This is a genomic window from Myroides sp. 1354 (assembly GCF_030324495.1).
In the GTDB taxonomy this organism is placed as follows: domain Bacteria; phylum Bacteroidota; class Bacteroidia; order Flavobacteriales; family Flavobacteriaceae; genus Flavobacterium.
Window position 1 is genome coordinate 115,344 of sequence record NZ_JACAGN010000004.1, and the last position, 115,343, is coordinate 230,686.

106 protein-coding genes and 1 pseudogene (1 of these 107 only partly in view) are annotated in these 115,343 nt (G+C 36.6%); 71 read left to right on the plus strand and 36 right to left on the minus strand.

Annotated elements, in window-relative coordinates; translation table 11 throughout:
* Window positions 1-235: 235 nt before the first annotated feature.
* The 11 genes from HX004_RS06165 to HX004_RS06215 all read left to right on the plus strand — a co-directional run bounded on the left by HX004_RS06165 (window position 236) and on the right by HX004_RS06215 (window position 12,208).
* Entirely contained in the window at window positions 236-2,293 is a 2,058-nt protein-coding gene (locus HX004_RS06165) for a type VI secretion system Vgr family protein (protein WP_286441472.1), read from the plus strand.
* Between the two features lie 2 nt (window positions 2,294-2,295).
* Window positions 2,296-2,505: a hypothetical protein gene (locus HX004_RS06170; RefSeq protein WP_286441473.1), complete on the plus strand. Its 210-nt coding sequence runs from the start codon at window positions 2,296-2,298 to the stop codon at window positions 2,503-2,505.
* Window positions 2,502-3,284, plus strand: coding sequence for a hypothetical protein (locus HX004_RS06175; protein ID WP_286441474.1), 783 nt, complete (start codon window positions 2,502-2,504; stop codon window positions 3,282-3,284). Before HX004_RS06170 ends, HX004_RS06175 begins: the two co-directional genes overlap by 4 nt.
* Window positions 3,284-3,757: a DUF4280 domain-containing protein gene (locus HX004_RS06180; RefSeq protein WP_286441475.1), complete on the plus strand. Its 474-nt coding sequence runs from the start codon at window positions 3,284-3,286 to the stop codon at window positions 3,755-3,757. The genes HX004_RS06175 and HX004_RS06180 overlap by 1 nt, the downstream gene beginning before the upstream one ends.
* Window positions 3,744-6,593: a hypothetical protein gene (locus tag HX004_RS06185; RefSeq protein ID WP_286441476.1), complete on the plus strand. Its 2,850-nt coding sequence runs from the start codon at window positions 3,744-3,746 to the stop codon at window positions 6,591-6,593. Before HX004_RS06180 ends, HX004_RS06185 begins: the two co-directional genes overlap by 14 nt.
* Window positions 6,593-7,552 carry a hypothetical protein gene (locus tag HX004_RS06190; protein WP_286441477.1) on the plus strand — a complete coding sequence of 320 codons (960 nt, stop codon included), beginning with the start codon at window positions 6,593-6,595 and terminating at the stop codon, window positions 7,550-7,552. The genes HX004_RS06185 and HX004_RS06190 overlap by 1 nt, the downstream gene beginning before the upstream one ends.
* 162 nt (window positions 7,553-7,714) lie before the next feature.
* Complete coding sequence (locus HX004_RS06195) at window positions 7,715-8,674, plus strand: hypothetical protein (RefSeq protein WP_286441478.1); 960 nt, start codon at window positions 7,715-7,717, stop codon at window positions 8,672-8,674.
* Between the two features lie 169 nt (window positions 8,675-8,843).
* Window positions 8,844-9,704: an AraC family transcriptional regulator gene (locus HX004_RS06200; protein WP_286441479.1), complete on the plus strand. Its 861-nt coding sequence runs from the start codon at window positions 8,844-8,846 to the stop codon at window positions 9,702-9,704.
* An 84-nt stretch (window positions 9,705-9,788) separates the two neighbouring features.
* Window positions 9,789-10,439, plus strand: coding sequence for an NAD(P)-dependent oxidoreductase (locus HX004_RS06205; RefSeq protein ID WP_286441480.1), 651 nt, complete (start codon window positions 9,789-9,791; stop codon window positions 10,437-10,439).
* Between the two features lie 148 nt (window positions 10,440-10,587).
* Window positions 10,588-11,160 (plus strand): Crp/Fnr family transcriptional regulator, encoded by a 573-nt coding sequence (locus HX004_RS06210; RefSeq protein ID WP_286441482.1) that lies wholly within the window; start codon window positions 10,588-10,590, stop codon window positions 11,158-11,160.
* A gap of 70 nt (window positions 11,161-11,230) precedes the next feature.
* Window positions 11,231-12,208, plus strand: coding sequence for a quinone oxidoreductase family protein (locus HX004_RS06215; protein WP_286441483.1), 978 nt, complete (start codon window positions 11,231-11,233; stop codon window positions 12,206-12,208).
* Window positions 12,209-12,286: 78 nt separating this feature from the next.
* Here HX004_RS06215 and HX004_RS06220 read toward each other — a convergent pair whose 3' ends face one another.
* Both HX004_RS06220 and HX004_RS06225 read right to left on the minus strand, forming a co-directional pair.
* The gene (locus HX004_RS06220; RefSeq protein WP_286441484.1) at window positions 12,287-12,820 is read right to left on the minus strand and encodes a GNAT family N-acetyltransferase; all 534 of its coding nucleotides are present in this window, start codon (window positions 12,818-12,820) and stop codon (window positions 12,287-12,289) included.
* Between the two features lie 178 nt (window positions 12,821-12,998).
* Window positions 12,999-13,295, minus strand: coding sequence for a hypothetical protein (locus HX004_RS06225; protein ID WP_286441485.1), 297 nt, complete (start codon window positions 13,293-13,295; stop codon window positions 12,999-13,001).
* A 977-nt stretch (window positions 13,296-14,272) separates the two neighbouring features.
* Between HX004_RS06225 and HX004_RS06230 the strand changes: the two genes are divergently transcribed.
* From HX004_RS06230 to HX004_RS06320, 19 genes are all read left to right on the plus strand, one after another.
* Entirely contained in the window at window positions 14,273-14,617 is a 345-nt protein-coding gene (locus HX004_RS06230) for a hydrogenase maturation nickel metallochaperone HypA/HybF (RefSeq protein ID WP_286441486.1), read from the plus strand.
* A gap of 13 nt (window positions 14,618-14,630) precedes the next feature.
* Complete coding sequence (hypB, locus tag HX004_RS06235; protein WP_286441487.1) at window positions 14,631-15,338, plus strand: hydrogenase nickel incorporation protein HypB; 708 nt, start codon at window positions 14,631-14,633, stop codon at window positions 15,336-15,338.
* A gap of 7 nt (window positions 15,339-15,345) precedes the next feature.
* A complete protein-coding gene (locus HX004_RS06240) occupies window positions 15,346-15,804 on the plus strand; it encodes an urease accessory protein UreE (protein ID WP_286441488.1) in 459 nt (152 codons plus the stop codon).
* Window positions 15,805-15,808: 4 nt separating this feature from the next.
* Window positions 15,809-16,807 (plus strand): ABC transporter substrate-binding protein, encoded by a 999-nt coding sequence (locus HX004_RS06245; RefSeq protein WP_286441489.1) that lies wholly within the window; start codon window positions 15,809-15,811, stop codon window positions 16,805-16,807.
* 15 nt (window positions 16,808-16,822) lie between these two features.
* The gene (locus HX004_RS06250) at window positions 16,823-17,821 is read left to right on the plus strand and encodes a FecCD family ABC transporter permease (RefSeq protein WP_286441490.1); all 999 of its coding nucleotides are present in this window, start codon (window positions 16,823-16,825) and stop codon (window positions 17,819-17,821) included.
* Window positions 17,818-18,561 (plus strand): ABC transporter ATP-binding protein, encoded by a 744-nt coding sequence (locus HX004_RS06255; RefSeq protein ID WP_286441491.1) that lies wholly within the window; start codon window positions 17,818-17,820, stop codon window positions 18,559-18,561. The genes HX004_RS06250 and HX004_RS06255 overlap by 4 nt, the downstream gene beginning before the upstream one ends.
* A gap of 7 nt (window positions 18,562-18,568) precedes the next feature.
* A complete protein-coding gene (locus tag HX004_RS06260) occupies window positions 18,569-19,075 on the plus strand; it encodes a GNAT family N-acetyltransferase (protein ID WP_286441492.1) in 507 nt (168 codons plus the stop codon).
* 25 nt (window positions 19,076-19,100) lie between these two features.
* A complete protein-coding gene (locus HX004_RS06265; protein ID WP_286441493.1) occupies window positions 19,101-21,299 on the plus strand; it encodes a TonB-dependent siderophore receptor in 2,199 nt (732 codons plus the stop codon).
* 126 nt (window positions 21,300-21,425) lie between these two features.
* Window positions 21,426-22,007, plus strand: a complete 582-nt coding sequence (locus HX004_RS06270) for a hypothetical protein (protein WP_286441494.1) — start codon at window positions 21,426-21,428, stop codon at window positions 22,005-22,007.
* A 402-nt stretch (window positions 22,008-22,409) separates the two neighbouring features.
* Window positions 22,410-22,712 carry an urease subunit gamma gene (ureA, locus tag HX004_RS06275; RefSeq protein ID WP_286441495.1) on the plus strand — a complete coding sequence of 101 codons (303 nt, stop codon included), beginning with the start codon at window positions 22,410-22,412 and terminating at the stop codon, window positions 22,710-22,712.
* Window positions 22,713-22,729: 17 nt separating this feature from the next.
* The gene (locus HX004_RS06280) at window positions 22,730-23,104 is read left to right on the plus strand and encodes an urease subunit beta (protein WP_286441497.1); all 375 of its coding nucleotides are present in this window, start codon (window positions 22,730-22,732) and stop codon (window positions 23,102-23,104) included.
* Window positions 23,101-24,822, plus strand: a complete 1,722-nt coding sequence (gene ureC, locus HX004_RS06285) for an urease subunit alpha (RefSeq protein ID WP_286441498.1) — start codon at window positions 23,101-23,103, stop codon at window positions 24,820-24,822. Before HX004_RS06280 ends, ureC begins: the two co-directional genes overlap by 4 nt.
* A gap of 90 nt (window positions 24,823-24,912) precedes the next feature.
* Window positions 24,913-25,410 (plus strand): urease accessory protein UreE, encoded by a 498-nt coding sequence (locus HX004_RS06290; RefSeq protein WP_286441499.1) that lies wholly within the window; start codon window positions 24,913-24,915, stop codon window positions 25,408-25,410.
* Window positions 25,411-25,412: 2 nt separating this feature from the next.
* Complete coding sequence (locus HX004_RS06295; protein WP_286441500.1) at window positions 25,413-26,105, plus strand: urease accessory protein UreF; 693 nt, start codon at window positions 25,413-25,415, stop codon at window positions 26,103-26,105.
* An 18-nt stretch (window positions 26,106-26,123) separates the two neighbouring features.
* On the plus strand, window positions 26,124-26,762 hold the full coding sequence (gene ureG, locus HX004_RS06300) for an urease accessory protein UreG (protein ID WP_286441501.1): 639 nt from the start codon (window positions 26,124-26,126) through the stop codon (window positions 26,760-26,762).
* A 1-nt stretch (window position 26,763) separates the two neighbouring features.
* A complete protein-coding gene (locus HX004_RS06305; protein ID WP_286441502.1) occupies window positions 26,764-27,555 on the plus strand; it encodes an urease accessory protein UreD in 792 nt (263 codons plus the stop codon).
* Window positions 27,556-27,575: 20 nt separating this feature from the next.
* Window positions 27,576-28,496 (plus strand): urea transporter, encoded by a 921-nt coding sequence (locus HX004_RS06310; protein ID WP_286441503.1) that lies wholly within the window; start codon window positions 27,576-27,578, stop codon window positions 28,494-28,496.
* A gap of 72 nt (window positions 28,497-28,568) precedes the next feature.
* Entirely contained in the window at window positions 28,569-29,456 is an 888-nt protein-coding gene (locus HX004_RS06315) for a helix-turn-helix domain-containing protein (protein WP_286441504.1), read from the plus strand.
* Window positions 29,457-29,751: 295 nt separating this feature from the next.
* The gene (locus tag HX004_RS06320) at window positions 29,752-30,207 is read left to right on the plus strand and encodes a DUF1801 domain-containing protein (protein ID WP_286441505.1); all 456 of its coding nucleotides are present in this window, start codon (window positions 29,752-29,754) and stop codon (window positions 30,205-30,207) included.
* A gap of 46 nt (window positions 30,208-30,253) precedes the next feature.
* Here the strand turns inward: HX004_RS06320 and HX004_RS06325 are convergent, their stop codons facing one another.
* The 10 genes from HX004_RS06325 to HX004_RS06370 form a co-directional block, all read right to left on the minus strand.
* Window positions 30,254-31,828, minus strand: coding sequence for a DHA2 family efflux MFS transporter permease subunit (locus HX004_RS06325; RefSeq protein WP_286441506.1), 1,575 nt, complete (start codon window positions 31,826-31,828; stop codon window positions 30,254-30,256).
* 11 nt (window positions 31,829-31,839) lie between these two features.
* Window positions 31,840-32,985, minus strand: a complete 1,146-nt coding sequence (locus HX004_RS06330; protein WP_286441507.1) for an HlyD family secretion protein — start codon at window positions 32,983-32,985, stop codon at window positions 31,840-31,842.
* Window positions 32,986-34,302: a TolC family protein gene (locus HX004_RS06335; RefSeq protein WP_286441508.1), complete on the minus strand. Its 1,317-nt coding sequence runs from the start codon at window positions 34,300-34,302 to the stop codon at window positions 32,986-32,988.
* Window positions 34,289-34,921 (minus strand): TetR/AcrR family transcriptional regulator, encoded by a 633-nt coding sequence (locus HX004_RS06340; RefSeq protein WP_286441509.1) that lies wholly within the window; start codon window positions 34,919-34,921, stop codon window positions 34,289-34,291. Before HX004_RS06340 ends, HX004_RS06335 begins: the two co-directional genes overlap by 14 nt.
* Window positions 34,922-35,414: 493 nt before the next feature.
* Window positions 35,415-36,239: a hypothetical protein gene (locus HX004_RS06345; protein ID WP_286441510.1), complete on the minus strand. Its 825-nt coding sequence runs from the start codon at window positions 36,237-36,239 to the stop codon at window positions 35,415-35,417.
* A 70-nt stretch (window positions 36,240-36,309) separates the two neighbouring features.
* On the minus strand, window positions 36,310-37,113 hold the full coding sequence (locus HX004_RS06350) for a helix-turn-helix domain-containing protein (protein ID WP_286441511.1): 804 nt from the start codon (window positions 37,111-37,113) through the stop codon (window positions 36,310-36,312).
* Window positions 37,114-37,299: 186 nt separating this feature from the next.
* A complete protein-coding gene (locus HX004_RS06355; protein ID WP_286441512.1) occupies window positions 37,300-39,240 on the minus strand; it encodes an oleate hydratase in 1,941 nt (646 codons plus the stop codon).
* A 194-nt stretch (window positions 39,241-39,434) separates the two neighbouring features.
* On the minus strand, window positions 39,435-39,716 hold the full coding sequence (locus tag HX004_RS06360) for a hypothetical protein (RefSeq protein ID WP_286441513.1): 282 nt from the start codon (window positions 39,714-39,716) through the stop codon (window positions 39,435-39,437).
* A 161-nt stretch (window positions 39,717-39,877) separates the two neighbouring features.
* Window positions 39,878-40,105 (minus strand): helix-turn-helix transcriptional regulator, encoded by a 228-nt coding sequence (locus HX004_RS06365; protein WP_286441514.1) that lies wholly within the window; start codon window positions 40,103-40,105, stop codon window positions 39,878-39,880.
* 15 nt (window positions 40,106-40,120) lie between these two features.
* Window positions 40,121-41,719, minus strand: a complete 1,599-nt coding sequence (locus HX004_RS06370) for a tetratricopeptide repeat protein (RefSeq protein WP_286441515.1) — start codon at window positions 41,717-41,719, stop codon at window positions 40,121-40,123.
* Between the two features lie 223 nt (window positions 41,720-41,942).
* Here HX004_RS06370 and HX004_RS06375 point away from each other — a divergent pair, with 223 nt between their 5' ends.
* The 4 genes from HX004_RS06375 (at window position 41,943) to HX004_RS06390 (ending at window position 43,792) form a co-directional block, all read left to right on the plus strand.
* A complete protein-coding gene (locus HX004_RS06375) occupies window positions 41,943-42,272 on the plus strand; it encodes a magnetosome magnetite crystal formation protein family (RefSeq protein WP_286441516.1) in 330 nt (109 codons plus the stop codon).
* Between the two features lie 21 nt (window positions 42,273-42,293).
* Window positions 42,294-42,761, plus strand: a complete 468-nt coding sequence (locus HX004_RS06380; protein WP_286441517.1) for a hypothetical protein — start codon at window positions 42,294-42,296, stop codon at window positions 42,759-42,761.
* A gap of 4 nt (window positions 42,762-42,765) precedes the next feature.
* Window positions 42,766-43,341 (plus strand): hypothetical protein, encoded by a 576-nt coding sequence (locus tag HX004_RS06385; protein WP_286441518.1) that lies wholly within the window; start codon window positions 42,766-42,768, stop codon window positions 43,339-43,341.
* A 97-nt stretch (window positions 43,342-43,438) separates the two neighbouring features.
* On the plus strand, window positions 43,439-43,792 hold the full coding sequence (locus tag HX004_RS06390) for a hypothetical protein (protein ID WP_286441519.1): 354 nt from the start codon (window positions 43,439-43,441) through the stop codon (window positions 43,790-43,792).
* A gap of 66 nt (window positions 43,793-43,858) precedes the next feature.
* Here the strand turns inward: HX004_RS06390 and HX004_RS06395 are convergent, their stop codons facing one another.
* Window positions 43,859-44,224, minus strand: a complete 366-nt coding sequence (locus HX004_RS06395; RefSeq protein WP_286441520.1) for a DUF6713 family protein — start codon at window positions 44,222-44,224, stop codon at window positions 43,859-43,861.
* A 183-nt stretch (window positions 44,225-44,407) separates the two neighbouring features.
* Entirely contained in the window at window positions 44,408-44,692 is a 285-nt protein-coding gene (locus HX004_RS06400) for a hypothetical protein (RefSeq protein ID WP_286441521.1), read from the minus strand.
* A 216-nt stretch (window positions 44,693-44,908) separates the two neighbouring features.
* Between HX004_RS06400 and HX004_RS06405 the strand changes: the two genes are divergently transcribed.
* Window positions 44,909-45,496 carry an HPP family protein gene (locus HX004_RS06405; RefSeq protein ID WP_286441522.1) on the plus strand — a complete coding sequence of 196 codons (588 nt, stop codon included), beginning with the start codon at window positions 44,909-44,911 and terminating at the stop codon, window positions 45,494-45,496.
* Window positions 45,497-45,680: 184 nt separating this feature from the next.
* On the opposite strand, the gene HX004_RS06410 is transcribed toward HX004_RS06405, so the two are convergent.
* Window positions 45,681-46,010 carry a hypothetical protein gene (locus HX004_RS06410; RefSeq protein ID WP_286441523.1) on the minus strand — a complete coding sequence of 110 codons (330 nt, stop codon included), beginning with the start codon at window positions 46,008-46,010 and terminating at the stop codon, window positions 45,681-45,683.
* A gap of 664 nt (window positions 46,011-46,674) precedes the next feature.
* Between HX004_RS06410 and HX004_RS06415 the strand changes: the two genes are divergently transcribed.
* The 4 genes from HX004_RS06415 to HX004_RS06430 all read left to right on the plus strand — a co-directional run bounded on the left by HX004_RS06415 (window position 46,675) and on the right by HX004_RS06430 (window position 52,418).
* Complete coding sequence (locus tag HX004_RS06415; RefSeq protein ID WP_286441524.1) at window positions 46,675-47,907, plus strand: phage tail-like protein; 1,233 nt, start codon at window positions 46,675-46,677, stop codon at window positions 47,905-47,907.
* A 281-nt stretch (window positions 47,908-48,188) separates the two neighbouring features.
* Complete coding sequence (locus HX004_RS06420; RefSeq protein WP_286441525.1) at window positions 48,189-49,502, plus strand: T9SS type B sorting domain-containing protein; 1,314 nt, start codon at window positions 48,189-48,191, stop codon at window positions 49,500-49,502.
* A gap of 11 nt (window positions 49,503-49,513) precedes the next feature.
* The gene (locus tag HX004_RS06425; RefSeq protein WP_286441526.1) at window positions 49,514-50,446 is read left to right on the plus strand and encodes a PorP/SprF family type IX secretion system membrane protein; all 933 of its coding nucleotides are present in this window, start codon (window positions 49,514-49,516) and stop codon (window positions 50,444-50,446) included.
* A 10-nt stretch (window positions 50,447-50,456) separates the two neighbouring features.
* Window positions 50,457-52,418, plus strand: a complete 1,962-nt coding sequence (locus tag HX004_RS06430) for an OmpA family protein (protein WP_286441527.1) — start codon at window positions 50,457-50,459, stop codon at window positions 52,416-52,418.
* Window positions 52,419-52,522: 104 nt separating this feature from the next.
* Here HX004_RS06430 and HX004_RS06435 read toward each other — a convergent pair whose 3' ends face one another.
* The 3 genes from HX004_RS06435 to HX004_RS06445 all read right to left on the minus strand — a co-directional run bounded on the left by HX004_RS06435 (window position 52,523) and on the right by HX004_RS06445 (window position 55,701).
* Entirely contained in the window at window positions 52,523-53,653 is a 1,131-nt protein-coding gene (locus HX004_RS06435) for a hypothetical protein (protein WP_286441528.1), read from the minus strand.
* Between the two features lie 12 nt (window positions 53,654-53,665).
* Window positions 53,666-54,814: a helix-turn-helix transcriptional regulator gene (locus HX004_RS06440; RefSeq protein ID WP_286441529.1), complete on the minus strand. Its 1,149-nt coding sequence runs from the start codon at window positions 54,812-54,814 to the stop codon at window positions 53,666-53,668.
* A 254-nt stretch (window positions 54,815-55,068) separates the two neighbouring features.
* Window positions 55,069-55,701: a helix-turn-helix domain-containing protein gene (locus HX004_RS06445; protein ID WP_286441530.1), complete on the minus strand. Its 633-nt coding sequence runs from the start codon at window positions 55,699-55,701 to the stop codon at window positions 55,069-55,071.
* A gap of 631 nt (window positions 55,702-56,332) precedes the next feature.
* On the opposite strand from HX004_RS06445, the gene HX004_RS06450 reads away from it, so the two are divergent.
* Window positions 56,333-58,465, plus strand: a complete 2,133-nt coding sequence (locus tag HX004_RS06450; RefSeq protein WP_286441531.1) for a phage tail-like protein — start codon at window positions 56,333-56,335, stop codon at window positions 58,463-58,465.
* A 103-nt stretch (window positions 58,466-58,568) separates the two neighbouring features.
* On the opposite strand, the gene HX004_RS06455 is transcribed toward HX004_RS06450, so the two are convergent.
* On the minus strand, window positions 58,569-59,474 hold the full coding sequence (locus tag HX004_RS06455) for a hypothetical protein (RefSeq protein ID WP_286441533.1): 906 nt from the start codon (window positions 59,472-59,474) through the stop codon (window positions 58,569-58,571).
* 325 nt (window positions 59,475-59,799) lie between these two features.
* Window positions 59,800-60,666: a hypothetical protein gene (locus HX004_RS06460; protein WP_286441534.1), complete on the minus strand. Its 867-nt coding sequence runs from the start codon at window positions 60,664-60,666 to the stop codon at window positions 59,800-59,802.
* Between the two features lie 569 nt (window positions 60,667-61,235).
* Here HX004_RS06460 and HX004_RS06465 point away from each other — a divergent pair.
* The 3 genes from HX004_RS06465 (at window position 61,236) to HX004_RS06475 (ending at window position 63,393) form a co-directional block, all read left to right on the plus strand.
* Window positions 61,236-61,691, plus strand: a complete 456-nt coding sequence (locus tag HX004_RS06465; protein ID WP_286441535.1) for a hypothetical protein — start codon at window positions 61,236-61,238, stop codon at window positions 61,689-61,691.
* A gap of 120 nt (window positions 61,692-61,811) precedes the next feature.
* Window positions 61,812-62,318, plus strand: a complete 507-nt coding sequence (locus HX004_RS06470) for a Crp/Fnr family transcriptional regulator (protein ID WP_286441536.1) — start codon at window positions 61,812-61,814, stop codon at window positions 62,316-62,318.
* A 64-nt stretch (window positions 62,319-62,382) separates the two neighbouring features.
* A complete protein-coding gene (locus HX004_RS06475; RefSeq protein WP_286441537.1) occupies window positions 62,383-63,393 on the plus strand; it encodes an NAD-dependent epimerase/dehydratase family protein in 1,011 nt (336 codons plus the stop codon).
* A gap of 57 nt (window positions 63,394-63,450) precedes the next feature.
* Here the strand turns inward: HX004_RS06475 and HX004_RS06480 are convergent, their stop codons facing one another.
* Together HX004_RS06480 and HX004_RS06485 are read right to left on the minus strand one after the other, a co-directional pair.
* Window positions 63,451-63,708, minus strand: a complete 258-nt coding sequence (locus HX004_RS06480; protein WP_286441538.1) for a hypothetical protein — start codon at window positions 63,706-63,708, stop codon at window positions 63,451-63,453.
* A gap of 272 nt (window positions 63,709-63,980) precedes the next feature.
* Complete coding sequence (locus HX004_RS06485) at window positions 63,981-65,474, minus strand: FAD-dependent oxidoreductase (protein WP_286441539.1); 1,494 nt, start codon at window positions 65,472-65,474, stop codon at window positions 63,981-63,983.
* Between the two features lie 546 nt (window positions 65,475-66,020).
* Between HX004_RS06485 and HX004_RS06490 the strand changes: the two genes are divergently transcribed.
* From HX004_RS06490 to HX004_RS06510, 5 genes are read left to right on the plus strand one after another with little or no spacing between them, the layout of a single operon-like run.
* Window positions 66,021-66,518, plus strand: coding sequence for a hypothetical protein (locus HX004_RS06490; RefSeq protein ID WP_286441540.1), 498 nt, complete (start codon window positions 66,021-66,023; stop codon window positions 66,516-66,518).
* A 14-nt stretch (window positions 66,519-66,532) separates the two neighbouring features.
* The gene (locus HX004_RS06495; RefSeq protein WP_286441541.1) at window positions 66,533-67,009 is read left to right on the plus strand and encodes a hypothetical protein; all 477 of its coding nucleotides are present in this window, start codon (window positions 66,533-66,535) and stop codon (window positions 67,007-67,009) included.
* Between the two features lies 1 nt (window position 67,010).
* Window positions 67,011-67,955, plus strand: coding sequence for a DUF6175 family protein (locus HX004_RS06500; RefSeq protein ID WP_286441542.1), 945 nt, complete (start codon window positions 67,011-67,013; stop codon window positions 67,953-67,955).
* A 7-nt stretch (window positions 67,956-67,962) separates the two neighbouring features.
* Window positions 67,963-68,904 carry a hypothetical protein gene (locus tag HX004_RS06505; RefSeq protein WP_286441543.1) on the plus strand — a complete coding sequence of 314 codons (942 nt, stop codon included), beginning with the start codon at window positions 67,963-67,965 and terminating at the stop codon, window positions 68,902-68,904.
* A gap of 25 nt (window positions 68,905-68,929) precedes the next feature.
* Window positions 68,930-70,282: a hypothetical protein gene (locus HX004_RS06510; protein WP_286441544.1), complete on the plus strand. Its 1,353-nt coding sequence runs from the start codon at window positions 68,930-68,932 to the stop codon at window positions 70,280-70,282.
* Window positions 70,283-70,598: 316 nt separating this feature from the next.
* On the opposite strand, the gene HX004_RS06515 is transcribed toward HX004_RS06510, so the two are convergent.
* The 7 genes from HX004_RS06515 to HX004_RS06545 all read right to left on the minus strand — a co-directional run bounded on the left by HX004_RS06515 (window position 70,599) and on the right by HX004_RS06545 (window position 81,538).
* On the minus strand, window positions 70,599-71,051 hold the full coding sequence (locus tag HX004_RS06515) for a hypothetical protein (RefSeq protein ID WP_286441545.1): 453 nt from the start codon (window positions 71,049-71,051) through the stop codon (window positions 70,599-70,601).
* A 397-nt stretch (window positions 71,052-71,448) separates the two neighbouring features.
* A complete protein-coding gene (locus tag HX004_RS06520) occupies window positions 71,449-73,704 on the minus strand; it encodes a hypothetical protein (protein ID WP_286441546.1) in 2,256 nt (751 codons plus the stop codon).
* Complete coding sequence (locus tag HX004_RS06525; protein ID WP_286441547.1) at window positions 73,704-74,885, minus strand: hypothetical protein; 1,182 nt, start codon at window positions 74,883-74,885, stop codon at window positions 73,704-73,706. The genes HX004_RS06520 and HX004_RS06525 overlap by 1 nt, the downstream gene beginning before the upstream one ends.
* Window positions 74,886-74,919: 34 nt before the next feature.
* Window positions 74,920-77,919, minus strand: a complete 3,000-nt coding sequence (locus HX004_RS06530; RefSeq protein ID WP_286441548.1) for a type I restriction endonuclease subunit R — start codon at window positions 77,917-77,919, stop codon at window positions 74,920-74,922.
* Window positions 77,920-78,273, minus strand: coding sequence for a hypothetical protein (locus HX004_RS06535; protein WP_286441549.1), 354 nt, complete (start codon window positions 78,271-78,273; stop codon window positions 77,920-77,922).
* On the minus strand, window positions 78,270-79,730 hold the full coding sequence (locus HX004_RS06540) for a restriction endonuclease subunit S (RefSeq protein ID WP_286441550.1): 1,461 nt from the start codon (window positions 79,728-79,730) through the stop codon (window positions 78,270-78,272). Before HX004_RS06540 ends, HX004_RS06535 begins: the two co-directional genes overlap by 4 nt.
* On the minus strand, window positions 79,730-81,538 hold the full coding sequence (locus HX004_RS06545) for a type I restriction-modification system subunit M (RefSeq protein WP_286441551.1): 1,809 nt from the start codon (window positions 81,536-81,538) through the stop codon (window positions 79,730-79,732). Before HX004_RS06545 ends, HX004_RS06540 begins: the two co-directional genes overlap by 1 nt.
* A 417-nt stretch (window positions 81,539-81,955) precedes the next feature.
* Here HX004_RS06545 and HX004_RS06550 point away from each other — a divergent pair, with 417 nt between their 5' ends.
* From HX004_RS06550 to HX004_RS06565, 4 genes are all read left to right on the plus strand, one after another.
* Window positions 81,956-82,804, plus strand: coding sequence for an RteC domain-containing protein (locus HX004_RS06550; protein WP_286441552.1), 849 nt, complete (start codon window positions 81,956-81,958; stop codon window positions 82,802-82,804).
* Window positions 82,805-83,067: 263 nt separating this feature from the next.
* Complete coding sequence (locus HX004_RS06555) at window positions 83,068-83,403, plus strand: helix-turn-helix domain-containing protein (RefSeq protein ID WP_149347399.1); 336 nt, start codon at window positions 83,068-83,070, stop codon at window positions 83,401-83,403.
* Between the two features lie 60 nt (window positions 83,404-83,463).
* Window positions 83,464-84,906, plus strand: a complete 1,443-nt coding sequence (locus tag HX004_RS06560; RefSeq protein ID WP_286441553.1) for a DUF3945 domain-containing protein — start codon at window positions 83,464-83,466, stop codon at window positions 84,904-84,906.
* 94 nt (window positions 84,907-85,000) lie between these two features.
* Window positions 85,001-87,085 carry a type IA DNA topoisomerase gene (locus HX004_RS06565; protein WP_286441554.1) on the plus strand — a complete coding sequence of 695 codons (2,085 nt, stop codon included), beginning with the start codon at window positions 85,001-85,003 and terminating at the stop codon, window positions 87,083-87,085.
* A gap of 162 nt (window positions 87,086-87,247) precedes the next feature.
* Here the strand turns inward: HX004_RS06565 and HX004_RS06570 are convergent, their stop codons facing one another.
* The 4 genes from HX004_RS06570 to mobC form a co-directional block, all read right to left on the minus strand.
* Window positions 87,248-88,075, minus strand: a complete 828-nt coding sequence (locus HX004_RS06570) for an RteC domain-containing protein (protein WP_286441555.1) — start codon at window positions 88,073-88,075, stop codon at window positions 87,248-87,250.
* A 111-nt stretch (window positions 88,076-88,186) separates the two neighbouring features.
* Window positions 88,187-89,071 (minus strand): Mph(E)/Mph(G) family macrolide 2'-phosphotransferase, encoded by an 885-nt coding sequence (gene mph, locus HX004_RS06575; protein WP_286441556.1) that lies wholly within the window; start codon window positions 89,069-89,071, stop codon window positions 88,187-88,189.
* 116 nt (window positions 89,072-89,187) lie between these two features.
* Window positions 89,188-90,405 carry an MFS transporter gene (locus HX004_RS06580; protein WP_286441557.1) on the minus strand — a complete coding sequence of 406 codons (1,218 nt, stop codon included), beginning with the start codon at window positions 90,403-90,405 and terminating at the stop codon, window positions 89,188-89,190.
* Between the two features lie 214 nt (window positions 90,406-90,619).
* On the minus strand, window positions 90,620-92,620 hold the full coding sequence (mobC, locus tag HX004_RS06585; RefSeq protein WP_286441558.1) for a conjugal transfer protein MobC: 2,001 nt from the start codon (window positions 92,618-92,620) through the stop codon (window positions 90,620-90,622).
* A gap of 300 nt (window positions 92,621-92,920) precedes the next feature.
* Between mobC and HX004_RS06590 the strand changes: the two genes are divergently transcribed.
* Window positions 92,921-93,676: an aminoglycoside 6-adenylyltransferase gene (locus tag HX004_RS06590; protein ID WP_434086997.1), complete on the plus strand. Its 756-nt coding sequence runs from the start codon at window positions 92,921-92,923 to the stop codon at window positions 93,674-93,676.
* Between the two features lie 161 nt (window positions 93,677-93,837).
* Here the strand turns inward: HX004_RS06590 and HX004_RS06595 are convergent, their stop codons facing one another.
* The 3 genes from HX004_RS06595 to mobA are packed head-to-tail and all read right to left on the minus strand — an operon-like array spanning window position 93,838 to window position 96,483.
* On the minus strand, window positions 93,838-94,713 hold the full coding sequence (locus HX004_RS06595; RefSeq protein ID WP_058699041.1) for an AadS family aminoglycoside 6-adenylyltransferase: 876 nt from the start codon (window positions 94,711-94,713) through the stop codon (window positions 93,838-93,840).
* Window positions 94,714-94,753: 40 nt separating this feature from the next.
* Window positions 94,754-96,043 (minus strand): conjugal transfer protein MobB, encoded by a 1,290-nt coding sequence (mobB, locus tag HX004_RS06600; RefSeq protein ID WP_058699042.1) that lies wholly within the window; start codon window positions 96,041-96,043, stop codon window positions 94,754-94,756.
* 2 nt (window positions 96,044-96,045) lie between these two features.
* Window positions 96,046-96,483: a conjugal transfer protein MobA gene (gene mobA, locus HX004_RS06605; protein WP_058699043.1), complete on the minus strand. Its 438-nt coding sequence runs from the start codon at window positions 96,481-96,483 to the stop codon at window positions 96,046-96,048.
* A gap of 717 nt (window positions 96,484-97,200) precedes the next feature.
* Here mobA and HX004_RS06610 point away from each other — a divergent pair.
* The 18 genes and pseudogenes from HX004_RS06610 to traN form a co-directional block, all read left to right on the plus strand.
* Window positions 97,201-97,968, plus strand: coding sequence for a ParA family protein (locus HX004_RS06610; protein ID WP_286441559.1), 768 nt, complete (start codon window positions 97,201-97,203; stop codon window positions 97,966-97,968).
* A 5-nt stretch (window positions 97,969-97,973) separates the two neighbouring features.
* Window positions 97,974-98,396 carry a DUF3408 domain-containing protein gene (locus HX004_RS06615; RefSeq protein ID WP_286441560.1) on the plus strand — a complete coding sequence of 141 codons (423 nt, stop codon included), beginning with the start codon at window positions 97,974-97,976 and terminating at the stop codon, window positions 98,394-98,396.
* Between the two features lie 11 nt (window positions 98,397-98,407).
* A complete protein-coding gene (locus tag HX004_RS06620; RefSeq protein WP_286441561.1) occupies window positions 98,408-98,692 on the plus strand; it encodes a DUF3408 domain-containing protein in 285 nt (94 codons plus the stop codon).
* Between the two features lie 2 nt (window positions 98,693-98,694).
* Entirely contained in the window at window positions 98,695-99,333 is a 639-nt protein-coding gene (locus tag HX004_RS06625) for a conjugal transfer protein TraD (protein WP_286441562.1), read from the plus strand.
* Window positions 99,334-99,515: 182 nt separating this feature from the next.
* Window positions 99,516-102,248 carry a tetratricopeptide repeat protein gene (locus HX004_RS06630; protein WP_286441563.1) on the plus strand — a complete coding sequence of 911 codons (2,733 nt, stop codon included), beginning with the start codon at window positions 99,516-99,518 and terminating at the stop codon, window positions 102,246-102,248.
* A 297-nt stretch (window positions 102,249-102,545) separates the two neighbouring features.
* Window positions 102,546-103,709: an anti-phage 6A-MBL system MBL-fold protein gene (mblB, locus tag HX004_RS06635; RefSeq protein ID WP_286441564.1), complete on the plus strand. Its 1,164-nt coding sequence runs from the start codon at window positions 102,546-102,548 to the stop codon at window positions 103,707-103,709.
* Complete coding sequence (cap2-3, locus tag HX004_RS06640; protein WP_286441565.1) at window positions 103,696-105,978, plus strand: anti-phage 6A-MBL system cap2_3 protein; 2,283 nt, start codon at window positions 103,696-103,698, stop codon at window positions 105,976-105,978. Before mblB ends, cap2-3 begins: the two co-directional genes overlap by 14 nt.
* A gap of 53 nt (window positions 105,979-106,031) precedes the next feature.
* A complete protein-coding gene (locus tag HX004_RS06645) occupies window positions 106,032-106,616 on the plus strand; it encodes a hypothetical protein (protein WP_286441566.1) in 585 nt (194 codons plus the stop codon).
* Between the two features lie 202 nt (window positions 106,617-106,818).
* On the plus strand, window positions 106,819-107,124 hold the full coding sequence (locus HX004_RS06650; protein WP_286441567.1) for a DUF4134 domain-containing protein: 306 nt from the start codon (window positions 106,819-106,821) through the stop codon (window positions 107,122-107,124).
* Between the two features lie 11 nt (window positions 107,125-107,135).
* Window positions 107,136-107,468: a DUF4133 domain-containing protein gene (locus HX004_RS06655; protein ID WP_286441568.1), complete on the plus strand. Its 333-nt coding sequence runs from the start codon at window positions 107,136-107,138 to the stop codon at window positions 107,466-107,468.
* Window positions 107,465-110,022, plus strand: a pseudogene (locus HX004_RS06660) (TraG family conjugative transposon ATPase). Before HX004_RS06655 ends, HX004_RS06660 begins: the two are co-directional and overlap by 4 nt.
* A gap of 21 nt (window positions 110,023-110,043) precedes the next feature.
* Complete coding sequence (locus tag HX004_RS06665; protein ID WP_286441569.1) at window positions 110,044-110,676, plus strand: DUF4141 domain-containing protein; 633 nt, start codon at window positions 110,044-110,046, stop codon at window positions 110,674-110,676.
* A 3-nt stretch (window positions 110,677-110,679) separates the two neighbouring features.
* Window positions 110,680-111,675 (plus strand): conjugative transposon protein TraJ, encoded by a 996-nt coding sequence (gene traJ, locus HX004_RS06670; RefSeq protein ID WP_286441570.1) that lies wholly within the window; start codon window positions 110,680-110,682, stop codon window positions 111,673-111,675.
* Between the two features lie 13 nt (window positions 111,676-111,688).
* On the plus strand, window positions 111,689-112,312 hold the full coding sequence (gene traK / locus HX004_RS06675) for a conjugative transposon protein TraK (protein WP_286441571.1): 624 nt from the start codon (window positions 111,689-111,691) through the stop codon (window positions 112,310-112,312).
* A 10-nt stretch (window positions 112,313-112,322) separates the two neighbouring features.
* Window positions 112,323-112,742, plus strand: a complete 420-nt coding sequence (locus HX004_RS06680; protein WP_286441572.1) for a hypothetical protein — start codon at window positions 112,323-112,325, stop codon at window positions 112,740-112,742.
* A 13-nt stretch (window positions 112,743-112,755) separates the two neighbouring features.
* Complete coding sequence (locus HX004_RS06685; protein WP_260040305.1) at window positions 112,756-113,040, plus strand: nitrogen regulatory IIA protein; 285 nt, start codon at window positions 112,756-112,758, stop codon at window positions 113,038-113,040.
* Window positions 113,027-114,352, plus strand: a complete 1,326-nt coding sequence (traM, locus tag HX004_RS06690; protein WP_286441573.1) for a conjugative transposon protein TraM — start codon at window positions 113,027-113,029, stop codon at window positions 114,350-114,352. Before HX004_RS06685 ends, traM begins: the two co-directional genes overlap by 14 nt.
* Before the next feature lie 101 nt (window positions 114,353-114,453).
* Window positions 114,454-115,343, plus strand: the 5' portion of a protein-coding gene (gene traN, locus HX004_RS06695) for a conjugative transposon protein TraN (RefSeq protein ID WP_286441574.1). It continues 13 nt past the right edge of the window; only the first 890 of its 903 coding nucleotides appear in the window; it begins with the start codon at window positions 114,454-114,456; its stop codon lies beyond the right edge, outside the window.

Consider the following 115,343-nt stretch of genomic DNA (forward strand, 5'->3'; position numbering starts at 1 on the left):
TTTTGTTTTTTATTTAAATCAATAAAATGGCATTGTTTTTAATTATAATTAGTCTATTAATTGATTTTATTGACTAATATGTATTAAAAATAGGATAATATTAAATAAAACAAACATCTATTAAGAAGTAAATATACTTTTCAAAGACATTATTGATAGTATAGCAAAGATGTTTGACCAATATTACATAATCTAAAAACTTAACTTTTAAGGGACTAACTCCAACTACTACGATATGCAAGAGCATTTTAAATCAAGAAGAAATACAGCCTCAACAACAAGGAGAGACCACATACTATCCTGTGAAAATACCTTAGAAACAAATCACCGCGATTTGCCTATTGATTCTTATACTATAAGCGCAACAAATCAAAATTATCCCCCTACAAATCCCCTTCAGAATGCAAATGCCATCGCAAGTCACTTTATTCCTGGAGTAAATCATTTAGTAGATGTGTCTCTAATTTGCGAAGGGATTAAACTACGCCATTATAAAGATTTGACTTTAGATCAAACGATGAATGGGCATCATACTTTTACTTTGGTTTTGAATCATGATGCCTTAGCAATCGAACAAGATTATCATCTAGAAGAAGCTCAAGATTTATTAGGTAAACGCTTATTGATTCGCATGAATTTTAAAAATATAGCGGATAAACCCGAAAGAGACTTTACAGGAGTAATTACCTCTGTTCATTTTGAACAATCCCATGGAAGCAAAGGGAATCTTGTTTTAAAAGGCTATAGTCCTACAATTTTATTAGATGGAGCACCACATATCCAAAGTTTTGGAGGAGACTATCCAATCACCCTCAATGCTATTGTACATCAAATATTTGAGGAGGGGTATGCACAAAAAGGAAAGTATCGCTATAAAATTGAATCGGTCAAAAATTTTAATCTATCCTACATTTGTCAGTACAATGAAACACAGTATAACTTTCTTGCACGTTTGGCTGAAGCGTACGACAAACAATTCTATTACGATGGTGATGTATTGCATTTTGGGGACCTATCTATAGGTGAGAAACCTATCCATTTGGTTTATGGACGAGATGTTGAAAATATACAAATACAGATGAATATCCGCCATGTCAATCGTCAATTTTATGGATACAACAGTTTGAACAATGAGTATCTCAGTGCGGGGGGGAATGTTGATTTAAAAAGTAAAGGAACACTAGCAAAAGTTGCTTATCATAAATCAAAAAAGACATATACAAGCCCTTCTCTACAGCTTGCTCCCAAAAAAGCATCAACGCATCAAGATATAACAGATATAGAACGCAGTATTATTGGAAGTAATGGAATGCAAGTATTTGTAACCACAGGCACAACGACCCTTCCGTTCTTATATCCTGGATGCATTGTTCAATTAGCTATGCTAGAAGCTAATACGAAAAACAGTAGTCATTTTACCACTTTAATGATTACATCAATCAAGCATGAAGTAGACACTTTAGGAAAGTACAAAGGCTATTTTGAAGCTGTAGATGCAGAAACACGATGTATTCCAAGTGTCGATTTTCAAGTTCCCCTTGTCGAACAGCAAATCGCAACAGTCAAAAATAATGCAGACCCCTTGAACAAAGGGCGTGTACAAGTTCAATTTCCCTGGCAAAATACAGACGAACAAACGGAATTCATTCGCATTATGACTCCCGATGCGGGTAGTAGTGATCAAGTAAATGTAAACCGAGGATTTGTTTCTATTCCTGAGATTGGCGATCAAGTAGTTGTTGGCTTTATAGGCAATCATCCAGACCGTCCCTATGTTATGGGGAGTTTATTTCACGGGGAAAACGGCAGAGGTGGAGAAACAAATAATCGAATCAAAACTTGGACAACTCGTAGTGGGTGCACTATTCGCGTTGATGATGAGGACCACAAGGGGAGTATAACCATTAAAGACGCTTCGGGCAGTACCTGGGTAATGGATGGAAATCAAAATATCACCGTTACTTCAGCAGGAACACTTGCATTAAATAGCAAAAACTTAACGATTCAAGTCGCAGATACGATGACAACTACAGTAGGAGGGAATAAACATGACACTATAGGCATGCACAGCACAGAGCAAGTAGGTTTGATGAAAAACGTACACGTTGGCGCCAATCTAGTTCTCCAAGTCGTGGGAAATTTAGTTGAATTTGTCAAAGGCAATAGAAAAACAAAGGCTAAAGAAGTTGTAGAAAGCGCTAAAATTAGGCAAATAATCGCTGAAGAAAACAATATTATTCATGCTAAAGGAACCTTTAAAAACAATAGTGGTGAAAAATCTAATTTATACTAAAAATGGCAATAATTCGAACAGTTAAAGGGGAGTATAATACAACAGTAGAGCAAAGTTGGACAGTGTATACACATGATTTTATTGCTCAAGCTGGACTTCATACTGATTTTACAGCAGATGAAGGTATTGTATTCGGTCAACCCGAAGAAGATACAGTTTTAGAAGAGATAGATTTGGTTTTTGTTCCAACTACAATTGCGATTGATAAATGAGGCAGGTATTTCCCAGTCAAACACTGCATCTTCCTCAACTAAATTCTTGTAAAAAATATGGCATCCAACAGCGCATGGATCCAAGTTCCCTCGATATGAAGTACATCATGCAGGTAAATCGAAATCAAGATAAAATAGAGTTAAGACAGGAACAAGTATTTGTCGGTAACAAAGAAATAAACCAACCTCTGGACGAACTAGTTCAGAAAGTTAATCGTGGATTATACCCCATAGTCGTGACGTATAAACCCCATGGAGGTTTAAATCAAATAGCCAATAGTGCTGAAATTAAACAACGATGGAGAAGGCTTATTTTTCCGATGCTAAAACAATATTATCAAGGAGCCACAAGTGATGCTGTTTTAGAACATATTAATGTTTCAGTTGAACAGTTGAATCTTAGGCAAGATGATTTTAAACGCAATCTATTTTATCGTTTCTTCTTTTTGCCTATTTATCAAACGTTTTCTAGTGAACAAGAAACAAAGTTTTTACTCTCTATTTATTTCTCCTCTATGAAGCGGTTTGTAACCTATCAAACCACATGTACAGTATCTTCTAACTATACGCTCGACCATAAAATTGAGCTGATTATTGAAGGAAAGGTAAGGGGGAAGCTAGGAGATGCGCTTCAACAAGAGGGAGAAATACGCATACAATATAAACTCCATCAGGATACGCACGAAATCTTCTCAATTATCGCTAAGATGACCTCTTTTGAACAAGAGATAGCATCTAAAATTGAATTTGAATTATTTGAACTAAAAGCACGCCAATAATGAGTAAACAACACTTCGTCTGTCAAGGCGCCATTTGCCAATGTAAGTTTGGAACTATACCGGACACTTTGCAAATTAAAACGCAGTCCAAACACTATATCAACGAAAAAGAAGAAAAAGAAAAACGGCTTGCAACGAACCAAGAAGTAGGAGCTGTATTTAGACACAATAGCTTTGGAAGTTGTGCCCAAATGAACAATAAACCTTGTCAAGTCATGGTTACGGATTGGAGTGGGATTTACGATAAAATAAAGGTTGAAGAAAACAAAGGTTATCCTTTATTGGAAAATAGCAAAGCAACATGTCTTATTGGAGGTCCTGATTGTATTGTTATAGACTTTCATGGGCAGACAGTTGAAATTACTGTACAAAATCAAGCCCAAAGCAATCAAGAAGTTTTGATGGAATTATCCCCATTTGTCGATTTAGATTTAGAGCATCAACCTAAAAAATTGTACAATGCATCTGAGTAATTCACTGAAAATAAAATTAAAGACGCAAGACGCTAATATAATTTCCTATGAAAATGGCTCCATAACCTTGGAAAAAGCAGGTGTGCTTGATGTTATTATTGAAGAATATGAACAGAGGAGTCAAGAAAATGGTATAGACAAGCAAGCTTTACTAGCGGAATACAAAGATGTCGTATGGCTTTTTTATACCGTAGAACAAGTGTTGCAATTTCAACCCTATGATTACGTCCAGTCCTTGGGTGAAGGTTTAGTCGAAAAAAGATTTAAGTTTCCTGCTTTTCTTGAAGGAGGAGGAGCTGTTTACATTGAGGCCTTTCGAAAAGGTCATAAACCCGCAAACTCTCCTGCTGTAGGTCTACTAGTACAAGCCCTAGGAATTCCTAAAATATTGGGGATTAAATGGGAGCAATACGAGGAAACTGGAAGTCTTGTTCCTATCACTCCAACAACTAAGGTCCCCTTTGGGTCCAAAGTATTTTTACATATTTATACCCAAGGGTTGTATAAACAAGAATTGACCATCAAATTAATGGATGACGATGGTCCTTTTCTAACGGATGATGAGTTGCCTCCCTTTGAACGTAAGCTTGATTCGGATTCCCTAGTCATTCCTCCCATGCCTTTGGATGAAGAACTCAAGGTATTTAAGCGTATCGTTAACACCTATGATGAAGAAGTTACCGCCATTCCTTCTTATGCTCAAACAGGAGAAATTCTCCTAACTAAAGTTGTTGTAAATCAAGGAGAACAGGAGATAATAGAAGAAAAAAAAGTCCAAGTACAAAAAGTGCGAATGGAGATTTTCATTGATCCCTTTTGGCGTGCACCACAATTTGCAGGAGAAGATGAAATAGAGATTTATGCTAAAATAAAACACAAAAAAGCATTGGATTATATCAGTTTTAAAGCGCATGGTTTTTTGACAGACATTTTTACGACTACATCAAACCTATTTTACACGGGAAATAAGGCTGTCCTCGTTGGAGAAGAGGAAGTCAATTTTCAACGTTTTAATCCGTGTCGATTTGATAAAATTACCAGTAGAAAAAAGGATCAGCAAAAGGGGATTACTATTTTCAACTCTATGGATTATACGACAATCGGACGCAATCCGATTCCCTTAGATATTATTACAGGAAAAAAGGAAACCTATGTAATTAGTTTGGAGGAATTTGATACTTTGTCTTGTGAGAATACAATACAAAAACATACACCGAAGAACAGAATAGAACTCCTCACACTTCCTCCGGCTTATTGTTATGACGTGAATGGAGGAGGGAGTTTAGCCCCTGCCAAAAAAGAAGCACCTATACGCTTTACAGGAACAAATAAAACAACCTTATTTTCTTATACGTGGAGTCCAACCTCTTTTATCACAAACGCCAGAAAAACAGAAGAGGGGAGAATTATTTTAGGGGAATCCACAGTTGAATTAGATGTCTTTTTTGGTTATGAAATACCCAACCTAGCAGAGCCTAGTTTCTCCGTTAGTAAGTTTGAACGTGCCATGCAGTATTTTTGGCTTCCCGATTTAAGTCATAAGTTACAAGAAATTCAGCTCAAAGTATCGAGTTGTGCCTTTGAACGCAACATTAAAATCACCCTATATCCCGACATCAAATGGACGTTAAAATTTGGTTTTAATGTTCAAAAAACAGATTTAGAAGCCTTAAACACTAGAGGGCTAAAAGCACCAGTACAAATTTTTGAATCCCTAGATAAAAGCACCCAAGAGTTAAAAGAAAAAGCCAATCAAAAAGAGGTTGATCATTTAAATAAAAACAATCAACTCAAGAAAATTAAAAATAAAACCTTAGATACAGCCAGAAGAAAATACAGCCTCAAGAAAAAAAACAAAAAAGTGGAGGATCTAACGGTTGTCGAAGAGGGAGAACTTGGAGGGCTATTGCAACTTTTTGATCAGTTTTCTTTGTCATTGGCTGAGGAGCACTATGGTGGAGAAGAAAAAAACGAATTTGGCACAGATTTTATCCATTCCTTGATCGAAAGATTGGATACGATGCTATTTGTGTTTGAAATACTATCAACCATTGAAGGAGAGCACGATGTCAAGCCCTTTGAAGGGAAAGATATTGTAAGTATTGAGCAATTGAGGCTAAAGCTGAATAGAAAACCGTTGACCTACAAGCTACTTTATCCGAAAATAGCCCTTGTTGCTTCTTGGTTTTATGAAGCCATAGACCCCATTATACACCCAGCTCTAGCAGGACAACAAGGCTTGGCAATTGATCTCAATCTACAAGCAAAACCCCTTGTTGGTATTGCCTTACAATGGGATTTGCTAGAATTGCTCTGTCGAAAACACCCTATTGCCTATGCTATTTTGAAATCTATTGATGCCTTGATGTCCATTTTATTGGACGATACGAGCGCTGTAGAATTAAACTTTACTGTTACAGGGCGCATTGAAACTGAAATTGATTGGCAACACAATATGCTCGCTGGTTTTAAAAACATCCAGGCAAAAGGCAAAACAGCATTAACCGTGGAATTACAACTTAAAATTCGAATCGCCAAAACCTTAAAAGTATTGCGCTTTGGCGTGCTACTCGATTTAAATATCATCGGAAGTGGGAAAATTGGCCTGGGCATGATTGATTCCTTTGGCTGTGATGCCTATGGAGTATACACCCAAAAAACCTTGGAATTTGAAGGGATCCATTTGGAGTTTTCTGCTACGTTGGAGGTTAAAGTAAAAAAAGATAAAATAACAAAGAAGCAAAAAAAGACCGTCCCCGAAATAGAATACAAAGTATCGATCCACTTTGGAGCCTATACCCATACGACCCCCAAACACTATTTAAATCTACTGTAATGAATAAAATAAGTATCCTATGTATGGCCTTGCTGAGTTTAACTAGCTGCGCCCAAAAAAAAGTAAACAAAGAAGATATTATAACCATGGAACACGTACAAAACTTAATTAATAGCCATAAACAATTAAAAACTTACGATTACAATCCGGAATATACCCTCCACATTGAAAAAGCCGCGAATTACACCTTTGAGCTCTTAGTCAATGATTTTCCCGTTTTTATTAATTATGACCCTGGAGCTCTTACGGGGTCTATTCCTATTAATGAAGCCATTTTACAAGCAGGCCAACAGACCATTACAGTACGCATGACTCCTCCAGTAAATGAGGAATTCAATATGGCTGCTTCCATTGACCTAGCTTTAGCCGAACTCAAATTAGCCGTAGAATACGGAGATTACGACAGAGAGAAAACGGCTGACTTCAAAGAAGTGTTTCGATATGAACTGCCTGCTTTAAAAGGAGAAGTTCCTACTTATGAGATTAAGCTCCACTTTGAAGCACCACTTGTTCCTTATGAGCATGATGTCACGGGATGGAAAGAGAGTGTAGACCTATCTCAAGAAGATCAAGCGGCTTTGTTTCAAGAGGTAGAAACTTTTTACAAAGAGATGATTGCCCTTTATGAAACAACAAGAGACGTCAATGGATTAGCAACTAAATATTATAGAAGAGCCGTGGAATTATCCCAATGTTATTATAGTATTAAAGAGTGGGAACTACAGCAGTTTATTGATGAATGGATCAAAGATGTCAATGACGAGCGTCCCTTTCTTTTTTCGGGCTATGTGATGAAGCTGTACGGCAATGGACGATTAGTCAAATTAGCGAAGATGGACGACAAATACTATTTTAATTTATCTGCTCTCTTAAGAGAAGGTAAAGATGGTGAAGCAGTGCAATACTATATGTTTCTTCACCGTCCTAAACCTGGGGCTCCTTTAGAAGTGATTCGCTAAAGGTGTGGTTGGTTAATAACTGATAGTTAGTGGTTTACGTTTGCGGTTTACCGCTTTTACCGCTTCAATCAAAAGGCAGAGGAGATTTATCGAATACAAAGTATCGATACACTTTGGAGCCTATACCCATACGACCCCCAAACACTATATAAATCTACTGTAATGAATAAAATAAGTATCCTATGTATGGCCTTGCTGAGTTTAACTAGCTGCGCCCAAAAAAAAGTAAACAAAGAAGATATTATGACGATGGAACACGTACAAAATGTATTAAACAGTTATAAGATTATAAAAACTTACGATTACAATCCTGATTATACCCTCCACATCGAAAAAGCTGCGAATTACACCTTTGAACTCTTAGTCAATGATTTTCCTGTTTTTATTAATTATGACCCAGGGGCTCTTACGGGGTCTATTCCTATTAATGAAGCCATTTTACAAGCAGGCCAACAGAGCATTACAGTACGCATGACTCCTCCAGTAAATGAGGAATTTAATATGTCTGCTTCCATTGACCTAGCTTTAGCCGAACTCAAATTAGCCGTAGAATACGGAGATTATGGTAGAGAGAAAACAGCCGATTTCAAAGAAGTGTTCCGATATGAACTGCCTGCTTTAAAAGGAGAAGTTCCCACTTATGAGATTAAGCTCCACTTTGAAGCACCACTTGTTCCTTATGAAAATGATATCATCGGATGGCAGCAGAGTGTAGACCTATCTCAAGAAGATGAAGGGGCTTTGTTTCAAGAGGTAGAAGCTTTTTACAAAGAGATGATTGCCCTTTACGAAACAACAAGAGACGTCAATGGATTAGCAGCTAAATATTATAAGCGAAGAAAAGATATCGCTCAATGTTATTATAGCAATAAAGCATGGAAAGCTCAAAAAATTATTGATGAATGGATCAAAGACGTCAATGACGAGCGTCCCTTTCTTTTTTCGGGCTATGTGATGAAGTTGTACGGCAATGGACGTTTGGTCAAATTAGCGAAGATAGACGATAAATATTACCTAAATTATTCAGCTTTAATACGAGAGGATGAAGATGGAAATGCGGTTCAATACTATATGTTTCTTCACCGTCCTAAACCTGGGGCTCCTTTAGAAGTGATTCGCTAAAGATGTGGTTGGTTAATGGTTGATCGGTTTTTTAATAAAATTCCAAGAGAAATTGTGTATTGAGGTACAGATTCAACAGGTGTGAAAACAAATAGAGTTGAGATCTTTTGTGTATCCTTTTTATTAAATAATTTATGGTTATTTGTTATACAAATTGTAATTTGTACGAATGAATACAACAGGAGCCATCAAAACGTATACTTTTAATCCTTTACCCGTTGAAATTGAGGTGAAGGATCTCCTTTTTATGCGAGATTTACCTCATATCTTAGGCAAACCACATCAAGCTGAATTTTTCCAAATGATATGGATTAAAACAGGTAGTCTTCGTTGTCGTATTGATTTTGAATTAACAACAATAGAAGCCAATGAACTACTTATAATTACTGCTGGTCAAGTTTGTCAATTTGATGTTCATGCAACATATACGGGTCGGTTAGTTTTATTTACAGCTAATTTCTTTACACGCACAGAGGAAGATGCACATTTTTTGCATACAGCTGAAATTCTAAGCTTAGTCAATAGCAACAAAATTGTAAAGCTGTCGGCTTGTATGATTGAACCGTTGTTTCTTCTCTTAGAAAAAGAATTAGAAAAGGAGAAAGATTCTTTTCAATTGGCTATTGCTCAAAATTATTTGAGAATAGTGCTATTAGAAGCAGAAAGGCGAGTAAAACCTACGCATTTAATACCAACAAATCTACAGATTCAATCCTTCTATCAAGCTGTTGAATCACATTTCAAGATCAATCGAAATGTCAATTACTACGCATCATTGCTGGGAATATCAGAAAAAAAATTAACCCAAGAAATCAAGCAGCGAACTGGATTAACTCCGAAAGTCTGTATTGATACACGCGTAGTTTTAGAAGCCAAGCGTTTATTGAGTTATAGTTCTTTATCTGTCAAAGAATTGAGTTTTATATTGGGATTCGAAGAACCTACCAATTTTATTAAGTATTTTCGCAAGCATACTCAACTTACGCCTCAAGTATTTCGAGAAAGTCAACAACAGCAGAAACAGCTGTAATTTACCTTCTTTTGGCGGTAATGTATTATTTCCTTTGTGGAATTCTAATCTACCTTTGTTTCAGTTAATTTAAAAAAATAAAAGATGAAAAATATTTTATTAATTGGAGCAAGTGGATTTGTAGGAACTGCTCTTTTAAAAGAGGCCTTAAGTAGAAATATTAAGGTAAGCGCGATTGTGCGAAATGCAAATAAAATTGCGATTCAACATCCCAATTTAGAAGTTGTAGAAGGTACGATTACCTCTGCTGAACAAGTAGCAACATGGAGTAAAGGAAAAGACGCCGTAATTAGTGCTTATAATCCTGGGTGGTCAAACCCTAATATATATGAAGAAACCTTAACAATATATCCGCTTATTTTAGAAGGAGTCAAACAAGCAGGAGTAGAGCGTTTACTTCTTGTAGGGGGAGCAGGTACTTTATTCGTAAAACCAGGTTTACGCGTAGTAGATTCAGGTGCGATTCCAGAAGCGATTATGCCAGGTGTAAAATCGCTAGGAGAGTTTTACTTAGATACGCTTGTGAATGAAAAAAACATCGACTGGATTTTCTTTTCGCCCGCGGCTCATTTAGAACCAGGACAGAGAACAGGCGTATATCGATTAGGGAAAGACGACTTACTCGTTGATCCACAAGGAGAAAGTAAAATTTCAGTAGAAGATTATGCCAAAGCAATGTTAGATGAATTTGAAACCCCACAACATCACCAAGAACGCTTTACAATTGCCTATTAATACAATTTTGTTACTAAATAAGAGCCATGAGTTTGATTTTATAATCAAACTCATGGCTCTATTTTTCATTAGCTATTTAAAGATTTAATACAGTATGTTCTTAGAAAAAAAAGATTTAATTTGCTCTAGTTAAATCCTATCATTCCCTATGTTTGAACGTTTTGATCAAAAATCAGTTATAAGTCAAGCCTTTATAGACTTGTATCGTCCTTATTTTAAAGCAACCTCTTATAATCCAAAGACGATACTTTTGGAAGAAGGCCAAGTTGCTCATAAAGTATTTTGGATTAAAAAAGGGTGTATGCGTGTTTGGATGAATAAAGAAGGACAAGAAATTACCTTTCAGTTTTTTTTGGAAAACAGTTTAGTTTCTTCCATTGAGAGTTTTTGGCAGGGAACTCCTAGTAAATTTACTTTAGAAACTATTGAATCTACAGAGGTATGGGAAGCAGAAAAAAAGGATATTCAATCCCTATTAGAAGAATCATTGACCCAACCCATATATAGAGATTTATTCATTGATGTTATTTTTCAACGTACTTTTGATTATGTAAACCATAGTCTTTCTTTCGTTCAATCAACACCTGAAGAACGCTATCTTAAACTTCGCGAGACAAGACCAGAATTAATTCAGCGCATTCCTCAGCATTATCTTGCTTCTTATATCGGAATTTCTAAAGTTCACCTTAGTCGCATTAAAAGCAAATTAATGCGATTGTAATTTGATAACAAATGTTATCGCTCTAAAATGAAGTGAGACCTTACTTTTACAATACACTAAAAAAAGTAAAATGAAAGCTATTATTGTAAAAGATAAAGGGATAGATCCTGTATATGTAACGGATTATAAAGAGACTATTATTCAATCACCCCTTGAAGTATTACTTAAAGTAAAGGCAGTATCCATTAAAAATTTAGATCGTGCTATAGCATCAGGACAACATTATTCAGTTACCAATAAGCCCTTTGTGCCTTTTGTTGTTGGCACGGATGGAATAGGTGAACTATCTGACGGTAGTTTAGCCTATGGTTTTGGATTAAAAGGAATGCTTAGTGACTATGCCGTTGTTCCTCAAGATCGACTTGTTCCTTTGCCTAAAGGAATTGATTTGGCTTTAGCAGCAGCACTACCTAATGCTTTGTTAGGGTCTGTTATGGCCATGTTGGTGCGTGGAAACCTAAAAAAAGGAGATGTTGTTTTAATCCATGGAGCAACAGGTGTAACTGGTCAAATAGCAATACAAATGGCACGCCATTATGGAGCTAGTACAATTATTGCAACAGGTAGAAATAAAGAAAGTTTAAATCAACTCCACGCATTAGGTGCCGATCAGATCATGTCGCTTGCCGAAAATCCAGATCAATTCATTCAATCCATTCGTCAAATTCACCAGCAAACGCCTATCGATTTAGTTATCGATTATGTATGGGGCGAGAGTGCTTCTACTATTTTAACGGCTTTAAAAGGAAATGGCTCCTACCAATACAAAACAAAATTCGTCAATGTTGGAGCCATGTCAGGAGATCGAATGGAAGTGTCTTCTTCTATTTTAAGAGGAACCGATATTCATTTATTAGGGTCGGGGATCGGCAGTTGGACAGAAGTGGAAATGCAGCGTTTTTTTAAAGAGTTACTTCCTGAGGCATTCACTTTAGCGGCTGAAGGAAAGTTAAAGCTCCAAACCATTTGTCATTCTTGGAAAAATATCGAACAGGTTTGGAATACCCCTTTGTCAAGTGGAGAACGTTTAGTTTTTATCCTTGATTAAGGATAAAGAGCGAATATCTCTTAAATATTCGCTCTATATTTCTAGTGCATTTTTTTTAATTCTACTAGTACTGTATCCTTACAGATTAGGATTTATACTTGCATATAAAACATGATCGATGTACTTCCCTTCTTTAAACGTATAAGCTTGGAGTAAACCTTCTTTTTTCATGCCAATGTTCTGCATTATTTTTCCAGAAGCTTTATTAGAATCAAAATGAGAAGCAAATATTCGCTTGAGGTTAAGTTGTTCAAAACCAAAGTTTAGGATCTCCTTTGCAGCTTCTGTTATTAATCCTTGATTCCAATACGTTTCATCTAGCCAATAACCTAGTTCAGCTTTATGGTTCATCTTGTCAATACCCAAACCAATTCCTCCTATAATTTTAGATGCGTTTTTTAAGCGTATAGCAAAAATATAAGCATTTGTATTTAGCAAACCTTGAGCGGCCAATTCCACCCAAAAAGCTGCACTAGCTTCGGTATAAGGAAAGGGAATATTGGTTGTATTCTTGTGGTATATTGGGTTTTTCATGATTTCCACCAACACAGGAATATCGGTATCAAGCGGTTGATTTAAAACTAATCGTTCTGTTTCTAATTGAGGTTTCATGTATTATCTTTTGGACTAACTATGTTATAAAAATACGTTTTTTAGATTTATAAATTTCGATTAATTCCCTATTAGAAGGAAATTTCCTTTCACTTTTGAATAAAAAGATAAATACTATAAGAATAGAAAAGAGCTATTTCATTTATTGAAATAGCTCCTAATTTAACATCTAATATTTTTAAAGTTCACAATCACCAATGGCACTAAACCCAACTGTTACTACATCAAAACCGCCATAAAGTTCAACTAATTCATACCCTCTATCTAATAACGCTTCCTCAGTTGTTAAACACATCTCTTCAGAATATAAAACTTCATAAGTATAAAGAGCTAAAACTTCCAACAAATACAATTCACTTGTTACTTCTTTTTTAAACTCTAGCGTTGGATTCTCCATTGTTGAAACTGTTTTTGCCACCATCGTACTGCTCCCTACCACCAATAAAGCCGCAGCTAATAAAAAACTTTTTTTCATAAAATATATTTTTTTAAGATTAATGATATGAAATTATGAATTATTAAGACTTAAAAACAACAATTAACATTGTTTTTAATATTATTGAATAATAATTATACACGCAGTTAATTGCTTTAAGATAGGCTAAATTTCAGCCAAAGGCAGCTGGCTCTTGTGTTTGTAGAAACAAGGTATAGGTTTAGTCTTGGTAAATCTTAATTTTATAGTGAAATGTTCAATATTTGAGAATATTAAAACATATCTATCTTAATTCTAAGAGAATAGCATCCTTTTAATCAGCCCGTATTAGATATATGTTATCTAGTGTTGTGTCATTTTTGAATAGTTCAGATGTGCTATACTTATTCATTTAAAGTTAAGGAAGTATGGTAGCTAAAAAGATACCATTATTTCTAAAATTAGCCAGAATATGTCAATCATAAATAACTTTAAAATTTGTTATCTCGATTTGCTATATAACTTTACTAGATTAAAAATCATCTCATTCACCAATACAGTTTGCTTCTTGAGTTTCTACAGCTATTTTTTCAACTGTTGTAACTGTTTTCGCTCCCATTGTGCTACTTCCTAAATAACTAGAATCTTTTTGAAACAAGTAGTTCAAAGCAAAAAAGGGAATACTTCAAGATATATCCCTATTTAATGGTAGAATAGTCAAGATTTGTGCTATTTTAGAATTAAAACAGTTCCTACATTTGTGCTGTTATTCTAGCAAAATCCAATTATAATAATACTTTAGCTAGACAATCAATACTTTTTATACTTAAACCACTTAAAGGTTATTTAGTAAAGAAAAGTAGCAGTATTAATTCTTACTTTAAGAAAAAAATGTCTTTTAGGAGAATTAATACGATAGAATAATTTGACACTAACGCAGTACTTGAAGTTGGTTGTTAAGAAAAAAAAAAGACCTATTGTTTAGGTGCTTTTTATTTGTTTTAGAAAATGTATTTAGAGAATTAAATTAGTAAGCGATGCATGAATTGTCAATCGTGAAGGATATCTTTTCCACTTTAGAAGAGCATTATAAAACTAGAGTAGAGGATATTGCAAAAATAGAAATCACGGCAGGTTTGTTATCTAATGTACAACCTGTGCTCATACAAAACGCATTTGATGCTTTTATAATAGAACATCAAAAATATAGGCAAATGGAACTAGAAGTAGTAGTGCAAGATATTGTGGCACATTGTCAAGAGTGCAATCGCGATTTTAAAGTAGAATATCACCGTTTTGTTTGTTCCTGTGGTACACCATCCACAACTATTGTGCAAGGGAATGAATTATACATTTCGAAAGTTAGTATCAAACAATCTTAATATAGTATTTATTATGTCATCAAATCCAAAAAGTTTAGGAAATCGAGTAGGGTCATTGCAATGCGATAATACAACGCTACACTTGTTAAAAGCCAATGATTTTGTGGCTAATGCAATTAGACAACGCCTAAAAAATATTTGTGTGATTAATGTGTGTTCTTCTCCAGGTTCAGGAAAAACGACCTTGATGCAAGAAACAGGAAAACGCTTAGGAAAAAAGCTAAATATCGCAGTCTTAGTAGGTGATCCAGAAACTGATCGCGATGCAGTTCGCATGAAAGAAGTGGGATTAAATGCGCTTCAAATTGTTACCGGTGGAATGTGTCATATTGAAGCTCAAATGATTTTACAAGCTTTAGATCACATGGATTTAGAAGGTTTAGATTTATTGTTTATTGAAAATGTAGGAAACTTATTATGTCCTTCTGCCTTTGATTTAGGAGAAGACTATCGCGTTACTTTACTCGCTACAACAGAAGGGGATGACAAACCTAAAAAATATCCGAGAATGTTTTTAACTAGCGAATTAATGTTGGTTTCAAAAGCCGATTTATTGCCTTATGTTCCTTTTACAATTGAAAATGTGACCAAAGATGCAAGAGAAGTTAATCCGAACATTGAAGTTGTAACTATTAGTACGCTAAATGGGGAAGGGATTGAAACTTGGTGCGAATGGTTAGAAGCACGTGTGGCAGCCAAAAAGGCTCAAGTAACGGAATAATTTGAAGATGGAACCCCTTATTAACATTGATGAGATTCAAGTACAACAGGATGTTATAGCAGGAGTAGATCTGTTTGAAATTGAGTGGTTTGAAACACAAAAGCATCTATTCAAACGATTAACTAAAGGTGGCGTTAAGCTACAAGTTGAAAAACAGCAACATCCTGTTTGGCAGCAAGGAGACGCTTTGTATTCCAAAGGGAAGTTAATTGCGCAGGTTATAATTAAGCCTACATTAGCGATTCAATTTACCTCTAAACAAAGTGATTTAATTGTTGATTTCACTTATTATATAGGCAATAGGCATCTCCCCATTTTTATTGATGTTGAAGATCATGCGTTTCTTGTTCCTTATGATGGTCCGTTATATGAACAATTAACAGCCAAATTTACTTTAGACCTTACCTTAGTAAAAAAGCAATTATTATTTCGTATGCTTCTTCATGAGAAACATGCACAATTATAAATTAATGAAGACAATATTTTTCATACCACTTGTGTGTTTATTATGCTTCGCACAGGGGTGTAAACAAAAGACAAAACTACCAGTAGAAGTTTCCTCAGACACTGCAGTCAGTGCCATCGACAGTAGAGGAAAAGAGGTGAAATTACCGCATGCGGCTACTCGTGTTGTAGCTTTATACGAAGCATTAGTTGACGATATCTTTATGCTAGATGCCCAAGATAAATTAGTTGGGATTCCACAACAGACCTATTTAAATGAAGATGCTTTTGCTTTTTTTTCAACCTTAGATAGTCGTATGGCAAAAAAACAAATTGCAACCCCTACATTTGGTGGTGGAGCATCCAGTATTGAAGCCTTAATCGGATTACAACCCGATCTTGTATTAACTTTTGATCAAGACAAAGAGGCTATTGCTCAACTTGAAGATCTAGGTATAGCTGTATTTACCATTGCGAGTGAAGATGCTGCTGGGATTATTAATGAACTAAAAGGAATTGGTACTTTAGTTGGCCAATCAGATCGTGCTACTAAAATAACCGATTATATCGAAAAGGAAATCCAAGTCATGGAAACTATACCGATGGATCACCCCAAGACGGTTTATTATGCTTGGTCAAAAGGACGTGTACTCTCAACTTCAGGAAAGGGAACGTTAATGGATATGGCTATTAGACTTTCAGGAGCAGTAAATGCTTGTCCTTTAGCCATGCAAGCGCCAAATATTGGCGCTGAAATGTTGTATAAATGGAATCCTGATCTAATTATTCTTTGGAATTCTAATGCAAATGATGTTTATAAATTAAGTGAATTGGCCAATTTACCAGCTGTAGTAAATAAACAAGTCAAAGTAATGCGTCCTTCTTTTTTATATGATCCACATACGGTGAAATTTTTATTATTTGCTAAGCAGGTGAGACAATGGTCTTATCCGGCTTATACTGCGGCAGCCCTAGAACGCGATTTAGAAGAAGCAATGCAGGTATTATATGTTAAAAAACACTAGAATTTAGTTTACGCTATGAGTTATCATTTGAAAGTTACTCTTTTGTGGATTATACCGATCTTATTGTTCATTGGATCCTTGTTATTGGGATCAACCACGAATCTTTCTGTTGCTGATTTGTTCCACTATTTGATGAAGAGCTTTGATGCGACAATTTTAAGTGTTGATCCAATAGAAACCATTTTGTGGAATGTGCGTTTACCTCGTATTATACTGACCTTTTTAGTAGGTGCTGCTTTAGCTGTATCCGGGGGAGTCTTACAAGCTATTTTTAGAAATCCCATCGTAGATCCTTTTACTTTGGGTATTTCTTCTGGAGCTGCTTTTGGAGCAGCGTTGGCTATGCTTTTTCCCTTTATTTCAGTTAATCTCTCTGCTTTTATCTTTGGTATATGCGCAGTGGCCTTAACGTATACTGTATCTTATGCTGGAAGTAAAACTTCTTTGGTCAGTATGGTTTTATCTGGTATTATTGTATCTGGTGTTTTTACTGCCTTATTGACTTTATTGCAGTATTTGAGTGATCCTTATAAGCTACAAGCTATTGTACAATGGACTATGGGGAATTTACACACGGCCTCTTGGCTCAAAGTACAAACGGCTCTAGGTCCTATATTAATTGGATTGTTAATCCTAATCCTTTTGCGCTGGAAATTAAATCTTTTAGCGTTAGGAGATCACGAAGCCTTAGCTGTAGGAGTCAATCCTAAATACATTAAACTTACTTTAATCTGTGTTACAACGATGATCACTGCTTCTGCAGTAGCAGCCGTAGGCGTAATTAGTCTCTTCGGTTTAATTGTGCCTCATATAACTAGAATGCTCTTTGGACCGAATAACAGTATTGGGGTATGGGCTAATATTAGCATTGGAGGATCTTTTCTCTTGTTAATTGACGATTTTTCCAGAGCTATTATGCCTTTTGAAATTCCCGTTGGCGTATTTACAATGCTTATTGGTGCACCTATTTTTATCTATTTGATGAAAAAAAATTTAAACTACTGGAACTCATGAAACCATTTATACACCTACATAATTTGTCTTTTTCTTATGGTAAAGACTGCGTATTAGCAGGTCTCGATGCTTCATTTGAAAAAGGGAAATTATCTGTTATTCTCGGTAGAAATGGCAGTGGAAAATCTACTTTATTTTCTATTTTGGCTGGGTTAGAACAAAAATTTACCGGACATATTTCGTTTGATGGAAAAGAACGCTCAAATTTGAAAATCGGTTTTTTAAATCAATTTCATCAAACAACTTTTCCTTTTACGGTTAAAGAAGTCGTTTTAACTGGACGAGCTTCTTTTTCAAGATGGTCTCCCACAGCAACAGATATAGAAGAAGTACACCATATATTGACGCGATTTAATCTTATACATCTGATTAACAAGCCCTATACTGCACTTTCAGGAGGTGAACGTCAATTGGTTCTACTCTGTCGTATTCTCGTTCAAAAGCCAGACATTCTCATGCTTGATGAACCAACCAATCACTTGGATTTACACTATCAAGTAGCAGTATTACAATGCATGAAACAGCTGGCACAAGAAGGTATGACTATTCTTTGTATCATGCATGATCCCAATCTAGCTTTTATGTATGGCGATCAATTTTATCTCATGCAAAACAAACAATTAACAAATATGCAAACCCTTCAAAAAGAAGAGTTTCATCATGCATTAGAAGAAACCTATCAACTGCCGTTATACGCCTTAGATAATCAAGGAAAACTAATGATTGCCCCTCTAATTTAGTTGAATTATGCAAGAAATTTTTATTACTTCTGTACAAGAACAACAAATAGAAGAAGTTGTTGCTTATGTTAAAAAATGCAGACAGCTTTTATTTCCCATGCTGGATCACAGTACCGTTCCACGTGACCTTACTGCCTTTAAAGAAACTTATTTAACGAATTCTCAAGGTTGTTTTTTGCAAGCAAGAGATCAAAAAGGAAGCATTTTAGGTGTGATTGGAATGTTAACTTATGATCAGCGTTTTGATTATCTGCAGTATAAAGATTATGCAACCGTTGAAGTAGTTCGCTTGTATATTGAGCCCTCTTATCGAAGAAAGGGGTTGGCTACTCAACTTTTTGAGGTTTTAGTTCATCAAGCTGTTGCTAAAGGAATTGAACGCTTGTATTTACATACACATCCCTTTTTGACAGGTGCATTGGAGTATTGGGAAAAACAGGGTTTTGAACTCGTAACTACCTCTACTGATGGAGGATTTACCACCTTACACATGAACAGAAGTCTCTCTGATTAAAAACTTCAATTTATAAAATAATATCATGAAAAAATATATAAAACAAATAGGAATAGGAAGCTTATGGTGCTTATTCCCAACGGTGCTTATGGCACAAACTCCACAGCAAACGGAAAATCACCTGGATGAAATTGTAGTTACTTCAAGAAGAGATAATTCTTATTTGACCAATTCAACCGTTTTAGGAGGAAAATACAGTGGAAGAATCAAAGATTTACCCCAATCCATTTCTATTGTTTCCAGTGAATTAATGGAGGATAAACAAGCTTTTCAAGTGGCGGATATTATTCCTGATTTGGCGGGTGTTACTCAAGCTTCTGTATACGATGAGTTTGTTATTCGCGGCTTTAAAAGTGGGTATGATAGCGGTATTCGACTCATTAATGGCATGCGTTCAGCCTATGGTTTTGGAGAAAGTTATTATCGTTCTCCTATGACTTTGAATTTTGAGAGTATTGAAGTTTTAAAAGGGCCGGGTGCCTCTTTATTTGGCGATATTGCTCCTGGAGGGACTATCAATATGGTAACAAAAAAGACCTTAGAAGAACACAAGGGATTGCTTCAATTCTCAGCGGGAAGTTTTGAAACACTACGCACGACCATTGACGTAGGAGGTCCGTTGGATTCAGGCAAAAAAATATTATATCGCTTAAATGCAGGCTATGAAAGTTCTAAAACATTTAGAGATATCAATAATCGAAAAAACATGGCTGTAGCACCTTCTTTTACTTTTAAACCTACAGCAGGAACAACGATTGATGTTGATTTAGTTTTTGATCAATTTAATGGCTATCTCGATAGAGGAATGAGCACAAAAGGAGGTGATTTATACGGTTTGCCTCGCACATTTACGTTGAGCCAACCCTCTGATTATTTTAAAACGAAAACAACCACCATCAGTGGGCGACTTAGTCAACGTTTAACAAATGATCTAAACTTACATGTCAATTATATGAAGTCAATCTATGAAGAAGATTTGAATGAGCACAGAACGTTGAATACCTATGCAAATCCAGAACAAACGATTGTAAACTTGCGTTTTTTTGATCGTCATGGCAAGGAATATACAGACAACGTAGTTTCTTACTTAAAATGGGATAAATACGGTAAAAACATCGATCATCACTTGGTATTTGGTATTGATTACGCCCAATACAAAGGGGATAAAAATAGCTATCAACGAGAAGCGCGTTCAAAAACAGTTCATGGGGAAACCGTAGCCCTTACTTTTGACATGAATAATCCAACCTATCAAGGAGCTGATATTTCCACTTATGTTTGGCGATCAAATTCACAATATCCTTTTATGAGTCCCTATAAAAGTACAGGAATTTATATCCAAGATCAGGTATCGATTGGAGATCGACTAAAGATGGTTATGGGAATCAGACAGGAACGTTATGAATCTGAAACAACAGATGCAAAGAAAACATTTACAGCTACCCAAAATGTTTGGTTACCCCGTTTGGGATTGACTTATTTGATTAATGATCAAATAAATTATTTTGCTAGTTATTCTCAAGGTTATGTTCCCATCTCGGCCAACTTTGTATCGAATTATTCTGATTATGGAGCCGATAGTCCATTCAAATCTGAGCGTAGCTTTCAAATCGAAACAGGGGTAAAAATGGGCTTTTTTGCCAATCAATTGCAGATGGATGTTGCCTTATTTCACATTGAAAGAAGAAATATGCTAATTGGAACCGGACAAGTAACAGAAGGTGGGTTACCAGTATATCGTCAATCAGGTCGTGTACTTTCTCAAGGGGTGGAATTAGATGTGCGAGGACAGATTACCAAAGAGTTTCAGGTGATGGCCAATTATACCTTCAATCAGACAGAAGTAAAATCTTCTGCTATTGCTGCTGAAGAGGGAGAATTACTTCCTGGTGCACCTAAAAATTCTGGAAGCATTTGGTTGAAATATGTTTTCTCAACAACAGCGTTGAAAGGGCTTGGATTTGGAGCAGGTATGTACTATGTTGACCAAAGAAGATTGAGTGAAAGTATTGGAAAAGATACTGCTGGCCATGCACAGTGGGGATATTTACCCGCTTATACTACAGCAAATGCGGCGGTTTACTATCACGTAGATAAGTTCAAGCTTGCTTTAAATGTCAATAATATCTTTGATACCTATTACTTCTTAGGTGGTTTTGATTACACCCGCGTATTTGCAGGAGCACCCCGTAATATTATGGCTGCTTTGAGCTATTCATTTTAATTAAAGTATAAGTATTATTCAACACCCTCAGTTTATTCTTGAGGGTGTTTTTTATTAATGAGCCTCTATCTTTCTAAACCTAAAAATATTGTTTATATTTATTTTCATAGACTCAAGCTAAATCTAATGTTTACAGAGAAAGACAATATATATTGGAAAGCATTTAGTACATCAATTGATGGTTCTTTCATAGAAAGAAGGTATTGGCATTCACCCAAAGTTATTTACACTTATAAAGATTTTTCTATTGTATTTGATAATCACTGCTTTACAAGTGCAGTTAGTACGAGAAGTTATGAATCTTTTATTACTCGAATATATTGCAAGTTTAAACATCACAAACCCATTAAAATTAGGATAGAAAAGGCTAGTTTCCTAAACCGCCTAATTAATTTATTTCAGGGTCATTTACTAAAAACAAAAAATTCTATTTTTAATAAACAGTATCAGATTCATGCACCTAAAATGGAATCTTTAGCTTTTTTACGTCCAGAAATTCAGAACAAACTGATTGATTTAAATATTGAAGGTCTTTTTATAGATCAACAAGAGGGGATATGGGGAGAACCTTTAATAGGAAATAATTTTGAAATTGCTATTTATGTTGAATCAACTCGACTCGAACTTAGCGAACTATTAGCCCTCAAGAAGTTATTTGAACACATAATTGATGCTTTATGCGATACTTATGCTATTCAAAGCTCATAATTCCCTATTTTATCCTAGCTTAGTCAAGATTTGTGCTATTAATGGAGCCCTATTGAAGTTATCTTTGTGGTGTAATTAAAAACAAGGTGTAAGGCAATTATGAAAGCATTATTTCGACGATTCGTTTTGTGTTTTTTTCTTTTGTGTTTAGGTGGGGCATTTGCACTTCCTCCTAAATACTTGGAACGGTCTTATATCGCATCGGATTTTACTTTAGTATCCGAACAAAGAAGTCAAAAGGAAATAGCACAAACAGGAGGGCAGAACAATCAATCTTTAAGTTTCTGTCCCTATACAAGTAGGTGACCTTCCAAAAACAACTCTTTTATTTTATTTTAAAAACTAATCACTTTTAGCTGGTTGGCTGGCTAGTGTATTGTTCAATTTTAATTCAAATTATTTATGCATTTATTACCGAGAGAGACGGAAAAGTTGCTTTTGCACTTAGCTGGTGAACTAGCGAAAAAGCGCAAGGCGAGAGGGGTTAAATTAAACTATCCCGAATCGATTGCCTATATCAGCAGCGAACTTTTAGAAGCTGCTCGAGATGGAAAAACAGTAGCTGAACTCATGCAATATGGTGCAACCCTATTAACGCGTGAGGATGTAATGGAAGGCATTCCCGAAATGATTCACGACGTTCAAATTGAAGCTACCTTTCCTGATGGAACGAAGTTAGTAACAGTGCATAATCCCATTCGATAACGAAGACATAAAGTACAATGGTTCCAGGAGAATATTTTAGTAAAGAAGAAGCAATTATCTGTAATGAAGGTAGAGCAGTTACCACGATTACAGTAGTAAATAAAGGGGACAGACCCATTCAGGTAGGTTCTCATTACCACTTTTTTGAAGTAAACAAGATGATGGAGTTTGATCGAGCGGCTGCCTTTGGCAAACGCCTGAATATTATTGCGAGTACAGCCGTTCGCTTTGAGCCCGGTGAAGAAAAAGAAGTTGAACTAGTTATTTATGCAGGTGCGCGTAAAATATACGGACACAATGATTTAGTTAATGGGGAAACAATTTCTGAAGAGGCTAAAATCGCTGCGATGAAGAAAGTGGAAAAACAATACTTTAAAAACAAAAGTGTATGAGTTTAAAAGTTAGCAGAGCAAATTACAACGCTATTTTCGGTCCCACAGTTGGCGATCGCGTGCGTTTAGGAGATACCGCTATTATCATTGAAGTAGAGAAAGATTTTGCTAGTTATGGCGATGAAAGCAAATTTGGCGGTGGAAAAACTGTTCGCGATGGTATGATGCAATCCTCAAATCACTTGAGTCACGAAGGGGTATTGGATCTGGTGATTACGGGAGCGATTGTCCTTGATCATTGGGGGATTGTAAAAGGCGATATTGGAATTAAAGATGGAAGGATTGTAGGTGTAGGTCGTGCGGGAAATCCCGATACGATGGATGATGTATCGCCTAATATGATTATTGGCGCTTCAACAGAAGTACATGGTGGCGCAGGTTTTATTGTCACAGCAGGAGGAATTGATACGCATATCCACTATATTAGTCCAACGCAGATTGAAACGGCTTTGTATAGTGGAGTCACCACCATGATTGGAGGCGGAACAGGTCCGGCGGATGGAACCAATGCCACTACAGTAACACCTGGTAAGTGGAGCATGAAACGCATGATGCAAGCAGTAGATCACTTGCCGATGAACTTTGGTTTCTTTGGCAAGGGAAATGTAGGAACGGAAGCCCCTATTATTGAGCAAATTGAAGCTGGAGCCCTGGGTGTAAAAATACACGAAGATTGGGGAGCAACCCCAGCAACGATTGATAGAGCTTTATCCGTAGCGGACAAATATGATGTACAAGTAGCTATTCACACCGATACATTAAATGAAGGAGGATTCTTAGAAGATACCATGCAAGCGATTAACGGTCGTGTCATCCACACTTTCCACACAGAAGGAGCAGGAGGAGGGCATGCACCAGATATTATTAAATCTGCCATGTATCCCAATGTATTACCTGCTTCAACGAACCCAACGCGTCCTTTTACAAAAAATACAATAGACGAACACTTGGATATGTTGATGGTTTGTCACCACTTGAGTAAGGATATTCCAGAAGATGTCGCTTTTGCAGATTCGCGTATTCGTCCAGAAACCATTGCAGCAGAAGACATCTTACAAGATCAAGGTGTATTCAGCATTATGAGTTCAGATTCACAAGCGATGGGACGAGTGGGAGAGGTAGTAACCCGAACTTGGCAAACGGCAGATAAAATGAAGAAACAACTCGGCCCTTTAGCAGAAGATGAAGGTCGTGATAATGATAATTTCCGCGCCAAACGCTATGTTGCTAAATATACCATTAACCCAGCCATTGCGCATGGAGTATCTCAATATATAGGTTCTATTGAGCCAGGTAAAATTGCCGATTTAGTGATTTGGAAACCTGCTTTATTTGGTGCGAAACCCGAAATGATCATCAAAGGGGGAATGATTGCAGCCTCCAAAATGGGAGATGCGAATGCATCCATTCCAACTCCACAACCGATCATTTTAAGAACAATGTATGGAGGATTGGGAAAAGCAGTGACACAAACTTGTTTCAACTTCGTTTCTCAAATTTCTTTGGACAAAGGAATACAAGAAGAATATGGGGTTGCAAGAACCTTACTCCCAGTAGTAAATTGTAGAAACATATCCAAAGCAGATATGATTCACAATCACGCTACACCTGAAATTAGAGTGAATCCAGAAAATTATGAAGTGAGTATTGACGGTAAGAAAATCACTTGTCAACCCATAGATGAAGTGGCATTAGGACAGCGCTACTTTTTATTTTAATTCAGATAGGAACAACAAACAATAGCCCAATTCAACTTGAGAATACAAGGCCTTCTTTTGGCCTTGTATTCTCCCTTTTAATGCCGAAGAATGATTATCACTCAAGTTATACGCAATTGTAAAGCCCAAGAAGTAGAAAAACAAATTGATTATTTGTTTATTGACTGGTATCAAGCTACTAAACGCATTCAGCGACTTAGCACTGCAGCGGGACAAGCTGTTGCAATTCGCTTTTTAGGTCAGGGACAAATCTTGCGCGAAGGGGATATTTTATATGAGGAGGAACATCAGGTTATTATGGTTTCTATTTTGCCCTGTGAGGCTCTTGTTTTAACCGTGGATCATTGGATTAAACTGGGTTGGGTTGCTAGTGAAATAGGCAATAAGCATTTACCTCTTTTTATTGAAGACTCTTCACTGTGTATGCCCTATGAACACCCCATGCACCAGTGGTTAATCAACAAGGGATACGAACCGAGTATTGAACAAAAAAAACTATGTAATCCATTGAATGCCAATGTCGATTACGAACAACATAAAAAAATTGCATTCAAGATGCCTAAGGGCGGGATAGTATTAAAAATTTAAGCATGCAGCAATCATTTTTAGGCCGACTATTACATTTAGCAGATCCAACTTTACCCATAGGAGGCTATACGCATTCAAATGGGTTAGAAACCTACGTTCAAATAGGCAAGGTGTATGACAAAGCATCGGCAGATCAGTATGTAAGACACTATTTGTGGTACAATTTAAAGTATAATGATGCGGCTTTAATGAAATTAGCCTATGAGGCAACGATAGTGGCTCAATTAGAGGATTTAATACTCTTAGATCAAGAGTGTAATGCACTAAAAGCGCCAATGGAAATTCGTTTAGCTAGTCAAAAATTAGGCTTGCGTCTCTATAAAATATTCAGTCGCTATCACCAAGAAAATTCCCTTGTTCAAGCCTGGGGAAATCACATAAAAAGCAAAGCGGTATATAATCATTATTGTATTATGTATGGATTTTTTGCGGCTATTATGAAAATTCCACTCGTAGAGGCGATGCATGCCTTCTACTACAATGCAGCGATAGGAGTTGTAACCAATGCCGTCAAACTCGTGCCTTTAGGACAATTGGACGGACAGGATATTTTATATGAATTACACGATGATTTACTTCAGTTGAGTGAGGAATCGCTCCAAATGGACCGCAGTCTCATTGGATTGTGTACAATTGGTTTTGACATTCGCTCCATGCAACACGAGCGATTGTATTCCAGACTTTATTTATCCTAATTTAAAAACAAGACTATTATGGAAACTAGAAAATACGTAAAAATTGGCGTTGGAGGACCCGTAGGTTCGGGAAAAACAGCCTTATTAGAACGCTTGAGTCGTCGCTTATTAAACGAATATGACTTAGCGGTTATCACGAATGATATTTACACCAAAGAAGATGCTGAATTTATGGCGAAGAACAGTCTTCTAGATCGCGATCGCATCATTGGTGTGGAAACAGGAGGATGTCCGCATACAGCAATCCGCGAAGATGCCAGTATGAATTTAGAAGCGGTAGAAGAACTCGCCAATCGATTTCCTGATTTAGAGTTGATTCTCATCGAAAGTGGAGGAGATAACTTATCTTCTACCTATAGTCCTGATTTAGCTGACATTACCATCTTTGTTATTGATGTTGCCGAAGGCGAAAAAATTCCGAGAAAAGGGGGACCTGCTATTACACGTTCTGACTTATTACTCATTAATAAAATAGATTTAGCCCCCTATGTTGGCGCAGATTTGGGTGTGATGGAAAGTGATGCTAGACGCATGCGCAAAGAAGCTCCTTTTCTTTTCTCTAATTTAAAAACGGGAGAAGGGTTAGAAGAAATTGTCGGATGGATCAAAAAATACGCTTTATTAGAAGATATTGATGAACCGAATTTAGTGCGATAATATGGTCTCTTCTTTAGAAATTAAAATTGAACAACGCCAAGGTAAATCCTATCTCAAAGATGCCTATGTTACCCCCCCTTTTCGCATTGTTCCTGTGGGACAATACAAAAAGGATAAAGCCGCTTATTTGATGATTATGAGTTCTTCCCCAGGCTTGTTGGATAATGACGAACATTGCATTGAGATACACTTAGCTGAAAATACCAAATTACAATTGCAAACGCAAGCATATCAGCGCCTCTTTCATATGAAAAACAAATCGACGCAAACGACTGTTATACATATGGAAAAGGGAAGTGTTTTTGCCTATGTTCCTCATCCTGTAGTGCCTCAACGTGCTTCAACCTTTATCAGTAAAAATACCGTGCAATTAAAAGAAGATTGTCATTTTTTACTATCAGATATTATTACTTGTGGACGAAAATTATCAGGAGAAGAGTTTGAATATCACCATTTTCAGAATCTCACTGCATTATACAAAGAAGGAAAACTTATCGTTAAAGATAATGTCTTGTTGCAACCAGAGCGAATGCCCTTACAAGGTTTGGGAATTTTAGAAGGATATACCCATCAAGGAACATTAATCTATTATAATACAGCAAAAATAGCGGTACAAGACTATATTGATTTTTTTTATGAACAATATGGTGAAATGGAAGCGATTGCCTTTGGAATTAGTGCTGTTGAAGGAGATGGTTTTATGGTTCGTGTCTTAGGGCAAGGAGCAGAGAAACTCTTTAGTATTTTTCAATCCATTCAACAGAAACTTTGGGATGAATTAATGTTAGCCTGAAAAAACGAAAAGAAAAAATAATGAAAGCACTTCTTGTTCACTGTTTTAATGCCTTTTTTAAAGGGTTTGGGCAAATTATGTTACAGGCAAATTCTATGACTGGAATTTTGTTTCTAGCTGCCATCTATTATGATTCAACAGATATGGCCCTAGCAGCTTCTTTGAGCAATGTAGTGGCTATTTTAACAGCAAAAATACTGAAATACGAGCAAGATGATATAGAAAGTGGCAAGTATGGTTTTAACCCTTGTTTAATAGCTATCGCACTAATGTTTTATTTTCAGCCTAGTCTGTGGGTTTATCTAATGATGATAATTTCTTCTGTTTGCTCAACGATACTGATGCACTGGACCATGAAACGCGAATTACCTGCATATACGTTCCCCTTTATTATCTTCACTTGGATATCTCTATTTGTTTTAAGTATTCCAAATTTAGCTATTCGCTCAGTGCCGGAACATTTTGTAGATATTGAGGAATTAGATGATTTTTTAATTCAAGGACATGCTTTTGGACAAGTACTCTTTCAGGGAAGTTTTGTCGCTGGTGTTGTTTTCTTTTTAGGCGTTTTTATTAGTCGACCCATACAAGCCTTATATGGGTTTGTTGCAGTCATTGTCAGTGTGTATATTTCGCACAGCAATCACGCTTCCAATGCCTTGATTAATGAAGGGGTATTTAGCTTTAATGCTGTACTTTGTGGAATTGCTATGGGAGAAGATAAAGTACGCGCAGGTATGTATGTATTAATTAGTGTGATTATTTCTACTTATTTTGATATCTTCATGATTCAATATGGATGGACTACCTTAACTTTTCCTTTTGTATTTGCCATGTGGGTAATGTACCCTATTAAACGATTAGACAAATGGATTGTAAATAAACTAGAAGAATTAGGTTTTAATAGCCTGTGGAATAAACTATTTCACACGAAAGAATAAAAAATTAGTTCTTTTCCTCTTATAGTATTACATTTATTTTATAAACATTGTTTTATTTTTTTTGGATTCAAGATGTCAAAACCTTCTATTGAAATATTAAACAACTATCAATATAAAAAGTTGTTTTTGCCTCACCTGAATGATACTTATTTAAAAAACGAGAGTAAAATACAAGTCTATCGTTTAGAAGATTATTTGAGAGGTATCTTAATGCCTGTGATTCCCTATCGCACGACGTTCAATTTTTTGATTTTGTTGACCCAGGGAGACATGACACAATATTTAGATAGTGGTGCCTATACCTTGGTCAAAAATGAAATCATTAATGTCAAAAATGGCAATATTACAGCTACCTTATCTATTTCTGATGATATACAAGGTTATTTTGTTGTTTATGAAAATGAAGTAATTACAGATATTTCACTTGGGGCCAATGATTTAAAGTTCTTCACAATGAATCCTTATGTCAAGTTAAATGATATCAATGCCAATTGGGTGAGTAGAACACTTGATTTATTAGAAGAAGAGAGTTTGAGTGAGCAGCGCGACATTGAAATTTGTATTACGTTATTAGAGACTGTATTGATGAAGGTTATTCGTGTGGATATGGAGAAAAAAACACCCATGAGCAGACAATTAGATATTGCTTTTCGCTTTAGAGAATTGGTGCAAAAATTTCACATTGACCACAAAAATGTACTATTCTACGCAAACTTATTACACATCTCCGAGAACTATTTAAATAAATGTGTAAAAGAAGCCACAAATAAACCACCCAAACAGTGGATTAATGAAATCAGTATTTTACACAGCCAGATTTTATTGCAGGATAAAACAAGGGATATCGCAGGAATTGCCTTTGAATTAAAATACAATTCCCCTTCGTATTTTACGCGTTTGTTTAAAAAAACAACGGGGTATTCACCTAGTGATTATCGTCGACATAAATTTCTTTTGTAATTAGGCTTAAAATAGCTGCTTTTAGGACTCATTAGATCCAGCTTAAATCCTTGGTAGTAATCATTATATTCTTTGCTTGTAACTCAAAGTATTTGATGGTGTTGTTTTGAAAAATTTCATTAATTTTAACAACTAACATGATATCAATTCTTCAGCGTGAAACTTCTTGGTATGACAACGTTCTGAAGAATCTCATTTTATAAAGATTACCTATAGTGAAAAAAACTCATTTACTTTGTTGATGGGTTATATCATACTAAAAAACACTTATAATCTAAATTAGAACAAGAAATTTATGAAAGCAGTAGGAAGTACAGTAGAGGAGATTTTATCTCACATACCTGCGGAGCGTGCACAAGCTTTTACAAAATTACACCAGACAATTGTCAATAATTTGCCTGAGGGATTTGAAGCTGCTATTAGTTACGGCGGATTGGGTTATGTGATTCCACATCGTATATATCCAGCAGGTTATCATTGTAAACCAATTGAACCCTTGCCTTTTGCTGGTTTAGCTTCTCAAAAAAACTCCATCAATTTTTACCATATGGGTATCTATTCTGATCCTGCTTTATTGGAGTGGTTTGTGTCTGAATATCCCAAACACAGCAAACAAAAATTGGACATGGGTAAAAGTTGTATTCGCTTTAAAAAGCTAGAAGAAATTCCCTATGATTTAATAGGAGAATTGATGCAAAAAATGAGTGCAGAACAATGGATAGGTTTGTATGAAAGTAAATTAAAAAAATAATAATCTACAATAAAAAAAGAGCCCATAAGGGGCTCTTTTCTATTTATTAATGTCCAGCTCCAGCGATAATTTTACCAGCGCCTTTCTTAATTAAAATTAAAATAAAAGGAATACAAATCAAGAAAAGTACCCCTAAAAACATAAATACATCCATATAGGTTAGAACTGTTGCTTGTTTTGTCACTCCTAAATCCAATAGGGTATAGGCTTTTTGCAAGGCCTCATCTGCAGTAAATCCCTTGGCAATAAAGCTCTGTTGTAGCGCAGCCACGCGATTTTGCACTTCTAAAGAGGCAGAGTCCAAATGACTAACTAAAGCCAATCGATGGTTAACGGTCCAACGTGAAATAAAAGTTGTAATTAAGGCAATCCCAAAAGACCCACCTAACTGACGCATCATTCCTGTAAATGCAGCACCTTCACCAATCTGCTTGTTTCTCAAGTTTGATAAAGAGAGGGTTGTAATCGGTACAAATAACAAACCTAATCCTACACCTCGTACAACCAAAGGCCAAAAGAAGTGTTCACTTCCTGTATCGGGTGTTAAAATATTATGTGCCCAAAAACTGTAGACAAAGAATACTAGAAATCCAGTAGCTACTAAGTATTTAGGTGGTACACCACGTTGTAACATTCGCGCAATCAAAGGCATCATCAAGGCTGTCATCAAAGAACTAGGGACCAATAACATTCCTGCATCTGTAGCGGTCCATCCTAGGATGGATTGGGTATAAATGGGAATAATAAAAGTTGAACCATATAATCCAAAACCTAAAATAAAGGACAATACCGTACCAATAGCCAAATTAGAATCTTTGAGCACACGTAAGTTTACAATGGGTTTTTCACAGGTTAATTCTCTCCAAATAAAAAAGAAAAATCCCAATACAGAAGAAATAGATAAGGTTAAGATTGTTGAGTTCTCAAACCAATCGTCTTGCTGTCCGTGTTCTAATACATATTGTAAAGAGCCAACCGCTATAGCTAGTAAAATAATACCTAAAAAATCAACTTCATTTAATTTACTTTTCTCTGCATACCTCGGACTTTTTACATAGAGTAGGGTAAGTACAGTGGCTAAAATTCCAATGGGTACATTGATATAAAATATAAAGGGCCAGGAATAATTATCAATAATATATCCTCCTAATGGTGGACCTAAAGTTGGACCAACGATTACTCCCATACCGTAAATGGCTTGTGCGACCCCTCTTTTCTCAACAGGATAACTTTCTGTAATTATCGTTTGTGAGGTAACTAATAAAGCTCCACCACCTAAACCTTGAATAAAACGAAAGAGAATAATTTCCCATAAAGTAGTAGAATATCCACATAAGAAGGAAGCTACGGTAAAGATAATAATCGAAGCGGCAAAATAATTGCGTCTTCCAAACTGTTGGGAGAGCCAACTCGTCATTGGCACTACAATTACATTGGCAATGGCATAGGCCGTTACCACCCAGGCAATATCAGTTAAGGAAACACCGATACTTCCTTTCATATCATTCATGGCTACATTGACGATTGTGGTATCCACAATTTCCAATAGCGCACAAAGAATAGCTGTAACAGTAATGATGATGCGACGATAGCCGTGCTCTACTAAGCTTTCTTCACTCATAGTTGTCTTGTTTATCGTCCGCTTTTAATATTGACATCGATATCCGCATTCATCCCAGGTTTAACGTAGACTAACATCTCGTCATCTGGATTGGTAAACGTGATTTTTACCGGAATACGCTGTACCGTTTTAACAAAGTTCCCTGAGGCATTATCGGGTGGCAATAGTGCAAACTTAGCACCCGTAGCTGGAGACATTGAATTGATAACTCCTTCGAATTTGTGCTTAGGAAAAGCATCTACCTTAATACTCACTGATTGTCCTTCGCGCATATATTGCATTTGCGTTTCTTTGAAATTGGCAACTACCCAAATATTATTCTTCTGTACAGTATTAAACAAACCTTGTCCAGGCTGAATTAATTGCCCAGCTTGAAGATTAATTTTAGATACTTGCCCATCCTCTTTGGCTGTAATTACAGTATAAGACCAATACAATTCCGCATGATCTAAATTAGCCTTCGCTTGATCAACCATTGCTTTTGCAGCATCAATTTGAGAAGTAGAAGCCACCGCTTGTGATTTGCTAACATTCACTTGTTGAGCAACAGCATGAGCTTGTTTTTCAACTGCTTTTAATTGCTCTTGTAGAACAACTACCTGTTTTTCAGCCGTTTCTTTAGCCGCTAAAGCTTGTTCATATTGTTGTTTCGTAATGGATTGCGTTTGATACAAACGATTGTAACGTTCATAGTCATTTGTTGCTCTCCACAATTGTGTTTTTGCTGCATCAATATTTGCCTGAGCCGTTGCTACATTGGCTTGTGCTGTGGAAGCTCCTGCTTGGGAAGAAAGAATAGTGGATTGACTTGTGTTTCCTCCAGCCTCAGCAACTGCTAATTGACTCAATGCGGCCTGATAATTTGCCTTAGCTTGTTGTACCTGAATCGCATATTCCGTATCATCTAAACGAATAAGTGTATCTCCTTTTTTAACGATTTGATTATCTTGAATATAAATATTCTTAATATAACCAGGTATCTTAGATACAACAGGGGTAATTTTCGTTTCAATTTGGGCATCATCCGTTGTTTCATGTGCCATTGAATGAATGTATTTATATATACCGTATCCACCTCCTAAAACGACGATAACCGCTAAAGCAACAATGAATTTTTTATTTAACGGTTTTTTATAAGCTGTTTGATTTGTTTCCATTTAATTTTTTGCTTGTAAATTCTCGATTAATTTTCCTGTTTTATACGCGTATTGATAAAGCGTCAACGTTTCATCTGCCTCTCCTAACATGGTGTCAATCTGCGCTTGTAACTGTTGTACATCCGCTTCTAATAGATGATCCGTATCTGTTAAACCATTGTCGTACTTATCTTTTACAATGCGATAGTTCTCATTGGCCTGAATCAGAGCTTTCGCTAAAACGACATTCTTTTTTAAAGCCAATTCATAGGCATTGTAAGCTTCTTCAATTTCAACTTTAGCTAAATCTTCAACAAGCTGTACTTGGTAGTCTACTTCTGTTTTTTTTGCTTTTGCTTTGTTAACCTCTGTACTGTTTTTGAACAGTTGAGTTAAATCGTATTTTATTCCAATTCCCACACTAGTAGCATTGGTTATATCCACAACCTTATCTAACTGTATGGCTGAATAACCTGCGGTTAGACCAATAGAAGGAAAAAAGTTCCCTCTTGCCATTTTGATTGCTGTATGCGCAATCTCCTCCATCTTTTGAGCACCTTGAACATCTTTACGCGAAGAAAGATCATCTGTCTTGGTCGGAAAAATAGCTACAGCTTGTACTTTTTCGGCCAAAATAGTTTCGCTCTCATCCAAATCAAGCAAAACTTTTAAGCGCGTAGTAATATTCTTTTGTGTGTTCTTCGTTTCTTCCAAAGACAGCTCTACATTCGACTCTTGTAATTGGGTGCGTAAATAATCATTTCTCGCAATTATTCCCTCTGCTAAAAACTGTTCAAAATCAAGCGTACGCTGATGGGCACGCTTTAAATTCTCTGTCAATAACGCAATAGATTGTTGGGTTTTATACAGTGCAAAATATAAGTTAATCGTTTGATATACTACATTTTCTGTAGTGGATGCTTCCGTTAACTGAGCTAAGGCATAGTATTGTTTACTCTGTGTTACCGCATTGGTAATCTTAAAACCACTAAACAAAGGAAGGTTCGCTTTTGCCTGTGCAAGCATTAAATGCTCTGGTTTTACTTGAGGCATTTGTTTTTCTTCAGAAGAAGAAGATAAAGGTACTTTTAGGTTGATGTCAGTACCATCAAAAAGGCGGTTATAGGTTCCAGATACTTCTAATTCGGGATAACGCATATTTTGCGCGCTGTGAATTTGAAGTCTAGAGGCTTCTGTACTTGCTTTTACTTTTTTTATTTCTTTGCCATTTTTTAAACTTAACGCTATGGCCTGCTCTAAGGTGAGTGGAGTAGGGGTCTGCGCGAAAATTTGACAAACAAACAAGGAAGCAAGTAAGACGTAATTACTTCTGTTCATTGTAGATTAGTATTGATTTAAATGATTGAATTAAATAAGGATATATCTCTTCTTTGATATATAAACCATAGGCTTGATGATCAGAAAGACTCCAATAATCCGAAAGCATATGTTCATGATGAATCAAATAACTGATGATTCCCATCGCGAAGATTACAAAAACAATAGGGTCTGGTTTAGCTCCAAACAATCCCATTGCATAACCTTCTTCTATAAATTGATTTATATTTTGAAGAATTTCTCGTTTGAGTAAGGTAATTCCTTCAGAAATAGCAGGTTGATTCTCTTTACGAGTCAATTGATTCATTAATAAAATGTGGAAATCTGAGTTTTGAAGCTGTACTGCCATCATATGTTCAACGAAAGCTAACAACTTTTCCATCGGATCAAGTTCTACATTACCCGTTAAATCCACCAATTTTTCTCGTGTTCGCGTTAATCGAATTTCAAAAAGAGCACCAACCATGGCACTTTTTGAACCAAAATAGTAATTAACCATGGCAACATTAATTCCAGCTGCTTTAGAGATATCGCGTATACTTGTCCCATCAATTCCCTTTTGAGAAAATAATTCTTCTGCTATAAGTAGAATCTCCTTTTGCTTGTCATTCAATGCCATATTAAACGTTTTTGTTGCGTACAAAATTAAACAAACGTTTAATTGAATTTTACATTTTATTCATTTTTTTTCAAATAAAATGAATTTAACCTACTTAAAGATATGATTCAATGCATTTAATATAATTATAAGTTTTTGATTTTCTGTAAATTAGAAGTTTTAGGTATAATACGTAAGTTCCAAAAAACAGATTCCATGCAAATGGGTTTAATCTGATTACTAAGAGCATTGGATTATAATTGTATACTTATTCCAAGTAAAATATTTTATTATTTTGGAAAAAGGGTCATTAAGGATTAAAAGGAGGACTTTTTATCCTACTATAGTTATACCTGTTTTAACCATGCTAGAGTACCTAAGGTCTCCTCATGCTGTTTTTACTGTAAAGCGTCGTATGTTCTTAAAAGAAAAAGTTTTAATCCTAAAATAATGCATAAAAAAAAGACCTAGATGAAGCATCTAAGTCTTTTTTTTATGCATTTAACATTTTAAATTAACGTATCTTTTTATATACTATCGTCTGATTGTCAAGGAGTAAAGTCAACCTATCATCTTTCAAGGTGAAATCATAAGTTAGGTGAGTCTCTTGTTGTTGGTTCTCTTTCGTAATTAAAATAAGTTGATTTTCTTTTATCTCATAGATTCCTTGCGAATGAGGTTCTGTCCTGCAGGGTTTAATCTCTTGAAAACTATGCGCAGCTTCAAAGTACAAACGCTCTTTTGTTTCAACATTTTCCCATGCTCCTGTAAATTGATCACTTCCTAAATATTCTTGTTTTAAAGTAGTGAGTAGTACAAAAAAACCAATAAAAACTAAAGGAATATAGACATACTTCACTTTACTTATTTTGTTGAACCACTGTGGTCTATCTATATTCGTAAATAAAGGCGGTTCTTGAATAAGTAAAGTAAAAAAGATCTTGAAATCCGATAAAAAAACAAAGAACCCCATAAGTGTTAACAACACAGCCATTCCTTTTGCTCCTTGAATATCATAAGCAAAATCTACCAATAAAATATTGACCATAAAAGTTAAGAAAAGTAGAATACCTATTCTCGTTGTCTTTCTAAAAAACAACAAGATGGCGCTTGTTAATTGAGCTCCGGCAATTACTGCTCCATACCAAAAGGAATAACCATAATAATACCAAGTGAGTTGAAATCCAGATAAATCAGAAATCGGTTTATCATAAACACTAGGTTGAGTGATAAATTGAGTTTCTACTAATTTGGCTAGGGCATAGGAAATAATTATTGTTGCAATAAAATATCTACAAAAAGTATAAAGATAAAGGTGGTATTTTTTTAAATCCATCATATAGAATTTGGTTAGTTTACGGCAAAACTAGGCGAACTCTAGCTTTATAAATTGTAAAAATGTAACCTACTTAAATAAATAACCAAATATTTTCTTGAGATGTATTGACCTGCTTAAAAAATTTTTGCGGTGTATGCCCAGTAAGAAGTTTAAAATCCTTATTAAAATGGGCTTGATCATAAAAACCATTTTGCGCTAATTCCGTATAGTTCTTACTTTCTTTGCGTTTTAGAATTGAATTTCTAAAGCGTTGAATTTTTCTATACTCAGCAGGAGATTTTCCTAAATGTTTGATAAATAAGCGATTCATATATTGTCTTGTAATATGATGTTTTCTAGCTATTTCTTCTATTTTACTATCCGCATCTAGGTCCTCAACTATTTTTTCTATCAAATCAAGGTTTTTTTCCTTTAAGAGAACTAATAAATACGATTCTAATGCATCAATTTGAGCTTCTATATTTAAATCAAATAGTTCATTCATTTTCTGATTAAAATCAGGAGAAAAGACAAAGTCTATATGTACTCTTTTTTCAAATAAGGATTGAGCATCTGTCATAAATTGATTAATTCCCAGAGGTTTAAAATAAATAGTTAATTCATCAATAAGGTCTTCATAACAGATCTGCATCGGTTTAGTATAACGAGAAACTAAAGACGTCATGCTATTTAAACAATCGTGAGCGCGTAGCACAACTCCTTCGTCATTTTCTTGAACACTAAAATTTCGATTAAAAGTAAGAATACAATAATTATTAGGATAGGTCCAATAGCGAATTGGTTTGGAAATATTTTTACCTGAGTGAAGAAAATAATATCCTTCAATATACTTAGATAAAGTTTGACTTTTAGGCTGGTAAAAATCTATTTTCATTTAATTAAGAAACGTTAGGTCTAGGCGATGCGAAGATAAATAAATACTCTTTTAAAGGAAGCGATTGGACAACAAATTATATCCTTCCAATCTTTCTAGGGCTATATTAATAAAGAAAAACACTAAAATAAATAGGTTGAAAACCCCTTATTTTAGTGTTTATTTATTGTCTTATTTAAAACTAAATTAACCTAGAATCTTCTTAAACCAATCTTTTGCTTTTTCATATTGTTCAACGAAGAATGAATCTTCTTCTTCTTTGTTTTTTTCTACGACTGGCAGTATATGTTCATAATAAGTTCCTTGTAGAAATTTGCGCAGTAATCCTTCTCCTACAATAGGTTGGTCATCATTCAAAGCATGAGCGGCTTTGAGGAGGTGACGAATGTCGTATTGCAAAGGAAAAATATCGGGAACTTGTTTGTTTAAGTTCAATAATTGATATACTGCTTGTCTTCCTGTTCGCACGGAGCTTTCCATGGTAAAAACCACATCGTTATTTGTTTCTACAAATTGACCGATAAGTCCCAAATTAAGACAGCCTTGAGGAACAACTTGTGGGCGATCTCCATGAGCACGAGGCATAAACATAGACGTGATGTAAGGCATATAAGCCGTGCGCACAATTGTGTTTTCGATTACATTATCTAGTTGATCTACAATACCTAAATGGTAACATAATTCAGCCAAGATTTCATTACCTGTACAAGCAGGCATTGTTTTTTTGATGTAATTTCCTTCTTTATCCATGAATAAAGCATACACCCAAAGTACTAGAATATCACCAGGTTGCGTCGGAAAGTGCGGTTGACGATTACACGTAAAACTCATCAACCACTTGGAATCAGTAATGGTTATAATTCCTCCAGTAACAGTCTTTCCAGAATACGGATCGTTAACACTTAATTCTTTTAATTTATCAATTAAGGGAGAAGGTTTACAAGTTAAGGTTGCCGATTCCCATGAAGATTTTTCAATATCAGAGCAGAATTTTTCTGGATGTCCAAAAATAGGAGATTTAGCTGCTAAGTTTTTCCATAAGGTCCATCCTGGACTTTTACCACTTGTAGCGGCATCAACTTTTTGAATAGGAGCTGTTGTATTCGTTCCATAAGCAGTATCCTCTGTCATAGATCCTGTTGTAATAACAACAAAATCTTGTTCATCCATTGGAATTCGAGTTTCTTCTCCATTTTGTTGTACAAGTAGGCCTTTAACCACTTTATCTTCTGTCGTACTGTGCAATTCTACATCGTGTACAAGCGTATCCAATCGAATCTGAACGCCTAATTCGACAAGGTGCTTGCGAAGCGGACTCACAAATGTATCATATTGATTATAACGCGGAAATACAAGGGCGGAAAGATCTTTTAAACCATCAATAGCGTGTAAGAAACGATGCATATACAATTTAAATTCCAATAAACTATGCCAATTTTCAAAGGCAAACATTGTTCTCCACAAGGTCCAGAAATTACTTTCTAAGAAGGATGGATTAAAATACTGTTCGATTGTTATATCATCTAGCTCTTCTTTCTTTTTCAACAAGAGCTTAACCAAGGCCATTTGATCTTTTTTGGCAAGTCCAAACTTACTAAAGTCTTGGACTTCTCCCAATTGATGGATAAAACGAGCTTTAGAATAATTGGGGTCGTTGTCGTTAATTAAGCGATACTCATCAAGAACACTATAGGGTTTTGGGAGTTCTAGGGCTGGTATATCTTGAAAGATATCCCATAAATTTTCATAGGTCATATCCATTTCTCTACCTCCGCGAATGATATAGCCTTCTTTGGCATTACCTGCACCATCTAGCGATCCTCCGTCAATAGACAATTGTTCTAAAAAAGTAATATTAGCAGCGGGAATTCGTCCATCGCGAATAAAGTAATATGCCGCTGACATCCCTGCAATTCCACTTCCAACGATATATACTTTACTTTTACTGAAATCTTTTCTTGGAAGACCTATATTGCGTTGGTAATTTCCAGGTTCATCTGCAAAAGGCATTGACCGCTGAGGCGTGTTAATAGGAGGTTCTGTATTGGCATTGGGAGCATGATGGACTTGCCCGTAGGTAGAAGAAGCCTCTAATACTTTATCAAACTTGTGGGTATCTACTTTCATTTTATTGGTTTTAATTGTTGGTATTTATCTTTAAAATTAATCAATAAATTTAAATGTAAACACTGATTTACAAAAAATAGTAATAAGACATAAATAAATTAACCTTTTATTTACTTTGCTATTTCCTCTAATAAAAAATAAAAAAAGCACGCTAGATAATTAGCGTGCTTCTCTTTTACTTAACTTCTTATACATCATGCTCTAGGAGTGAATGACAGAATAGTTACAAAATCAGGAAAGGCATTAAAAATACAAACATATTCCTGAATCATTCGTCTAATTTGTGTTTCACTCATCCCTTGAATAGCCTCACTACAAACTTGAATGGTGTAGGTACCAGCTCCACTTTGTACTTGACAATCAGGTACAAAATTAGAAATAGAAACACAAGGTGTAGCATTCAGATTTATTGATTTACCTTGAGCAAAGCTTCCCACGGTAAACAGGAACATAAATACAAATAAAAAATTTCTCATAATTGTATAAATTTAAAAATTGGTTGATTAAAAATAGATAATTTTTAAATTCATACAAAATTAACAAACAAACACTTAACAACACATATAGTTTAACTGTAAAACAAAATATACTTTAAATATTAAACAAAAACAGAATCATAGTTTATTACTAACAAGTATTATCCAAATTGTTTTAAAAATCCAACTAAATCCGTTTGTGCGTCTAGTCCAAATTTTTGTTTTAGACGATATTTGGTCATTCGAACACTTTTAGCTTCAACATGCAATAGCGTGGCAATTTCTTTTGTCTCTAAATCAAGATAGAAATAAGCACAGTATTTCTGATCTAAAGGTGTTAATTTTTGTTGAGCATGAGTGGTAATATTTTTAAAAAACTGAGGGTGCACTTGTTCAATTCTTGCTTATGTTTTTTCAAAACTCGTGGCTGTCATTTGCTCTTCGCGTAGTATTTGCTGTATATCTATACTTTGCGCATGGTTTAAATTTGCCTTCACTTGTTTTAAAACTTCGCGTTTATGCTGCAATTGTAATTGACTAGCTAACACAACTGTTTCTAGCTGTTGTTGTTTGACTTCTAATAAGTCTTGTTCTGCTTTTAATCTAGCTTGTTCTTCTTCTTGATACTTTACTTTTAACTTCGCTTGATTATTTTCTGCTTCTAATTGTTTTTCACGAGCTAATGAATATCTCAAATTAAAGTGATAAGAACGAAACATAAAAAATCCTCCTATAACTCCCAGCGCAATTACACCTAATAAGAGAAATTTTTGTTTTTGTTTGTTTTCAACCGTCTCTTGTAGAGTCAGAATTTCTTGTTCCTTCTTTTTTAATTCAAATTGGACTTCTAAACGATTAACGGTGGCCGCTGTTTCTTCATTAAATAACAAGTTACTATAGGAAATCGCTTCTTGTTGATAGGCTAATGCGCGTTGGTAATCTCCTTTTTTAACTTGGAGATTTACAAGAGAATTGAGGATATTAATTAGGGTGTGATAGTATGGTTTTTTCTTTTGAACAGCTAGGAGATAAGCCTTGATAAGATAGGTTTCAGCAGCAACTAAATCATTGTCTTTCATACTCAATTCACTGAGAATTCCATATCCACTAGCTAGTGCTACATCGTTAGTACTAGGTACGATGCGAATGGCTTCATGTACAAGTTCAATAATAGATTGTTTGATTGTTGGGTTTGTCGTGTCATAATATTTAAGATAATAACTGGCCTTGTTATTGAGAATATAAGCATAAGTATTAGCGACAACTTCTCCAGGATAAGTTTTATACAATGCAATAGCTTGATCTAACGCCAGCATCATTTGATCTCTTTTATTTTGATCTCCTGTTTTCTCATATTGAAAGGAATAAACTACCGCAAGTGCATTGTAAGCATTTGCAACAATATTTTTATTTTTTCCTATTATAGCATATTCTAACGTCTTATTTGCATAGTTTAAGGCTTGAACTTCATCATTCCATTCTGTATAGACCCCGTATAATAAATAGTAAATCCGAGCCAACAGATCCGCTTCACTTTCTTGGTTATCAAGCTGATTTAAAGCTTTATGCAACCATTGAATAGTAGCTTTATTGTCAAAAAGTATGGTGTGTAACACTGCTTTTGCATAATAAGCATAGGCCAATCCAATGGGATTTCTTTGTGTTTCAGCTACTTTTAGCGCTTGATCCGCATACGTTTGCGCTTGATCAAAATCCTCAATATTAGCGTAAATATTAGCAAGTATGCAATTGGCTTTTACTACTTCAATACCTTTTGGATTTTTGGTCAAGGCTTGCTTTAAACAATCTTGAGCTAAAGTTAGGGCTTCGTCATATTGTTCATTCACTCGATAGCGATCGGACAATCGCAAAGCAAGGGCCATTTGTTCACTAGGTTGTGTGACTACTTGTAAACGTTGTTTCAAACTGTCTTCATAACGCTGTTGTGCGAGCAGTGGAAAACCTAAAAAGCCTAATAAAATAAAGTATACGTATTTTTTCATTGGTACAAATGTATAAAAGCTGTAGATGCAAAGATTAATATTTAATGAAAATTGATCTAGAAAAACAACAGCACAACTCACTCATATACATCTAGATAACTATTTTGTGTAGACATATTGTAGTCACACCTAAAAAAGAATGTAGTTCTTCTGTAGGTAAGGGATTAATGCACAACTCTTGGAAATAGTTCAAATTTGTTGCAATTATTTAAACTTTAAAAAAATGGATAATAAAACACGTTCAATTGTCTCTTACATTACGATCATCGGATGGTTAATTGCTTATTTTGCTGGAAAAGAAAACACAGATGACGTATTAAAATATCATCTAAAACAATCGTTGGGATTGTTTATTGCAGGGCTTCTATTTAGTATAATATGCGGTATTCTAATTTTGATTTTACCTGCTATTATTGGCCTTATATTGAGCTATATTAGTTATGCTTTTTGGATTCTAGCCATTTTTGGTATTATCAATGCAGCGAATCATGCAAAAAAACCAGTACCTCTTATTGGAAAATTGTTTGAAGATAAATTTGATTTCATTCGTTAATTATCCCTAGTATTTACAGGAATGAATCCATTTAACTTCCTTATTTTAGAGGGGAATGCATACAAAATAAAGAAAACCTTCTCTTTGATTCACTTAGTGCTTTTGTGCTGGTTGAGTATTGGTTTAGCTGTGTTATTCTTCAGTACAAAGTTTAAATTAGGGCTTGTAATTACGGTCTTTGCACTGCTTTTGTTTGCATTGGTTTTATTCAAATCTTCTAAAACTAGGATAGTTCCAACAGAAAAAAGAGTGCAAATTGATACGGGAATTAGAGGACAACAGCCTATTCAATATCAATTTAGTGAAATAGATGGTTTTCATATACACTTAATACAAACAAAGTTTGGACTCCCTCTTCACGCAACGCTGTATATTCAATTGACACAAGCAGAACAAAAGAAACGCTATGAGATTGGATCCTCTTTACGTCCTAAAAGTATGCAACGTTTACGCGAGGAACTAGAGGAAATTATGAGTAATAAAAAATAATTATATGAAACAGATTACGTTAATAGGCATTCTATTTATCACTTTGTTAGTACTAATGTCTTGTGAGTTGGGAAGCAAAAGCTATGCGGAAGAAGTCTTTGAGAAAGTCAAACTCAACAGCAATAAAATTCCCGATGGGTTTAAGCTTCATTTCAAAGAGATACAAGCCCAGCTTAAAGCAGGAAGTTTGGTTCTTGTAACTCCAGAAAATGAAATTAAAAAAGTAAATGCAACGGAATATGTAAAAGGACGTTATGTTGCGCTGTTTGATCGAGATATTGACGCTATTAAAAGTATTGAACCGAATGAAGAAACGCTTGTTATTTTAAAAGCGGCTTTAGATTTATTCTACTATGCAGATACCATTTACAAGTTTGACTTCCCTCACATTGCACGTATGATAGACGAAGGCAGAGCACAAGAAGATATTGAGCGCGCAATAACTAATTTAGAAGAAAATAAAAGTCAAATCTTAAATGAAAAGTACAACAAAGTACACGATTTAATTATGCCTTATGCAGATAAACATGGTGTAAAATATGAGATTATAACAATGCCTAAACCCATTCGTTATAAGTAAGATGAAACACTTCAAACAAAGGGGAGAGACTTACTTTCTAAAACCTCAATATAAGCTAGCGATTATTGTAGTACTCGGGTTTTTAAGTTTTGCTTATATGAGTTATCTTGTTGAATTTCCTTTGATAGCTCTTTTACTTTTAGTTATAGCAACATTGGCCTTTTGGGCGTTTACAACCAACAAAGTATATTTAAATGTAAAGCATAAATTTATTGATGTAAAAGTTGGGCTTATACATCCAACTATTCGTATTCCCTTGGATATGATTATACAATTTGAGTTTCATATTTTATCTCAGAACTTAATTCGAACTAATGCTCAGTTGGTACTGCGATACCGTATTTCAGAAGGAGAAAAAACGGTTTTAATTGCCCAAGGATTTACCAAAGCAGCAATGGAAAAGATACTCAATGAGCTAGAAAAAATTATTGCTGATACAAAAACAAAATAGTCCCCACATCTTATTGCTACATAGGCAGTAATAAAAGCTTATCCGATTAGGATGAGCTTTTTATTTTTAACCATTATATGCCATGATAATTAATTGAAAAAGACCTGACACACCTGCACCTAGAATTAAAGACCAAGAAATCCAGTCTTTAAATTCATTTAGTTTGTGTTTTAAAAATAAAAGGTGAAGTCCGATATGTACGATAGAAAAAATACTAAAGCCCTGAATAAATAGCTTTGGATTCTGACCGTGATTCAAATACCATAAAGCCCAAACAAACAAAGGAAGATGAGCGAAAATAAAGATAATATATCCGATTTTATCACCTAAAGAAGCAAGCCCTGGAAAAATACGCCATTCTTTACAACGAACGGCATCAATTTCATGCATAATCATAAAAGAAAGTCCACAGTAGAAAAAAAGATAATCCATCCTAGCTTAATAACGAGTTTTACTGAAACAAAGATAAGGGATTTAATAGAAGCTCAACACCGTGTGACTGAATCAAATCGAACAATTTTGAAGTCATTTCTCCATTCACATGGAGGGTCAATTAAAATAAATAGCTATTCTACCTTGAATTAGAATAGCTATTTTGTTTTATGGTCTTTGTCCTTAGAAAGAGCATGTTTCCTCAGCCATATTCACTTCTATTTCTACAAGATCTCCTAAACGCAAGACGATATCATCCAAAAAAGCCTCTAGCTCTTCTGGTGTGTAGCATCCACTTGTTTCCAATATTAACTTGCCAAACAAGTATACTCTAATTTCGTGTTTGTAGCGAATGGCTCCTTTATTGCTTTCTAACGAAAAGGTTTCAATTCGATCTACAGTGTTTGCACTCATCGTACTTCCTCCTAAAAGAAATAGACCCGCTAATAGTACTAAACTTTTTTTCATAATAGTTAAATTTTAAAATTGGTTAATTAAAATTATAATAATTTTTAAAATTAAAACAACTATAAATAAATTATTAACTATATGTGTATTAAAAATACAATTCTTGTTAATTAAAATCCGGAACTCTACATCGGTATGAATGGAATATAAAATCAAAATTTCATGCTGATCTCTTTTAGATATAATATATTTGTCCTCCCATAGATATAGAGTAGGATGTCAATTAAAAAAAATAAAGTATACCGCAGAACACGCTATTTGCTGTACAAAGAAACACTTGTTGATTTTAACGAACACCTTTGGGCCTTTATTGGATCTTTTGTTGGATTAGCGACAATCTGTTACTTGCATTACCAAGCCTTTTCTCAATACGACTTAACTTTGTTGATTGGTTCTTTTGGAGCTAGTTGTGTGCTGATTTATGGAGCAATTGGAAGTCCTTTGGCTCAGCCTAAAAATCTGTTTTTTGGCCATCTTATTTCAGCTGTAATAGGAGTAAGCGTTTATAAACTCTTGGGAGACTATATTTGGATTGCAGCACCTTTAGCGGTTTCTTTGTCCATCATTGGAATGCAAATGGCAAAATCTCTACACCCTCCTGGAGGAGCGACCGCCTTGATTGCCGTAACAGGAGGAAGTAGTATCACCAATCTCGGATACACCTATGTCTTATCTCCTGTATTAACGGGAGTTACTATCTTGTTTATAGCTGCCTTACTCTTCAATAATATTCCGCATAAACGACAATATCCTGTAAAATCGTTTATTCTATTACATCGTATAAAAAGGCGAAAAAAGAGGTGATTTCTTTTTACAATCAACATTTAATACGATTCAAAGCAATCGAATACTTGTTGACAATTGTACTTGTTGACAATTGTACTTGTTGACAATTGTACTTGTTGAATCAAGTGATGCTGTACAATTTTGTGATGAAATAAAAAACCTGAGTTAAAAAATTAACTCAGGTTTCAAATAACTTAATCTATTAATTTATTCCTTCACAATCTCTCAAAACTTTGATAGTACCTGTTTCACAATACTCTCTTTGTTTATCTGCAATTCCTCTTTGAGTATAAGCAGTAACAATGATGCTAACCACATCATCGTGGTCCCAAGGGTCTTTTGGATTTCCATTTTCATCACAACTATAAACAATACCAATCCAACATTCGCGTACAGGATTAAACATTGTAGTCGCATCAACTTGCACATATCCTTGTTTTTTAAATGCTGCAAAAGTAGAGTTAGTATCCACTGATTGAGCGAAAACTCCAACTGAAAGCAAAAAGGCTCCCATTAACATTAATTTTTTCATAATCAATAATTTAAATCTGGTTTCTGTTAAAATAACAAACTTCGATTAAGAATAGAAATAAAACTCTGGTTATTAACAAATTATGAAGTTTAACTGTATAAATTTAAATTTCTCATCGAGATTTGAAGGATAGAAATTCCTTAAAAAGAGGAACTAAATATCCTCCATAGCTCAATTCTTTTAATCCTAATACCTCAACTGAAAGTAAAGAGCAGACCTTTGATTTGAGCCAAAGTCTTTTTAGCTGCATTTTTTCTGTAAAAAACAACAGATACAAAAAACAGGTTTTCAAACATACATTTACTTTTTTAACCAATCAAAGGTTTAAATACCAATTAATTAACCTCGATAGTAAAAAAATAAATCCATTCTTTTTTACCTCATCAACTCGTATATGATAGTTTGACTTTAAGTTTTTACTAATTGTATAGCTGGTTTTTTACGTTCTTCCTCTCTTTGTATCATCATTAACTAATGAATGCCTTGTAGTGCTTGTCATCGACAATTTAATCGCCCATCATCAAGGAAATAGTAAACATGATGATTTAGCCTAAATAGCGAACTCGTTCTATTCTGAAAAAAGCAATCCAAGATACACGTGATGGTTCTCTACTAGGTAAATCGAAAATACGATGTAATTAATTAATAATTTAAATACTAAAAGATGAAGAAAATTCTATTTTATGCTTGTTTCTTAACTATTGCTTATACTGCTAAAGCTCAGGTTGGGATTGGAACACCAGACCCTAAGAGTTCGGCCATGCTAGACGTTGATGCTACAGATAAAGGTGTTTTAATACCTCGAATTACTTTGACTAGTTTAACGGCCTTTTCACCAGTGGTTGGGGAAGAAGTAGATGGATTACTCGTTTACAATGTGGGCAGTGCCCTGCCTCAAGGATTCTATTTTTGGAAGGATCAAAAGTGGAATCAAGTGGTTGATCAGCTTAACCTAGAAGAATCTATAACAAACATTGTTACGGGTGATATGGGGGAACTGAAAAGAATAGCGGATTATCTTGTACCCACTAATCCCAAGAGTGCTGATAAAACACTTGATCATGCGGTCCTTATTTTTGATCCCTCCAACAACAAAATTGCGATGGTAGAGTATGATACGATCGCTGGGGAATATAAACCTGTAGAAATCTCATTCGATGATCTTGTTTCTGCAGCAGAAACTCCAACAACAATTAAAAGAGCAAAGGTTACTACAAACGGACAACTTGATTTCCAAGATACGGAAGTCGTTCTTCCTGCTAATACCAAAAAGGGAGAAATATACTACCAATATGCGGGAGAAAATGGACGTGTTGATTATTTGAATCTTACAGCAGATATCCTTAATGTCTTTCAAGAAAATGATACGATCATCAACGAAATTATCAAAATAGTCAATAAAGATGGAGGCAATGTTTACTTTACCAATGTAGAAATTCCAGCAGAAAATATTCCTGCAAATAGCCTATATCAAGTAGATTTAGCTACAAATGAGAAGAAAATCATTGATATATCAGCCAATATTCAAAACTTCTTTGAAGATAACATGGAATATATTAAGCAAGAAATTGGGGATAAAGTAACGAATAATATCTCAGTGAATACTGGAAATAAAATTGATGGAGATGATGTTTATTTGTTTAAAAATAATGCAAGCTTTTCAAATGCAGGAGCAAAGATTGATGAAGTTCAAATTTCATTACCTCCAAATACCACAGCAATTGATCGCATCGTATCAGTAAAACTCTTTAAGGATAAGAAAATTATTTCATCTTCTGTTACAGGTGTTACCATAACGGGATCGAAAATAAACTTTTACATGGGGGAAGGCTCTATGTATTATCGCCAAGCAGCAGGAACAAACTACGAAGTTATGGTTGAATTTACTGCTAGATAGATAGGATTTTTCAAATGTAGGAGAAGAATCTTCTCCTACATCATTTATTTCATATCCCAAAAAAGAAGCATCTGTTTAACTGTATTAAAATACACTTGATTTAATCCGAAACAAAGCTTTTTTTACTACCTAATTTGTTTAGCTAGTATCTAGATACAATTTAAACGAAAAACTAAAAAAACTACTGAACAAAATGAGTTTTAAGTACCAGTAAAAAAGAGGAAGAACTGTTGTTATTCAACCCGTTATTTGAGCTCATTCTATGAAAAATAAAATACCAAATGAAAAAGAACTACTTTTTTACTATCGTTATTTTGGGTTATCTCATCTTACTGAGCGATATAACGAAGGCACAAGATCCTATTTTTCTAAACGGAGGCATCTTATATATTAATAAACAAACCCTTTTGAGTTCCTATCTTCCATTTGTCAACACAGATCGTGGATTTTTAATCAATGATGGCGAAATCCATTACCACAATACAACAACCAATGAAGGTATCTTTAGCTTTACCAAGCGATTATCGGCTGGTAAAGTCTCTTTTTTCCAAAACGATTCAAATCCTCAATTGATCCGAGGCAATCGTACATTTGAATTGAATCAGGTGCACTTTAAAAGCGATCAACCGCAAGTCTCTTTTTTTGATCTAAAAGCCAATCTTGATATAGAAGGAGAACTTGATTTTGTAAAGGGAATTATTAAAGTCGATTCTACACAGAATGAAACTACTAAAGTTTCAAAGGGGATGATCACTTTTTTAGAAACAGCTACGCATAAAAACGCTAGTAATTGGAGTCACATTGAAGGAGAAGTGGAAAAAAAAGGAGGGAGGGAATTTACTTTCCCAATAGGAGACAAAGGAGTATTAAGACCTGTAAAGATTAGCGCTACTGGAGATGTACAAAACAGCTATCAAGCCAAATACAAGTTGGACGATACAACTTTTTTTGAAACACATACAGTCAAAGCAGGTATAATTGACCAAATCAATACTCGTGAGTATTGGACTGTAATCAAAGGGCAAAATAATTCCGAGAAGCAAATCAAATTGACACTGAGCTGGCAAGAAGACTACACACCAATATCTTTAATTAAAAACCCAGAAAAAGACTTACATATAGTCCGTTGGGATGAGCAACAACAGCTATGGGTGGATGAAGGAGGCGTAGTAGACCTATCCAGCAAAGAAGTAACGACAATTGCACCAGTCAAAGGCTACGGTTATTTCACACTAGCAACAGTGAAAAAGAACTGGATGTTGGACGGCGACCTAGTGATTTACAATCTTGTAACTCCTAATGGGGATGGTAAAAATGATTATTTTATCATAGCGAACATCAATCAATATCCCAATAATAGAGTAGAAGTTTATAATCGATGGGGCGTACGTGTATATGAAACGACCAACTATGACTCAAAGGGAGATGGAAGTGAAAATGTATTTAGGGGCTATGCAAAAGGAAAAAATGCAATAGATCAAAGTCAACAACTACCCAGCGGTACTTACTATTATGTAATTACCTATGAATACAAAGATGAGAAGGGGAGTCGCATGATTAAGAAAGCGGCTAATTTACATTTAGAGACCAACTAAATCGAACGCAAATGAAACGAAATAACACAATTAAAACGTTTTTACTTGGAAGTTTACTGTTGCTGAATATACCGCAAAGTTATGGACAACAAGATCCTCAATATACCCAATATATGTACAACCATACGCTCATTAATCCCGCTTATGCTGGAAGCCAAGAAGGATTACATTTCTTTGGTTCTTATCGCACACAATGGGTGGGATTAGAAGGAGCTCCTAAAACAGCTATGTTGTCCGTTCATACTCCATTGGGAAATTCTGGTTTAGGACTTGGGGTAAATTTCACAAATGACCGACTAGGTGTTATGGATGAAAATACCTTATCTGTTGATTTGTCTTATGCCATCGATTTAAATTACCAATACAAATTGGCTTTTGGATTAAAAGGTTCTGGAAATTTACTCGATGTAGCCTATAGCAAACTACACATTTACAATCCAACCGACCCTATAATAGCAGAAGATATCAAGAATGAGTTTACCCCTAATGTAGGGGCAGGATTATTTTTGTATTCAGACAAAGCTTATGTTGGTTTATCTGTTCCTCACCTTTTAAATCAATCTCGCTATGAGGATAATGAGGTCAAAGTACTTCATCAGAAGATGCATTTGTATTTATCGGGCGGATATATCTTTGATCTAAGTCCGTCCATTCAATTCAAACCCGCTACTTTACTAAAAATAGAATTAGGTTCTCCACTGCAAATGGATGTTACTGCCAATGTTATGTTTATTAAAAAATTCACACTTGGCGTAGCTTACCGATGGGATGCCTCGGTTAGTGGTCTTGCGGGATTCCAAATTAACGATACACTTTTTATCGGATATAGTTATGATGCAGAAACGAGTAAACTAGCCCGATACAATTCGGGCTCACACGAAATTTTTATGCGTTTCAGCTTATTTAATGGATTCAAACGCGTGGCCACTCCGAGGTTCTTTTAAAATAAAACGTATGAAAACACAACTAATACAACTCAGTCTCTTTTTTTGGATGCTGAGTTTTGGAACCTCAGGATATAGTCAATTAAAAAAGGAAAAACAAGCCATTCAACGTTTTGATCGCATGGCCTATGTCGATGCCATTCAACTCTACGAGCAAATTGCTGCAAAGGGCTATATCAATCCCTTAGTATTACAAAATCTAGCCGATGCTTATTACTTTAACAGTAGATTTGAAGAAGCGAATAAATGGTATACCTTATTATTCGAAGGAGAATACAACAACAAAAACACAACAAAATTACCTTCAGAATATTATTATCGCTATGCTCAAACATTAAAATCAATGGGGGACTATCAAAAGTCACAACGGTTAATGCTTCAATTTACAACACTTGAACAAGAAGATTCTCGTTCTCTTTTATATCAAAAGAATAGAGACTATCTAACAGTTATTGAACAACAATCGGGACAATATGATATACAATCACTCGACATTAATAGCGCTTATTCCGATTATGGAGGAACCTTACTAGGTAATAACTTTGTATTTACTTCTGCCAGAGCTACTGCTTTTCAAAAAGAAAAGAACCTCGACAAGAGAACACGAGAAACGTTTACGAGCTTATATCGTTCCACTTTAGACACTTTAGGTTTTAGTGCCGCTGTTTTATTTGCTCCTGAGATCAATGCTCAAATTCACGACGCAACCCCTGTTTTTACCCAAGATGGAAATACGATGTACTTTACTCGTAATAATTCCAAAGCTAATGGGCAGAGCAAACAAAATAAATCACAGACGGCTGTACTTAAATTATACAAAGCCATCAAACAACCAGATGGATCTTGGGGACAGGTAACGGCACTGCCTTTTAATTCAGATTATTTTAATACTGGTCACCCCGCGTTAACACCTGATAATAAATGGTTGTACTTTGTATCTGATCGCAAAGGAACACACGGTCAAGCAGATTTATTTCGCGTAGGATGCTATGAAAATGAAACCTATGGACCTGTGGAAAATTTAGGACCAACTATTAATACGGCAGGAAAGGAGAGCTTTCCATTTATCTCTACTGATTATTATTTGTATTTTTCTTCGGATGGTCATCCTGGACTTGGAGGATTGGATGTGTTTAGAACCAAAATTTATCCTGATGGTCATTTTGGTCCGGTGATCAATATGTCTACGCCCATTAATAGTGAAAGGGATGACTTTGCCTTTTACTTTGATCCAAAAGAGAACAAAGGGTTTATCAGCTCCAATCGAAAAGGAGGCAAAGGGTCAGATGATATCTATTTCTTTAGTAAAAAACCGAATAAACAATACATTGAAGGAAAAATATACGATAAAGAAACCAAAGAAGCTTTAGTCGATGCTTCAGTCATTATCTATGATGCCCGTTATCAAAAAACGGATACCTTATACACAAATTGTCATGGGCATTATCGTTCTACTCCCTTAGATCACGATTATAAATACCGCATCAAAGTTGAGAAAGCATACTATAATACGGTTGAAATCGCATTAAACGTCAATAAAGAACCAGGAATTAAAATCGTCAATATTGGTTTAGCCCCAACAAAGCGTGCACTACAACTCAACGACGATTTGGCCCAACGTTTGCAACTTGAACCGATTTACTTTGATTTTGATGAATCTTATATTCGATACGATGCGACTGTGGAATTGATGAAAATTGTAGCAATAATGAAAGAATATCCTACTATGAAAATAGATGTGCGTTCCCATACGGATAGTCAAGGGGAGGACACCTATAATTTAATGCTCTCAGATCGCAGAGCAAAAGCTACAATCAAATGGATCGTCAAACAGGGAATTGATCCTGCACGATTAACCGGTAGAGGATATGGAGAAACACAGCTAAAAAACAAATGCGCCAACGGAGTACCATGTAATGATATGGAACATCAATCTAATAGACGCAGTGATTTTATTATTCAAACTTTATAACACCTATTTAGTTTTAGATTGTAATTAAAAAAGGGAATACGACTACTTTTCTTTGGTAGTTGTACTCCCTTTTCTTATTTATTAAAAAAATAAATCTGCCTTACCTAAAAAGGAGTTTTAACTGCAGGTATCCAATTATTTTTTCCATAATATTGATTTTCTGTCCTTTTAAAACTTTCATAGCTCGTAAAACCACTGGCTAGAATAATCTCAACTTCTTCCTGTTTTGATTCATCAAAAGAAGCTTTGAGTTCTAAATACTCATTAAATCGACATCGATTGATAAACTGAGAAAAATTCATTTTATACGTTGTATTGATAAAAGACGACAAATAAGTTCTATTTGTCATTAAATCAGATAAAAGATCGGTAATTTTTAGTTGAGGGTTTAAATACGGTTTTTGAGTCTTGATATAATTTTCAAAATTCACCTTATCAATCGAACTTCCTTTTTTATTCTCTTCTTTCTTATTATCCTCTACAATATCTTCATAAACTAGGGCAAAGTTTTGACTAAAAATATTGTAACACAGACTAATGCTAAAGAACATAAATAGAAAATTTGGAATAAGCTGTCCAAACATTAAACTGTGTTTGATATCTGGAATCATATAAAATAGAATAGGACCAGGATACAATAAAAAAACAATAATAAAAATAGTATACAACCATCTCAGTGAATTTTGACTTTCATCTGAGGAGTAATCACTAATAGTTCTTCTATATCGTATGAGTCTATAAAGAGCAAAAGCCAAGTAAAATGTATTGAAAACAATCCTAGCTAGAATTCTTCCATTATCAAAAAACAACACGTTTTTAATAGTATCTTCTCCAAGCAGCGTTGTAGTAGGAGGTAAGATAAATTCCGAATAGATCAGATAAAAAATCCCTACAGCAAAGCATATCAGGTAATGATAGTAGTTAAACGATTCATCTTTCTTTAGCCTAGACAATTTGAATACGATGTGATAAAACAGCACTGGAATCAGTAAAACCGTTTGAAAATTTAAGGCTTTAAACCACCAATATAAGGGCAGATCAAACACGTAAAATAAAATAGTTACATTGTATACTATGCTAATAAAATAAAAGATAAGCAGTACAATAGACAATCTTTTGGTAAAGTAATCCAAGGGAGTATATAAGAGCTTCAAAGCAATCAAAACCAAGCAAAATAAGGCCGAAAAAATTGAAGCTGAAAAGGATACAACTAAAAATAAGTATTCAAAATCCATAGTTTTACAGGTTTAATTTGTTTTGTTTTTTTGTCCAACATTTTGTTTCGCTCTCAAGTAATGGCGTAAATTAGAAAAACCTACTTGTTGAACAAAATCCTCTAGGAGAGTATCTTCATTTATTTTTAGCAATTCTTCAACCTCTTTAATCCTCCAATAATTGATGTATTGACTGACGTTCGTATGAAAAGTGACATTGATGAATTTGGAAATATAAGTACGGTTCACCCCAAAATGTTTAACCAAATCCTCCAATTTAAAATCTTTATTTAAATAGGGCTTTTCAGTTGAAAAATAAGTAACAATATCGTGTTGAGTTAACAGACTATTTGGTTCCGCATCCTGTTGTAAATAGGCTGTGGTTGTCGCTACATGCTCAACGAGTCCTTTGTTGTCAACCGAAACAATTTGTCCCGAAGGAAGCATAATATTGGTTTTGTATTCAGCTCTTATCCTATCCATGATATTTTGTTGCAGCATATTGAATATTACAATAATATGTTGGGTGGCAATAAGCACCACAATACTAATATCCACGAGCAAAATTCTTTGATTATTAAAGATAAAAAGAACAGAAAATAAAGTGCGCAAGACCAATAAGATAAAAATCCAGTTTAGTTGATTTTTGCCAAATTCCGGTTTATTCTTTTCTCTATTTTGTTTATATAGTCTGATCCAACATAAACCCGTATAATACACCATATTCAATGAGGTGTAGATATAGAGGTATTGGTAAAAGAAATCATGCAAATTAAGTGCTTGATGCCCTTCAAAAGTGAACAAGAGATAAACCAAAATGGAGGACATGATAAAAATAGCGATTGCTATCTTATAATGAAACGAATTGAACTTGTCTTTTGTTGGAATGATATAGCAAATAAAGTGATAGAATACCACTTGTGTTAAGTGAATCAATAAAAAGAAAAAAGGAATCAATAAAAACTTTCCTTCATAATGTTCCACAGAAATATTCATCATCAGCCATAGGAGCGTCATTAAAATGAAATAACTTCCTAGGGTTTGTCTAATTTTATTTTCAGTTACGGAAAGACTTTTATGAAATACGACCATAAAAATAATTCCGCAAGTCATGGATGAAATTAGCGGAATTGAGATCAAGATATATTTAAAAAGATCCATGGCTGTTATATGATTAATCATTAGAATTACTTCGAATTTAGCGATTTATTATTTGATAACAAAAAATAGATTATATTATATTTTAACCACCCTAAATACAAATAAAAACACAAAACAAAACATTTAATGTTATATTTTTAAGTTAAATACATATTTAAAAATAGTTAATACACAGTTTTTACAACTATACAATTTGTATTGCATATTGCATTTTTGCGAGTTTCACTTTTACCTATTCGCAGATTGAACAGGTAAATACCTAATTTTAGAATTCTTTATTCCTCAGAATAAATTCCCTTACAAATAAAAAGTTCTAGAATATCACAGTTATTTACATGAGTAATTTTACCTCCACCTAAATCTAATTCGAGTATGGTAGAAGCGGGATTCATACCCTGCAGTTTAGCATATAAGAAACCTCGATTTTTTACAATGATGATATACGTTTTTCCAGAGATCAGTTCCTCAGGAGTAATTTTCTTACAAAATGTGAAGAAAAGCCTACTACTCAAGTCACTTTCACTTTCTGTTGCAACTTGAATAATCAAATCAAAATCTATTTCACCTGGAAAATGAGCCAAGGGCAATACTGTTGTATTATTTGTGGCCAAATCAAAATAGTAATCCCAATAATGATGTAAATAAAGCATGGGAATCTGCACATATTTCTGCGTTAAATCATTTTTTGCATAGTTATCAAAAAACAACTCATTTAAATCTATATTATATCGCTTACACAACTCAACAATGCGATGATAAGGAATAGAATCCCTTACCTTCCAAGAAGACATCGTATTGGGTTTTACACCAATAAGATTAGCTAATTCATATCCGTTTTTTAAACCTAATAGAAAACGAAGTTTTTTTAATAAATCCGTTGACGAGGTTAATCTGACTTCTTCATTCATAATTTTTTACCTTTAGTATTCATTAAAATTCAACCGTTCTATATAGATCCTATACTTAGCGTACTTGAATAGAAAACGATTAGACGATATGAGATTAAATGAATTTTATACAGCAAATAAATTGATGATTTGTCAGGGTAAATCAACAATCTGTAAAAAAGTAAAGACTAGATGGTGTGAGATGATTTTTGGATCGTAAAAAAAATAAAAATTGATCTATTTTAGGTTGTACGATTTTTTTAAAACACTATCAATCAATCGTTTGCTTTTTACTATTATACAAAATAGTAGTTCAGTAGTTCCTCTACTAGCCCTGTTAAAAAGCATAAAATTCACAGTTTTTATTTTCAATTATACGTCAGATGAATATTCTTTATACGATATCAATAAATAGTTTCATCTTGAGATTTTATCTCTTTGATGCGATTATGTAGTTCCTTTTTGTTCTTTTATTACAAAGTAGGGCACTACATTTAGTCCTTCAGTAGCGCTATGTTCCTACCTATTCCCCTAGATATCGGGAATGTGTACAAGAAAGTATTGTCGTTTTTACTTTAATTATTTACCATTTCAATGGATGAGTTAGTTGTGTTTTGTGAATTTTGTCTTGAACAGAGAAAAAAAATAAGACATGAAACAGTTAAAATATCTATTGTCTTTGGCAATAAGTTTAAGTCAATGTATGATGATGTATGGACAAATTGGGATTAATACACCAGATCCTCATGCATCTGCTGCTTTAGAAATTGCTTCAACCAATCAAGGTTTTTTACCACCACGCGTTGCTCTTCAAGGCAAGAATGACAAAAGTACAATCGAACAGCCTGCCATAGGTTTACTGATTTATAATACAGTAGAAGCAGGGACATTAGATAATCGTCTTACTCCTGGATACTACTATTGGGATGGAACTTTTTGGAAAAGTTTTGGTTCTACTAGTGCTTCCTGGGATATTAAAGGAAATGACGATATCAATGACAAGATACATTTTATGGGAACCAAGATAGATATGGACGTACTCTTTAAAAGAAATCGCATTCTATCAGGACGATTGTCCAAAGAGAATACATCCTTTGGCCTGAGTTCATTAGAAAATCTGCAAACTTCAGGACAGTACAATACCGCTATAGGAGTCAATAGCTTAAGAAAATTAGAAATTGGTACAATGAATACAGCACTAGGTTATGGGGCTTTAGAATACAATAATTACTATTCTAATATAGGCATTGGCGTCTTTGCTTTACAAAATACAATGAAGGCATTCGGAAATGTTGGAATTGGCAATTTTACGATGCGTCATAATTCAGAAGGAACGGGCAATAGTAGCTTAGGCAATGCCGCCTTGTCGGATATAAAGAGCGGTAACTGGAACATCGGAATAGGTCAATATGCGGGAAGCAATCTTGTTTCTGGTAATTTTAATATTGCTATTGGTGCCTCTTCTGATTTCCCTTCTATCGATGGAAGTAATCAATTGAATATCGGCAATACGATCTATGGAATTAACGTAAATGCCGGAGCGACCAAACCTGCAAGTATAGGAATCAACACAAAAAATCCACATCGTTCGGCAGTATTGGATTTAAGCGCAAAGAACCTGGGATTTCTACCTCCGAGAATCGCTTTAAAAAGCAGTAATGACATAGAAACCATTGCCAATCCCGCTCAAGGTTTACTCGTCTTTAATACTGCACTTGTTGAAGGTAGTAACCATCCTGTTTATTTGGGGTATTATTACTTTGATGGATCACGATGGGTTAAATTATCCACTACAGCAGAAAATGCTTGGAGCACAAAAGGAAATGCGAATACAGATGCTAGTCAAAACTTCATCGGCACAACCGATAATCAGGATTTGATTTTTAAACGTTTTGGTGTTCAAGCTGGATTATTGAGTGACATAGGCACTTTTAATACGTCTTTTGGTGTAAGGTCTTATACAGGGACACCAAAAGGAAGCTATAGTGGAAGATGGAATACTGCTATAGGTTATAATAGTTTAAATAATGATGATCATGTTGTTGTTGGTCATGATAATACAGCAGTAGGAGCTAATACCCTAAGTCTTAATACGAATGGATTTTCCAATACTGCCCTTGGTTCGAGTGTATTAAAATACAATACTAAAGGAAATAGCAATACAGGAATAGGTATGGAAGCTTTAGCTGGAAATACATGGGGAAATTACAATGTTGCCATAGGAAGAAGTACACTACTTGGAAATACCTATGGAAGCTATAACACAGGAATTGGAAACATGGCCTTACATTTAAATAAAAATGGTTCATTTAATACAGCCATCGGATATGGTGCAAGTGTAGATGCTCTTGATCTTAGCAATACCACTACGGTGGGGAACGGAGCTAAAGTGTATAGCTCAAATCGAGTTAGATTCGGAAATGAAAATGTCGTTTTGATTTATGGGCAAGTACCTTTTTCTTCTATCCATGATCAACGCATACTCGAGAATAGTGCACCTTTATCTGTTGGGTTGGATTTAATAAATAAATTAAAACCCACAGCCTATACCCGCAAAGGAGATGGTGCTCAAAAAACAGAGTGGGGGATTATCGCTCAGGAGTTGCAACAAACATTAAATGAACTGAATATAACGGATACAGGAATTATTCAATCCGATAATACGCAAGAACAAATTTTACTCTTGAGATATACTGATTTAATGGCTCCAATGATTAAAGCCATTCAGGAGCTCGCTCAAGAAAATAAAAATCTAAAAAACAGGATTGAACGCTTAGAAAACTAATTTTTCTTTTTGTTTTACTGTTTTTTGAATTAGAGCTCCTTAGGGAGCTCTAATTGTTTGCTGTTTTTTGAAGAAAAAAGAGTAGAATGCTTTGTACGTAAAATCAATTCACTTTTTCGATAAAAAAGGTTATCATAGGCGTAACTAGACTAGGTTTTCCAGCAGCCCCACTTTGAAATGTATTAATAAATGCGGTAATTCTATATAATTCAGCTGTTTTATAAAGCGCGATATTCGTAATTAAGAAATCTAAATTGGCTCCTTGTAAAGTATACAGACCAGTACCACCACTTTTTATAGTCAACCATTCGTCATCATAGAAACTATGTAATGATTTAAAAGTTGTTGTTGTATTTCCTGTTCCGATTCTATCCGACCAAATCGCAGCCCAATTGTTATTGGCTATTTTACATTTTAATTGTCCGTTTGTCAATGCACCAACAGAATTGTCAAACCAAACGGTGAGATTTCCAATTTGAAGGGCATCTTCCTGTAGGTATACTTTGTCGAGAGGAAGTGATATTTTTAAATATTCGGTAATCTTAATTTCAGGAAGTTTTTCCTCTATGGCCAGTATATTTAAATCCCATGTAGCATTTCCTGTGCTGTTGTTTGCTATGAGAGCAACATATCGCCCAGGGAATAGATTAATGGTCTTTTTCGCCTCTAAAGATCCTCCAAAACGAATCAATTCTGATCCTGAGGTTTTGATTTGAAGATCTTTATCCGAACTGAGATTTTTAATGTAATAGATGCGTCCTGGAAAGGTCGCATCCTCATTCTTGACCGTTGGTAAAATAAAAGTTCCCTTTTCTTCATTGCCCCCAGTATAGGCAATATTATAATCGTCTTGTTTGATTTGATATGTTGAAGTATTAACTTCAACATACTTACCTGAAAATGATCCATTCACCGTTAAGGTACTGGTAACATCTGCAGTATTTACACCAATTTGTGCCTGCGTATAAACACTAGTTATACTTAGTGCGAGTAGTACTAATTTTTTCATTGTTCTTTAATTTCTAAAAACAAAGAAAATAGTAGTCGCAAACAATCTTCCTTTAAAAAATAAAAATATTAAGCACTTTAGCCTATGATGATTTAGCAAATGTAAAAAACAACAATATTGTATCAATAACAAAAACGCAATTCGCTAAAAACAAGATACTTAATATTTTAAATAGTAAATTGTACACATTAAATCTAGAACATTTACTCCTTTAGATTTAAAAAAACCTATTTCAAAAGAGCATACCTCTTTAGAAATAGGTTATTATATAAGTAGGGAATGAAAGCAAAAGAGAGAGAACCCTCTTTTGCTACGATATGATTTTTTAATTTATCTTCTCAATAAAATAGGTTATTCTTTCACTATTGGTAAATACAGAAACGCGATAGATCTCATTGGTGTCATAAGCAATAATTTGAATCACAATTATTTCATAATAAGATCTTACTATATTGCTCGCCCCAATATTAAGAAGATTCCAATTTTCCACGTCAGAAGAATGATAGTATTTTCTATCTTCAGAATTTCCAACAATTCCAGATCCCAAGTGTGCTCTATTTGAATAGGTTATTGCACTACTATTATTTTTCAGTTTAAACTTTAATACACCCGTATCCCTAGAAAAACTCTCAAATCCCAAGGTTAGATTTCCCATGACAACAGCAGATTCATCTTCAGTATACATTTTATCAAATGGCAAATCCGTCTTCAAGTATTCTAAAACTTTTACCTCAGGTAATTTTTCTTCTACCCCTAAAAGGTTCAAATCCCACTTAGCCTGACCAATACTATTATTAGCCACAATAGCGATATAGCGTCCGGGAAGTAAATTAATAGATGGCTGAGCCTCTAAGGATCCACCAAAACGAATCGATTGCCCAGCTGAAGTTTTGATTTGTAGAGTTTTAGATTCAGTTAAATTCTTGATGTAATAAGCACGTCCAGCAAAAGTTAAATCTGCATCTTTCACTTCAGGTAAGATAAACAATCCCTTGGTGTCATTTCCTCCAGAATAAGCAATATTATAGTCATCCTCTTGTATTTGATAGGGTGTGGTACCCACTTCCAAATATTTACCTGAAATAGAACCATTGACCGTTAATGTACTCGTAGCATCTGGAGTATTTACCCCAATTTGCGCTTGTATGGTGTAACTTATGACACTCAAACAACATACTATGATTTTTTTCATTGCATAATTAATTTATGAAACAAAGAAAAGAAGAGCACAAAGGAGTTTAAATACAGAAAATAAAAAGATGCAACCAATAAGACAATACTGATTTTGCTAAAGTAAAAAATTAATTTATTTGATAAATCACCCCCAAAATGAACATTAGTTTAATCACTATAAACCAATATCTTATAGTGATAAAAAAGGTAAATTTACCTTTGGATAATTAATAAAAGGAACTATTAAACAATTTCATCAAAAATTAAGTTGAATTTTTTCTTGCTTTTAATAGCTCTTTTCCCCAGAAGTGAGTTTCAAATAATGAAAAATAAACGCTTCTTTTTGAAATCAAGTACAATTTCATTAGGTTCAATACAGTATCTACTTTCTACTATTCTCACACCTTTATTTTTTTACAAAACTTTGATTTTAAACTATATAAAAATTGAATATGACAATCGTCCGAATTTGAAAAAAAAAGTTTTTGTCAATATGGAAAATCATTTTTATTTTTTACATCTGTCTTTTTTTGATTTTATATTCCTTTTGCTTCTTCAAACATTTATTTCATTACTAAATAAAAGAATATGAAGAAGAAAGTAAAAAAAACAATCATTTGGAGTGGAGCACTCTGCTTAGCCCTGACATTGGGAAATTGCAGTACAGACGAAAATAGTCACAATCAATTTACCTCAACTCAACAGGAAATCAATACCACATCTATTTCCAAGTCCTGGATTCTCACTCATTTTACATTTACAACAACTTGTAATCCCTCTCAAAAAATAAACTACCAATTGTCGTCGATTCATTTAGAATTAAAACAAAAAAACTATACTGCCATCGATACCTATTCTTTAATTGAAAGACAAGGAATGTGGAAACTAGAAGGGGATATACTAACCTTATACTCAGACAAAGGGTTGAATGAACTAAAAATGAGAATCTTAAACCTCTCTGAAAACGAAATGGAGGCTGTCGTTTTGGATCATCCTGATGTAGTAGGAGTGGAGTTTATTCAAAAAAGAGAGGGAAAACGATAATTTAGATGGATCTTCATCTGACATCATTTCTATTTTATTTAGATTTGTGTCATGCACCATCTGCTTATCCAACTTATTACCCAAAGTGTTGTACTTTCTGATACAGAAAGGAATTGGTGTATGCATTATTTTGAGTGGGTAGATTATCCCAAAAATAGTTTGATTGAAGAAGAAGGTAAAGTACCAGGCTATCTCTATTTCGTTGTATCGGGTTTTGTTCGTTTGTTTCATTATAACGACAAAGGAGATGAAGTCACTACGCACATCAATTGTCCACCTGGATTTATTACCTCTTATACTCATTTTGTCAACCAGAGTAAATCGGATGAAAATCTAATATCTACTACCGATTGTCAACTCTTGCGCATAACAAAAGCGAATCTCGATTTTCTTATTCAACAAAGTACTGCATTTAAAGATTTTAGCTTTTGGGTATTTCAGCAATCGTTAGCCTATAATGAAAAACGATCAAAGGAGTTGTCCACACTAACAGCAGAACAACGGTATATTAAATTGATGGATGAATACCCTGAAATAGTACAACAGGTTCCCATGCAACATATCGCCTCTTTCCTCGGTATGAATCCTAAAAGTTTGAGCCGTATACGCAAACAGATCATTAGGTAACATTTGTGAAGTGAATTCAGCTAAGCAAGTCTGATTTTTGTCTTCTCATTTAAAATGAATGGATATGACAAATAATAGCTTAGTATTAGTTTCAGGAGCAAACGGGCATTTGGGCAATAACCTGGTACGATTCTTAATTAAAAAGGGATTTCGAGTTCGTGCCACAGTTCGAAATATGGAACATGCAGTCTGTTTTAAAGATTTAGATTGCGAAGTAGTTCAGGCCGATATTACAGACAAAGCATCCTTCCTAACTGCATTGCAAGGAGTGGAGACATTCTATGCTGTAGGGGCCGCCTTCAAATTGTGGGCAAAAGATCCCGTAAAGGAAATTTACGAGGTCAATATGATAGGTACCCGAAATACGATAGAAGCAGCTGCAGAAGCAGGAGTAAAAAGAATCGTGTATGTGAGCTCCATTGCCGCATTAGACTATACTCATCTTCCTACCAAAGAAAGCCTGGGTTACAATCCCGATCGCAGAAATATGTATTACAATTCCAAAAATGACGGTGAAAAGCTGGCATTTCAGTTGGCTAAAAAATTAGGTATCGAACTAGTTTCTGTCCTGCCTGGAGCAATGATTGGCAAAGAAGCTTTTCTGCCCTTAAATGTTTCTTATGGAGTTTTAAAACTCATTTTGAACAGGCAGATTCCGATGGATACCAAGATAACCCTGAATTGGGTGGACGTACAAGATGTAGCAGAAGGCTGTTACCTTGCGGCAAAGAAAGGGCGTTCAGGGGAACGTTACATTCTAGCAAATGAAAAATGCATGACCATTACAGATACCACCAAATTGGCCCAGCAACTGTACCCTGAATTAGACCTCAAAATTCCCGGCTCAGTTCCCAAGTTTATGCTGTATGCAATCGCTGGATGGATGGAATTTTATGCGAAATTGAGTGGCAAACCACCTGTATTAACCACGAAGGAAATCGCCATGTTCTCTGGCTTACAGCAGGATTTCGATATTTCTAAATCAAGGGAGGAGCTCGGTTTTAATCCCAAAAATCCAGAACAAGCAGTAAAGGAAGCTTTGGCTTATTTAATGGAACATAGAAATTTAGTATAAAATCATGTAGATATCAAAAGTAAAAAGCACAATAAATCGTTATTGTGCTTTCATTATTTATAAACAAATATAATCTTGAACCATTTCCTCTAAATCAGCTGGACTGATACTCCAAAGCCAGGACTTAGGGCCACATGCTGTTAATTGATATTCTCCATAAAAAGAGGGAAAACCATTACTAATTATATCGCATATTGGTTTAAAAGTATTCATTTGCACACACACTTCATTATTAGGGTCTATTGGATGTTTAGGATTCTGAGCAAAAACTCCAATTGATAACATAAACGCAACCATTAAAAGTAAATTTTTCATAATAAATATTTCAAAATTGTTCATTCTAATTATAAAAAATATTAATAAACATATAAATAAAACATTAGCAATTAACAAAATATACAGTTTTATTGTAATTAAATTTTATCACTTAGAAGACAAGATCCCTATCTGTCCCTATTTAAATAATCTATTAGTCAATCACTTGGAAGAGTTTTCACGGACTACTCCTATCTATACTATTTTGTTATGTCATTCATAATAATAAGCAGTAGTCTATATTGGAGGAGTAAGGATTTACAATAAGTACTCTACATCTGTTTCTTTACCAAGGAACCTCTTGGTTCATCTCGCTCTTCTAGTACAAGGTCAGAATGCAACAATTTAGCTGCTACTGCCGAATCTCTTACTTTTGAAGCACTGCGTTCAAACATTGCGGATTCAAAGGCAGCTAATACACATTCTCTCAACCCCTTTTTTTTCCATTCTAAGTTGGCATCACAGCCTTTGGATATTGCACGTGCTAAGAGCAAAGCATCTAATAGAGCCTGATTTGCTCCTTGTTCTTTAAAAGGACTCATTGGGTGAGCAGCATCCCCAAGTAAAGTAATTGAATTTCTTTTTTCAACTAATTCCAAGTTAACTAATTCTCGATCATAAACGGGATAACCGGAGATTTGAGCGGGTAGGGTAGCTTTTAAAAGCTGAGGAATCGGATCGTGCCATGGGGCTCGACGACAGGCTTCTGCTTTGAGTGCATCAGGCCCTAAAGCACTTAAAGCCCTAGCTTCTTTCTCAGCAATGGGGAAACTAAGTTGCCACATCACTGAATCTTTCGTATAAGGCATCACATAAATGCGCTCTTTACCATTAGCCGTTTGAAACACCGTTGCCGAATCGAGTAAAACACTTGCTGTATAACCTTCAATAGCCGTTAAAGGACAAATTCCCAAGATAACCATACAGTCCAAATAACGCAAAGGAGCAACCTCCTCGCCAATCAGTAACTTTCTCACTGCACTGCGAATTCCATCAGCACCAACGATAAGATTGGCCTTGGCGGTTTTAATCTCTCCCTCAACTTGAAAATTCAATTCGAAGTTTTGTGCTGAAATTTCCTTATAGTCCATGAATTGATGGCCCCATTGTATAAGTTGAGACTCTCCAGTCTGATTTTTGAGCTGATTGTATAAGGCTAAGCGCAAAGATTGACGCGCTATATGTACATTCGTTTTTTTCTGTGTTTGCGATGGGGTAGAAGGATTCCATTTTCGAAGCCCCCATGCTGCAACTACTTTTCCTTCCGTATTGTGAACCACATGTTTGGTAGAAACTACCTGATCTTCTAGTGTTAAAACACCCAATCCCTTAATAGCTTTACTCGCTTGCTGTAGTGTAAGTCCGTATCCTTGTGCCCGTGCATTAAAATTAGTATCGCGCTCATAAAGTGTAAAGGGAATTCCACGGTGTAAACAAGCAACTGCAAGAGCCATTCCGCCAATGCCACCACCAATAATAGCAACATGCGGATACCTATTACCATCTGCAACGAGGGGACTTTCGCAAGGGAGTAAACCCGATCCTAAACACTTCGAACAGGTATATAGTTGGGGGGTAAGGGGAGCAGTACTCATCTCCTTATTCATTTTTGTGTCTATTTCTACGTCCCTTTCTTTATTCAACGGATTGGATAACACCTGAGATTTGTACTTTGCTTTTTTACTGCGTCTTTTACTTTTTTTTCCAACTCCTTGACATGCTTTGCAAATGCCCCAACTGACTTGGTTGATTTCTTCTTTTTCCATATCCACCGTATACTATTTGATTCTACTTCCTCAACGAAAAAAAGAATGTAGTAGGCACTATTGCGATTTAATATTGGGTACAAATTTACTATAAATCAGGACGAATTAATCGGATAAACTGTTTTTATATGTTGTAAAACCTAGTTTTCTACTTTGGGATATATCCGCAATGGTTCCATTACCATTCATCTAGATCGTTCTATCACGGCCATTGGAGATCAATTGAAATTTGAATATAGTAAAATTAGCTTTACAGAGTTACTGCTAACACAGAAAGATATAATATGCTTGAGTTTTTTTTTAATTATTGACTAGTCCTGAAAAATCGATACAGGATTAATAATTTAAAATTATAATATTTAACAGTAGTAAGCTTTAGTTTGCTACTGTTTTTTAATCTTACATAATTACAAATAAAGTTAATTTTAATTAAAAAGTTGTAAATTTGCTGCATTGATGGCGTATATTTTTTAATTATACCGAATCTAATAAGATGTATTTTTAAATAAAATATATTTGTTTAACGTTTTTAATAACTACTTTATTATGAAATTGAAATTTGGTTATTGTTTTTTCCTTGTTTGGGGAATATTTCTTTTTTCTTCTTTTTCAAAAAAGAAAGAAGACCCTACCTGGAACTACGAGATAGAATGTGCGGGTTCTGGTAACACGGGTACTTATTTGGTAAAAATTTGGACCTATGATAAAAAGGCATCCATTGCTGAAAATACAGCAAAAAAAAATGCGGTACACGCGGTTTTATTTAAAGGATTTACAGGGAATAAAGAATTGAGATGCCAAGCCCAAAAGCCAATTGTGACGGATACTTCCATCCAATACAGTCAATCAGATTACTTTAATGCTTTTTTTGGCGAGCAGTTTTACCTCAAATATGTAGCGCTGAGTAGTCCTACTCCTGAAGTGATTAAAACAGGGAAAAAACAGTACAAAATCGGTTATGTAGTTACGGTTTCCAAAGATTTATTACGTTCAGATTTAGAAAAAGCAGGTATTATCAGAGGATTAAGTACAGGATTTAATTAAGAAAAACAACTAAGATGAAACAGTATTACATCATACTATTAAGCTGTTTGTGGTTATTAAGCGCTTGTGTGAGTAAGCCAGGCCCAAGTTTATCTTCCTTCCATACCAAAGAAATAGACTGTGCAGGGAAAGATGCATTTGGCAAAGAGAGTTATTATGTCACCCTCACAGATAACAATAAAAAAGAAGCCGCCTATAAAGCTCAGGAACGCGCTTTATATGTAATGTTATTTGAAGGGTATTTGGATAACCAAGGACAGTGTACCCAAAAACCGATACTAGGGGGGGCTAATCGCTACGAAAAGAACAAATCTTTTTTTGAAGATTTCTTTAAAAAGAAAAAAAGTTATAGAAAGTATACCGTTGTAGAGCAGTTAAACATTGGGAGTGCCCAATATAAACAAGGAGAAAAACAACAAACCTATCGTTTTAAGGTAACGGTTGATCGACAAAAATTAGAGCAAAAACTAAGCAAAAAAAAATTAAAATAGCATGAGAAAAATACTACTTGTTAGCACGTTATTATTAGCAAGCGTTGTGGTTTTTGGCCAAGCAAAAAAACCAGAATTAATGATTATACCTGCAAAATCGTGGTGTAATACCAATAAGGCGATGCAACAATTTGACAATGAAGGAACTATTGAAGTATTTTGCGATTATGATGTGGCTTTATTAAATACAGATCTAAAAAATGTCATTAGTAAGATTAATATACTAATGGCTGATCGAGGTTTTCCTTTGATTGATTTATCTGCTCAGATGCAAGGCATTAAGAATGAACAGGTAGAAAATAGTTTAGTGGAGAGCAAGTCGGGTTCAGGCCTTGCAGAAAGCATGCTAGATGTGGTATTAAAGCGAGCCAAAGCGGATATTATTCTAGAAATTGATTGGCAAGTTAACACCATGGGACCTAAAAAGTCCATCACTTATAATCTAAGAGCCTTGGATAGTTATACCTACAAGCAAATAGCAGGAGCTCAAGGAACGGGGAGCTCGTCTTTTTCGGCAGAAATCCCTGTTTTATTGGAAGAAGCTGTATTAGAACACATGGATAGCTTTACCAATCAGTTGCAAAATCACTTTGATGATTTATTTGCCAATGGTAGAGAAATTGCAGTTAATATCCACGTTTTTGACAATGGAGACGGGGTTGATTTGGATACAGAATACAATGGAGAAGAATTGAAGTACAGCATTGAAGACTGGATGGAAAACAATGCAGTTAAAGGAAAATTCAATGTAGCAACGGCTACAGAAACGAGGATGCAACTAACAAGTGTTCGAATTCCGCTCTTTAATGAAAATGGCAGAGCTATGGATGCTCGTGCTTTTGGTAGACAATTGGATAAATTTTTAAAATCAAAACCCTATTCCCTTAAAACGAAATTGATTACAAAAGGCTTAGGTGTGGTTGATATTTATATTGGTAATGAATAAATACAGGATGAAAAAGTTTGCACTTCTGCTTTTATGTTTGGCGTTTGTACCAGTAAAAGCACAAAAATCAGCGAGTTGTGATATTCCTATCTCAACCTATATTTCTCAACAAATGGAAAACCTTCCCGTGACGGTACAACAGCAATTCTCAACCAAAATAAAGCATATAGCGGCTACAGAAGGTTTTGGGTCGAATGGAGAATATGCCCAATTCTTTGTTTACCCTGAGGTAACGGTTACAGCAAAAAACATATTACCAGGGCCACCAACAAGTGTTGTATTGGAATTAGATGTTGCCTTATTCGTTGAAGATGTGTACGAAGGTAAAATCTATACTTCTACTTCTTTTACACTCAAGGGGGTAGGGCAAAATGAGACGAAAGCCTATGTCAATGCGATTAAAAAGCTGAATAATCAGACCGCTGGGGTAAAGGATTTCTTTCAAAAAAGTCATACGCTAATTGCCCAATACTACAATGAAAATTATGCGAATATCATTAAGAAAGCTACAAATTTAGCCAATCAAAAAAATTTTAGTGAATCCTTGTATTTATTGACGTTAATTCCGGAATGTACAGTGGGATATCAAGAGGCGTTAAAGGCGACAGAGAACATATATCAAAAGTATGTTGATCAGCAATGCAACGAAAATTACGCTAAAGCATTGGCTAGTTGGAATGCGACTCAGAACAGTGAAGGCGGAAAAGAAGCAGGAGCGTTTCTTGCGCAAATAGAACCTAGTTCTATTTGCTATGAAAAAGCAATAGCACTTTTTGCAGAGATAAAAGCGAAGGTACGAGAGGATCAAGCTTACGAAATCAAAAAGAGTGAAGAGGAAATGAAGTTGTTGGAAAAACGCCATGAAAATGAAATTTTGTTGCGCAAAGCCCAACAAGAAGCCTATAAAGAAATCGCTATTGCCTATGCAAAGAGTATAAGCAAAAAATAAAAAATGTTGATATAAAAAGTTTACAATGAATGTAATGATAAAAAACGTAGTACTCGTAGTTTTTGGATTGGGGTTTATCCCTGGAATCATGGGGCAAGATAAAAATAGTGAAGTGTCTGACTATATGCGAAGCTCTTTGTACACCATGATTGCAGAAGATCACGGATTTGCGTTTGCAGAAGCCCAAACGATTAAGACTACTTTTTTTGAGACACCACTTCCTGAAAAATTTAATGATCACAATTTAGAAAAAAAATACAGACATATCAATTTAAGAGAAATTCGCCTTACACAGACGGAAATAAATAGGCTGTTGGGAACAAAACAGAAAAAACAAAGTATGCTGGGCAAGCGATTGAAACGAACTTTAAATGATGTGACGAATGTTGCAACGTTAGGGATCGTTGATACTACAAGTAACGATAAAATACGAGCTCAATTTCTCAAGTATTTTGAGCAAAATAAAATCGCCAATCAGTTGGTTGCTAAGTGGTTTAATCAAGGGGTCTATGATACGATTACTAAATCGGCCTTCAACATGGAATTAATTAAACAAAGAGGACTATACAATGCTACTGAACTGGATAAGAGTATTGCCAGTCATTCCAAATTAGGACTTTCCCTTTTAGCAGATGCAGGCGAAAATTTAATTAACAACACCTTTGTAGTGGGAATTCGCTTTAATTATGTGGATAAAGCTTCTATATCGAATAAATTAGGACAAGCTGCGAATTCATCTGGAACGGTGTTTGGGGTTGTTGGCGGTACTCTAGCACTCGCCTCTCGAGCCACTAATACGATAGGGAAAGGCTATGTGGTTCAAGCTACAGCTTTCTTGTATCAACTGGAGTGGAATGAAGAAATTGGCGGAACTTTCTACCAAAAATACTACAATGAAAAGGATTTAAAACAGTTTGCTGAAGATGGGATGTTTAAATTGAAGTTTATTGGAGAAGAGACGGCTTGGGCAGATGTACAATCGACAACGCTTTCCAATGTTTCACAAAAAGATTTAGTCCAACGTGCAACGGTGCGATCAATTGATAATGCTATTGCCAAGCTACAACGTGAATTTGAGGTATTTAGAACAAAGACGCCACTTGTAACAACAGAACCAACACTAACAGCTGGAATAGGCCTAAAAGAAGGTGTAGAATCAGGAGACAAATTTGAAGTATTGGAAAAAATACAAGATGCAGAAACCGGACTTATTTCATATCAAAGAGTAGGGGTAATTAAAGCCGCTAAAAGGAAAATTTGGGATAATCGATATGCTGCAGATGAAGAAAGTGAAGAAGAACAACCCATAAAAGCCACTGAATTCTCTGGAGGAAACAAAAAGATGGTGCCAGGGATGTTAATTCGACAAATTAATTAAGCTAAGCTTTTTGGTAGATGACGTATAGAACAAAGCCGTAGTAAAAGTTATTTACTACGGCTTTGTTGCTTTATAAGGGACATGTTTTTATTGGAGGATACACCGGAACAAAGCTTCCAGGATCATGCTTTATTCTTTTAAGAAAATAAGGAATTATTATCTTTCTGGGAATATTCATATTTGTTGTACTATTTGTAATTTATTTCCTGCGGAAAAAGTGGGTAAATATTAAAAAATAAATTATCTAAAACCGCTTAGTTTTTATTCAAGCGTTTTTTTTATTTAGAATATAATGTATAAATTCTATTCTAATAAATTAGTTCTTAGTCATTATAAATATCTGAGTAGCTCCAACTTTATTTGGTTCTTTTGCAATTGCCCATATCGTCTTTTCATATTTATACAAAACAAGTCCATATTCATTACTACCATAATATTCATATCCATATTCAAGTAACTTATCTTTTATATCACGAATATTATAATTTTTAGCGAGTATTAATTCTAAACTATTTGATTTAAGTTTTGAATTTAATACTGTGATTATAATAGCATTATCAAAATCATCATTATAATTACGACCATATTGTCTTTTGTTATCATCACTTTCACTTTCAAATTTCTTAAAACCATAACCTTCTGTCATTAAATCATCAATAGTAACAAAAGATGTATTTATTAACTTATGAATTAAATTGAAATCAATGTTTTGAGAATATAAAATATTTACAAATAATAATAGTATTACACTAAGAAAAAACTTTTTCATAATTTTTATTTAATCATATTGATAGAGCATTAAATAAATTCAATCAAATCTCGATTCAACGTGCAAGTTAAGAAGGAAGAATAAGAATAATGTTATAAAAAATAAATTAAAACAACAATGTCTACAAAAATCACCCATAAAAAAAACAACCACCTGATTATCAGGTGGTTGTTTTTTATTTCTGTGGACCCGCCGGTACAGAACTCGAACTCTTTTTTGGAAGATTTGAGGCGATTGAACCAACTTAAAGAGATTTCATTTAAGCAGTATTTGTCAGACAATCAAGGTAAAGAATCTCAGGATTCAACTAGAATTAGGAAGTTAAAACGATAACTCTGCTATAATATTCCGTCTTCCAATGGCTCCATTAATTCAAGTTAAAGGAGCCATTGGCCTATTAAATGATCGACTTATAAATCTCGTCAATTTTATTCTTTAATATAGAAACGTATTCATTAACAATGGAATCTAAACTTTCAATTAGTGGAGGATAATGTTCTTTTAATAAACGTAATTTTCCAATAGCAATTGCATGTAAAAACTCCAATAACGCTTCTCCTTGATATTCCGAATGATGCTTAACAAATGTTTTCAAAAGCATTAACATATTTTCTGAATTTTGTCGACTATAAGAATAGTTTAATTCCTCAGATTTTGCAGATCGTAGAATTGCAGCTTGGATAATACCATCATTAAAACGATTAAACACAAAAGGATCCAGCAAGTTTTTTACGAAATTACTCTGTCGAAGCCCATCTTCACTGTTTCGCATAGCATTCAATACACACGCAATAGTAAAATAAACGTCTGATTGGGAGATATTGTCAAAATAATCATTATCGTTGAAAAACGCCGAATTCTTTCGTATTTTCAATGGATTACCTTGTAAATCATGATAAAAGATCTCATCTGTTCCACCTTTCATTTCTGACCCGGAAAAATTGTTTATTAAGTCTATTCTCTTTCTTATAAATGAAGATGATTCATCCAAGCTCTCTTGGATTTCTTTTAAATGCTCTATTTCTTTTTCCCAAGGAGTTTCAGTATTTGAGTTGTCGCAATTAATGGTTTCAATTTCAATAAACGAGCTGTTTTCAGCACCATACAGACCATATTTAATATTACTTTTCAGCTCCTTTTGTTTATCCACATTACTTATTCTGTTGATTCCAACAAAATAAATAAGTCGCATACCATCGTAATTTCGGAAGAACCTACTCAAATACAGTAAATTTTTTCCATTCGATATACAGGATCCCACAATCAATATCGAACCGACTTCCTCATTATTGATATCATTTTTCGTAAGATCTGATTGACTTATGAGATTAATATTGTTTTTGGAAAAGTTCTTTATTCTTTCAAAAATATACGCGGCTAACAACTCTGAACCTTTGTCATTTAGGTAAATAATATACTTTAACGAGGCAGGAACATGTTGATCTACATAAGCGTCAATTTTCGCTTTATGTTTTTCATATTGTTCATTTTCAATATTCTTAATGATATTTTCATAATCGATATAAAGATTATACTTCTTTCGGTCAATTGTCCTCTCACTAAACGATACCTTTAGTGAGGTACCTATCTCTTTATTGTATTTGAAAATTTCAACAAAATCCTTAAGATCCTTGGAAATATATTTTGTAGTAATATTTTTTGCTTTTATTATGGGCTCTTCCAAACTGAAGGAATCGCCTATAATTTTAATTGCCGTAGATTGGTTCTTACAAAACAAGCATGTTTCATCTTTTTTGAATTGGTCAAAGGTTTCAATACCATATTTAAGCTTTTCATTACGTTCTAAATTGCAAATAACATTCTCCAATGCTAATTTTGAAGCTTTTTCAATAGGTAGGTAAAATAGAACACTGATACTCTTTGAATCTATCTCTGGATGATTCTCTTTTAAATAATGGACTAGTCCACCTGAGGTAGAAGCTGAAATTAAAAAAATTGAATCTTTATCAAATACTGTCTGCTTATTATATATACCGTCGTAAGACTTAAAAGACTGAATATTTATATCTGTTGATTTTTCAAAACGTTTTAAGTATTGGCTAACAGAGTACCCAATAACATTTATCGATAAGGTGTCACAATAAATGCTTTTAATCGTTTGATTTTTAAATTGATGAAGGATATTCAATCCAATAAAATCGATTTCACTCTTTTGAACTAATACATTTGCTGTTCTTAGGAACTTTGACGAATGCTTCCCGGAAGGAAATACATAATGATGGGAGATTCCGCTACTTTCGACCAGCCCGCCATTTAGCACAAAAATGTTTGCTAAACCTTGATTGATAATTTCTTTAATATTGTTTTTCAAAAACAGCTCTCTCCCCGGGAAACGAAATCCTTGTCTATTATACGACCCATAAAAAATACTATCCCGAAGAGAACTTTCTTCTGCTTTAGGAATACTTCTGAAAATATCGTCAAGTTTGTTCTCTACTTCTTGTTGAATAGAGCTTGTCTTTGAACAGTGCAAAAAAAGTAGTGCTGACGTCTGATGAAAATATCTAAAATGTTCCGTTAACTCTCTTTTTAGCATTCCAAAATCCAATTCAGAAGAAGGGTTGAAAACAACGGTTATATTTTTATATTTTTTGTCTTCGATATTGGAATTAAATATGTAAAATTTCCCCATTATTTATTGCTGTTGAATGGATATAGAATGCTTATGAAAGACCCTTGTGATTTAGCAATATTATTTGTGCTAAAATTGTTGTTGTTCCAATCTTCAAGCTTTAAATCATCTAGCTTCTGTATATCAATTGGTTTGTAGATATCTTTTATAAGATCTCTATAAACAGAATATTTATCAGTTTGTATTTTCACAAAACCTTTTTTATTGAGTATATTCAAAATTCTATCGAGTCCCATCCCTTTTTTAGACTTCAAATTTGAAACCGATGAGGTCTGATTTTTGACAAGACACTTTTTAATTATATCTAAATTTGTACTGTTTCCTTTTTGAAAAAATTTATCAATAAAACCTACTCCAGAATCAAATACTAAAATCTCCAAATAATAAATCTGATTAAGTTCATTTAGGCAATTTTGGTTAACGAAAGGATGCTTAAAAAAAGAATTAATGGGAGTATCTACATACTCATTTAAAACAGTATCAATTTTGTTTTTATGAAATCTAAAGTAAACGCCACGTATACTCGCAGGAATTTCAATCATATTCTCATCAGTTCTTCCCCATTCATAGGTGTTTTTTGTTAATTCATAAACTATTGCTCCTATATCGTCAAGGATTCCTTCAAACTCATATTTATTTTTTTTGTTGAAAGTCAAAATATACTCATCAAAGATTTTCCGTATATTTTGTTTAATCTGATTTTCATCATCATTAAAACCGTTTTGATTTTCGAACAACCTAATTAAACCTTTACTTTGTGGCAAATGGTCAGTATTTGTAAAAATGTATTTGTTACCTTTCAATCGTGACAATGAATTCATTTTAATAAAGAATTCATTTTGCTTTTCCCTTAACTTACTTTTAATGTTAACATTATTCTTGTCAATGAATGCCGCTGTATTCCATAATAACGAAACAATAGGATAGGCGTATTCTTGGTCGTAGAAACTATCTATATTCGCAACATCATCATCGAAAATTACTGTTTCAATGTTGGACTTCGTATTTAATGTTATGACAAACTTTAATAGATCTCCTAACAACCCATAAGTATATTTATCAAATGAGCTAGGTAGTTTTAAATTTAAGTCCAAAAAGTTGTCTCCTGTATTTATATATTGATTATATAACTCAGCGATCTTACTTATGGTAACGTTCTTGGGTATTGATATTTCAATCATAAAAAATTATTTCATTGCAATCAACATTGTAGCATTACTTCTGCACATTGATTCCTTTATTAATCAATTCTTTAACAACGCCGAACATCATCGCAGAAAAATCCTCTTTGAACTCCTTGCTATCAGAGTAGAGTTTGTATAAATCAAAATTGGTAGTGATGTGTTTTAATAACTCTTCACCAACAATCTTATCGCTTGTAATCCTGGCATTTTGCTCGTCGGAATATTGGATAGAGGTTATCAATTCTTGATTCTTCGCTACGTCATTGGCAATGTTTTCTGCCATTTGGCGCACCTTATCGGCGTCTTCGAACTGGGTTCCGTATCGGTCGTTAAAAGTTTGCAGGATATTCGATAAGCGATCGATCTCTGGCTCGGAATTTCCACCACGCATATCCGTTGGAATAGGCTTTAAATCATCGCCTTGCTCCATAACGATATTCGTTGTAGCTTCTAGCTGCAAACGGTAACTATCCATATCAATATTATCAAGAATACCTTGCGCTAAATCAATAGGCGTATCACCTCCTAATTTATTCTGCAAATGATTGAGATAGATGTACAAACGTTCTAAATACGGATTTTCAAACGGAACAATCTGCGATAGGAAAATATAAAGACGCACATAGGTCTTGACTTTTGCTCTGAAATCGGCTTGTTCATCTTCTGCTAATACATTGCGGAATACCTCTGTGCTATTATCTAAAATTGCATGAAGCTGGTCTACAGGTACATTAGCCAATATATTTTCCGAAAACTCATAAACTTGTTCCTGACTATAAACTTGGAAATTATCCAAAGCATCACGTAGGTCGAAAAGTTTGTTCGGGTCGGTTGCATCGCCTAATATGGTACTTTCAAAATACGGCATAAATGCCTTTTCTATATCTTCTGCTTTATTGGCAAAATCCAAAACAAACGTATCCTTCTTCAATGGATGACTTCTGTTTAATCGGGATAGGGTTTGTACCGCATTCACTCCACCTAATTTCTTATCTACATACATGGTGTGTAACAGTGGCTGGTCAAAACCTGTCTGGTATTTATTAGCCACAATCAAAAAGCGATAATCGCTCTTTTCAAATTCACTAGGAATATTGGCACTTGAAAATCCGTTTAAGCTAGCTTCGGTTTCTCCGTCGATTTCTCCCGAAAAAGCAACAATTGCTTTATAAGGACTGTTGATTTTCAGTAAATAATCATCAAAAGCCTTTTTAAACTTCACAGCATTTGCTCTGGAGCTGGTTACCAGCATTGCCTTAGCCAATCCACCAACCTTTCTTTTCTTAATCACTTCATCAAGAAAATGATCGACGATTAAAAACGTCTTTTTCTTTACAGCATGCTCATGGCTTTCTACATAGTGTTTCAGCTTTTTCTGCGCCTTTAACTTGTCGTATTCCGGATCGTCTTCGATACGTTTCAACAGGGCGTAATAACTTTGGTAGGTAGTGTAGTTTTGCAATACATCCATAATAAAACCTTCTTCAATAGCTTGTTTCATGGAATACAAATGAAACGCCCTGAATTTGGTTTTATCTCCCTCGACATAAGAAACACCAAATAACTCCAATGTTTTATTTTTAGGCGTAGCCGTAAAAGCGAAATAACTGGCATTAGGCAACAGCTTCCTTGATTTGATCAGGTCTGTAATCAAATCCTCTGACGTAATGGTTTCACCATCTTCGGTTTCAGGATCACTTTCCATATCCTCTGTTTTGGCAATAGCTTGATTTAATTTCCGTGCCATTTGCCCGCTCAAACTACTATGAGCTTCGTCAATGATAATCGCAAAATGATGTCCCGGAAGCTCGCCAATTTCTTCGACAATATGTGGGAATTTCTGGATGGTGGTAATAATGATCTTTTTACCTTCTTCCAATGCCTGTTTCAACTGCTTACTGCCTTCGGTGATGGCCTCGACCACGCCGGCCACTTGTTGAAATTGCTTGATATTGCTTCGTATCTGTGCATCCAAAACCCGACGGTCGGTAACCACGATGACCGTATCGAAAATGATATTTTCACCAGATTTATCGTGCAAACCCACCAACTGATGCGCCAACCACGCAATAGAATTGGATTTGCCCGAACCTGCCGAGTGCTGTATTAAATATTTTTGCCCTGCGCCCACATTTTTGGCATCTGCCAGAAGCATACGTACCGCTGCTAACTGGTGATATCGCGGAAAAATTAATTTCTTCTCTTTGCGTGTTCGGATTTTACCTTTGTCGTCTATGTATTCCTTTTCTTCGGTAATGAGTTGACAAAAGCTCTGAATAATATCAGTCAGGCTATTTTTGGTCAAAACTTCTTTCCACAGATAGTCTGTTTTGATGGCTCCATTGGGCGGATTTCCTGCTCCGTTGTTATACCCTTTATTAAAAGGCAAGAAATATGATTTTTCCTTTTTCAACTGCGTACACATCCACACTTCTTCGGTATCGACAGCAAAGTTTACAATTAGTCTACACAAACGGAATAATTCTTCGTTGGGGTCTCGATCTTGTTTATACTGTCTGATGGCGTGTTGCACATTTTGTTTGGTGAGCTCGTTTTTCAACTCAAAAGAAATCACGGGAATACCATTGATGAAAACCACAATATCCAAAGATTTCTTATTGTTGGGCGAAAAATAGACTTGCCGCATCACAGAAAATTGATTGGCGTGGTATAAGGCTTCGGCTTTATTATTGTAACCCGATACCGGTCTGTCGTAAAATAAATGCAGTTTGGTATCGGTAAATCCATCGGTAATTCCTTTACGAAGCACTTCAATCACGCCTTTTGCCTGAATTTGGTCGTTGAGGCGTTTTACGATTTTTTGTTCGTATAGCTCTTTGTGATAGGCTTTAAGTTTAGCAACAGTCTTTGGTTGCGTAGTTTCCAAAAACTGAAACAGCAATTCTTTATCCAAGCAGCTTACATTATCGTAGAGCGTATTGCTACGAAGTACATAGCCATTTTCACTTACTAAAAACTGTGAAATATGAGCTTCTAAACCTTTTTCTGTAGTATCTGTTTGTTTCCCCATTTATTCAAACTTTTTGTTTAAACGCTCAAGTTCATCTGTGATTTCATTAAGCATAATGATACGTCTTTGTCGTGGTAAATTTGGATGAATCCAAAACCTTGATTTATCTTGAAGTTGGGTAGCTAAATCAGGGTCGATTAATCGAGTGCATCGCGCAGCATCATTCCAACAATCTGACAACTCTTGATTTGGTATATAGTCTCCCTCATTATTTCTTAAATAGTCATAAGTTCTTGACCAAGCGAAATGAATAGCACTAATTGCTTCATTAGTTTTCTCCCGCTCTTTTTCTTTATACAATGAGAGCTTTTCTATTATCCATCCTAAAATCTTTATATCTGCAAGAGCACTCATTCCATTTCTTCTGTTTGATAATCTATACTTTCTTCTGCTACCAGCGCTAGTTCTTCTTCCAATTCTTCGTATCCCTCGTCTTCGGTTTCCGTCTCTGGAAATTGGTAGGTACGTACATCGATTTTACCTAATACCGCCTCGGTTATTAAAGCTGTTTTGTATTCTTCAACCAAAGCGATTTCTTTTTCGATGGTGGAAATGGTGGTGTAAATAGTAGATGTCTCCTTAGATATAAATTCCACTATTTTGGTTTGTTCATTAATTGGTGGCACGGGAATTTTGGCATTTTTTAAATCGTAAACACCCAATCCAACTCTTGTAACTCCATTGGATCGAACTTCAAATTGAATATTGATTTCTTTGCACTGCAAAGCTCTAAAAAGGAACTCACCATAAAGCGTTTCATAGGGTCGAAGAACACTCAAATGATAACCACATACCACATTTGTTAATGGCTCTTTTACATAAGCAGGAACGGCAATGTCATTTGCTGTTTCAGAGTCTTTAGTAATAATGACATCACCTTGTAATAATGTGAATTTTTCAATTTGCTCATCTGTGGCTGTAGCCAACATTAAGTCCATTGAATCGGTTATATAGTCGTTTTTATAAACGTTCGTATAATTACATAACCTTACTTGCTTTTCATCTTCATTTGAATGTTTATCTATATTACTCGGAAAACAGTTTGCAACATACTTCAACTTCCTCACTTCCCAATGCTCCGGAATTTCTCCCAACCACTCAATAACGCTGTCTTTCATTTTCACATTAGGGTTTAAACCCTTTGTTACGGCTTGGTTGATAATGGCCGCTTTTTGCTCATTAAGCAATTTAATAAGCTGCTTTTTCTTGAAGATAAAGCGGTTGATTTTAGCTGCTTTGTAATCTAAGAAACGGACAATAGCGGTTTGTTCAGTTTGTTCAGGAATTGGTAATTTTAAGGAACGTAAATCTTCTCTTGAAATTTTGAGCCTTAATGTATTGTACTTTCCGTCTCCTCTATCAATCGCAATCAAGCCCTTTCCTAAGCTAAATAGAACTCCTTGAATAGTTTTACATTTAAAAAGATATTCATAAAATTTGGAAGCGGAAGGATTATTATCTTGACTATAATAGGTATAATAAACAGGACTAACACAACCAAAATACTTTGAAACTCCGACAGCTCCAACGATCATATTCATGCTATTAAATACAAGATCATTTTTATACGCCAATTTATATTGGGTAAAATCATCTTTGAAACGATCAAGATTTGTTGTTTTTTCGGAATATAGAGTTACACCTTTATCAATAGACAAAGAAAGCCGTTCTGTACTTTTGATAGGATCATTTTTTTCATTACGTTCCTTGAGGATATTTTTAAATGAAATAACTTCCCAATTTTCAGGAATTTCTTTAAGCCAAGAAAGCCCTGCATTTTTGTATCTTGTATAAGGTTTATATAATGCCATTAATCCACAATTTCTTTTAACAAACCTTCCGTTTCTTGTTCCAATTTAAAAATATCCCCAGCAATATCTTCCAAAGATCGTAATGGCTGATATTGATAAAAATATTTATTGAAAGCAATTTCATAGCCTACTTTCATCTTGGTTTTATCATACCAAGCTTCAGGAGCAAAAGACAAGACTTCCGTTTTAAAATAGTCAGCAATGCTTTCCTTCATAGGCACATTTTCAATATCCTTTAAACTACTATCGCTTTTTGGATTACCTTTTTTATCGGTAATCGTTTTCCCGATTTCATCCTTTTCAGGCTGATGTACAGTGATTTGATAAAAACCAAAATCTTCGTTATCAAATATCTTGCTGTATTCGTTTTCTTCAAAATCAAAATAAAGATTCTGAATTTTTTGAATATGTTCAGTTGCTAGTTCAACTCGCTTGTTTCCTAAGCTTTTTCGCATCTTACGACAAAAGCTCTCCGAAGAAGCATTAATCAATTGCACTTTACCTTTTCTCTTTTCCTCTTTTACATTACTCAACAACCATACATAGGTCGCAATACCTGTATTATAGAATATATCATTCGGCAATTGAATAATACATTCCAACAAATCATTTTCTATAATATATTGACGTATACCGCTTTCGCTACTCCCTGCATCACCCGTAAAAAGAGCAGAACCATTGTGTACCGAAGCTATACGGCTGCCACCATCTTTTGGGTCTTTCATTTTTGAAAGCATGTGCAACATAAACATCAATTGCCCGTCGTTGCTGCGGGATGTCAAACATTTTTCTTCCAACTCGCCTTTAAAATTTTTGATTTTTAGGTTAAAGCGGCGATCCTTTATCTCGATTTTTTTACCAGTTCCTACGTTTAGATTATCAATATCTTGTTTCCACGATGTTCCATACGGCGGATTGGTCAACATAAAGTTGAACTTCAAATCAGGATCAAAACCATATTCACTCAGGGTTGAACCAAACTTAATTTTATCGGGGTCTTCGTTTTTAAGCAACATATCCGATTTACAGGTAGCATACATCTCGCCGGTATTTTCCTGCCCGTACAAGTGGAAGGAGGCTTTGGATTTTATTTCGCCCTCAGGGTTTGTAGCAAAGTGCTTAGATTGTGTAAGCATGGCGCCTGAACCCGCACACGGATCGTAAACCAAGAATGTTCCTTGCTGAATTTTATCTTTAACCGGAAGATACACCAAGTGCGTCATGAGTTCGATAATTTCTCTTGGTGTAAAATGTCGCCCAGCAGCAGCATTTGTTTTTTCATTGAACCTACGGATCAAGTCCTCAAACATGTATCCCATTGCCATAGGCGAAATCTTGTCGGGACTTAGCTCTACTTTAGGATTGCAAAACTTCTCTATTAAGGAGAAGGTGATATTTGTTCGCTCAAATGTCTCTAATTGGTGACGAAACTTAAACTTTGAAATAATGTCCTGTACATTTTCTGAAAAGCCATTGAGATAATCCAAGAAATTGGCATCAATGTTCCGAGGATCGTCTAACAACTTTTTCATGGTATATGGTGACGTATTATAAAACGCTAGCCCAGAACCATGTTGAGCGGAGGTCAACAGTCCTGATAGATTGTCTAGTTTTCCTCTAAACTCATTATAAGTTTTTAGAACTGTTTCTTTGGTTGGCTCTAACGCCAAATCTAATCTTCGTAGAACAGTCATTGGCAGTATCACATCTTGATACTGATTTTCCAAGTATTTATTAATCAATACATCATCTGCAACTGTCCAAATAAAATTGATAATGGGTTGCAAGCTCTGTTTATCTAAGCTCATATTGTTTTTTCTTATTATTTAAGGTCTGTACCACTATTGGCACACTAATAGGTATTATTTATGATTAATAAAACCTTTCTGCCAAATTTAATGAATAAAAGTATTCAAAAGATACTCATTTGGTGCAAAGCACAAGCTTTTTCACCCAAACGACGTTTTGTTGCTTTTTTCTTTGATTGCTGATGTGGAAGACAGTACCCCAAAACATTGGAGTCCTAATATTCCATATAAAAGATTGAGAACCTTTATATGGAATGTATTAAAAGGAAATCCTTTAGTTGCAGATTACTTATGCTTTACAATGTGTATGTAAATACAAAAAATATTCCCCAACTTCGTCCTGTCTCATGAAAAAAGCTCAATACTAATCGTAAAATTTGGAAAGGCATATTGGCTTCATTTTAAACCTTTAGTATTATGAGACACCTATTACACAAAATCGTCTCCGACATACAGAAACAGGAACGTAAGTTTTCTGTGGAGGCTTCAAGCTTTATAGACGAAGCTTACAAGATGACGGTATACCTTAAAGAACTTCTCGGAGACGTTAAAGAAGATATAATAAACGAGGGATTTACTACAAAGGAAGACGAAATTCTCTTCTTTAAGCAGATAAAACCAACTGTTCTGGGCAAACTCATCTATTACAACAAGGTATTCAGGATTGAAACTGCATGCCCTGCAAGTAGTGGGAATATCTACGAAGGCTATTTTGCTATGCACCTGCGTGAGTTCAAAAAGGAATATACGGAGCATGTCTGCAATTCCGATTTTTACCGCTACTACCGTTCCGGCAGAACTGACCGTGACGAGCAATATTTTACACTTGGCAACATCAACTGCTATGATGGATTAAACAGCTTCGTGTTTGAAATCGACACCAAATTTTCGACCTACTTTGATTATAAAGTGGCGAAAATCATAGCAAACGAATTAATCTACAACTATCTGACAACCAAACTAAGCCCCGAACAAAATCCCGATGTTCTTCTCCAACACGAGGAAACAAAAGACTTCTTTTGGACACAGACAAAAAATGCCCTTATCGAATTGATTTATGCCCTCTATGCCAGCGATGCCATTTCGCACGGGAAAATAGGCATCCGCAAAATCAGCATGGTATTTCAAATCCTGTTCCGTGTTTCGCTGAACGACATTCATAATAGCTTCCACCGAATGAAAACCCGTGCAGGTTCACGGACACTGTTTTTAGACCAACTAAAACAAAGTTTAGAAGAATATATGGACAGGGAAGACAACCTGTAATTTTCATCTTTTCCTACCAATAATAGGATAGTATCAATCGATGCTGTCCTTTTTTTGTGCATTTGCCGATATGTGTCTATCGGCAAATGGGTCGTATGGCGCAGCGAGCCATTGACCAAAAGCGCAGAAATACCCTAAAAACAGCACTTTACACGAATTGTAAAAAAATGAAAAAAGTGCCTTTTTGATACATACGTATCGGACGACAGCCTGCGCCAATCGCTCCAATTTTGTGATGTAGAAATCATTAAAAAGTTATTGTTATGAACATCGACAGAATGGAATTTATCGCATGGATGGAACGTATTATGGAACGCTTCGACATAATGAAAGAATACGTCCTCAACATCAAGAGAGAACGCCAAAGTATAGATGGCGAAGAATTACTGGACAATCAGGATATCCTACAAATGCTCAAAATAAGCCATCGCTCCCTGCAACGCTACCGCTCCACGGGCAAGTTGCCGTATTACACCATCAGCGGAAAGCTGTATTACAAATTATCGGACGTACACCAGTTCATAAGGGAAAGTTTTAATGCACCTATAAGGCGCACTAAAGACAATCCAGGACAAAGACCGCCGTCCAAGGATGGATAATTAAATGGGGTATGCACGAGGATTACTTTCGGACAATGTAAACTTTAAATAATCAATATCATGAGCGAACAAGCAATCGAAAATACACAGCAATATCCCGAACAGCTTTCGGATGTGCTGTTGGTGATGGACAAGGAAAAAAAGAAAATTCAAGCCGTCTCGGGCGTTGACGAAAACGGTAATCTGAAAACCGTTGATGCCACCAAGAAAAACCAAAGCCAATTCATGCGAGTGGACAGAGCCGGAGACGTGTTTACAAATTTCTTCTCTAACTTTTGGCGACAGCTAAAAGACCCGACCCACTTTTCATTCTTTAAAGTGCCTGAAAAGGAAGCGGTCGAAACTGCCAAACAGATACAGAAACAGTTCGATACCCCGACCAAAGAGGGCGAAGCCGTCTTGGCAAAGCATGAGGTCAAAGAGCCAAAGGAACAAATACAGGAAAACAAAAAGGATGTGGAAGCCCCACAGGCAACACCCGAAACGAAGGAAACACAGGGAAAAAACGATTACCGCTATAAAGCGGAAGAAGTGGACTGGAATTATTTAGCGCAATTTGGGATAAGCAAAGAGAGGCTTGAAAAAGACGGACAGATGGATTTGCTATTGAAAGGCTATAAAACCAATAAGGTCTATCCCACAAGTGTCAATTTCGGTGCGGTCATCATGCGCACGGAAGCAAGGCTTGGTTTCCAAGACGGCGAAAACGGGAAACCTGTACTTGTCATGTACGGTGTCCGCCATGAGCCGAACCTCAAAGCCCCTTTCTTTGGTCACGAGTTTACCAAAGAGGACAGGGAAAACCTGCTAAAAACCGGAAACATGGGGCGTGTGGTGGAATTGACCAACCGCAAAACGGGTGAAAAGATACCGTCCATTATCAGTATCGACCATCTAACAAACGAGGTCATTGCGTTTAGGCAGGACAGGATAAAAGTACCCGATGAGATTAAGGGCGTAAAACTGACCGAAGACCAAAAACAGGATTTGAAAGACGGGAAAGCCATCTATTTGGAGGGATTGGATTTTAAGAACAGTGCGAACAAAAATGCCTATGTACAGTTCAACGCCGACAAAAAATATCCAGAATACCTTTTTGGTGACAAAGCACCCAAGCAAACACAAGAGCAAGACTCGAAATACTACCGTGGTAAGACGTTTACCGATGAACAGTACAAACAGCTCGCGGAGGGTAAAACTATTTATGTGTCGGATTTGAAAGACGGAAAAGGACAGCCGTACAAAGGGTATGTTACGCTGAACAAAGAAACAGGAAAATATGATTTCAGCTTTAGAAATCCCAATGCACTGAAAAACAAGGCACAGCCTGCCGAGGCTCACAAAACACAGGTCGCCGTCAACTCCGAGGGAAAGACCAACGAGGCAACCAAGAACATCCGAGAGCCTTTGAAACCGGAACAACAAACGCCGAAAAACAAACCCCAACAGCAACGGCAGAATGAGCCTAACGCTCCGGCTAAATCCAAAGGGGTGAGAAGATAACACTATAAAAAACATTTTTCTTTGGAAATCCCCTCTCACAAAAAACGGAGGGGTTTCTCAAAGAGAAATGTCCAACACTTAATCCATTAGCATTATGAAAGCAATCATTGCAGAAAAGCCAAGTGTGGCGAGAGAAATAGCTACCCTTTTGGGAGCGACTGAAAAACGGGATGGCTACCTCGCAGGGAACGGCTATGAAGTTACGTGGGCATTGGGGCATTTGGTCGGACTGGCGATGCCCGAAGATTACGGCGTGTCGGGCTTCCAACGTGAAGCCCTGCCCATATTGCCCGACCCTTTCTTACTGACGGTACGAAAGATTAAAAAGGACAAAAGCTATGTTCCCGATAGCGGAGCATTGAAACAGTTGAAAATCATCGAACAGGTCATCGGTAGATGCGATAGTATTATCGTGGCCACCGATGCCGGACGTGAGGGAGAACTCATATTTAGGTACATTTACGAGTACCTAAAATGCCGTAAACCCTTTGAACGTCTATGGATAAGCTCGCTCACAGAAAAAGCGATTAAACAGGGCTTTGACAGCCTAAAAGCCGGAAGCGATTTTGACGGACTGTACAGAGCCGGACAAGGACGAAGCAGAGCCGATTGGCTTGTGGGTATCAATGCCTCGCAGGCGTTGAGCATTTCGGCAGGTCGTGGCGTGTACTCGCTCGGACGGGTGCAAACGCCAACGCTTGCCCTTGTCTGCAAGCGGTATTTGGAAAACAGGGATTTTGCCATCAAAAAATACTTTCAAATCCAGTTGGAACACCGCAAAGGTTTTGTGGACTTTAAGAGCCTTTCCAAGACCAAGTGGGATGAGAGAAAACTTGCTGACGATACGCTTAAATCCGTTCAACGTGCCGGAACGGCTACCGTTACGGCAGTCGAGAGCAAAACGGTCACGGAGCAACCGCCTTTGCTGTTCGACCTAACGGGATTACAGAAAGAAGCAAACAAAAGAGCATCCTATACCGCCGAGGAAACATTGAACATTGCCCAAAGCCTATACGAAAAGAAGTTTATCACCTACCCACGCACAGGGAGCAAATACATACCCGAAGATATGTGGTCAGAAATCCCTGCACTGGTACGGAGTTTGGAGGCAAGGGCTTCGTGCAAAAAGGCGGTCGGGAAAGTAAAATGGGGGCGTTTCAATAAACGTATCGTGAACGATGTAAAAGTGACCGACCACCACGGTCTGTTGATTACCGAAAAAATCCCGTCCGAACTGTCCGCACACGAAAACGTTATATATGACATGATTGCACACCGATTACTGGAAGCCCTTTCGCCTGCCTGTACCAAAGAAATAACCGACATCGGTTTGGAGGCTTTTCATCAAGATTTTTCGTTGAAAGGGCATAAAATCATCGAAGCCGGATGGCGTGGCATCAAAGAAAAGTTTACCGAGGACGACAGCGAACCTGTACAGGAACTGCCGGAATTAAACGTTGGCGATGAACTGAAAATCAAAGAGGCTTCGGTACTGGAAAAGAAAACCAAACCACCTGTACTTTACACCGAGGCAGATCTGTTGTCCGCAATGGAAAATGCAGGAAAGGAAGTAGAAAACGAGGACGAACGCCAAGCTCTTAAAGACATCGGTATCGGCACTCCTGCCACAAGAGCCTCCATTATAGAAACGCTTTTTAGACGGGATTATATACGGCGAGAAAAGAAATCGCTTATCCCTACCGATAAGGGATTACAGGTTTACGGGGCTGTAAAGGATAGGAAGATTGCCGATGTAGCCATGACAGCCGAATGGGAAATGGCGTTGCAGAAAATCGAGAGCAACGAGGCAGATGCAGATGCTTTTCACAGCGATATGGAAGCCTACGCCACTTCCATTACACGGGAAATTTTGGACATGACCATTGCCAAAGAAAAGCAACCCGAACTGACCTGCCCACAATGCAAGAGCCAACAGCTATTGGTATGGAACAAGGTTGTAAAATGCCCCGATGAGGGGTGCGGTTGGCTTCAATTCCGCACGGTGTGCGGAGTGCTGTTAAGCACTGCCGATATAGAAAGCCTTGTGACCAATGGAAAAACCAAACTTATCAAAGGCATGAAAAGTAAGTCGGGCAATAAATTCGATGCCTATATCGTCATGGACGATACAGGCAAAGTGTCCTTTGAATTTGAAAAACGGAAGTCGAAAAGGAAATAAACCCCAATGTTTCTGAACGGCATATAGCGTGAGGGATAGAAGCGACATCCTTTTGTGGTCCTTGCAGATCCACAAAAGATATAGCGGATAGCCCGACCCGTCTGCATTATCGTTACTACCAATCGTACAGTAGCGAAATGCAGTCGGTGTCACGCCCAAATCTTATATTCCGTCCTGCTCGTCCATTTTCTTGATAAGCGTTTCCCGAAGTGTATCAAGGAATTTTGTTTGGTTCATCTTCCTGCTTCTCAATTCCAAATACGTTTGGTAGAAGTTACCCAAATTGACGTTAAAGGCATCCTCAAAATACTTCGCTATTAGCCTTATATCGGGGTTCCCATTATCAAAGACACCTTGATAATGCAGGGAATAAATCAATTCGATTATTGCTACCTTACTACCTGTCCAGTTGAGTTTTTTAGAGGCTTTAGGCTTACCCTCTTGGTCTTTATTGTACAACTGGTCTTCGATATAGTCCTGTACCAAATCATTGCCTATTATCTTGGCGACCTTGTAATCATGCGAGGTGGAAAATGTTAGGTCTGACTGAAAATATCCCGTGTCCAAGCACAGCTTTATATCGTGGTTGCCCCGTACAAAAAGTTTCTCATCAAGAGAAGTGTTATTGGTGCGGTAGTATTTGTAAAAGTCGAGGTTGTTGTCAAAGTACCGTTTAAGTTTTTTCAACTCTCTGTTGAGGTATTTTTTTAAGGGTTTTGCTCCATGAGGTTTCTTGGTTTCTATTTTATAAATAGCATTGTAATAAACCAGTTTGGCAACAATTATAGGTTTTTGGTGTCTGAAAAAGTGGATTTCTGCTTCTTTGTTCTTAAATCCTTTTTCCAAGATATATTCCCTTAATTCGGATAGGCATTCTAAAATAAGGTTTATAACAGCTTCAATCCGCTGTATGGAGTAATCAGCTTCAATCTCTAATTCGTTGATTGCCGTTTCCAGCTTATGAGACGTTTCTCTAAAATAATTATTCATATTCTATTAATTATTGTCTGTTGTAGATAAAAAAGGTAAAGAATTGATTTTATCAATTCTTTCGTAAAAAAGTCAAGACGGATAATTTCCGTCTTGACCCGTTAAAATTTATCAGATTACACCTAATTGAACTTTTGCCCCAATAATATGATTTTCGTTATTGGTTTCTAATGCGAAGTAACCATATGACAAGGCTGATGCAGAAGCTCTTTCTATAACTTGCTCATAAATTTTATCCCAAGTTTTACCACCTTGATTTTCATATTCTGTGATTAGGTTTCGCAGACTTGCTTCTCCGAAAATAGCTACATGTCCAGAAAAATCAATTGCAGGGTCTCCTAAGTGGGCTGTTGACCAGTCAATAATGCCGGCAACAACACCATCTTGCGAAGTAAGCACATGTCCGGCATATAAATCACCGTGAACAAACTGTGTGAAATTTGGCCATAGTTTATCATCATCTAACCATTTTCTATAGCGTAATTCAAGCTTAGAGCTTATTCCTAATTCTGATTTTACAGTTTGTAATTGATTAGCTATCTCTGGTCTTAAGTCAGATGGCTTCATTATCTTCAGATGATTTTTTCTTACTTCTTCTTTTGGAATAGCATGTAATTGTACTAACGCTTTTGCTAACGATATAATGTATTTTGGGCTATCTTTATCCATGTTCCAAATCATATTATGGCTTTCTGTATCAACTGTAAGTGCAGGTTCTTCCTCAATTAGGGGATAGGCAATTAAGTGTGGTGATATAATCTTCCAATCGGGAACCTTTAGGAACAGGTGTTTTTTTACAAGCTGTAAAATTCTTTTTTCCTTATCAATTTGTTCACTCATATCACCACGACGAGGGATACGAAGTACCCATCTTTGACCCTTGATGTCAATGGCATAACCTACCCTAAAGTCGACACCCATTTCATTAAATTTTATATTTTCTGTTAGAAATAATCCCTGCTCATTGGCAAGTTTTTGAATATCTTTGATTGTCATTTTATTTTTTGTTTTTGTATCTATCCTGTCTAAAATGGTATAGATTATTATAAGTAAGTTCTACTTTATTAATTATGATATTGTATTGTTATATAATGTCACTTTTTCCGGCTTAGCTATTTAGATTTACCAATTTTCATCAGTACTGGAGATAAAAAGGAAACTATTCCAATTAATATTGTTATAGAACCCGAGAGTAAAAACGAATTCGAAATTCCAATTTCTTCAGCTAATGCACCTGTAAATAACAAACCTATAACCGATGGCAACACAGCTAAACTGTAGTATATAGAAAACACACGTCCCAACATGTTCGAAACAACTTCCAATTGTATTATCGTAGTAAATGATGCAGAAAATATCGACAGCGCAATACCACCCAATATGGTTAATACAGCATATCCTATAAACCATGTTGATGGTATCAATCCACATAGCAAAAAGGAAGTTCCTAATAATACATGCATAGTATTAACCAAGGTGATTTTTTTAGTTTTTATTCTGAAAAAACCTAAAGCTGTTCCTCCTAATAGCATTCCTACAGACCAAGCAATTTCAATCACACTCATTTCCCATTTACCCCCATTGTAATACTCAGTTGTTAATAGTGGGAACATAATTGCAGTTGGCATAATGAAAAATGTGACCATAATTGCATATAAGAAAAGTAGTGTCAAACCTTTATTCGTTAGCACGTTATTTAAACCATCTTTCAAATCCTTGATAACATAGCAAATTGAAAGTTTCGCTTCAGTTTTGATATGAGGAATATGAACAAACACTAAAGACACAATGGCGATAATTGCTCCAATTATATCTAAATACAATACGGTGGAGATAGGCATATAAGTAATAGCTAAAGTTCCCACTGCCGGACCAACTATTCCACTCACTGACTGTAACATTTGATTAATTCCTGCGACCCTAATTAGTTCTTTTTTGGGTACCAGAAGTGGAGCGACAGTTTGCATTGCAGGAGAATGGAAAGCATTTCCAATAGAACGTAAACCCAGCATCAAATAAATCCAGTTAAGATTGATTGTATCGTTTTGTAGGAGAAAACTTATAACTAATGCACATAATGCCAAAAAAATATCAGACACTATTAAGACTTTTTTACGGTTCCATCTGTCGATAAAAACACCCGCAAAAGTTCCTATTATAGCTTGTGGAAGCATACCCGATATTCCTGCAAAAGCCAAGACTTCCGCCGACCTATGTTCTAAACTCAACCAAATAATAATTGCAAATTGAACGGCATAGCTGGTCAACATAGATATAAATTGCCCAGACCATATAAATACATAGGTCTGCACCCATTTTCTATTTTCCATGAAAATTTAATGAAATTGTTATACAACAAAAAAAGGAAGAGCAATACCAAGATTGTCTTCTAAGAAGGGAAGTGTACTAAAGTGACACTTGGATTAGTTATTCCAAGGTTTAGCCATCATTGCTGTATTTGAATAGTTCATAGGGCAAAGGTAAAAAAAATGTTGTCATCAATGTAGCACACGTAAAAAAATATTGAAAAACTATACTTGGATATTATCCCTCTTGTATCAAATGCTGTAAGTCGGGGTCATTCTTGATGCGTTCCATTTCGCTTTCTACAATCTGAACAACGTCTGCTTTAATTTGTCTGTAATTAGTTTCAACTACCTGTTGCATATTGTCGTTTCCGTCTTCATCGGTAAACGACAATATCTGCGGTATCTTTTTGTAGGCTTTGGTTTCGGCAGAAATCTTTTCGTTGTCCACCACGATTTCGGCGTGAAAGATTTTCTGCTCGATACGCTCATCAAAATTATCTGAAACAGAACCTACGAACATTCCCTGTGTCAAGGTGGATATTTTGGAGGCAGGTATAAGCGTGTCTAATTGTGTGGATATGGAAGTGGATTTATCATTGCGGTTTGTGGTGATGCTTTGACGTTTCTGCAAGACTTTCCCGAAGCGCTCTGAAAGGGATTTTGCAGTCTCCCCAACGACCTGTCCGCTAAAGATATTACCGACCAAATTTTGTATAACCTTGCTTTCCTTGTCGCCGTAATCCCTTGTTAACTGCGAATAGTCTTGGAAGCCCATACACACAGCGACCTTATTGCTACGTGCGGTTGCGATAAGGTTGTCCAATCCTCGGAAATATATCGTAGGCAATTCGTCTATGATAACAGAACTCTTTAACTGTCCTTTCTTATTGATAAGTTTTACAATCCTTGAGTTGTACAAACCCAAAGCGGAGGAATAGATGTTTTGACGTTCAGGGTTATTCCCGACACACAGTATTTTCGGCTCTTGTGGATTGTTGATGTCCAGTGAAAAATCATCCCCCGTCATGACCCAATAAAGCTGTGGCGAAATCATGCGTGACAATGGGATTTTCGCCGATGCTATCTGACCCTGCAATTGGTCTTGCGCTCCGCCTTGCCACGCATCCATAAAGGGTGACAGGTAGTTTTCCAGTTCGGGATATGAAGTAAGGATAGTAAAAACATCTGCATATTTTTTATTGAGTAATTCGATGGCATGGGGAAACGTGCAATACTTCCCGTTTTCATAGATTTTCAGATACCAAATGATGGAAGCAAGCAATATAATAGGACTTTCTACGAAAAAATCCCCTTGCTTGGTTATCCACGTTCTGTTGAGGTTTAGCATGATGGTATAGGATGCTTCGTAAGCATCGGATATATTCGTCATAAAGTTTGGATTGAGCGGATTGCATCGGTGGCTTCGGCGAGGGTCATCAAAGTTGATGACGTAAAACTTAGGCTTTACCTTATACTTATTGGAGTGTTTTAGCAAATGATTGTAGGCAATCGTGGAAAGGTCGTCAAACTTGAAATCGTAGATGTACATCGCAAACCCCTTTTCGATGTGTTGCTTGATGTAGCTGTTTACGATGGCGTAGGATTTTCCCGAGCCGGGAGTACCAAGTACAATCGAAGCTCGGAAAGGGTTGACGATATTAATCCATCCATTGTTCCACTTGCCTTTGTAAAAAAACCTTGTGGGAAGATTGACCGAATATTCATTTTCCATCAGACGGGTTTCCTGCCCAAAACTTTCGTTTTCATTATTGAAAACATCGTCCATCAGATTGTTGCGGAGTAGTCTGCTCATCCATACCCCTGCCATGAGCAAAGCTATATATCCAAAGCCTGTTGTAAGTATGTAAAGCGATGTGGCAATCCCTGCCGACAGCTTCAACAATGGCGTGTTCAGAAAGAACAGCACAAAGCCAATAGCTAAGGCAGTGTAAATCTTACCCCATGTTATCTTTTCATTCTTTACGCCCTTAGTTCCGAGACAGCTTAACGCCAATAATACCAGTGCAAAAATCTTGGTGTAAAGCGTGTGTTCAAAAAGCCCTACGGTACGGTTGAAATTGGTCAATATCTTACCAATAATTTCCAGTGTCCATCCACGTTCGGCAAAGAACCCGTAACAGAACCAGTAAAAGTGCATCAGTACCAAAAGAATACTTACGGCACGCATAAAAGCCATGATTTTGGCTAATCCTCTCAAATCGTCTTCACCTTGCATAACAAAAAATTTAGTGATGCAGGGAATTTAAAGGCTATTTAAAAGCACTTACACAAAGGGGTGTCAGATGGATTTTGGTGGCTTATTTTGGCTGAGTATCGTAGAAGCCGAAAAGGTTAAACTCGCTATTGAGCATCAAGAGCAATTTTTTGTAACTTTGTTCCTTACAAAAACTAAAATATTTAATCCAATGAAGCTGTAAGTAACTTTTCTAAAATGGAATTGACAATCCATCACTTTGTATAAGTGATGGTGAAATGCATGCAAAACTTTAAATTTAGCACAATGACACAGTTACAAATGATTGATACGACCAAATCAATCGCTCAACAGGACGAAAATGTTTCCGCAGTTTTAATGTATGGGTCGTTTACCAAAAACGAGGGCGACCAATATTCTGATATCGAGTTTTATATTTTCCTGAAAAGCAAAGAAAATTTTTCTACCCAAAAGTGGGTAAATCAGATTTATCCGACAGCGTTATATTTTACGAATGAATATGGCAGTGAAGTCGCAATTTTTGAGAACCTGATTAGAGGCGAATTTCATTTTTTAACAATAAATGAGATTGACGTTATAAAATCGTGGGATGGTTTTGTATCGTTCAGTGATTTTGACCAAATGAACTTAGTTGACAAAGACGGTCTTTTGACTGAAACACTTAATCAAATAAAAACAAAATTGCCCGACAGAACTACAAATGAAAATATCTTATTTTTAAGCCAATCATTACTGAATGTATTGTTGACAACAAGTAACTTGATTAAAAGAAAGGAATACGCTCACGCTTACCAAAGTCTGTCAAACGTACAAAAGTATTTACTTTGGTTAATACGAATAGCAACAAATCAAACCCATCATTGGGAAAGTCCGACAAAAAGTTTAGAGAAAGATATTGACAAAGATTGGTATTCAGAATTTAAATTGACAACATCTGATTTGGACACTGGAAATTTAAAAGTAGCTTTCCAAAATTCATTGAACTTATCAAAAAAGCTGTTTGATGAATTAGGTGTTAAGACAGACCTAAAACGACTACTAAATAGGATTGAATAACCGAAGTTTTCTACTTCTTTATGTGGTTGGGAAATGTTTATTGTTTGTAATCTATTCCGACAAATGCGGTTAACCCATCCACTCTGTTAAACGTGGACATTAAAAGCTAACCATCAAAGACCAAGATGTTAATCCTGGTCTTTGTGGTTTTTGTAGAAATCTTATTGTTTGTCCAAGTAGCTTTCTTTTAAATCGAGCAAATACTTTCTTATATCAGTCTCTAACTTTATAGGATATTCAAACCCCAATTTTTCTGACAATTCTTTACCAATTTCTGATACTAAATCTGCCATTGCAAATAATGCATTCCAATTATCTTCAATGATACTTCCCGAAAATGTCTGCTCTACTTTTTGCCACATTTCAGATGTGAGGTATTTTTTAAAAAGTCTTCCAAATTTATTGGTTGTTATTTTCCAATCGTGTTGAATGGCAATATGCCATTCAATTAAAGGTATCAAGTAGTCGGTTCTGATATTGTTTTCCGACATAAATTTTGCATAAAACAACTCATCTCTTGCAAGGCTTTTTGCTACATAAGTGGTATCCCACCAAAAATCATTTAAAAGCTGTTCAAATTTTTGTTCGGTTGGTTTTATAATAATAGAAACCTGATATGTCGGTTTTTTCAGATTTTGGGTTAAGTTGTCTTTATCAATCAAAACTTTATAACCAATATCCCAATCTTCGCACAATTCATTTTGCTGAACTTCTTCTAAAAATTCTTTTTTGCTATATAGTTTGAAATCTACTTTTACATAATCATCGTATAAAACCATTTTCATTGCGTGTTTGTAATCAAAATAGGTTTCATCTTCTTCAATCATCGCAATTGGAATTCCAAAATTGCTTATCCAATTATTGTCTGAAATGTATGTAGTGTTATCCTCAAAAACAAGTTCAATATCCAAATCACTAAATTCATCAACAGATGCTAATGGATTTACAAGGGAGCTTGTTAGTAATACCGCTCTTATCTCTCTATTTTTTTCTGACCAATCAATGATACGCTTTAATTTCTCGTCTCTATACTTCATGCTATAAATGCCAATATCTAACAAAAATATCCATTTATTTTTAAGGTAGCCTTTTTCGTTTCTTCTTTTTCTTCATACGGTTGGCAAATTCCTGTTCCTCGTAGTCTTCGCCCTGTGCCTCCGGCAGTAGCCCACCCAATCCGTCTATCAACAAATCATCGGTCGGCTGTTCTTTATTCAGAAAGTCAAAAAGTGAATGGGTTTCCTCTTTCTCTACGGTGTTGCCAGTGGTCGAGGACTGATTTTGTGCGGATGTTTTTTCCGCTTCTTGGCGTTGTCCGATTGCCTGCTCGTTCCACCGATCATTAAAGACATTAGCCGAAAGGTTTTTGCCCAAAGCCGAGCCGTTCCAAACGGTACGGCTTTCGTGGTCGATAAAAGTCATACCGTATATACGCCCCTCATCGTTGCGCCGTACCACGGTATTGATACCCTGCTCCAATAACTGCTTTTTAAAATCGGCTTCGTTTGTAGCGGTGTGCATTGCCACTTCAATAGTGCTTTTGAGTACGGCTCTTACAGGGTCGGCTTTCATTTTCTCCTTAGCTGTTGCGAATTGGTTTTGCAGTTCGTCCAGTCCTGCCTGCTTGCCGAAAAGGGATGCCTTAAAAGGATTGCTCGCTTTTTCTCCCTGCCCGTTCAGTGCAAAATAGACAAGCCCATTTTTGGGCTGTCCGTGCAGTTCCCCTTTGACTTCCTCGGCGGTGATATTGAAAAGTGAAAGCAAGGCGCTGTATGCCCCAAGACTTGCGTACCCGTAATACTTCGGCAGGTGTCGCACCACCGAAGCGATTTGGCTCTTAACGTCTCCGGCTCTGTAATCCACCGGACGGAATACCTGCTCGTTTCCCGTGCGCTGTTTTTCAGTGGCAGGTACGAGGTTGTATTTTTGTTCCAATGCTCGGCAGATTTCCATCGAGCGTAACTTTTCGTAATTATCGGGTATCTTTTTGCCGTAACGGTCAACGCAGGTAGATACGATATGAATATGGGTGCGTTCAATATCGGTATGCTTAAAAACGATATACGGCTGTTCGCCGTAGCCCAAACGCTCCATGTATTCCTGTGCCATTTTCACAAACTGCGCATCGCTGACCTTATCCGCAGGATCTGGGTTCAGCGAAATGTGCAGTACAGGTTTTTCCGTCCGCTTGTTTGCCATAAAATACGGTTCAAAAGAGCGGTGCAACTGTGCTACCGTATATCGTCCGTCCGGCGTTTCCATAATCCTTTGGGTGGCTAATATCTGTCCGTTTTCCTTTTCGACTTTAAGTTGATTGTAAGCAAGTGCGCCCATCATATTAGCCCCTCGACCAATTTTTGCTATCATTTTTAATCGCCTTTATTGATGTGCTTGGCTTCAAACTCCTGTGTCAATTCCATGATTTCACGACATAGATTTGCCAATTCTGCTGTCTGTTTTTCCAGTTTAAAGAGGTAGGCAGATGCTTTCTTTTCGGAAAAATTGCGGTAGAGTATCTTTACAATCTGATTGTAATTGACACCGATTGCCCTAAACTGACCAAAGAAATTGGTTAGCCGTGTGTAATAATCCATAACAGCCATGTCCACCTTTACGCTTTTAATCGGCTTTTCAAAAAGTACGGAAGTAACAAACTGTGCTTTGTTATCCGCTCCCGATGCTTCAAAAAGCGAAAGGAATTTGGCATTTTCTTCGTCCGTAAGACGGAAAACATAGCGGTGGGTGCTTGGGTCTGCTTTAGGCTTGCGCCCACCTCTGTTATTTTTCTTTTTCTCATTTCCATTCATCACAAATCCATTTTAATAGTTCAACAAAACCTCGACTTCGGAGAGTGTTTTAAAGCTCCCTGCAAGGGCAAGTGGTTTTGAGGCACAGAAACGGGTTTCGAGTGCCTTAAAACACAACTTGCTCTGTTCGGGTGAACAGAAAATCCGCCCTACGGGTCGGATTGGGTAAAGCGGAAAAAAACGGCTTTATGCCGTTCCGCCCACAACTTCCATACGCCAATGATTTTTCCATTCACCCCTTGCATTTAAGTCCTTACAAAGTAAGGGTAGCTTTTTCAAAGCATTGACCTATCCGTCACGACCAAACATTGCCAACAAATGCCCCAAACTACCGCATTAAAAGAGTGCATCGGAATAACCTGCTTCTTTGCGCTATCAGTCACGCAAGCCTGTTTGCAGGCATCCGCTCCCGATGGCAGTTAGGAAAGCCGGAGCGCAGGAACACCGGAATACATGACGGCGTTCCGCATGGCAGACAGGAACGCCGGACGGCATGAAAGCTATCCGGTAGCCATTCCAACAAGCAGGACGATAGGCAAGCCATCGGTCTTGCCTGCATGAAAGCCCGAATGACGGCACGGCTGACTGAACGGATGACGGCAAACCCGACAGACGGGAATGTACCAAGACTGCCGGACAGTGTGCAGGGATGACAGCCCTGCTCCATGCAGGACGGCAGGCAGTCCACGGAAACAGAAACTTAAAAATAGAATAGAAATGGAAGCAACAAACAGGACAAAATTTATTGCCTTTTCAAGCCAAAAGGGAGGCGTTGGAAAAAGCACGTTTACGACAGTTACGACAAGCATACTCCATTACCAAATGGGGTATAATGTAGCCGTCTTTGACTGTGACTATCCACAGCACAGCATCTGCCAAATGAGGGAACGGGATTTGAAAGCGGTCATGCAAAACGAGGTGTTGAAAAAACTGGCGCACCGCCAATTCTCCACCATCAACAAGAAAGCCTATCCAGTATTGCAAAGTAGGGCTGACAATGCACTAACAGATGCGCAGGCATTCGTACAGGATTCGGCTGTTCCCGTGGACGTGGTTTTCTTTGACTTGACCGGAACGGTGAACACTACGGGCTTGCTCAACACACTGACAGGGATGCACCACATCTTTTCGCCCATCACGGCAGACCGTGTAGTCATGGAAAGCACATTGAGCTTTACCGATGTGCTGACAAATGTCCTTATGAAGCACGGACAGACCTCTATCGAAACCATACGGCTGTTTTGGAACATGGTCGATGGCAGGGAAAAATCCCAACTGTACGAAATCTACGGCAACGTCATTAAGGAAGTCGGACTGCAAGTAATGGAAACACGCATCAGGGATAGCAAACGCTTCCGCAAAGAAAGCGAGGCAACGGCAAAGACCGTCTTCCGTTCCACGCTATTGCCCCCCGATAAAAGGTTGATGAAAAACTCTGGACTGGATTTGTTCTTCAGTGAATTTTTAAGAACCATTAACCTGTAAATGCTATGGACAACGACAACAAGAAAAAACCGAATGCGCCGATTGACGAGGCATATCTCATGTCGATTATGGCAGGTGAAACAAAGAAGCCCCAACAGGCGGTAGCACCCCAAGAGCCAACGGCAGAACCGCCAAAGGAAATACCCACGGAAAAGCTCGTAGCCAAAGAGCGAACACGGCAAAAGAGGGCTTCCGATATGGGCTATGGCGAGCGGTTTCTCAACAGCCATACCATGACACGCCGAGGCGATAAGAGCATCTACATCCGGCAGGAATACCACGAACGGCTTTCCCGTATCGTGCAGGTCATCGGCGAGGACAAGATACCCTTGTATGCCTATTTGGACAATATTCTCGAACACCATTTTGAACAGTTTGAAAAAGCCATCACCGATGATTTCAACGATAAGTTTAAACCCATTTTTTAAAGTATTTGATTATGAAAAAGCAACAGCAACAACAGCAAAACCAACCAAAAAAGGTACTGCGCATAGCCCGATACAAGTCTGTCTTTCTAAGACCGACCGGAGTTGTCGCAAGGTGTGGAAAGTCGGTGTATATCTGCCCCGATTTCCACAAGAAATTATCCCGTATCGTCTGTATTCTCGGAGACGGGGAAATCACGCTGACAGATTATCTGCATAGCGTATTGAAACAGCACTTTGAGGATTTCGGTGAGGAAATAAATACCATCCATGCCCGAAACCAAAAGCCAATATTATAGCTATGGAAACATTGATTGTAATATGCCTTATCATCGTCATTATCCTGTTGCTGAAAGATAAGTTGGTTATCAATAAGACCGTCCGCAGGGAGATAAAGCCGGAACACAAAAGACCCGACCTGCCGGATATTATGGGGCTTCCAAAGCCCGTGGAGCGACACACGTTGCCCATGAGTGCCACAGAGAGCCAATCCGGCGAACGTGACGGGATTGCTGATAATTTTGATGCAGAAGCCTACGGGATAGGTTTAGGATTGGAAAATCCGCAGATTGAGGGAGAACCGGATGAAGTTTTCGGGAGTATGTCAGATTTTGAAAATGAGGAAGACGAATGGGATGAATACGGGTTTGAGGACGGCGACAATGAGTTTGCCACAGGGGTTACCTTTGATGAACTGACAACCGTGGGGGCATGGTTGGAGCAAGATACACTTGAACCTGACCAGCAACAGAAAGCGGTGGATATAGTTCAGCGATTACAGGGAACGGAATTGTTAAGCCTGCTCGAAAACTCAATGGATGGGGCTTCACGGAAGATTGCAGAGTTGTTGGACAAGAGCCTCTCCGCCGGAACGGATTTCAGTTCTCCCGATTTGCGGAAAAGTGATTTGGAAGATTTCGACATCGGGGAGTTTGTGTGATTTTTAGGTATGTTTCATTGGACATAGCAAAAGTTCATCTAGAGAGTACATGTATACGATTATACACGTGCTCTTTTTTTGTGCTAATTTTCAGATTAATAATTTTAGCGATAAAAAAATCGTCAAAAATTTTGACGATAAAAAAATAGTCACTATATTTGACAAAATTTTTATCGTCAACTATGAGTGAGCAAGATATATTTTTAAGAAACAATACTGGGAGCAAGTCTAAGTCTGCTATAGTAGATGGGTTTGTTGTACGAACAAATGAGTTTGATTATATCAAAGACATTTTAGTGAATGGAGATATTAAAAGTAAATCTTTAAACACTATTATTATTGGACAGCGCGGTGCTGGAAAAACAACATTAATGCATAGACTGAATTACGCTATACTTGATGAAAAGCTGCTGTCGGATATCTACCTTCCTATTATTTTCTCGGAAGAACAATACAATTTATCTGATCTAACGAATCTTTGGGAGGCTATAGCTATGGGAATTGATGATAATTTTTATAAGGAAAAACTATCTGATTCCATTGAGAAGATTATTGACACGGAAGAAGATTATGAAAAAGCATCATTTAGTTTTTTGCAAAAGTTTCTGAAGTCAAAAAACAAAACGGCCATTCTTTTTATCGAGAATGTTAACTTTTTTTTAAAGAAGCTAAATGAATACGAAAAAAAGCGACTTAAGTCAATTTTAACCTCTGAATCTCATTTTAGAATAATAGGTTCTTCAACTTCTTTCAATGATGGAACAATTGACTTTGGCGATCCATTTTATAAGTTTTTTAATACGGTGCAATTGGATGGGCTGAATCAACAAGATTGCGAAAAACTTCTAATAAAAATTGGTCAACAATATGGAGAGGAGAATCAGATTAAAGAGATTATTGAGAATTACCCCGGTAGAGTTGAAGCGTTAAGAAGATTAACTGGAGGTGTACCAAGAACAATCTCTTATCTTTTTCAGATTTTTTTAGATAATGAAAATGGCAAGGCTATTAAAGACCTTTATCTTCTTATAGATACATTAACACTATTATACAAGTCTGAGTTAGATCAACTTTCAACTCAACAACAGAAAGTAATTGATGCTATAGCTAGAAAATGGGACGCGATTTCTGTTAAAGAAATCGCAAAGCGGACTAGATTGGAAAGCAAAAATATATCATCGATACTATCATATCTAGAAAAAAATCAATTGATTGAGAAGGTGCCTACTTCTACAAAGAATCATTTATATAGAATAAAGGAACGCTTTATGAATATTTGGTACTTAATGAGGTTTGGAAGAAAACATGATAAGGAAAATGTGATATGGCTAGTTCGATTTTTTGATGCTTGGTGTGACGAAAGTGAGCTAACTAAAAGACTTAAAAATCATATTAGCAACCTTAAAGATGGTAAGTATGACGCTGTTGCTGCAATAGATATGGGTAATACATTTTTGTCTTGCGAGAACATCCCGGAGAATTTAAAGGAAGAATTGATTAGTACTACTAATTCTATCTTACCAGACAGAATATTAAAAGGGGCAAAAACTGCTGAAAAGGATGTATTAGATGACATTAAAAAGCTCTTAAAAGATGAGCGTTTTGATGAAGCTGTTAGTCGACTCAACGATGTAGAAAATAAAGATATTGATTATTTCATGTTAGCTACATCTGTTTATTTAATGCAAGGAGATCATGAAAAAGCATTAGACGCAGCAAAATCAGCTTGGAATTTAGATGATCAAAATACATTTACATCCACCACATTAGGAGTTATTTATGACATGCACTTAAATGATCCTGATAAAGCTATAGAATATTATGAGAAGTCATTGACATTACCACATCCTCATCCATATGCTGCTAATAGGTTAGGTAGTATTTATAAAAAGAGAAAGGATTACGAGTCAGCGATAAAATATCATAAACAAGCTGTGACAAAGAATTTTAAACAGTCATTGATTTCCTTAGGAAATATTTATTTAGATCTTAATGATTTTGAAATGGCAGAGAAATATTTTAGAGATGCTGTAGAGGCTAAATTAGATAAATCTAATACTGCTTTGGCAAAATTGTTTTCTAAAATGAAAAAGAAAAAAGATGCTGAGATAGCTCTTTTGAATGCGGTTAAGGAGAACGAAGAGGATAGTAATATTAATCTTGGAAGACTCTACATGTTTAAAAGCAAACCAAGTTTCAAAAAAGCGGAGGAGCAATTTAAATTAGCCATTGACAAGGGAGAAATTGATGGGTATACTCAATTAGCAAGATTATATCTTAGACAGAAACAAAACGACATGGCAATTGCTGTTCTTGAAAATGGAGTATCACATAATGATGCTGAATCAGCACATCAGTTGGCTCATCTCTTTCACAGAGAAGGGCTGTTTGAGAAGTCGGATAAAATGTTTGAGAAAGCAATAGAATTAGGCGATACTTCTGTGATAGGATGTTGGGTACAGAGCATCTATAGATCTAAGAGAAACAATAGGAAAAAATTCACAAAAGAGTTGCTTGAGAAATACAAACCAGACGATATAAATAGTCGCTTTGAGTTACTTTATGCTAAAATACTATTGTGGAACGACAATTTGACGGAAGCAATAGGCATTGTAAAAAAGCAAGCTGCCATTTTACATAACAGCACTGATGATGATAGCTATGCTCACAGAAATATTTCAGAACTTGTAGAATTTTTCCTGTTACTTATTGCTAAAAGAGAATATGATATTGCTTTAGATATGTTTAGTGATAATAATGATTTGGATCTTAGAACTATGCTGAAGCCTATATATTACCTAATGATGAATGAGCTCAAGGAAGATTATCCAATGGAATACCTTAAGGCTGGTAAAGAGCTAACAGAAACTATTAATGATTTAAAAAAGGAGGTGGAAAATTTGAGAAAGAAATAGAATAAAAACGTAAACAAAAATATTAGAGAAATTTAAGCATAGTTTAAGAAATGCGACAACTTAAACTATGCCTACTGTTTCTTTCAAGTGTCCACTTATGAGAATGGATAAATGATATTGTGATTGGAATAGCACAAAAGTAAACAAACTTGTTATTTGTGCAAATATAATTGTCATTTTCTTTTCTTATAGTGGTCAATGATCGTCTGGCTTTGCTAATGTTTATGCTGGGACTACCATTTTTATAAAATTAGGTAGACGATAATGATAAAAGTATTAAATAAAAAAGAAAATTAAATGGCAAACGCTACTATTAAGTATTACCCAGTTGGTAATGGAGATACCTCTCTAATTACTTTGGAAGACAAAACAACCATTGTGGTTGATTGTAACATCAGGAATTGTGACAACGACGAAACATATGACGTTAAAAAAGATTTATTGCAAAGCTTGCAGTATAGTAATGGTATACCCTATGTTGACGTATTTATCTTAACTCATGGTGATCAAGATCATTGTAGAGGCTTTAAAAAGCACTTCTATCAAGGAGCTCCCGAAAAATATTCAGAAAGTGATAAGAAGGAAGGGCTTATCAGAGTAGACACAATGTGGTTTTCTCCAATGATTGCTGAGGAACATACAAATGATGATGAAGATGCTTACCAAAAGGAAGCAGAACGCCGGCTTTCACTACATCGAAACAAAGACCCTAAAAAGGATAATGCAGGAAATAGAATTAAGATTATCGGGTATGACGGAAGTACAGATTATAAAGACTTAGATCATTTAAGAGCTAAACCAGGAGACATAGTAGACCGCTTTAATGACCGAAATCAAGTATTGTTTTCAATATTCATCCATGCCCCCTTCAAGGAACATCTTGAAGCATTAGGTGACGATAAAAAAAATTCAACGAGCATTGTGTTTCAAGCGAGATTTAAAAAGACATCTTATCAGCAAGATTTCTCAACTCTTGCAATGTTTGGGGGGGATTCTGATCACACTTCATGGTGTATTATTTTAGAAAAAACTAAAAAGTACAAAAATGAACATGCTTTGAAATGGGATTTATTTCTTTCTCCTCATCACTGCTCTTGGTCATTCTTTAACGATAGGCCACAAGAAGAAAATCCTGATCCGAAAGATACTTCATTGGAAGTTTTAAACTACAGGAGGAATAATGCAAAGGTTATTGCATCAAGTAAGAAAATCTTAAATGACGAGGATAATCCACCTCATTATGAGGCTAAACGCGAGTATGTTAAAAAAGTAACGGATGGAAATTTTCTGAATACTACTACATATAACATAGTTAACAAGATTCCGCAACCAATCGTCTTTGAGGTTACTTCTCAAGGAATAGTAAAACCTAAGCAGGTTGAGGGTTCAGCTAAGGTTGCCGGAGGAGCTGGTTTAGGTATTGTAAACACCACTTCAAAATACGGAAATGGAGAAGTTTAGTGATAGCCTGCCGTTATTTACTAATGATATAGAGAATCCTGAATTTCAGGATTCTCTAAAATCATTATGTCAACTTCAAGGTGATCAAGTAAAGATTTTGGATTGGGGAAATAGTAGAATTGCTATTCCAATTGAGATCAATATTGACTTACCTAGTCTGGGGAATTTTGACGATTTAGACATTAGAGAAAAAGAGCCTGTTATTTTTGTGTTTGATTTAATTAATTATCCAGTTTCAGCTCCTCGAGTTTATACTGACAGGTTAGATTTTCCTAAAAACAATCTTGCTCATCTTTATGTAGCAGTTAATAATCGCCCGCCGGCCTTCTGTTATGTAAGAGGAAATGCAGACGAATGGTATGCAAATAAAAGGATTGAAGACCTCGTAATACGAATAAGCAACTGGCTTAGAGATGGTGCTACAGGTGAGTTAACTGAAAATGGTGAACAATATGAACCATTGAGATTAGAGGGATACTCGGGAAGTATAATTTATGACTATGATACCCTTCTGACTGTTGTTGCTAATAAAGCAGCTTTTGAATTTGGAGATAAGTTTTCAATTGTCTTGTTCGAACGTCCGAATAATTCGGGTAGGTATACGTATAAATTTGTTAGGCTGATTACTGATAAAAATGCACTTACTACTATTAAGGAAGTTGACGAGGAACGTAAAAAAGACAAAGAAGATGTTACAAGAAAGAAATATTATTACGGATATGTGCTATGGAGTGAAGAAGATGTGATAAGACGAGAATATGAAGTAAATATTCCAAGGTCATGGGACGAGTTTAAATTGTTTTGTGAGTATTATCATATTAAATATAAAGAGTTTGAAAAATTCATTACTACCTATAGTAAAATAAACGAATATATCTATTTTCCTGTAATAATTGGAATACGTAGACCTAGTCAACTGATTGGCTATTCATCGAATGTAGAATTCATAAACCTACGCTTTAAAGTAACTTCCAGTGACATCGAACAGGAAAAAATTGTCAATAACATATCTATTGATATGCTATCACACAACCAGCCTCTAACGCAAAAATTAGCTAGTCATATATCAGGGATGAATCTTTCTTTAGGTAATGAAAGACACGTTGTTTTTGGATGTGGAGCCATCGGTTCTAAGATAATAATGCACTTGGCAAGATCTGGACAAACAAACTTGACGTTGATTGATCCAGACTATATTTCCCCACATAATTTAGTTAGACATAGCTTGTTTGGAGAAGATGTAGGGCAAAATAAAGCAGAAGCATTAGCAGAAAAAATAAAGAAAATATATCCTTATGAACAAACGAATGTTATAAATGGTCCCTCCTTTAAAGATGGACTAATAGATCAAAAATCAACATTCGAAATATATAATTGGATATTAGATTTTACTGCGTCTGAAGCATTCTTTAATAAATTGGCTACACTGAAAAGTTTAGATACAAATAGGGTTGCCAGCACATTCATTTCTGATTTTGGAAATTTAGGAATAATGTATAAAGAAGGTGAGTCAAGAAATCCAAGATTAGATGACCTACAGTCATATTTATACAGTCTATCTGAAAGCAATAAAAACATTCAAAACTGGCTTCAGAGAGAACAAACAACAGCTCGATCGAGTGGTTTTATTGTTCAAGTTGGTGTTGGATGTAATTCTGAAACCACAATTTTATCAGATGACAAAATATCATCACATGCCTCATACTTTTCAGGTATTCTTAAAAAAGAAATGGCTAATCCGGCTAAGGATGGGAAAATATATTTAAACAATATTATAGACACAGAAGATTACACGATTGAGACACATGTATTAAATGTCAAACCATTTGATATTTTTCAAGTTGTTAATGATTCTAGTTGGACAATTCGTTTTAAACCCGAAATTATCGAACAGCTAACCAAAGAATTTTTACTTGCTGGACAAACTGAAACAGGAGGTGTTTTTGTGGGTGTTTGTAATTATAAAACAAAGACAATTCATGTTACGGGATCAATTAAAGCTCCTTTGGATAGCAAGGGCAGTTCAACACATTTTATAAGGGGAAATGATGGATTATCGAAAGAGATCTCTAAAATAGAAAACAGTTCAGGGGGACAAATAGGTTATGTCGGCGAGTGGCACACTCATCCTAATGGGCCTAATTGTCTTAGTAAACAGGATATGGAAAGCGTGAAGAAGCACAAAGAAGAATGTAGTAATCTTCAACCGCCATTGCCTGTATTTTTATCCATTATTACTCCAACTGGACTTTACCCTTACGTTTTTTAAACAATTGTAGCATGGAGAAAGAAGTTAATTTAAAGGCAAAGAACACGCCTCAATTGTGGATTTTACTTTCTGCAAATATTTTGATTATATGTGGTGTGTTTTTTCCGCTTTACTTTAAAGAGATAACACAAGAATTTGATGTTATTTTCATATTAAAAGGTTTAGGAGCTTCCATTGCTCCTTTACTTTTATTTTTGTTAAATGGATTGTTGTCAAGTAACCAAAAAGCAGTACTGGTATTTTGGAAATTCAAAAATCCTTTACCTGGATCAGTAGCATTCTCTAGGATAAGTAAAGAAGATCCTCGAATTGATAGAAAAAAGCTAAAGGAAATATATGGTTCTTTACCCAAAAATCCTTTAGATCAAAATAAACTATGGTATAAAATCTACAGAAAGAATTCTTTGGATATTGTGATTTCTGAGAGTCATCGAGCTTTTTTACTAGCTAGGGATTTAACTTCTTTATGTTTTCTTTTTATAGTTTTTATTGGATTGCCTGCTATTCTAATTGCCTCTCGACCGATCAGTGTATATTACTTTTGTTTTTTATTGGTTCAATACTTACTTGTTGTTAAGGGAGCACAAAATAGAGGGCGAAGATTTGTTGCAAATGTCTTAGCAAAAGAGAGTCGATAAAGTAATAAGAATTATTCATTTAACGCATCATGGTTAATTACATGATGCGTTTTTTTATACTCTTTTCCTACCTATCCTTCCACATACTGCCAACTAATTCCACGGAATTCCACTTTCCCTTACCGCTTCGATTTCCATAAGACTTTTGTTGCGAAAGCCCACACGGGGTGGGCAGGCAATAACAATTTAATTCAGTTAAATCATGGAAAAACAAAGCAAAAAAGTATGGCTGACAGGCGTTGCGTTACTGTCGGCATTTGGTGTGTTCGCACAGGGCAACGGCTCGGCAGGCATCCAAGAGGCTACGCAGATGGTAACGAGTTACTTCGACCCTGCAACGCAGTTGATTTATGCCATCGGGGCGGTGGTCGGACTAATCGGAGGCGTTAAGGTGTACAACAAATTTAGTAGCGGAGACCCCGATACAAGCAAGACAGCGGCGTCGTGGTTTGGGGCTTGTATCTTCTTAATCGTAGCGGCGACCATTCTCCGCTCATTCTTCCTTTAAGCCGACGACCTATGAGCAATTACAATATCAATAAAGGTATCGGCAGAACGGTCGAGTTCAAAGGGCTGAAAGCACAGTACCTGTTCATCTTCGCAGGTGGTCTGCTCGGTGTGCTTATCCTCGTCATGATTATGTACATGGCAGGTGTAAACCCTTACATCTGCCTGTTTGTCGGGGCAGGCGGAGCATCGCTCATCGTATGGCAAACATTCGCATTGAACGGTAAATACGGCGAACACGGACTAATGAAAGTCGGGGCAAAGAAAAGGCATCCGAAATACATCATCTGTCGCAGAGCCGTACACCGCTATTTAAAATTCACTTCTAAATCCAGTCATTTATGAGAAATACAGGAAAAGCCACAACGTTGGAGAGCAAGTTTCCATTACTGGCAGTGGAACAGAACTGCATCATTTCAAAGGATGCGGACATCACGGCTTGCTTTCGGGTACACCTGCCAGAACTGTTCACGGTAGCATCGGCAGAATACGATGCCATTCATTCGGCATGGCACAAGGCTATCAAGACTTTGCCGGATTACACCATTGTACACAAACAGGACTGGTACATCAAGGAAAATTATGCGCCGGATATTGCACAGGACGGATTGACTTTTCTTGCAAAATCCTATCAACAGCATTTCAACGAACGTCCTTTTTTAAACCATTACTGTTACCTGTTCCTAACCAAGACGACAAAGGAAAGGATGCGGATGCAGAGCAACTTTAGTTCGCTTTGCAAAGGCGTTCTTATCCCGAAAGAAATTAGGGATAAAGAAACCGTGCGCAGGTTTATGGAAGCGGTCGCACAGTTTGAGCGCATTATCAATGACAGTGGTTTTGTGAAACTGGAACGCTTGACCGAGGATGACATCATCGGAACAGGCGACAGACAGGGATTGCTCGAACAGTACCTTACCCTGTCAAGGGAAGCCGGAACGCCTATGCAGGATATAGCTTTGGGCAGTGAGGATATGCGTATCGGAAACAAAAGGCTATGCCTGCACACGCTGTCCGATACGGACGATTTGCCCAATACGGTATCGTCCAATTCGAGGTATGAAAAATTGTCCACGGACAGGAGCGATTGCCTGCTGTCCTTTGCCTCTCCGGTCGGTCTGCTCCTTAGCTGTAACCATATCTATAACCAGTACCTGTTTTTGGACAACAGCGATGAGAACCTGCGCAAGTTTGAAAAGTCCGCACGTAATATGCACTCACTGGCGAGGTACAGTCGAGCCAATCAGATTAACAAAGAATGGATAGAAAGGTATCTGAACGAAGCGCACAGCTTCGGGCTGTCCTCTATCCGTGCGCACTTCAACGTGATGGCATGGTCGGATGACCCGAACGAACTCAAACAGTTAAAGAACGACACGGGAAGTGCGCTCGCTTTGATGGAATGCAAGCCGAGGCACAACACCGTGGATGTTGCCACACTGTATTGGGCAGGTATGGCAGGCAATGCAGGTGATTTTCCGGCAGAGGAAAGTTTTTACACGTTCATTGAACCTGCCCTGTGTTTCTTCACCGAGGAAACCAATTACCAAAGCTCGCCATCGCCTTTCGGTATCAAGATGGCAGACCGACTGACAGGAAAACCCATCCATTTGGATATATCAGATTTGCCTATGAAGCGAGGCATTATAACAAATCGAAATCGCTTCGTGTTAGGCCCATCTGGGGGTTGGCGGGCTATTCTTAATTGAGTAGCCCGCCAACCCTCCAAACTGGAAGTGGAAAATCATTCTTCACCAATCACATGGTGAGGCAGTATTATGAGCAAGGCTCTCATGTACTATTGGTCGATACGGGTAATTCCTATCAAGGATTGTGCGAACTGATTAAGGGTAAGACAAAGGGCAAAGACGGTGTGTACTTTACCTATACCGAGGATAACCCTATAGCATTCAATCCATTTTTTACGGATGATGGAGTATTCGACATTGAAAAAAGGGAAAGTATCAAAACACTCATCCTTACGCTATGGAAGCGTGACGATGAACCGCCGACCCGTTCGGAGGAAGTGGCGTTGTCCAATGCCGTGAGCGGTTACATCGACCGTATCAAGCAAAGCGATGAATATCCCTCTTTCAACGGATTTTATGAGTATGTACGGGGTGATTACAAAAGGGTACTCGAAGAAAAACAGGTAAGGGAAAAAGACTTTGACCTCGCAGGCTTCCTCAATGTATTAGAGCCTTATTACCGTGGCGGTGAATACGATTACCTGCTCAACTCGGACAAGCAACTCGACCTGCTTTCCAAACGCTTTATAGTCTTTGAAATTGATGCGATAAAAGACCACAAAATCCTCTTTCCCATAGTGACCATCATCATTATGGAGGTCTTCATCAACAAGATGCGCAGGCTCAAAGGTGTGCGTAAAATGATACTCATTGAGGAAGCGTGGAAAGCCATCGCCAAAGAGGGCATGGCGGAGTACATCAAGTACCTATTTAAGACGGTGCGGAAATTCTTTGGTGAGGCAATCGTGGTAACGCAGGAGGTGGACGACATTATCCAATCACCCGTGGTCAAGGAAAGTATCATCAACAACTCCGACTGCAAAATCCTCTTAGACCAACGCAAGTACATGAACAAGTTTGACGACATACAGGCGATGCTCGGACTGACGGAAAAGGAAAAGGCGCAAATCCTTTCCATCAATCAGAACAACGACCCGTCAAGGCTTTACAAAGAGGTGTGGATTGGGCTTGGCGGTACACACTCCGCCGTGTATGCGACAGAGGTATCGCTCGAAGAATACTTAGCCTATACCACGGAAGAAACCGAAAAGATGGAAGTCACGCAACTGGCTTCCGAACTGGACGGCAATGTGGAACTGGCAATCAAGCGCATTGCCCAACAAAGGCGTGATAACGCAAATAGTTATTAATCATTTAAAAAAATCAGAACAATGAAAAAAGTAATGTTACTGGTGTGTACGGCATTTATGCTTGCCGTTGCACCGTCCGCTAAGGCGCAATTTGTAGTAACCGACCCTGCAAACCTTGCATCGGGTATTATCAACAGTGCGAATGAAATCATACAGACTTCCTCCACTGTTTCCAACGTGGTAAAAAATTTCAATGAGGTAAAGCGAGTTTACGAACAGGGCAAAGAGTATTACGACAAACTGAAAGCCGTAAGCAACCTTGTGAAAGATGCCCGTAAGGTACAACAGACAGTTTTGCTCGTTGGCGATGTGTCCGAAATGTATGTAAACAATTTTGGCAAAATGATGAACGACCCGAATTTCAGTCCGCAGGAACTGACGGCAATCGCCAACGGTTATTCCACGCTCTTGAGCGAGAGTACGGAACTGCTCAAAGAACTGAAACAGATTGTTACCTCGACCTCGCTTTCCCTAAACGATAAGGAACGTATGGACATCATCGACAGGGTGTACAAAGAGGTCAAAGACTATCACAGCCTTGTCCGGTATTTCACCAATAAGAATATCTCCGTAAGCATTTTGAGGGCTAAGAAACAGAACAACACTAAAAGGGTGCTTGAACTGTACGGAACTTCTGAACAAAAATACTGGTAAGCTATGGAATGGAACAATCTTCATGAACTCCTGCGCTCGCTGTATGATGAGATGCTCCCACTGTCTGCCGATATGGCGACAGTGGCTAAGGGCATCGCCGGATTGGGCGCACTGTTCTACGTAGCACTGAAAGTGTGGCAGGCTTTGAGCCGTGCCGAACCGATAGACGTGTTTCCGCTCCTGCGACCGTTCGCCATTGGTCTTTGCATTATGTTCTTCCCGACCATCGTCTTGGGAACTATCAATGCGGTGCTAAGTCCGGTGGTAAAAGGTACAAATGCGATGCTCGAAAACCAAGTGCTTGACTTGAACAAGTTACAGGAACAAAAAGACCTGTTGGAACGGGAGGCGATGCTCCGCAACCCCGAAACCGCTTACCTCGTAAGCGATGCCGAATTTGACAAGAAACTCGAAGAATTGGGATGGTCACCGTCTGATTTGGTCGCCATATCGGGTATGTACATGGAGCGTGGAATGTACGATTTAAAGAAAAGCATCCGTGACTGGTTTCGGGAACTACTGGAAGTCCTTTTCCAAGCCTCGGCACTGGTCATAGATACCATACGGACGTTCTTCCTTATCGTGCTGTCTATACTCGGGCCGATTGCCTTTGCGATTTCAGTGTGGGATGGTTTTCAGTCCACACTCACGCAATGGCTGACCCGATATATCAGCGTGTATCTATGGTTGCCCATTGCCGATATGTTCAGCTCCATGCTCGCCAAGATACAGACCCTCATCATCGAACGGGATATTGATATGCTTGCCGACCCGACCTACATCCCCGACACATCCAACACGGTGTATGTCATTTTCATGTTGATTGGCATAGTGGGTTACTTCACTGTTCCCACGGTTGCAGGTTGGGTTATCCAAGCCGGAGGCGCAGGAAACTTCATGCGCAACGTCAATCAGACGGCATCGAAAACAGGAAACATCGCCGGAGCCGGAACGGGTGCTGTGGCAGGCAATATCGGTGGCAGGTTAATGAACAAATAAAAATCAAAAAGCAATGGAATTTAAAACACTAAGAAACATAGAAAACAGCTTTAGGCAAATACGGCTGTATGCCATCGTATTTGCGGTACTCTGTACCACTGTGGTAGGTTTTAGCGTATGGAAAGCCTATGAGTTTGCGGAAGCGCAACGCCAAAAGGTTTATATACTGGATAACGGTAAATCCTTGATGTTGGCATTGTCGCAGGATGCGAGCATCAACAGACCTGTTGAGGCAAGGGAACACGTTAAGCGTTTCCATGAACTGTTCTTTACGCTTGCACCGGATAAGAACGCTATCGAAAGCAACATGAAAAGGGCTTTTAATCTTGCCGATAAATCGGCATTTGATTATTACAAAGACCTTTCGGAAAAAGGCTATTACAACCGTATCATTTCGGGCAACGTGCAACAGCGCATCGAAGTGGACAGCGTGGTCTGCAACTTCGATACCTATCCCTATGCAGTACGGACGTATGCCAAACAGTTTATCATCCGTCCAAGCAATGTGACCAGACGGAATTTGGTCACTTCATGCCTATTGTTAAACTCGGTCAAGTCTGACAACAATCCGCAAGGTTTCAATATCGAAAAGTTTGCCGTGTTGGAAAACAGGGATGTTGAAGTCATAGACCGCTAAAATCAAGATTATGGAAGCAATATCAGATTTGAACACATTTGCCAAAATCCTTACCGCCAAAGGGTATGACGGCTATTTCCAAACGCAGGGTGCGTATGCCGGAAAATTGAAAGACAGCATCAGCGAATACCTCGCCGACAACCCCAAAGGTATAGCTAAACAGGAATTGTTGCTGACAGGCTACCTGCAATGGGCAGGCGGTGACAAACCCCGTGTAGAATGCTGTATGTGGGTGAAATACCTAAACGGCAAATTCTTCCTCAATAAAATGGAGGTTGCGAGAAAAGACCAGTTTGGGCAATTACTGAAACAAGAGAAACTGACCGACCTGTCCGTAGTGACCGCTCCCAAAGCAAAGGAGGCAATCGCAATGGTGAGCGATGTACCGGAGCAAAAGGCGGTTCACAGGCAAAAGCGGTTCAGTTTCTAAAATAGATTAAGGCATGAAAAATCTAAGAACAGCAATCAGTAATTGGTTTGACAAGCTCGATGGACAGTGGCGAGCGATGCCTGTTGCAAAACAGCATCGCTATACACTACTGCTCTTTGCAGGCTATGCACTGCTGTCCGTCATCGTACTGTTGAAAGTGTGCTACGATGTAGCGCATTCCGATAATACCATGACCATTGAGCATATCGAAAACCCCATTAGGCAAAACAATTCCTCGGTATCTCCGCAGGACAGTATTAAAACAATCTTAAAAGATAAAAATCATGAAAGACAGTGAAAACAAAAAGGTGAGTTTTTTGGTCGAAGATGACGACCCGAAAAACGGAATGGATGCGACCCAAGACGGGGCGCAGAACAAAGCCGACAAGCTAAAGAAGCCTATCATTTTTGCCCTTATGGGCGTGGTGTTCCTCGGCTGTATGTACCTAATCTTCAAACCGTCCTCCGATAAGAAAGCGGTCGAGGATATTGGCCTGAACGATGCCGTACCGCAGGCAAGCGATGCAGGGCTTCAATCCGATAAGCAAAAGGCTTATGAACAGGAACTGCTCGAACAGAAAATGCAGGAAAAGCGCAATTCGCTCCTGTCACTATCCGACTATTGGAGCGAGGACAGTACCGCCGATCCGGAAGCGGAGCAACCGGATGAGGTTTACGAAGACGGCTACGGTTACGGCGGTGGTACACGCAGGAACAGCAACCCTGCTCTGAACAGTTACCGCAATGCGCAAAGTACGCTGACCTCGTTCTACGACAACAGCGATTACGAAACGCAGGAACTCCGCAAACAGATTGAGGAACTCAAAGAACAGTTGGCAGAAAAAGACGTACCGCCTGTAACAACAATGGAAGACCAACTGGCTTTGATGGAAAAGTCATACGAAATGGCTTCCCGTTACCTGCCACAAACTCCGGCACAGCCGAACAGTACGGACACAATGGTTTCCGCAAAGAGTGCCTCACAAAAGGAGCATTTTGTGGCTTTCACTCCTGTAAGGAAAAATACGGTTTCAGCATTGTACCGTGAACCGACCGACAGTGCTTTTTTGGCAAACTGGAACGAAACCCGAAACCGTGGCTTTTATACGGCAGGTGTTTCGGAACAGGTCATACAGCCCAAAAACAGCATCAAGGCAGTGGTACAGGAAACACAGGTCGTGACGGGCGAAAGCGGTGTGCGTTTGCGCCTGCTGGAAACGGCACAAACGCCTGTCCGCTCCATTCCGGCAGGAACGGTACTAACGGCAAATGCCAAGTTTCAAGGTGGCAGATTGCAGTTAAAAGTAACGTCCATCGAATATGAGGGCAACATTATTCCGGTCGATATAACCGTGTACGATGTGGACGGACAGCAAGGGCTATATGTGCCATATTCGCCCGAAATGAACGCCCTAAGTGAGATAGCCTCCAACATGAGCCAAACCTCCGGTACGTCCATTATGATGACACGCTCGGCAGGTCAACAGATGGCAGGCGACCTTTCCCGTGGCGTGGTACAGGGTGTATCGGGCTACTTCTCCAAGAAAGTGAGGACACCCAAAGTAACCGTCAAAGCCGGTCATCAAATTTTCCTTGTTTCAAAAAACTAATGTTCAACTAAAATAAAAACGAAAATGAAATGTCCATGTTTCCCAAAAAATCAACACACATGGACATTCCATATCACCATTAAAAATAAAATAATAACGATATGAACGCAATATTTAAAAGCCTCTTGGCAATGGTCTGTTTGACCCTATTTATCACAGGAGCAAATGCACAGCAAGTTGCATCCAATACCACAAAATTGAGTATGGGCAAGGTAGAGCCTTACGAAATGCAGGTGACGTACAGCAAAACCTCGCATCTGATATTCCCGTCCGCTATCCGCTACGTGGATTTGGGCAGTGAATACCTTATCGCAGGCAAAGCCGAAGATGCGGAAAACGTCTTGCGCATTAAGGCAAGCGTAAGGGATTTTGACGAGGAAACCAATTTTTCCGTCATTACGGACGATGGTCGTTTCTACAATTTCAACGTCTTTTACAGTGCTTATCCCTCAACGCTGAATTATGATTTGCTGACGATGCAAAAGGCATCGGACAGGGAAAACGGCAACGATGTTCTGTTTGAGGAATTAGGGGGCAATTCTCCGTCACTGGCAGGCTTGCTCATGGAAACGATTTACAAGAAAAACAAACGGATTGTAAAGCATATCGGGTCGAAAAGCTACGGCATACAATTTCTGCTGAAAGGTATCTACGTGCATCATGGAAAATTCTATTTCCATACGGAACTGCGCAACAAAAGCAATGTGCCGTTCAATATTGATTTTGTGAATTTCAAGGTGGTGGACAAGAAAGTCGCCAAGCGTACCGTGGTACAGGAAAAGGCAATGCAACCACTAAGGACGTACAAAACGCTCGGTGAAATCACGGGCAATACGACAGACCAAAACGTGTTCCTGCTCGACCAGTTTACCATCACGGATGACAAGGTACTCGTGATTGAAATCTTTGAAAAGAACGGTGGCAGACAGCAAACCTTACAGGTGGAAAATTCCGACCTCGTAAATGCCAAGTTGATAAACGATATGCACCT

Bases quoted from the DNA above. Each gene is read 5' to 3' on its own strand.
- HX004_RS06350 (WP_286441511.1), bottom strand. From the start codon at position 37,113: ATGAAAATAGATTTTTACCAGCCTAAAAGTCAAACTTTATCTAAGTAT.
- traK (WP_286441571.1), top strand. From the start codon at position 111,689: ATGGAATTTAAAACACTAAGAAACATAGAAAACAGCTTTAGGCAAATA.
- HX004_RS06180 (WP_286441475.1), top strand. From the start codon at position 3,284: ATGAGTAAACAACACTTCGTCTGTCAAGGCGCCATTTGCCAATGTAAG.
- HX004_RS06480 (WP_286441538.1), bottom strand. From the start codon at position 63,708: ATGAAAAATTTACTTTTAATGGTTGCGTTTATGTTATCAATTGGAGTT.
- HX004_RS06435 (WP_286441528.1), bottom strand. From the start codon at position 53,653: ATGGATTTTGAATACTTATTTTTAGTTGTATCCTTTTCAGCTTCAATT.
- HX004_RS06215 (WP_286441483.1), top strand. From the start codon at position 11,231: ATGAAAGCTATTATTGTAAAAGATAAAGGGATAGATCCTGTATATGTA.
- HX004_RS06540 (WP_286441550.1), bottom strand. From the start codon at position 79,730: ATGGCATTATATAAACCTTATACAAGATACAAAAATGCAGGGCTTTCT.
- HX004_RS06170 (WP_286441473.1), top strand. From the start codon at position 2,296: ATGGCAATAATTCGAACAGTTAAAGGGGAGTATAATACAACAGTAGAG.
- HX004_RS06405 (WP_286441522.1), top strand. From the start codon at position 44,909: ATGTCAATTAAAAAAAATAAAGTATACCGCAGAACACGCTATTTGCTG.
- HX004_RS06650 (WP_286441567.1), top strand. From the start codon at position 106,819: ATGGAAAAACAAAGCAAAAAAGTATGGCTGACAGGCGTTGCGTTACTG.
- HX004_RS06535 (WP_286441549.1), bottom strand. From the start codon at position 78,273: ATGAGTGCTCTTGCAGATATAAAGATTTTAGGATGGATAATAGAAAAG.
- HX004_RS06550 (WP_286441552.1), top strand. From the start codon at position 81,956: ATGAGACACCTATTACACAAAATCGTCTCCGACATACAGAAACAGGAA.
- HX004_RS06580 (WP_286441557.1), bottom strand. From the start codon at position 90,405: ATGGAAAATAGAAAATGGGTGCAGACCTATGTATTTATATGGTCTGGG.
- HX004_RS06415 (WP_286441524.1), top strand. From the start codon at position 46,675: ATGAAGAAAATTCTATTTTATGCTTGTTTCTTAACTATTGCTTATACT.
- HX004_RS06225 (WP_286441485.1), bottom strand. From the start codon at position 13,295: ATGAAAAAAAGTTTTTTATTAGCTGCGGCTTTATTGGTGGTAGGGAGC.
- HX004_RS06290 (WP_286441499.1), top strand. From the start codon at position 24,913: ATGATTATCACTCAAGTTATACGCAATTGTAAAGCCCAAGAAGTAGAA.
- HX004_RS06560 (WP_286441553.1), top strand. From the start codon at position 83,464: ATGAGCGAACAAGCAATCGAAAATACACAGCAATATCCCGAACAGCTT.
- HX004_RS06250 (WP_286441490.1), top strand. From the start codon at position 16,823: ATGAGTTATCATTTGAAAGTTACTCTTTTGTGGATTATACCGATCTTA.
- HX004_RS06270 (WP_286441494.1), top strand. From the start codon at position 21,426: ATGTTTACAGAGAAAGACAATATATATTGGAAAGCATTTAGTACATCA.
- HX004_RS06680 (WP_286441572.1), top strand. From the start codon at position 112,323: ATGGAAGCAATATCAGATTTGAACACATTTGCCAAAATCCTTACCGCC.
- HX004_RS06165 (WP_286441472.1), top strand. From the start codon at position 236: ATGCAAGAGCATTTTAAATCAAGAAGAAATACAGCCTCAACAACAAGG.
- HX004_RS06440 (WP_286441529.1), bottom strand. From the start codon at position 54,814: ATGATTAATCATATAACAGCCATGGATCTTTTTAAATATATCTTGATC.
- HX004_RS06335 (WP_286441508.1), bottom strand. From the start codon at position 34,302: ATGAACAGAAGTAATTACGTCTTACTTGCTTCCTTGTTTGTTTGTCAA.
- HX004_RS06545 (WP_286441551.1), bottom strand. From the start codon at position 81,538: ATGAGCTTAGATAAACAGAGCTTGCAACCCATTATCAATTTTATTTGG.
- HX004_RS06320 (WP_286441505.1), top strand. From the start codon at position 29,752: ATGAAAGCAGTAGGAAGTACAGTAGAGGAGATTTTATCTCACATACCT.
- HX004_RS06205 (WP_286441480.1), top strand. From the start codon at position 9,789: ATGAAAAATATTTTATTAATTGGAGCAAGTGGATTTGTAGGAACTGCT.
- HX004_RS06330 (WP_286441507.1), bottom strand. From the start codon at position 32,985: ATGGAAACAAATCAAACAGCTTATAAAAAACCGTTAAATAAAAAATTC.
- HX004_RS06615 (WP_286441560.1), top strand. From the start codon at position 97,974: ATGGACAACGACAACAAGAAAAAACCGAATGCGCCGATTGACGAGGCA.
- HX004_RS06385 (WP_286441518.1), top strand. From the start codon at position 42,766: ATGAAACAGATTACGTTAATAGGCATTCTATTTATCACTTTGTTAGTA.
- HX004_RS06555 (WP_149347399.1), top strand. From the start codon at position 83,068: ATGAACATCGACAGAATGGAATTTATCGCATGGATGGAACGTATTATG.
- ureC (WP_286441498.1), top strand. From the start codon at position 23,101: ATGAGTTTAAAAGTTAGCAGAGCAAATTACAACGCTATTTTCGGTCCC.
- HX004_RS06565 (WP_286441554.1), top strand. From the start codon at position 85,001: ATGAAAGCAATCATTGCAGAAAAGCCAAGTGTGGCGAGAGAAATAGCT.
- HX004_RS06420 (WP_286441525.1), top strand. From the start codon at position 48,189: ATGAAAAAGAACTACTTTTTTACTATCGTTATTTTGGGTTATCTCATC.
- HX004_RS06425 (WP_286441526.1), top strand. From the start codon at position 49,514: ATGAAACGAAATAACACAATTAAAACGTTTTTACTTGGAAGTTTACTG.
- HX004_RS06515 (WP_286441545.1), bottom strand. From the start codon at position 71,051: ATGAAAAAGTTTTTTCTTAGTGTAATACTATTATTATTTGTAAATATT.
- HX004_RS06570 (WP_286441555.1), bottom strand. From the start codon at position 88,075: ATGAATAATTATTTTAGAGAAACGTCTCATAAGCTGGAAACGGCAATC.
- HX004_RS06445 (WP_286441530.1), bottom strand. From the start codon at position 55,701: ATGAATGAAGAAGTCAGATTAACCTCGTCAACGGATTTATTAAAAAAA.
- HX004_RS06345 (WP_286441510.1), bottom strand. From the start codon at position 36,239: ATGATGGATTTAAAAAAATACCACCTTTATCTTTATACTTTTTGTAGA.
- traM (WP_286441573.1), top strand. From the start codon at position 113,027: ATGAAAGACAGTGAAAACAAAAAGGTGAGTTTTTTGGTCGAAGATGAC.
- HX004_RS06505 (WP_286441543.1), top strand. From the start codon at position 67,963: ATGAAAAAGTTTGCACTTCTGCTTTTATGTTTGGCGTTTGTACCAGTA.
- HX004_RS06220 (WP_286441484.1), bottom strand. From the start codon at position 12,820: ATGAAACCTCAATTAGAAACAGAACGATTAGTTTTAAATCAACCGCTT.
- HX004_RS06355 (WP_286441512.1), bottom strand. From the start codon at position 39,240: ATGAAAGTAGATACCCACAAGTTTGATAAAGTATTAGAGGCTTCTTCT.
- HX004_RS06620 (WP_286441561.1), top strand. From the start codon at position 98,408: ATGAAAAAGCAACAGCAACAACAGCAAAACCAACCAAAAAAGGTACTG.
- HX004_RS06175 (WP_286441474.1), top strand. From the start codon at position 2,502: ATGAGGCAGGTATTTCCCAGTCAAACACTGCATCTTCCTCAACTAAAT.
- HX004_RS06255 (WP_286441491.1), top strand. From the start codon at position 17,818: ATGAAACCATTTATACACCTACATAATTTGTCTTTTTCTTATGGTAAA.
- mobB (WP_058699042.1), bottom strand. From the start codon at position 96,043: ATGATAGCAAAAATTGGTCGAGGGGCTAATATGATGGGCGCACTTGCT.
- HX004_RS06240 (WP_286441488.1), top strand. From the start codon at position 15,346: ATGGAACCCCTTATTAACATTGATGAGATTCAAGTACAACAGGATGTT.
- HX004_RS06450 (WP_286441531.1), top strand. From the start codon at position 56,333: ATGAAACAGTTAAAATATCTATTGTCTTTGGCAATAAGTTTAAGTCAA.
- HX004_RS06665 (WP_286441569.1), top strand. From the start codon at position 110,044: ATGAAAAAAGTAATGTTACTGGTGTGTACGGCATTTATGCTTGCCGTT.
- mph (WP_286441556.1), bottom strand. From the start codon at position 89,071: ATGACAATCAAAGATATTCAAAAACTTGCCAATGAGCAGGGATTATTT.
- HX004_RS06485 (WP_286441539.1), bottom strand. From the start codon at position 65,474: ATGGAAAAAGAAGAAATCAACCAAGTCAGTTGGGGCATTTGCAAAGCA.
- HX004_RS06460 (WP_286441534.1), bottom strand. From the start codon at position 60,666: ATGAAAAAAATCATAGTATGTTGTTTGAGTGTCATAAGTTACACCATA.
- HX004_RS06430 (WP_286441527.1), top strand. From the start codon at position 50,457: ATGAAAACACAACTAATACAACTCAGTCTCTTTTTTTGGATGCTGAGT.
- HX004_RS06390 (WP_286441519.1), top strand. From the start codon at position 43,439: ATGAGTTATCTTGTTGAATTTCCTTTGATAGCTCTTTTACTTTTAGTT.
- HX004_RS06310 (WP_286441503.1), top strand. From the start codon at position 27,576: ATGAAAGCACTTCTTGTTCACTGTTTTAATGCCTTTTTTAAAGGGTTT.
- HX004_RS06190 (WP_286441477.1), top strand. From the start codon at position 6,593: ATGAATAAAATAAGTATCCTATGTATGGCCTTGCTGAGTTTAACTAGC.
- HX004_RS06375 (WP_286441516.1), top strand. From the start codon at position 41,943: ATGGATAATAAAACACGTTCAATTGTCTCTTACATTACGATCATCGGA.
- HX004_RS06595 (WP_058699041.1), bottom strand. From the start codon at position 94,713: ATGAAGTATAGAGACGAGAAATTAAAGCGTATCATTGATTGGTCAGAA.
- HX004_RS06295 (WP_286441500.1), top strand. From the start codon at position 25,413: ATGCAGCAATCATTTTTAGGCCGACTATTACATTTAGCAGATCCAACT.
- HX004_RS06610 (WP_286441559.1), top strand. From the start codon at position 97,201: ATGGAAGCAACAAACAGGACAAAATTTATTGCCTTTTCAAGCCAAAAG.
- HX004_RS06685 (WP_260040305.1), top strand. From the start codon at position 112,756: ATGAAAAATCTAAGAACAGCAATCAGTAATTGGTTTGACAAGCTCGAT.
- HX004_RS06410 (WP_286441523.1), bottom strand. From the start codon at position 46,010: ATGAAAAAATTAATGTTAATGGGAGCCTTTTTGCTTTCAGTTGGAGTT.
- HX004_RS06400 (WP_286441521.1), bottom strand. From the start codon at position 44,692: ATGAAAAAAAGTTTAGTACTATTAGCGGGTCTATTTCTTTTAGGAGGA.
- hypB (WP_286441487.1), top strand. From the start codon at position 14,631: ATGTCATCAAATCCAAAAAGTTTAGGAAATCGAGTAGGGTCATTGCAA.
- HX004_RS06200 (WP_286441479.1), top strand. From the start codon at position 8,844: ATGAATACAACAGGAGCCATCAAAACGTATACTTTTAATCCTTTACCC.
- HX004_RS06280 (WP_286441497.1), top strand. From the start codon at position 22,730: ATGGTTCCAGGAGAATATTTTAGTAAAGAAGAAGCAATTATCTGTAAT.
- HX004_RS06370 (WP_286441515.1), bottom strand. From the start codon at position 41,719: ATGAAAAAATACGTATACTTTATTTTATTAGGCTTTTTAGGTTTTCCA.
- HX004_RS06455 (WP_286441533.1), bottom strand. From the start codon at position 59,474: ATGAAAAAATTAGTACTACTCGCACTAAGTATAACTAGTGTTTATACG.
- mobA (WP_058699043.1), bottom strand. From the start codon at position 96,483: ATGAATGGAAATGAGAAAAAGAAAAATAACAGAGGTGGGCGCAAGCCT.
- HX004_RS06530 (WP_286441548.1), bottom strand. From the start codon at position 77,919: ATGGGGAAACAAACAGATACTACAGAAAAAGGTTTAGAAGCTCATATT.
- ureG (WP_286441501.1), top strand. From the start codon at position 26,124: ATGGAAACTAGAAAATACGTAAAAATTGGCGTTGGAGGACCCGTAGGT.
- HX004_RS06360 (WP_286441513.1), bottom strand. From the start codon at position 39,716: ATGAGAAATTTTTTATTTGTATTTATGTTCCTGTTTACCGTGGGAAGC.
- HX004_RS06340 (WP_286441509.1), bottom strand. From the start codon at position 34,921: ATGGCATTGAATGACAAGCAAAAGGAGATTCTACTTATAGCAGAAGAA.
- HX004_RS06265 (WP_286441493.1), top strand. From the start codon at position 19,101: ATGAAAAAATATATAAAACAAATAGGAATAGGAAGCTTATGGTGCTTA.
- HX004_RS06630 (WP_286441563.1), top strand. From the start codon at position 99,516: ATGAGTGAGCAAGATATATTTTTAAGAAACAATACTGGGAGCAAGTCT.
- HX004_RS06380 (WP_286441517.1), top strand. From the start codon at position 42,294: ATGAATCCATTTAACTTCCTTATTTTAGAGGGGAATGCATACAAAATA.
- HX004_RS06260 (WP_286441492.1), top strand. From the start codon at position 18,569: ATGCAAGAAATTTTTATTACTTCTGTACAAGAACAACAAATAGAAGAA.
- HX004_RS06315 (WP_286441504.1), top strand. From the start codon at position 28,569: ATGTCAAAACCTTCTATTGAAATATTAAACAACTATCAATATAAAAAG.
- traJ (WP_286441570.1), top strand. From the start codon at position 110,680: ATGGAATGGAACAATCTTCATGAACTCCTGCGCTCGCTGTATGATGAG.
- mblB (WP_286441564.1), top strand. From the start codon at position 102,546: ATGGCAAACGCTACTATTAAGTATTACCCAGTTGGTAATGGAGATACC.
- cap2-3 (WP_286441565.1), top strand. From the start codon at position 103,696: ATGGAGAAGTTTAGTGATAGCCTGCCGTTATTTACTAATGATATAGAG.
- HX004_RS06655 (WP_286441568.1), top strand. From the start codon at position 107,136: ATGAGCAATTACAATATCAATAAAGGTATCGGCAGAACGGTCGAGTTC.
- HX004_RS06625 (WP_286441562.1), top strand. From the start codon at position 98,695: ATGGAAACATTGATTGTAATATGCCTTATCATCGTCATTATCCTGTTG.
- mobC (WP_286441558.1), bottom strand. From the start codon at position 92,620: ATGCAAGGTGAAGACGATTTGAGAGGATTAGCCAAAATCATGGCTTTT.
- HX004_RS06510 (WP_286441544.1), top strand. From the start codon at position 68,930: ATGAATGTAATGATAAAAAACGTAGTACTCGTAGTTTTTGGATTGGGG.
- HX004_RS06500 (WP_286441542.1), top strand. From the start codon at position 67,011: ATGAGAAAAATACTACTTGTTAGCACGTTATTATTAGCAAGCGTTGTG.
- HX004_RS06470 (WP_286441536.1), top strand. From the start codon at position 61,812: ATGCATTATTTTGAGTGGGTAGATTATCCCAAAAATAGTTTGATTGAA.
- HX004_RS06490 (WP_286441540.1), top strand. From the start codon at position 66,021: ATGAAATTGAAATTTGGTTATTGTTTTTTCCTTGTTTGGGGAATATTT.
- HX004_RS06395 (WP_286441520.1), bottom strand. From the start codon at position 44,224: ATGGATTATCTTTTTTTCTACTGTGGACTTTCTTTTATGATTATGCAT.
- HX004_RS06525 (WP_286441547.1), bottom strand. From the start codon at position 74,885: ATGATTGAAATATCAATACCCAAGAACGTTACCATAAGTAAGATCGCT.
- HX004_RS06210 (WP_286441482.1), top strand. From the start codon at position 10,588: ATGTTTGAACGTTTTGATCAAAAATCAGTTATAAGTCAAGCCTTTATA.
- HX004_RS06590 (WP_434086997.1), top strand. From the start codon at position 92,921: ATGATTGATACGACCAAATCAATCGCTCAACAGGACGAAAATGTTTCC.
- HX004_RS06520 (WP_286441546.1), bottom strand. From the start codon at position 73,704: ATGGGGAAATTTTACATATTTAATTCCAATATCGAAGACAAAAAATAT.
- HX004_RS06495 (WP_286441541.1), top strand. From the start codon at position 66,533: ATGAAACAGTATTACATCATACTATTAAGCTGTTTGTGGTTATTAAGC.
- HX004_RS06185 (WP_286441476.1), top strand. From the start codon at position 3,744: ATGCATCTGAGTAATTCACTGAAAATAAAATTAAAGACGCAAGACGCT.
- HX004_RS06465 (WP_286441535.1), top strand. From the start codon at position 61,236: ATGAAGAAGAAAGTAAAAAAAACAATCATTTGGAGTGGAGCACTCTGC.
- HX004_RS06325 (WP_286441506.1), bottom strand. From the start codon at position 31,828: ATGAGTGAAGAAAGCTTAGTAGAGCACGGCTATCGTCGCATCATCATT.
- HX004_RS06195 (WP_286441478.1), top strand. From the start codon at position 7,715: ATGAATAAAATAAGTATCCTATGTATGGCCTTGCTGAGTTTAACTAGC.
- ureA (WP_286441495.1), top strand. From the start codon at position 22,410: ATGCATTTATTACCGAGAGAGACGGAAAAGTTGCTTTTGCACTTAGCT.
- HX004_RS06245 (WP_286441489.1), top strand. From the start codon at position 15,809: ATGAAGACAATATTTTTCATACCACTTGTGTGTTTATTATGCTTCGCA.
- HX004_RS06305 (WP_286441502.1), top strand. From the start codon at position 26,764: ATGGTCTCTTCTTTAGAAATTAAAATTGAACAACGCCAAGGTAAATCC.
- HX004_RS06475 (WP_286441537.1), top strand. From the start codon at position 62,383: ATGACAAATAATAGCTTAGTATTAGTTTCAGGAGCAAACGGGCATTTG.
- HX004_RS06230 (WP_286441486.1), top strand. From the start codon at position 14,273: ATGCATGAATTGTCAATCGTGAAGGATATCTTTTCCACTTTAGAAGAG.